Source organism: Pseudomonas sp. S150 (assembly GCF_004526365.1).
GTDB classification, from domain to species: Bacteria; Pseudomonadota; Gammaproteobacteria; order Pseudomonadales; family Pseudomonadaceae; genus Aquipseudomonas; species Aquipseudomonas putida_A.
The window spans coordinates 4975921-5090270 of the sequence record NZ_CP038207.1 but is presented as its reverse complement, the minus strand read 5'-3'; the positions used below and the strand labels follow the sequence as shown (position 1 = coordinate 5090270).

Here is a 114350-nt window from a genome sequence, read left to right as displayed (position 1 = left end):
CGCGCCAACTCGCCGCTGGGTGAAATCCTCGCCGCGGGCCTGGCCAACTCCAAGCATGGTCGCGAGATCATGAAGGAATGCATCGAAGAAGCCGCCGCGCGGGTGATTCACGAGCTCGAACGCTACGTCAACGCGCTGGGCACCATCGCTGCCATGTCGCCGTTGCTGGGCCTGTTGGGCACGGTGCTGGGCATGATCGACATTTTCAGCGCCTTCACCGGTTCCGGCATGACCACCAACGCCTCGGTCCTGGCCGGCGGTATTTCCAAGGCACTGATCACCACCGCTGCGGGCCTGATGGTCGGTATTCCGTCGGTGTTCTTCCACCGTTTCCTGCAACGCCGCATCGATGAGTTGGTGGTGGGCATGGAGCAGGAAGCGATCAAGCTGGTTGAAGTGGTGCAGGGCGACCGTGACGTCGATCTGGCCGGGGACAAAGCGTGAAATTCCGTCGCAAACCCCGGGAAACGATCGACATCAACCTCGCGTCGCTGATCGACGTAGTGTTCATCCTGTTGCTGTTTTTCGTCGTGACCACCACCTTCACCCGCGAGACACAGTTGCGCGTCGATCTGCCGGAATCGGTCAGCGGATCGCCCGCCGAAGACCAGCAGCTCAAGCAACTGGATGTCGCGATCAGCGCTGAAGGCGTGTTTTCGGTGAACAACAAGATTCTGCCGAAGAATGACCTGGCGACGCTGATGGAGGCCATGCAGAAAGAAGCCAACGGTGACACCAGCATGCCGTTGTCGATCAGTGCCGACGGCAAGACCCAACACCAATCGGTGATCACCGCCATGGACGCGGCCGGCAAGCTCGGTTTCAGCCATTTGCGCATGACCACGGTCGAGGCGGCGCCCAAATCCTGATGAGCCTGTCCGATCGTTTGCTCGCCGCGTGGTATCAGGGGCATCCGGCCCTGACACTGCTGCGGCCGCTGGAAATGCTCTACCGCCGCGTAGTGGTCAACAAGCGTCAGCGTTTTCTTGACGGTGAAGGCCAGATCTATCAGCCTCCGGTGCCGTTGATCGTGGTCGGCAACATCACCGTCGGCGGCACCGGCAAGACACCGATGATTCTGTGGCTGATCGAGCATTGCCGACGCGCCGGTCTGCGGGTTGGTGTGGTCAGCCGAGGTTATGGCGCCAAACCACCGCAACTGCCGTGGCGGGTCACCGCCGAGCAGAGCGCCGAGATCGCGGGCGACGAGCCGCTGTTGATCGTGCAGCGCACCGGCATACCGCTGATGATCGACCCTGATCGCAGCGCGGCGGTCAAAGCCTTGCTCGCCAGTGAACCGCTGGACCTGATCCTGTCTGACGACGGCATGCAGCATTACCGTATGGCCCGGGATCTGGAGCTGGTGCTGATCGACGCCGCCCGTGGTTTGGGCAACAAGCGCTGCCTGCCGGCCGGTCCGTTGCGCGAGCCGATCGAGCGCCTGCAAAGCGTCGATGGCGTGCTGTTCAACGGTGCCACTGCGGATCGTGAAGACGGTTTTGCCTTTCACCTGCAACCGACCGCACTGGTCAATCTACGCAGTGGCGCGCGCAAGCCGCTGGCGCATTTTGCGCCCGGTCAATCGGTGCACGCGGTGGCCGGGATCGGCAATCCGCAACGTTTCTTCAATACCCTCGAAGCGCTAGACTGGCGAGCAGTCCCCCATGCGTTTGCCGACCACGCCGAATACAGCGTGCAGGCCTTGAATTTCACACCGTCATTGCCGTTAGTGATGACCGAAAAGGACGCGGTGAAGTGCCGTGCCTTCGCAGCAGACGACTGGTGGTATCTGGCGGTCGATGCCGTGCCGTCACCGGCCTTCGTGGCCTGGTTCGACACCCAATTGATGCGCCTGTTGCCCGATCGTCTTTTGCCTTAACTCTTTATCCAGGGAATGTTCATGGACACCAAATTGCTCGACATCCTCGCGTGCCCGATCTGCAAAGGCCCGCTCAAGCTCAGCGCCGACAAGACCGAACTGATCAGCAAGGGCGCCGGTCTGGCCTATCCGATCCGCGACGGTATCCCGGTGATGCTCGAAAGCGAAGCGCGCACCCTGACCACTGACGAGCGTCTGGATAAATGACCACTGCTTTCACCGTTGTCATCCCGTCGCGTTACGCCTCGACCCGCCTGCCGGGCAAACCGCTGCTGGATATCGCCGGCAAGCCGATGATCCAGCACGTCTGGGAACAGGCGAGCAAAAGTAGCGCCAGCCGTGTGGTGGTCGCGACCGACGATGCGCGCATTGTCGAGGCCTGCAAAGTGTTCGGCGCGGAAGTAGTGCTGACCCGTGAAGATCACAATTCCGGGACTGACCGCCTGGCGGAAGTCGCGGCGAAGCTGGGTCTTGCGCCGGACGCGATCGTGGTCAACGTGCAGGGTGATGAGCCGTTGATCCCGCCGAGCGTGATCGATCAGGTCGCGGCTAACCTCGCCGCCCACACCGAAGCGCGTATGGCCACCCTGGCTGAGCCGATCGAAGACGTTGAAACCCTGTTCAACCCGAACGTGGTCAAGGTCGTCAGCGACCTCAATGGTCTGGCGCTGACCTTCAGCCGCGCGACCCTGCCATGGGCGCGTGACGCCTTCGCCAAGAGCCGCGAGCAGTTGCCGGAGGGCGTGCCGTATCGCCGCCACATCGGCATTTATGCCTACCGCGCAGGCTTCCTTCAGGACTTCGTGAGCTGGGGCCCATGCTGGCTGGAAAACACTGAATCCCTCGAACAACTGCGTGCCTTGTGGCATGGCGTGCGGATTCACGTGGCCGATGCGTTGATCGCGCCGCCGACCGGTGTCGACACCGTTGAAGACCTCGAGCGCGTTCGTCGCCTGCTGGGGGCCTGATGCGCGTTCTGTTCGTGTGCCTGGGCAACATCTGCCGTTCGCCCACTGCTGAAGGCGTGCTGCGCCACAAATTGCGCGAAGCGGGGCTGGCGGATCTGGTTGAAGTGGCGTCCGCCGGCACCGGTGACTGGCACGTCGGCAATCCGCCGGACAAGCGCAGCCAGGCTGCAGCCAAAGTGCGTGGTTATGACCTGTCGGCGCAACGCGCGCAGCAGGTCAGCCGCGCCGATTTCGCCAGTTACGACCTGATTCTGGCCATGGACAACAGCAACCTGCGCAACCTCAAGGCGCTGCAACCGTCCAGCGGCAAGGCCGAGCTGGACCTGTTCCTGCGCCGTTATGCCGGTGTGGTCGATGAAGTGCCGGATCCGTACTACGACGGCGATCAAGGCTTCGAGCAGGTGCTGGACCTGATCGAGGCAGCGTGTGACCAACTGTTGATCGAAGTGAAGGGCCGGTTATGAGTTTGCAGCTTCAATCACAGGTTTCGCTGAAACCGTTCAACAGTTTCGGCGTCGACGTTCGCGCGCAGTTGTTCGCCGAGGCCCACAGCGATGCCGACGTGCGCGAAGCGCTGGCCTATGCAACTGCCCATGACCTGCCATTGCTGGTGATCGGCGGCGGCAGCAACCTGCTGCTGACCGCAGACATTCCGGCGCTGGTGTTGCGCATGGCCAGCCGTGGCATTCGGTTGATCAGCGATGACGGCAGCCGCGTGGTGATCGAGGCTGAAGCCGGCGAACCGTGGCATCCGTTCGTGCAGCACACGCTGGCGCTGGGTTTTTCCGGTCTGGAAAACCTCAGCCTGATCCCCGGCACCGTGGGCGCGGCGCCGATGCAGAACATCGGCGCCTACGGCGTCGAGATCAAGGATGTGTTCGCCGGGCTGACCGCGCTGGATCGCCAGACTGGCGAGCTGCGAGACTTCAGCCTGGAAGAATGCAACTTCGCCTACCGCGACAGCCTGTTCAAGCAGCAGCCGGGGCGTTGGCTGATCCTGCGGGTGCGCTTCAAGCTCGATCGTGTTGCGCATCTGCATCTGGAATACGGCCCGGTGCGTCAGCGCCTGACCGAGCAAGGCATCGAGCAACCGACACCCAGCGACGTCAGCCGCGCGATCTGCAGTATCCGCAGCGAAAAATTGCCGGATCCGGCGGTGCTCGGCAATGCCGGCAGTTTCTTCAAGAATCCGCTGGTGTCGGCCGCGCTGGTCGAGCAGATCAAGGCGCAGCACCCGGATCTGGTGGCCTATGCGCAAGCGGACGGGCAGATGAAACTGGCCGCCGGCTGGTTGATCGAGCGCGCTGGCTGGAAAGGTTTCCGCGAGGCCGATGCCGGCGTGCATAAATTGCAGGCGCTGGTGCTGGTCAACTACGGCACCGCGACCGGTCTGCAATTGCTGGAGCTGGCGCAACGCATCCAGAAAGATATTGCCGAACGTTTCAATGTCGAACTGGAAATGGAGCCGAACCGCTATTGAGGCTACGCTTCAGGTCGGTATCCAAAGCCCTGCACTGAACAAAAAGTGCAGGGCTTTTTTGTTAACGGTGGGTTAACTTAGCCAGCTAACGATAACCGTCATTTGCTCCACCAAAGGCCCGGTGCAGACGTTCGCGTCGGCACAAGAGAGCCTGTGCCAACCACATATCAGTCAGCGATGACCCTGTGGCGAGGGAGCTTGCTCCCGCTGGGGCGCGTAGCGGCCCCGCTTTCAAGAAGGGCCTGCTCCGCAGTCCAGCGGGAGCAAGCACCCTCGCCACAGGCTCAGTGTTCGGCTTCACTGATGTGTATTGGCCCATTAGCCTGAGTCGATCTGCGTGAACCACCGCCAGTTCTGCTCGACCCCATGACCACCAAGAATATGCGGGCGTGCCCATGATTACCCTGAAACTCAATGGCCAGGATCACCCACTGGATGTCACCGAAGACATGCCGCTGTTGTGGGCAATCCGTGATGTCGCCGGTTACAACGGCACCAAATTCGGCTGCGGCATGGGCCTGTGCGGTGCCTGCACCATTCATATCGACGGCTTGCCGGCGCGCAGTTGCATCACGCCGATCGGCTCGGTGGTCGGGCAAAACGTCACCACCATCGACAATCTGCACGCCGATCCGGTCGGGCAAGTGGTGCAGCAAGCCTGGCTCGATAGCGCCGTGGCGCAGTGTGGTTTTTGTCAGGGCGGACAGATCATGTCCGCCACCGCGTTGCTCAAGACCAACCCCGATCCGAGCGACGAGCAGATCGAAGAGGCAATGGTCGGCAACATTTGCCGGTGCGGCACCTACAACCGGATCAAGACCGCGATCCGCCAGGCCTCGACTCACTTGAAGGAGGCCAAGGCATGAGCCGCTTGCCGAATGATTTCGCCCTGAGCAATCTCAGCCGCCGTGGCTTTCTCAAGGGCGTCGGCGCCACGGGCGCATTGGTGCTGGCCGCGAGCTGGGGCTGGCAGGACGCACTGGCTGAAGACAAACCGAAGAAGTTCGGTGCCGACGGCATGCCCAACGGATGGATTGACGATCCCAAGGTCTACGTCAGCATTGCCGCAGACGGCACGGTCATCGTGGTCTGCAACCGCTCGGAAATGGGCCAGGGTGTGCGCACCAGCCTGACCATGGTGGTTGCCGATGAACTGGACGCCGATTGGGCCAAGGTCAAAGTCCTGCAGGCGCCGGGTGACGAAGTACGTTTCGGCAACCAGGACACTGACGGTTCGCGCAGCATGCGTCACTGGTATGAGCCGATGCGTCGTTGCGGCGCGGCGGCCCGGACCATGCTGGAACAAGCCGCCGCCGCGCAATGGCAGGTGCCGGTGGGCGAGTGCCAGGCGCAGTTGCACAAAGTCCTGCACACACCGTCCGGTCGCGAGCTGGGTTACGGCGAACTTGCCGCTGCAGCCAGTGCACTGGCGGTGCCGGCCCGTGACAGCCTGCGCCTCAAGCAGCCGTCAGAGTTCCGCTACATCGGCAAGGAAGGCACCAAAGCCATCGACGGTGCCGATATCGTCAACGGGCGCGCGGTGTACGGCGCGGACGTGCATTTCGACGGCATGCTCTACGCCACCATCGCCCGTCCGGCGGTGTACGGCGGCAAGGTCAAGTCGCTGGATGACAGCGCCGCGCTGAAGGTTCCGGGTGTGCTGAAGATCATGCAGATCGAGAGCCGTCCGCTGCCTTCGGAATTCCAGCCGCTGGGCGGCGTAGCGGTGATTGCCAGCAATACCTGGGCGGCGATCAAGGGCCGCGAGGCGCTGAAGATCGAATGGGACGACGGCCCCAATGCCAGTTATGACTCGATCGCTTATCGCAAGGAACTGGAAGCGGCGTCGCGCAAACCCGGCAAAGTGGTGCACAACACTGGCGATATCGACAAAGCCCTGAGCGGCGCAGCGAGCAGTCTCGAAGCGTCCTATTATTTGCCGCATCTGGCCCAGGCACCGATGGAGCCAATGGTCGCCATCGCTCGCTACGACAAAGGCGTGTGTGAAGCGTGGGCGCCGAGTCAGGCGCCGCAGGTGACTCGCGAACGCATCGCCGAGCGCCTGGGGCTGCCGTTCGACAATGTCACCTTCAACGTCACGCTGCTCGGTGGCGGTTTCGGCCGTAAATCGAAGCCGGATTTCGTCGTCGAAGCAGCGATCCTTGCCAAGGAGTTCCCCGGTAAAGCCGTGCGGGTGCAATGGACCCGCGAGGATGACATCCACAACTCGTATTTCCACACGGTGTCCGCCGAGTATTTGAAAGCCGCTGTCGGCAAGGACGGCATGCCCTCCGGCTGGCTGCATCGCACAGTGGCGCCGAGCATTACTGCGCTGTTCGCCCCGGGCATGAACCATGAAGCGGCGTTCGAACTGGGCATGGGTTTCACCAATATGGCTTACGCGATTCCCAGCGTGCGCCTGGAAAACCCCGAAGCCACGGTGCACACCCGGGTCGGCTGGTATCGCTCGGTGTCGAACATTCCTCACGGTTTTGCGATTCAGAGTTTCGTCGACGAACTGGCGCACAAGGCTGGCGTCGATCCGCTCAAGTACCAGATCAAGTTGCTCGGCCCGGATCGGCAGATCGACCCGCGTACCCTGAGTGAGGAGTGGAACTACGGCGAATCCCCCGAGCGCTACCCGATCGACACCGGGCGCATGCGCACGGTACTGGAAACCGCGGCCAAGGCTGCCGGCTGGGGGCGTCAGTTGCCCAAGGGCCGAGGCCTCGGTCTGGCGGTGCATTACAGCTTCGTCACCTATGTGGCGGCGGTGATCGAAGTCGAGGTCAAGGACGACGGTACGCTGATCGTGCACAAGGCTGACATCGCCGTCGATTGCGGGCCGCAGATCAACCCTGAACGTATCCGTTCGCAGTTCGAGGGCGCGTGCGTGATGGGCCTGGGCAACGCGGTGCTGGGTGAAATCAGCTTCAAGGACGGCAAGGTCCAGCAGGACAACTTCCATATGTACGAAGTGGCGCGCATGTCGCTGGCGCCGAAGGAAATCGCGGTGCATCTGGTGACGCCGCCGGGCGACGTGCCGTTGGGTGGTGTCGGTGAACCCGGCGTGCCGCCGATTGCGCCGGCGCTGTGCAATGCGATCTTCGCCGCCACCGGCCAGCGCATCCGTAACTTGCCGGTGCGTTATCAGTTGCAGGGCTGGCAGAAGGCGCAGGCGTAATGGACAGCGCCGATCTCAACGTCCTGCGCAGCGTGCTTGAATGGCGACGCGCCGGGCAGCGAGTGGTGCTGTTCAGCGTGGTGCAGACCTGGGGCACCGCGCCCCGGGCACCCGGCGCGATGTTGGCGTTACGTGAGGACGGCGTGGTGATCGGCTCGGTGTCCGGCGGTTGTGTCGAGGATGACTTGATCGCCCGTCTGCACGACGGGCGCATCGCCAGCGACGGCCCGCCAGTGCAACTGATTACCTATGGCGTCACCCGCGAGGAGGCGGCGCGGTTCGGCTTGCCCTGTGGCGGCACGCTGCGCCTGACCGAGGAGCGGGTCGCTGATCCGGCGTGGGTCGCCGAGTTGCTCGCCCGTTGTGAAACGCATGAAATTGTCGCCCGTGAGCTGAACATCGAAACCGGTGAAGTTGTGCTATCAGCGGCGAGCAAATCCGATGTGCTGGCATTCGATGGTAAGACCCTGCGCGCCATTTATGGCCCGCGCTGGCGCCTGCTGCTGATCGGCGCCGGGCAGCTGTCGCGCTACGTGGCGGACATGGCGCGGCTGCTGGATTTCGAGGTGCTGATCTGCGATCCGCGTACCGAGTTCGTCTACGGCTGGGAAGAGCACCACGGTCGCTTTGTCCCGGGCATGCCGGATGACGCGGTGTTGAGCATTCAGACGGACGAACGCACAGCCATCGTCGCGCTGACTCACGATCCCCGTCTGGATGATATGGCGTTGCTCACCGCGCTCGATTCGCCGGCCTTCTATGTCGGTGCACTCGGATCGCGGGTCAACAGTCAGAAACGCCGGGACAATCTGGCTCAGCTGGGCTTGTCACCCGAGGCGATCAACCGTTTGCACGGGCCGATCGGTTTGCACATCGGCAGTCATTCGCCAGCGGAGATTGCCCTGTCGTTGTTGGCGGAGATCGTCGCGATCAAGAACGGCGTCGAGTTGAAACAGAAGAAAGTCGTGGAGGGCGCATGAGTCGATCTATCGCAGTGATTGTGCTGGCGGCGGGCGAGGGCAGTCGCTTTCGCCAGGTTGCCGGTGCCGACAAGGACAAGTTGCTGGCCGATTGCACCGGGCGTGATGGCGCGGTGCGCTCGGTGATCGAGCAAGTGTTGCTGAATCTGCCGGCCAACCTCGACAAGCGGGTGCTGGTGACCACTGAAGCGCGGCCGCAGGCGATGCGCATGGCTCAGGCTTATGGCTGTGACGTGGTCTCGATTGAATCGACCGGGATGGGTGACAGTATTGCGGCTGGCGTCGCAGCCTGCCCCGAGGCGGATGGCTGGTTGATCGTGCTGGGTGACATGCCGTTTATCCTGCCGTCGAGTATTGAGCGGGTGGTGGCGGCAATGACCGATGACGCGGTTAGTGTGCCGGTGCAGGAGGGCGAATTTGGGCATCCGGTGGGGTTCGGGCGTTCGTTCGGGCCGGGCTTGCAGGCATTGAGTGGTGATCGCGGCGCCAGGCTTTTGTTCAAGCAGGGCAGGGTGATTGAGGTAGCGGTGGATGATCCCGGGGTGTTTTGGGATATCGATGTGCCCGATTCTCTTGTATTCCCCCAATCCTGAGCCTCCTGCAGAGCTTTTGTGGGAGCGGGCTTGCTCGCGAATGCGGAGCGTCAGTGACTTCCAGGGTGGCTGACACACCGCATTCGCGAGCAAGCCCGCTCCCACATTGAAGGGTGGTGAAGCTTGAACTGGAGGCATGAAAAAGCCCCGCCTGATTGCTCAGGCGGGGCTTTTTATTGGCTTGCGGAATCAGACGAGCGGTTTAGGCTCGTGTTCTTTTTCCTCGGCCGCCTGGTGATGCTCGACCGCGTCCTGAACGGAGCGTGGTGCTTCGGCGATCACCGACTCAACCACGGCCTCTTCAGTCACAGCAGCAACTTCGACCACTTCAGCCGCCGGAGCAGCAGCGGCAGCCAGTTCGGCTTCCTTCTGCAGACGCTCGGCTTCACGCTTGCGGCGACGCACTTCACGTGGGTCGTTTGGCGCACGGCCGTTTGGCGTCAGGGCGCTGACCGGAGCGGCTTCAACCACTGGAGCAGGGGCTTCGGCAGCCACTGGCGCTTCGACCACCGGTGCTTCAACCACTGGCGCTGGAGCAGGTTCAGCGGCTTCGACCACTGGCGCGGCAGCCTTGGCTTCTTCAACCACTGGGGCTTCAACGACTGGCGCTGGAGTTTCAGCGACGGCAGGCTCGGCAACCCAGTTGAACGCGGTCTGTTCTTCACGAACTTCACGCACGGTTTCGGTCACGGTTTCAGCGACGGTTTCAGCAACCGGCTCAGCAGCCACAACTGGCGCTTCAATAGCAGGTTCTGCAGCAGCTTCAACCTGAGGCAGTGTTTCTTGAACCGGTGCCACTTCGACTTCCGGAGCAGCAACCACTTCCACTGGGGTGGTGGCCTCAACGACCGGCGCTTCCACTGGAGCGGTTTCCTGAACAGCGGCGGTAGCGCGTTCGGCTTGCTCGTGAGCCTGTGCTTCGGCCGGAGCGCTGATCACGCTGCTGGCAACAGCGGCAGTGACGGCCAGGCCGGCAGCCAGATCGGCAGCGCTTGGTGCTGGTTCAGCGTTTTCGCCGGACTCGGACTCTTCCGAACCTTCGATCACGTTGCCGTTGGCATCACGCTGACGCTCGCGACGGTTGCTGCGACGACGCTGACCACGGGAGCGACGACGTGGACGATCGCCTTCGGCGTTGTCCTGACCGTCTTCCGGCAGTTGCTCTTCGTTGCTGTTCACTTCTTCTTCAGCAACGGCAGCAGCCTGCTCGGCACGCGGTTGACGCTCTTCACGCGGTGGGCGTGGAGCGCGCTCTTCGCGAGGCTGACGGGCCGGACGCTCTTCTGCGACCACAGCGGCAGCGGCAGCTGCTACGGGTGCAGCCGGAGCGGCGTCCAGTGGCTCGCGCAGTTCACGTACACGCTCTTCACGCTCGCCACGTGGCTTGCGGTCTTCGCGCGGCGCACGTGGTGCACGTTCTTCACGCGGAGCGCGGGGTGCGCGTTCTTCGCGGGCGGCCGGTGCTTCGCTGCGGGCTTCACGCGGCTCGCGGGCTTCACGCGGCTCGCGGACTTCACGGGCTTCACGTGGCTGACGCTCTTCACGCGGCTCGCGTGGGGCGCGCTCTTCACGCGGCGCACGTTCTTCGCGCGGCTTGCGCTCTTCATCGCGGCGACCGTTACGGTTGCGGCTCTGCTGACGACCGTTGCGACGCTCTTCGTTGCGGGCTGGACGCTCGGTGGCCGGTTTTTCAACGACGACCGGAGCGGCTGGCTCTTCTTTGGTCGCGAACAGGCTGACCAGCGATTTCACCAGGCCCTTGAACAGGCTTGGCTCTGGCGCGGCAACCGGAGCCGGTGCAGCAGCGACAGGCGCGGCGACTTCGGTCGGCACCGGCGCATTGGCACGGGCCGGCGCAGTCTTGACCGCGGCTTCCTGGCGAACCAGGGTGCGGGTCGCAGCGGCTGGCTGGACTTCTTCGACTTCGGCAGCGGCAGCAGCGATTTCGTAGCTGGACTGGTTGGTCGCAGCTTCCGGGCTGTCGTCACGCAGACGCTGAACTTCGAAGTGCGGGGTTTCCAGGTGATCGTTCGGCAGAATGACGATACGGGCACGGGTGCGCAGTTCGATCTTGGTGATCGAGTTGCGTTTTTCGTTGAGCAGGAACGCGGCGACCGGGATCGGCACCTGAGCGCGCACTTCGGCAGTGCGGTCTTTCAGGGCTTCTTCTTCGATCAGGCGCAGGATCGCCAGCGACAGCGATTCGACGTCACGGATGATGCCGGTGCCGTTGCAGCGCGGGCAGACGATGCCGCTGCTTTCGCCCAGCGATGGACGCAGGCGCTGACGGGACATTTCCAGCAGGCCGAAGCGCGAGATGCGGCCGATCTGCACGCGAGCGCGGTCGGCTTCCAGGCATTCGCGGACTTTCTCTTCCACGGCGCGCTGGTTCTTGGCAGGGGTCATGTCGATGAAGTCGATGACGATCAGGCCGCCGATGTCGCGCAGGCGCAACTGACGGGCGATTTCTTCGGCGGCTTCAAGGTTGGTCTGCAGCGCGGTTTCTTCGATGTCGCTGCCTTTGGTGGCGCGCGCCGAGTTGATGTCGATGGACACCAGGGCTTCGGTCGGATCGATGACGATGGAGCCGCCGGAAGGCAGTTCGACGACGCGCTGGAAAGCGGTCTCGATCTGGCTTTCGATCTGGAAACGGTTGAACAGCGGAACGCTGTCTTCGTACAGCTTGATCTTGCTGGCGTACTGCGGCATCACCTGGCGGATGAAGGTCAGGGCTTCGTCCTGGGCTTCAACGCTGTCGATCAGCACTTCGCCGATGTCCTGGCGCAGGTAATCGCGGATGGCGCGGATGATCACGTTGCTTTCCTGATAGATCAGGAATGGCGCGGAGCGATCCAGCGAGGCTTCTTTGATGGCAGTCCACAGTTGCAGCAGGTAGTCGAGGTCCCACTGCATTTCTTCGCTGCTGCGGCCCAGGCCGGCAGTGCGCACGATCAGACCCATGTCGGCTGGAGCAACCAGACCGTTCAGCGCTTCACGCAGTTCGTTGCGCTCTTCGCCTTCGATGCGACGGGAGATACCGCCGGCACGCGGGTTGTTCGGCATCAGCACGAGGTAACGACCGGCCAGGCTGATGAAGGTGGTCAGGGCGGCGCCCTTGTTGCCACGTTCTTCTTTTTCGACCTGAACGATGACTTCCTGGCCTTCGCTCAGGACGTCCTTGATGTTGACGCGGCCTTCAGGGGCTTTCTTGAAGTATTCGCGGGAGATTTCTTTGAGGGGCAGGAAGCCGTGGCGCTCGGAGCCGAAATCGACAAAGGCAGCCTCAAGGCTTGGTTCGATGCGAGTGATACGGCCTTTGTAGATGTTGGCCTTCTTCTGCTCGCGTGCACCGGATTCGATGTCCAGGTCGTAGAGGCGTTGGCCATCTACCAGTGCAACACGCAACTCTTCGGGTTGAGTTGCGTTAATCAGCATTCTTTTCATGTAGTACCGTCGGTTTCCGGGCTGCCGGAAACGGCGTTCGGCACACACGACTTCTCACGGTCGGTGTCAGGTGCGTCGGGAGTGGTTGGCCATTCCCGTGTCCAGCGATGTCAGGCCAATTGGGCCGATATCGCGACGTACGCGTCCTGCTTGCTGTGGCTACTTAAGCACTCAGTCAGGAGGAGGAATCAACCAGCGGCTGTGGACGAGATGAAGCGTCTTGATAAAGCCTATTGCTACACAGTCCGGCGGTTGTGCATCTCCACCCTACACGTATCCCTGATAATTCGGGTGCTGCCGCGCGCAGAATCCGCAGCGGGTTGGCATTTACCGTGAGCTCCGAAAGGGGAGGTCACGCATCATGGCTAATTCAGGCGATGTTTCCGAAGCCTTCGCTCGGGGTCATCTGCAGCTGACTGCACTTTGTGAACTGGCCTCGAATATTTGCCTGTCAGGCGAGTGAAAACTCTGCTCGACGGTGTAATTCAGGCCTCATGTCACCTGCGCTTGTTACAACTGCAAACTCCACCGTTACGTAGCGAAAGCCCCGTAGGACGGCCTCGCGTCCTGGTGAATTGCGTTGGTCAGGGCCGGTTTTTGACCGTGGTTCCGCTGTCCAGGCCGCTTTTGGCGGCGTTCGCGACTATAGCAGCAATGATTAAGTGCTTCAATTCCATAAAAATTGTTATCATCCGCGGCATGACAACTACTGCCCCTTCGACTCCAGGCGTTCAACTGCTTGAAGTCTCGCCGGAGTATGCCGGCCAACGAATCGACAATTTCCTCCTTGCCCGGCTCAAAGGCGTGCCCAAGACCTTGATTTACCGCATTTTGCGTAAAGGCGAAGTGCGCGTGAACAAGGGGCGGATCAAGCCCGAATACAAGCTGCAGGCCGGCGATATCGTGCGCGTGCCGCCGGTTCGTGTGCCTGAGCGCGACGAACCGGTGCCCTTGGCTCAGGGTCTGTTGCAGCGCCTGGAAGCCTCGATTGTCTACGAAGACAAAGCCCTGATCGTGATCAACAAGCCCGCCGGCATTGCGGTTCACGGCGGCAGCGGCTTGAATTACGGTGTCATCGAAGCCTTTCGTCAGTTGCGCCCCGATGCCAAGGAGCTGGAGCTGGTTCACCGTCTCGACCGTGACACCTCCGGCCTGCTGATGATCGCCAAGAAGCGCAGCATGTTGCGGCACTTGCACGCCGCCTTGCGTGGTGACGGTGTCGACAAGCGTTACATGGCGCTGGTGCGCGGCAATTGGGCGACCTCGATCAAGCAAGTCCGTGCGGCGCTGGGCAAGAGCAATCTGCGCTCCGGCGAGCGCATGGTCGAGGTCGACGAGGAGGAGGGCAAGGAGTCGGTGACCGTGTTCAAGGTCCTGCGTCGTTTCGGCGACTTTGCCACTCTGATCGAAGCCAAGCCGATCACCGGTCGCACGCATCAGATCCGCGTCCATACGTTGCACGCCGGGCACTGCATTGCCGGCGACACCAAGTACGGCGATGACGGTTTCAGCAAGGAAATCCGTGATCTGGGCGGCAAACGTCTGTTCCTGCACGCCTACATGCTGACCGTGCCGCTGCCCGATGGCGGTGAGCTCAAGTTGCAGGCGCCAGTGGATGAAATGTGGGCCAAGACCGTGGAGCGATTGAGTGCGCCCATCTGATTACAAACTGCTGATTTTCGATTGGGACGGCACCCTCGCCGATTCCATTGGTCGGATTGTCGAGGCGATGCATTCTGCGTCCGCGCGTTCCGGTTTCGAGTTGCGTGATGATTTTGCCGTCAAGGGCATCATCGGCCTGGGCTTGCCCGAGGCGATCCGCACCTTGTACCCGGACATCAGCGATGCCGAGATGACCCTGTTTCGCGAGTATTACGCCGACCACTACATCGCGGCAGAAGCCGTGCCTTCGCCGCTGTTCGAGGGCGTAGTCGAGTCGATGGCGTCGTTTCGCGAGCAGGGCTACCACCTGGCGGTTGCGACCGGCAAGAATCGTCGCGGACTGGATCGGGTGCTCAAGGCCAATGACTGGGAAGATTATTTCGATATCACCCGCGCCGCCGACGAGACTGCGAGCAAGCCGCATCCGCTGATGCTCGAGCAGATTCTCGCGCATTGTCGCGTGCGGCCCGAGCAGGCGCTGATGGTCGGGGATTCGTCCTTCGATCTGCTGATGGCGCGTAATGCGGGCATGGCGTCGGTGGCGGTCAGCTACGGCGCGCAGTCGATCGAGTCGCTGCAGCAGTTCGAGCCGCGCCTGTCGATCGACCGTTTTAGTGAATTGCACGCCTGGCTGGGGCAGCAGGCTTAATACGTTTTTGCTGGGGTACAGCGCATGACCGACGAATGGAAAGCACCGGCCAAGGCAAGTGCCGACGACGGTGACGAGAAAAGCTGGAAGCTGCTGGAAAAGACTTTGCTGGCCAGTGTGCAGGAGCAGCGTCGCTCGCGGCGTTGGGGGATCTTCTTCAAGCTGCTGACGTTTGTTTATCTGTTTGTTGCGCTGATCCTGTTCACGCCGCTGATGGACATGGAAAAGAGCGCCACCCGTGGCCCGAACTACACCGCGCTGATCGACGTCACCGGCATGATCGCCGACAAGGAGCCTGCGAGCGCTGACAATATTGTCGGCAGCCTGCGTGCAGCCTTCGAGGACAAGAAGGTCAAGGGTGTGATCCTGCGGATCAACAGTCCTGGCGGCAGTCCGGTGCAGTCGGGTTATGTGTATGACGAGATCAAACGTCTGCGCGGTCTGCACCCGGATACCAAGGTGTATGCGGTGATTTCCGATCTCGGTGCGTCCGGTGCCTATTACATCGCCAGTGCTGCGGATCAGATCTATGCCGACAAGGCCAGTCTGGTCGGCTCCATTGGTGTAACGGCGGCCGGTTACGGGTTTGTCGGCACCATGGACAAGCTCGGCGTCGAGCGTCGCACTTATACCTCGGGCGAGCACAAATCGTTTCTGGATCCGTTCCAGCCGCAGAAGCCTGACGAAACCGCATTCTGGCAGACCGTGCTGGATACCACGCACAAGCAGTTCATCAATAGCGTCAAGCAGGGTCGTGGCGATCGCTTGAAAGACAAGGAGCATCCGGAGCTGTTCTCCGGGCTGGTCTGGTCCGGCGAGCAGGCGCTGCCATTGGGCTTGATCGATGGCCTGGGCAATGCCAGTTCGGTGGCGCGGGATGTGATTGGCGAGAAAGAACTGGTGGATTTCACTGTGCAGGAATCGCCGTTCGACCGCTTCTCGAAGAAGCTCGGTGCCAGCGTGGCTGAGCAGTTGGCGATGTGGATGGGTTTCCACGGGCCTTCGTTGCGTTAAGCCTGGTGCAGTGTTGAAAAGAAACCGGCCTCAATGGCCGGTTTTTTGTGCGTTAAGGGATTTGCACGCCCTCGGCCAGCAGCATGTCGATCAGGCGAATCAGCGGCAGGCCGATGAGGCTGGTGGCGTCAGGCCCTTCGGTGGATTGGAACAGGCTCACGCCCAATCCTTCGGCCTTGAAGCTGCCGGCGCAGTCGTAGGGCTCCTCCAGGCGCAGGTAGCGTTCAATTCGCGCCTCGTCGAGCTGACGCATGTGCACGGTAAACGGCACGCAGTCGACCTGGCAGTGGCCGGTCTGGCTGTTGAGCAGGGCCAGGCCGGTGAGGAAGGTCACGCCGGCGCCGCTGGCGGCGAGTAGTTGCTCGCGAGCCTTGTCGAAGGTGTGTGGCTTGCCGAGGATCTGATCGCCGAGCACTGCGACCTGATCCGAGCCAATAATCAGATGAGCGGGATGGCTCGCGGCGAGTGCGCGGGCTTTCTGTTCGGCGAGGCGCTTGACCAGTTCGATGGCGGATTCGCCCGGCTGGTGGCTTTCGTCGATATCCGGCGAGCTGCAGACGAACGGCAGGTGCAGGCGGGCGAGTAATTCCCGGCGATAAGTCGAGCTTGAGGCGAGTAATAAAGGCAGCATTGGCGTCTCCTGAGGCAGGTGCGAATTCTAGCGGAGGCACGCAAGTGACGGACAGGGCACAATTTCCTTTGACATGGGTGGGTGCATCCCTATAATGCTGCGCCTATGTTGAATGACCCGATTCCACCTCACGTTGACCCGCGCAAATTGGCTGACCGTGGCACCACCCTTCAAGGTGAACTGCTGCTGGCCGATTTGAAGAGACTCTGCGACCCGCTTTCCGACGATGTCGGTACGGTGCAGGCCAAATTCGTTTTTGAACGAGATGAACGTAAATCTGTGGTGATCCACAGCTTTATCGACACCGAAGTCAAAATGGTTTGCCAGCGTTGTCTTGAGCTGGTCACCCTGCCGATCCACAGCGAATGCAGTTACGCTGTAGTGAAGGAGGGTGCGAATACCCAGTCGTTACCGAAAGGTTATGACGTGCTGGAACTGGGCGAAGATCCATTGGATCTGCAGTCACTGATCGAGGAGGAGCTTCTGCTCGCCTTGCCCATTGTGCCTGCTCATCATCCGGAAGAATGCCAGCAGCCGGCGGGAGCAGATGAACCCGAACCGAGCGAGGACGAGGTAACGCGGTCCAACCCGTTCAGTGTATTGGCGCAGTTAAAGCGTGACCCAAACGTTTAGGAGTTAATCAATTATGGCTGTTCAGCAGAACAAAAAATCCCGCTCTGCCCGTGACATGCGCCGTTCGCACGACGCTCTCGAGGCTAGCACCCTGTCTGTAGAAAAAACCACTGGTGAAGTTCACCTGCGTCACCACGTATCGCCAGAAGGCGTATACCGTGGCCGTAAAGTGATCGACAAGGGCGCTGACGAGTAATCACTTGTCCGCTCAAGTCATCGCGATTGACGCAATGGGCGGGGACTTCGGTCCCCGCAGCATTGTTCAGGCCAGCCTTGCTTGCCTTTCTGCTACGCCCTCGCTGCACCTGACCCTCGTCGGTCAACCCTCCCTACTTGAAGAACTGATCAACGGCCAATCGGCTGCCGATCGCGCGCGCCTGACAATTGTCCCGGCGTCTGAAGTCATCACCATGGACGAAAAGCCGACTCAGGCCTTGCGTGGCAAGCCGGACTCGTCGATGCGTGTCGCCCTTGAACTGGTGCGTGATGGCAAGGCTCAGGCCTGTGTCAGTGCCGGCAATACCGGGGCGTTGATGGCGCTGTCGCGATTTGTGCTCAAGACCTTGCCGGGGATTGATCGGCCGGCGATGGTGGCGGCGATTCCGACGCAGAAGGGTTATTGCCAGTTGCTCGACCTGGGCGCCAACGTCGATTGCAGCGCCGAGCATCTATTGCAGTTCGCGGTGATGGGCTCGGTGGCGGCGCAGACGCTGGGCATCGCCCGGCCGCGTGTCGCGTTGCTGAATATCGGCACCGAGGACATCAAGGGCAATCAGCAGGTCAAGCTGGCGGCGACCTTGTTGCAGGCGGCGCGCGGCATTAACTACATCGGTTTTGTCGAGGGCGATGGCCTGTATCGCGGCGAGGCAGATGTGGTGGTCTGCGACGGGTTTGTCGGCAATATCCTGCTCAAGTCCAGCGAGGGCCTGGCGACGATGATCGCTGCGCGCATCGAGGCCTTGTTCAGGAAAAACTTTGCTTCCCGCGTGGTAGGTGCTTTGGCCCTGCCATTGATGAAGCGCCTGCAGGCGGATCTCGCACCGGCGCGACATAACGGCGCAAGCTTCCTCGGCTTGCAGGGTATCGTGGTGAAAAGTCACGGTTCGGCCGGGGTTCAGGGTTTTCAGAGTGCAATTCAGCGCGCGCTGATCGAGATTCAGGAGAACCTGCCCGAACGCCTCCACGGTCGTTTGGAGGATCTGTTGTCTTAGGCGTTTTCGTCGGACAATGCTTAAATGTGACCGCCCGGTTCAAAGGGCCATCCAACTGTCAGTTTCTTGCGTCCCCCAGTGGGGCGTCATTTTCGACGACAAGATCATTAGGGGCTTGTTACATGTCTGCTTCCCTCGCATTCGTCTTTCCAGGACAGGGTTCGCAGTCCCTCGGCATGCTGGCCGAGCTGGGCGCGGAATATCCGTTGATCCTCGAAACCTTCAAAGAAGCCTCCGCTGCTCTGGGCTATGACCTGTGGGCACTGACCCAGCAGGGCCCGGAAGAGCTGCTCAATCAAACCGACAAAACCCAACCGGCCATTCTGACCGCTTCGATCGCCCTGTGGCGTCTGTGGCTGGCTGAAGGTGGCGCGCGTCCGGCATTTGTTGCCGGTCACAGCCTGGGTGAATACAGCGCGCTGGTTGCTTCCGGCAGCCTGAGCCTGGCCGACGCGGTGAAGCTCGTTGAGCGCCGTGGCCAGTTGATGCAGGAAGCCGTTCCGGCCGGGCAGGGCGGCATGGCTGCCATCCTCGGTCTGGAAGACGCTGATGTACTGGCTGCCTGTGCCGAAGCGGCGCAGGGCGAAGTGGTCAGCGCGGTGAACTTCAACTCGCCGGGTCAGGTAGTGATTGCCGGCGCCAAGGCTGCGGTTGAGCGTGCCATCGAGGGCTGCAAGGCCCGTGGCGCCAAGCGTGCCATGCCGTTGCCGGTGAGCGTGCCGTCGCATTGCGAACTGATGCGTCCGGCTGCCGAGCGCTTTGCCAAATCCATCGCCGCCATCGACTGGCAGGCGCCGCAGATCCCGGTCGTACAGAACGTCAGCGCGCAAGTGCCGGCCGATCTGGAAACCCTCAAGCGTGATCTGCTTGAACAGCTGTACAAGCCCGTTCGTTGGGTTGAATCGGTTCAGACGCTGGCTGCCAAAGGCGCGACCAATCTGATCGAATGCGGCCCGGGCAAAGTGCTGGCCGGTCTGAACAAACGTTGCGCCGAAGGCGTTTCGACCTCCAATCTCAACACCCCAGACGCTTTCGTTGCCGCCCGTGCAGCGCAGGCCTGAATCAGGAGAAACTTGCATGAGTCTGCAAGGTAAAGTTGCACTGGTCACCGGTGCAAGCCGCGGTATCGGCCAGGCTATCGCACTGGAACTGGGTCGTCAGGGCGCCATCGTCGTTGGCACCGCGACCTCCGCCAAGGGTGCCGAGGCGATCGCTGCCACGCTCAAGGAGCACGGCATTCAAGGTACCGGCCTGGAACTGAACGTCACCAGCGACGAATCCGTTGCCGCCGTGATCGCGAGCATTCAGGAGCAGTTCGGCGCGCCGGCGATTCTGGTCAATAATGCCGGCATCACCCGCGATAACCTGATGATGCGCATGAAAGACGATGAATGGTACGACGTGATCGATACCAACCTGAACAGTCTGTATCGCCTGTCCAAGGGCGTTTTGCGTGGCATGACCAAGGCGCGCTGGGGCCGAATTATCAGTATTGGCTCGGTGGTGGGTGCCATGGGCAACGCAGGCCAAGTAAACTATGCAGCCGCCAAGGCCGGTCTGGAAGGTTTCAGCCGTGCGATGGCGCGTGAAGTCGGTTCGCGTTCGATTACGGTCAACTCGGTAACCCCTGGGTTCATCGACACCGATATGACCCGCGAACTGCCGGAAGCACAGCGTGAAGCCTTGCAGACGCAGATTCCGCTGGGCCGTCTGGGACAAGCTCAAGAGATCGCCTCGGTGGTCGCTTTTCTTGCATCCGACGGTGCGGCATACGTCACTGGGGCTACAATCCCGGTGAACGGTGGGATGTACATGTAAGTAAAATGTGACGGATTGCTTCAAAAAAATGTCATACGAGCTGTCTAAAATCCGTTATAAAGCTGCAATCTATTTATAGGCAGAGGGCCGCAGGGTTCGAGGAGTGAAGCTTTCAGTTGAAAAGCTGAAAAGCCTTTCTATACACTTACCCACTGGCCAGCTGCCTGAATTTGTCCATTAGGAGTGAAAACAAGGTATGAGCACCATCGAAGAGCGCGTCAAGAAAATCGTTGCCGAGCAACTGGGCGTTAAAGAAGAAGAAGTGGTCAACACTGCTTCCTTCGTTGAAGACCTGGGTGCCGACTCCCTTGACACCGTTGAGCTGGTGATGGCTCTGGAAGAGGAATTCGAGACCGAAATCCCTGACGAAGAAGCTGAGAAGATCACTACTGTACAAGCTGCAATCGACTACGTTACTAGCCACCAGGCGTAATAGTTTGTAATCGTTGTCTGCTGTCATGGAAAAACCGCACTGCCATCATGGCGTGCGGTTTTTTCTTTAGGCCTGATGCAAAGTCGTCATTTGAAAAAGGAGAGTGCTGTGTCGCGTAGACGCGTCGTAGTCACCGGTATGGGTATGTTGTCGCCACTGGGCACGGATGTGCCGAGCAGTTGGCAGGGCATTCTGGCTGGCCGCAGTGGCATTGGTCTGATCGAACACACCGACCTTTCTGCCTATTCCACCCGTTTTGGCGGCTCGGTAAAGGGCTTCAATGTCGAGGAATACCTGTCGGTCAAGGAAGCACGCAAGCTCGACCTGTTCATTCAGTACGGTCTGGCCGCGGGTTTTCAGGCTGTTCGCAACGCCGGTCTGGAAGTCACCGACGCCAACCGTGAGCGCATTGGCGTGGCCATGGGCTCGGGCATCGGCGGTCTGACCAACATCGAAGAAACCAGCCGTACCCTGCATGAGACGGGCCCGCGTCGAATTTCGCCATTCTTCGTGCCAGGCTCGATCATCAATATGATTTCCGGTTTTCTGTCCATCCACCTGGGTGCACAGGGGCCGAACTACGCCATTTCCACTGCCTGTACCACCGGTACGCACTGCATTGGCATGGCGGCGCGCAACATCATGTACGACGAAGCCGACGTAATGATCGCCGGCGGTGCCGAGATGGCCGCGTGCGGTCTGGGCATGGGCGGCTTCGGCGCGTCCCGTGCGCTGTCGACCCGCAACGACGAGCCGACTCGCGCCAGTCGTCCATGGGACAAGGGCCGTGATGGCTTCGTGCTGTCTGACGGTGCCGGTGCGCTGGTACTCGAAGAACTCGAGCACGCCAAGGCCCGTGGCGCCACGATCTACGCCGAGCTGATCGGCTTCGGCACCAGTGGCGATGCGTTCCACATGACGTCGCCACCCGCTGATGGCGCTGGTGCAGCGCGCTGCATCACCAATGCGCTGCGCGATGCGAAGATCAACATCGACCAGGTGCAGTACATCAACGCCCACGGTACTTCGACCCCGGCCGGCGACCTTGCCGAAGCCAACGCGATCAAGACCGTGTTCGGTGATCACGCCTACAACCTGGCGGTCAGCTCCACCAAGTCGATGACCGGTCACCTGTTGGGTGCGGCGGGCGCGGTCGAGGCGATCTTCAGCGTACTGGCGATCAACAGTCAGGTAGCACCGCCGACCATCAACCTCGACGAGCCGGATGAAGGCTGCGATCTCGATTTCGTGCCGCACACTGCGCGCAACATGGACATCGACGTCGTACTGTCCAACTCGTTCGGGTTTGGCGGCACCAACGGCACGTTGGCATTCCGCCGGTTCGCCGGTTGATGGACAGCTGGGTCGACGGTCAACCGGCTGACGCTCTGTCGCTGAAAGATCGCGGCCTGGCTTACGGTGATGGTCTGTTCGAGACCATTGCCGTGCACGGCGGCCAGCCGGTATTGCTGGATCGTCACCTGACGCGTTTGGCCGAGGGCTGCTCGCGTCTGGCCATCGCCGCGGATATCGAGCGGGTTCGCAGCGAGCTACTGGCTTATGCCGCGGCAATGGGCGAGGGCGTGCTCAAGCTCATTCTCACCCGTGGTGACGGCTTGCGTGGCTACGCACCCGATCCTGCGGCACAGGGTCGACGCATTCTGCAAGGCAATCCGCCTGCTGCTTATCCTGCCGTGCATGGCGAGCAGGGCGTGCGCCTTTTTCCCTGCGTCACGCGGTTATCCAACCAGCCGTTGCTGGCCGGTCTCAAGCATCTGAATCGTCTGGAGCAAGTGCTCGCCCGTGCCGAATGGCGCGACAGCGAACACGCCGAAGGCTTGATGCTCGATCAGGCCGGGCGCGTCATCGAAGGCGTGTTCAGCAACCTGTTTCTGGTGCGCGACGGCGTACTGATCACCCCGGATCTGAAGCGCTGTGGCGTGGCCGGTGTGATGCGTGCTGAAATATTGTTTCAGGCCGAGTCATTGGCCATCCCCATCCAAATCACCGACATCAGCCTCGAACAGCTGCAATGGGCTGATGAAGTCTTTATCTGCAACAGCGTGTATGGCGTCTGGCCGGTACGGGCCTACGCTGCACTGAGCTGGCCGGTTGGCCCGCTCACCCGTAAACTGCAAACCATTGCCCGTGCGCTACTGGATGCCTGATTCGTGAGACGTAAACTCTTGCTGCTGCTGGAAACCGGACTGGTTCTGGCAGGGCTGCTGATGGGCGCCAGCGCCTGGAAAATTCATTCGGCGCTGGAACAGCCCCTGAACATCACGCAGGAAGAACTGCTGGATGTGCCGAAAGGCTCGACGTCGACCCGTACCTTTCTTCAACTTGAAACCGATGGGGTCATCAAGGACGCCTTCTGGTTGCGCATCTACTGGCGCTTCAATCTGGCCGGCACACCGATCCATACCGGCGAATACCGCATGCAGCCGGGCATGACTGTCAACGGTCTGATCGACCTGTGGAAGCGGGGCGAAGTGGTGCAGTACAGCCTGACACTGGTCGAGGGCTGGAATTTCCACCAAGTCCGTGCCGCGCTGGCAAAAGACGAAAAGATCGAGCAGACCCTCAAGGGCTTGAGCGACAGCGAAGTGATGGAGAAAATCGGCCATCGCGGGCTGTTCCCGGAAGGGCGATTCTTCCCGGATACCTACCGCTTTGTGCGCGGTGTTTCCGATGTCGAATTGCTGAAGAAAGCCTTCGACCGCCTCGACGAGGTGTTGGCCAAGGAGTGGGAGAACCGCTCTGCTGATGCGCCGTACAGCGAGCCATATCAGGCGCTGATCATGGCCTCGCTGGTAGAGAAGGAAACCGGTGTGCCGCAGGAGCGTGGGCAGATTGCCGGCGTGTTCGTGCGTCGCATGGCGCTGGGCATGCAGTTGCAGACCGACCCGACCGTGATCTACGGCCTGGGCGATCGCTACACCGGCAAGTTGACCCGTGCTCATCTCAAGGAGCCGACGCCCTACAACACCTATGTGATTCCCGGATTGCCGCCGACGCCGATTGCCATGGTCGGTCGCGAGGCGATTCATGCCGCGCTCAATCCGGTGGAAGGTAACAGTCTGTATTTTGTCGCCCGTGGCGATGGTAGCCATGTGTTCTCCGATGATCTGGATGCGCACAACAGCGCGGTGCGCGAGTTCCAGCTCAAGCGCCGCGCCGATTACCGCTCCAGCCCGGCCCCGGCAAATACGCCGACCGCTCCGGCTACTGCGACCGAGGAGGCGACTCCTGCGGCATCTCCTGATACCGCGCCTGAAGCGCTGCCACAGGTTCCCGCTCAGGAACCCGCGCCGACGCCGGCTCCTGCTGCCGAACCCGCGACGACCGCACCGCAGAACGCGCAATGACTTTGATTAAGGACTGCCTGTGACTGGCTTGTTTATTACCCTGGAAGGCCCGGAAGGCGCCGGCAAGAGCACCAACCGCGAATACCTCGCCGAGCGTCTGCGCGCCGAAGGTATCGAAGTGGTACTGACCCGCGAGCCCGGCGGTACGCCACTGGCCGAGCGCATTCGCGATGTGCTGCTGGCCCCGGCCGATGAAGTCATGAACCCCGATACCGAGCTGTTGCTGGTGTTCGCCGCGCGCGCCCAGCATCTGGCCGAAGTGATCCGTCCGGCGCTGGCTCGCGGCGCGGTGGTGCTGTGCGATCGTTTCACCGACTCGACTTACGCCTATCAGGGCGGAGGTCGTGGTTTGTCGCTGGAACGCATTGCTGCGCTGGAGACGTTCGTTCAGGGCGACTTGCGTCCGGATCTGACGCTGATTTTCGATCTGCCGGTGGAAATCGGTCTGGCCCGCGCCAGTGCCCGGGGCCGTCTGGACCGATTTGAACTGGAAGGCCGGGCGTTTTTCGAAGCGGTACGCAATGCGTTTCTGCAACGCGCCGAGGCTGATCCGGCGCGCTATGTGCGCATCGATGCCGGTCAGTCATTGGTCAAGGTTCAGCAAGCGCTGGATACCTTGATTCCGAACTTGCTGGAGCTGATTCGTGGCTGAGGCCTATCCATGGCAGGACAGCCTCTGGCAGCAACTGGCCGGACGTAGCCAGCACGCCCACGCGTACTTGCTGCACGGCCCGGCCGGGATCGGCAAGCGCGCGTTGGCCGAGCGCCTGATGGCCAGCCTGCTCTGTCAGCGTCCTACGCCGGAAGCGTGCGGCGAGTGCAAGTCCTGCCTGCTGCTCAAGGCCGGCAGCCATCCGGACAATTACATCCTTGAGCCGGAAGAAGCCGACAAGGCGATCAAGGTCGATCAGGTCCGTGATCTGGTCAGTTTCGTGGTGCAGACTGCACAACTGGGCGGGCGCAAGGTGGTGCTGATCGAGCCGGTGGAGTCGATGAACATCAACGCCGCCAACGCCTTGCTCAAGAGCCTCGAAGAGCCGTCCGGCGATACCGTGTTGTTGCTGGTCAGCCACCAGCCTAGTCGTTTGCTGCCGACAATCAAGAGCCGCTGTGTACAGCAGGCATGTCCGCTGCCGGGCGAGGCCATGAGCCTGCAGTGGCTGGCGCAAGCGCTGCCGGAGTGTTCCGAAGAGGAACGCGTCGAATTGCTGACGCTAGCGGCTGGTTCGCCGTTGGCGGCAGTCAGCCTGCAATCCCAGGGCGTGCGTGAACAGCGGGCACAGGTGGTCGAAGGGGTGAAGAAGCTGCTCAAGCAGCAGCAATCGCCGACGCAACTGGCCGAAGAGTGGAAAAGCATTCCGATGCTGCGCCTGTTCGACTGGTTCTGCGACTGGTCGAGCCTGATCCTGCGCTACCAACTGACCCAGGATGAAGCCGGTCTCGGTCTGACCGATATGCGCAAAGTCGTGCAGTACCTGGCGCAAAAAAGCGCCCAAGGCAAAGTCCTCGATATACAGGACTGGATTCTCGCCCAGCGGCAGAAAGTCCTGAGCAAAGCCAACCTCAACCCGGCACTGCTGCTGGAAGCGTTGTTGGTGCAATGGGCGGGATTGCCTGGTCAAAGATAAGAATGTGTACCTAGACTCTGAACATCAGCAGTGGAGGTCAACATGAATGAAGCCATCAGCCCCGGGCCGCGCAACGGCATCCTGTCCCTGACCATCAAGGACAAATCGGTGCTTTACGCCGCCTACATGCCGTTCATCAAGAACGGTGGCCTGTTCATCCCGACCAACAAGAGCTACAAGTTGGGCGACGAGGTGTTCATGCTGCTGAACTTGATGGACGAGGCGGAGAAGATTCCGGTGGCCGGCAAGGTCGCCTGGATCACCCCCAAAGGCGCTCAGGGTAACCGCGCAGCCGGCGTCGGCGTGCAATTCAATGAAGGCGACAACACCGCCCGCAGTCGCATCGAAACCCATCTGGCCGGAGCACTGAAATCCGACCGTCCCACTCATACGATGTAAGTAGCCGTCTTTTTTATGCTCGTAGATTCCCATTGTCACCTTGATCGCCTCGACCTCGCCGCCCATGACGGTTCGCTGGATGCTGCACTCGATGCGGCTCGCCAGCGCGGGGTAGGGCACTTCCTGTGTATCGGCGTGAGTGCCGATAACGCCGCCGACGTCAAAGCCCTCGCCGAGCGCTACGACGACGTCGATTGCTCGGTTGGTGTGCACCCATTGGATGTGCAACCGGGCGCGGCGCCGGCGCTGGACTGGCTGCTGCACGAGCTCAATCACCCGAAAGTGGTGGCGATCGGCGAAACCGGTCTGGATTATCACTACGAGCCGGAAGCCGCCGAGCTGCAGCAGGCATCCTTCCGCCTGCACCTGCAAGCCGCACAGCAGACTGGTAAGCCGGTGATCATCCACACCCGCGGCGCCCGTGCCGATACCCTTGAGCTGCTGCGAGAAGCGGCGTTGCCCCAGGCCGGTGTGCTGCATTGCTTCACCGAAGACTGGGACATGGCCAAAGCCGCGCTGGACATGGGCTACTACATTTCCCTGTCGGGCATCGTCACCTTCCGCAATGCCGACGCTCTGCGCGACGTGGCGAGCAAAGTGCCGGCCGATCGCCTGCTGGTGGAGACCGACTCGCCGTATCTGGCGCCGATCCCTTATCGCGGCAAGCCGAACCTGCCGCAGTACGTGCGTGAGGTGGCTGAGTTTCTGGCGATGCTGCGTGGGGAGAGCTACGAGCGGTTTGCCGAGCAGACCACCGAGAACTTCAAGCGCCTGTTTCCGCTGGCCTCTGTCAAATCTGCCATGTAGGTCATCGCCAAATCGCAGGCAAAAAAAACCCGGGTTCTGGGGGGTGAATCCGGGTTAAGACCATTAGGAGTAAAACAAAGGCACGCGGTCCCTTGGTACCTTTACCGGCACGGCACTTGGGGGAGATGCCGCCCGACAGTTCAAGTATTGATCAGTCTGGCGTTCAGTCCAGTTAGCCGGTCGGGGTTTTTAAACAAATTTGGAATACGTGCGCTTCAGTTGAGTTCTCATTGCACCCCTGGCGTTCGCAAAATGAACAAGAAACGCAGATATGGTCGGATGATCCGTGCATTTTTGTGCAAGTTAGGCATAATACGCGGCTTCGAATTTTGACCCCTACAGACCTTTTCTTATGCACAAAGAACCTCGTAAGGTCCGTGAGTTTCGTCGCCGCGAGCAAGAAATTCTCGATACCGCGCTCAAGCTGTTCCTCGAACAAGGTGAAGACAGCGTCACCGTCGAGATGATTGCTGATGCCGTGGGTATCGGCAAAGGCACGATCTACAAGCATTTCAAATCCAAGGCCGAGATCTATCTGCGGCTGATGCTCGATTACGAGCGTGATTTGAACGAGCTGCTGCATTCGGCCGATGTCGACAAGGACAAGGAAGCGCTGTCCCGTGCCTACTTCGAATTCCGCATGCGCGACCCGCAGCGCTACCGCCTGTTCGACCGTCTCGAAGAGAAGGTGGTAAAAGGCAATCAGGTGCCGGAAATGGTCGAGGAGCTGCACAAGATCCGTGCCTCGAACTTCGAACGCCTGACCCTGCTCATCAAGGGCCGGATCAGCGAAGGCAAGCTCGAAGACGTGCCGCCGTATTTCCACTACTGCGCGTCCTGGGCGCTGGTGCACGGCGCGGTGGCGCTGTATCACTCGCCGTTCTGGAGCAATGTGCTGGAAGATCAGGAAGGTTTCTTCCAGTTCCTGATGGACATCGGCGTGCGCATGGGCAACAAGCGCAAGCGCGACCCGGAAACACCGAGCAGCTGAATCATTCAGCGGCCTTATTGCGCCATGATTTCGCTACATGACGCAGTACCGCAGGAATATACTCAGGCATAGGGCTTGCTAAAACTTGATTTGTGAGTCAAGTTTTAGCGGCTCGAAATTCTATCGCCGGAGTGATCATGATCGTTGACCGTCAAGGCAGGCGTTTTCGCAATTTGCGCATCAGCCTGACTTCAGCCTGCAATTACGCCTGTACCTACTGCGTGCCCAACGGCAAGCGGCTGGTGGCTGCGCAGGATGAACTGTCGGCCGAGGCCATGGCCCGCGGCGTGGCTTATCTGATCGAAGCCGCCGGCATCGAGCGCTTGCGCATCACCGGTGGCGAGCCGCTGGTCAGCCCCAAACTCGAATCTTTCATGAGCGCTGTCGGCAAGATGGGGCTGGAAGACATCAGCCTGACCACCAACGGTCAACTCCTGGCGAAAAAACTTCCGCTACTGGTGGATGCCGGTCTGCGCCGGATCAACGTATCCCTCGATACCCTGGATGCCGGCGCGTTCCGCAGCATTGCCCGTGGCGGCGATCTGGCGACCGTGCTCGATGGCATGGACCAAGCGAAAGCGGCGGGACTGAAGATCAAGGTCAACATGGTGCCGTTGCGTGGGCAGAACCTGGATCAGGTGATGCCGCTGCTCGATTACTGCCTGGAACGGGGCTATGAATTGCGTTTCATCGAGTTGATGCGCATGGGCCACCTCGCCACCGACTCCAACGCATTCCTGCAACAGTTCGTCAGCCTGCAGCAACTGCTGAGCCTGATCGGCGAGCGCTACGAGTACGCCCAAGCTGATGCGCCGGTGGATGCCACGGCCGTGCGCTATGCGATACCGGGCCGCGGCCATTTCGGCGTGATCGCCAACGAAAGCGTGCCGTTCTGCAGAACCTGTTCGCGCTTGCGTCTGTCGTCGACCGGTTGGCTGCATGGCTGCCTGTCGTCGAGCAACCGCCACTATGTCGGTGATCTGCTCGACAAGCCGCGTCATCAGGCATTGCCGGCGCTGCAGCGTCTTCTGGTCAAGGCGCTGGGCGACAAGCAGGAAGTGGCGTTCTCCGGTGGCGCTACGGTCATGAAGATTATCGGCGGCTGAACAACCGCTTTCGCGAGCAAGCTCGCTCCCACATTTCGAATGCATTCTCCTGTGGGAGCGAGCTTGCTCGCGAATACGATCTTACAATCAACGAATTTCCTGAGCTGGCGCAAAAGCTGCATCCAACGGCCATTCGCCGGTTTTCCGTCACCGGCTTCTGGAGGATGAGGATGCGTAGCCTGGTTTTGCTGCTGGCCGTTTTGGCGCTTGGCGGCTGTATGACTGTCAGCGATATGGCCGAAGGCACTCGCTATCAGATGAGCGACGCGGGGCTGCTGGATCACAGCGACAGCCGTCGGGTGAACAACTTCCGCATTCAGCCGGATTCGTTCATCTACATCGCTCAGGGCGCATTTGCACCGCCGGGTGGCTCCTATCCGCGCCCGAACGTGGTGGCCGAAGAAGCGTTCAAGGGTTTTGTCGAATACTTCCCGATGGTCCGCCGCGCCCGTGCCCCGGAAGGCCTCGATCAAGCGATGGGCGAAGCCCGCGATGCCGGCGCCCACTACCTGCTGTACACCCGTTTCGCCAAGGCTGACGACCGTATCGGCAACTCTGACGAATGGCTCGATCAGGAAGCCGTGGATCGCCTCGGCATCGATGGCGGGGTGATTCAGATCATGTTGATCGAGACCAGCACCCAGTATTTGATTGATACTGCACGCATCAAGAGTCGTGGCGGTTTACTGACGTTCCACGATAACAAGCCGGAAGACCTGATCGGCCCGCCGCTGGCGCAATACGCGCGCAGCCTGCTGGGAGTCGGCGACCAATAAACCAAGGAGTACGCCATGAGTGGACCGCAAAAAGCCAATGACCTGTTGGGACAGATCCCCAAAACCAAAGGCCTGCCGCCGGTGCACTTGTGGAACCCGGACTTCTGCGGCGACATCGATATGCGCATCGCCCGCGACGGCACCTGGTATTACCTGGGTACGCCGATCGGGCGCAAGCCGATGGTCAAGCTGTTCTCCACCATCATCCGCCGCGACGGCGATGATTATTTCCTGATTACCCCGGTCGAGAAGGTCGGGATCAAAGTCGACGATGCGCCGTTCGTGGCGATTGCCGTGGAAGCCGAAGGCGAGGGCGAAGCGCAGGTCTTGCGTTTCACTACCAACGTTGAAGAGACTGCTGAGGCCGGGCCGGAACATCCGATCCGCGTCGAGATCGACCCGGTGACTCAGGAACCCGCGCCTTACGTGCACGTGCGCACCAACCTCGAAGCGTTGATTCACCGCAATGTGTTTTACCAACTGGTGGAACTGGCGGTCAGTCGTGAGATCGATGGGCAGCGCTGGTTGGGCGTATGGAGTGGCGGCGAGTTCTTCCGGATCGGCCTCGAGCCCTGACAATGAATCAAATGTGGGAGGGGGCTTGCTCCCGAAGGCGGTGTGACAGTCACCCTATGTATTGACTGCTGCACTGCCTTCGGGAGCAAGCCCCCTCCCACATTGATTGATGGACAACCTGAAAATCTGATTTGACACCCAATCATATGATCATTAGCGTGGACACCCATCGCCAACTGCTTTGAGGTCTCCATGTCCAGCAGCTTTCATGCGTCAACGGTCGATTGGCTGGGCAGCTGGATTGCCGCTGGCCAGGTCAAACCGGGGCAGGCGATCAAGGTCGAGGCGGATCTGGGCGAGCAGTTAGGTGTCAGCCGCACGGTGATTCGCGAAGCGATCAAGACCCTCGTCGCCAAAGGCATGCTCGAAGTCGGGCCTAAGGTTGGCACTCGCGTGTTACCGGTACGGCGCTGGAACCTGTTCGATCCGCAAGTCGTCGGCTGGCTCTCACGCAACGGCCTGCCGGAAAACTTTGTTGATGACCTGCTCGACCTGCGCCGCACCATCGAACCGATGGCCGTGCGCTGGGCCTGCGAGCGCGCCAGCCTGGAGCAGATTCACGCGGTGCAACTGGCCTACAACGCGCTGGAACGGGCGGTCGACAGCGGCATTGATTACAACCGTGCCGACCAGGCCTTCCACGAATGCATTCTGGCGGCCAGCCACAACCAGTTCATCGAGCAAATGGTCCCGGCCCTCGGCGCCTTGCTCGCCGTGTCGTTTGAAGTCTCCGCTGCCGACCCCGATGAACTACGGCGCACCTTGCCGATCCACAAAGACATGGCCGACGCCATTGCTGCCCGTGATTCAGCACGCGGGGTCTGGGCCTGCATGACCTTGATCGACAACGCCGACCTGGCGATCAAACGCTTTTACCCGCAGGTGATGGCCGACAAAAAAGCCAGCTGAGAACACAAATCCCCCTGTAGGAGTGAGCCTGCTCGCGATAGCGGTGGGTCAGTCACAATCGTCGTCACTGACCCACCGCTATCGCGAGCAGGCTCACTCCTACAGTTAGAACAACAACATGAAGGATTCAATATGCCGTTGACCGCCGTAACCCAACACCGCGCCAAGCTCGGCGAAGGGCCATTCTGGGACGCCCCGACCCAGGCGCTGTACTGGGTCGATATCGCCGGCAAGCAGGCGCTGCGGCTGATCGGCAACAATGTGCAGATCTGGCAGATGCCCGAGCACGTTTCCGCGTTCATCCCCTGTGCCAGCGGCGACGCGTTGGTGACATTGAGCAGCGGCGTGTATCGACTGGATCTCGATTCCCCGGGCCTCGAACCACGCCTCACGCTGTTCTGCATCGCCGACCCGCAACCCGGCAATCGGCCCAACGAAGCACGCTGCGACGCCCAAGGCCGACTGTGGCTCGGCACCATGCAGAACAACATCGGTGACAACGGCGAAGACCTGCCGATCGAGCGTCGTTCCGGTGGCTTGTTCCGCATTGACCCCGACCAGCGTGTCACGCCATTGCTGCTCGGTCTCGGCATTCCCAACACACTGCTGTGGAGTGATGACGGCACCACGCTGCTGTTCGGCGACAGTCTCGACGGGGCGCTCAATCGCTATTTCATTCACACCGACGGCAATCTGGATAACGCCGAGATCTGGTATGGCCCTGACCAGAATGGTGGCCCGGACGGATCGGCAGTCGACGCCGAGGGCTATGTCTGGAACGCCCGTTGGGACGGCAGCTGCCTGCTGCGCCTTACGCCGGACGGCAAGGTCGACCGCAAAATCGATCTGCCTGTCAGCCGGCCAACCAGTTGCGTATTCGGCGGCGAAGACCTGAAAACCCTGTACATCACCAGCGCCCAGAGTCCGCGCAACCATCCACTGGATGGCGCAGTCCTGTCGATGAGGGTCGATGTGCCGGGCAAACTCTGCACGCGGTTTGCAGGCTGAATCCCAAAATATGGGATGCAAAATTATATATTGAGATTATTTGGCAGTCGGGTTTATAGTCGGCTCCAGCAGTAACACGCACTCACACTTAAAAAGAACAAAACAGGTGAAGTGATGCAGCGAACCTCTATCGCACTCCTCAGCGGAGTCAGCGTCTCGCAACGGCCCGGCGTCGCTCGCCGCGCCTGCCTGTTTCGTTTTCACAGTCTTCCAGACCGGACATCGACAGATGCCCGGTTTTTTTGTGCTGACGAACAGGAGTCCTGATCCATGGCTGAACCTCTTTCCTTGCCGCCGGTGCCCGCGCCGCCGAAGGGTGAGCGTTTGAAAAACAAAGTGGTGCTGCTGACCGGTGCCGCTCAAGGCATCGGCGAAGCCATCGTTGCCGCGTTCGCCTCGCAGCAGGCCAGACTGGTGATCAGCGATATTCAGGCAGAGAAGGTCGAGAAGGTTGCCGCTCAGTGGCGCGACAAGGGCTACGACGTGCAGGCGATCAAGGCTGACGTCTCGCGCCAGCAAGACCTGCATGCCATGGCCAGACGGGCCATCGAGCTGCACGGGCGCATCGACGTGCTGGTCAACTGCGCCGGAGTCAACGTGTTCCGCGACCCGCTGCAAATGACCGAAGAAGACTGGCGTCGTTGCTTCGCCATCGATCTGGACGGCGCCTGGTACGGTTGCAAAGCCGTGCTGCCGCAGATGATCGAGCAGGGTGTCGGCAGCATCATCAACATCGCCTCGACCCATTCCAGCCACATCATTCCCGGCTGTTTCCCGTACCCGGTAGCCAAGCACGGCCTGCTTGGGCTGACCCGGGCGCTGGGTATCGAATACGCGGCGAAGGGCGTTCGGGTCAACGCCATCGCCCCGGGGTACATCGAGACGCAACTCAACGTCGATTACTGGAACGGTTTTGCCGATCCGCACGCCGAGCGTCAGCGAGCATTCGATCTGCACCCGCCGAAACGCATCGGCCAGCCGCTCGAAGTGGCGATGACCGCCGTGTTTCTGGCCAGTGATGAAGCGCCGTTCATCAACGCCTCGTGCATCACCATCGATGGTGGGCGCTCGGTGATGTACCACGACTGAGTGGATCGTGTTTCAGGCGGTGAACTCCGCGTGAAATCCAATCATCATACGATATGACTATTTTCAACAGGCTTTGCAGCAGTACGTGTCACGCCACCACACCTGTGGCGAGGGAGCTTGCTCCCGCTCGGCTGCGCAGCAGTCGTAAATTCGGGCTGCGCGGTGTGTTTGATTGACCGAGGTAACCGGTTTTAGGGCCGCTTCGCAGCCCAGCGGGAGCAAGCTCCCTCGCCACAAGCTGTTTAATTTGCTCAAAAAAAATAACAAGGAGTCAGCTTATGAAACGTCGTTTCGGAATTCGTACCCTGTGCAGTGCCGCGCTGGCGGTCACCGCGTTCAGTCTGAGCAGTACGCTGCTGGCTGCCGATGCCGTGAAAATCGGTTTCCTGGTCAAGCAGGCTGAAGAGCCGTGGTTCCAGACCGAGTGGGCTTTTGCTGAAAAAGCCGCCAAGGATAAAGGCTTCGAACTGATCAAGATCGCCGTGCCAGACGGCGAGAAAACCCTCTCGGCCATCGACAGCCTCGCGGCCAACGGTGCCAAAGGCTTCGTGATCTGCCCGCCGGACGTCTCGCTCGGCCCGGCGATCATGGCCAAAGCCAAACTCAATGACCTGAAAGTGATTGCCGTGGACGATCGTTTCGTCGACGCCAGCGGCAAGTTCATGGAGGACGTGCCGTACCTCGGCATGGCCGCGTTCGAAGTTGGCCAGAAGCAGGGCAACGCGATGGTCGCCGAAGCGAAGAAGCGCAACTGGGACTGGAAAGACACCTACGCGGTGGTCAACACCTACAACGAACTCGACACCGGCAAGAAGCGCACCGACGGTTCGATGAAGGCGCTCGAAGACGCCGGCCTGCCGAAAGACCACATCCTGACCGCCGCGCTGAAAACCCTCGACGTGCCGGGCAGCATGGACGCCACCAACTCGGCGCTGGTCAAGCTGCCCAGCGCGGCGAAGAACCTGATCATCGGCGGCATGAACGACAACACCGTACTCGGCGGCGTCCGCGCCACCGAAGCCGCCGGGTTCGCTGCGGCCAATGTGATTGGCATCGGCATCAACGGCACCGACGCCATCGGCGAGCTGAAAAAGCCCAACAGCGGTTTCTTCGGTTCGATGCTGCCTAGCCCGCACATCGAAGGCTACAAGACTGCCGAGATGATGTACGAGTGGGTCACCACCGGCAAAGAACCGCCGAAGTACACAGCGATGGACGACGTCACCCTGATCACCCGTGAGAACTTCAAGCAAGAGCTGGAAAAAATCGGCCTGTGGAATTGATGGCTGCTCGATCGGTGTGAAGAGGTGACTCAGATGCACGCGCAAGTACAGACACATGCAAGCAGCGCCGGCGGCAGCCTGCGCTTCAACGGGATCGGCAAGACCTTCCCCGGGGTCAAGGCGCTGGACGCCATCAGCTTCGTCGCCCATCCGGGGCAGGTGCACGCCTTGATGGGCGAGAACGGCGCCGGCAAATCGACCCTGCTGAAAATCCTCGGTGGCGCCTACATTCCGAGCAGCGGCGAGTTGCAGATCGGCGAGCAGACCATGGCGTTCAAGTCGACCGCCGACAGCATCGGCAGCGGCGTCGCGGTGATTCACCAGGAGCTGCATCTGGTGCCGGAAATGAGCGTGGCCGAGAACCTGTTTCTCGGTCATCTGCCGGCCAGTTTCGGCCTGATCAATCGTGGCGTCCTGCGCCAGAATGCCTTGGCCTGCCTCAAGGGCCTGGCCGATGAAATCGATCCGCAGACCAAGGTCGGGCGCCTGTCGCTCGGTCAGCGGCAACTGGTGGAAATCGCCAAGGCGCTGTCCCGTGGCGCGCATGTGATCGCCTTCGATGAGCCGACCAGCAGCCTCTCGGCGCGCGAAATCGACCGTCTGATGGCGATCATCAGTCGCCTGCGCGATGAGGGCAAAGTGGTGCTCTACGTCTCGCATCGCATGGAAGAAGTGTTCCGCATTTGCGATGCGGTGACGGTGTTCAAGGACGGCCGTTACGTGCGCACCTTCGATGACATGAGCCAGTTGACCCACGATCAACTGGTGACCTGCATGGTCGGCCGCGACATTCAGGACATCTACGATTACCGCAGTCGTCCACGCGGCGCGGTGGCATTGAAGGTCGACGGTCTGCTTGGTCCGGGGCTGCGTGAGCCGGTGAGTTTCGAGGCGCATAAGGGCGAGATTCTCGGGCTGTTCGGCCTGGTCGGGGCCGGGCGGACCGAGCTGTTCCGCTTGCTCAGCGGGCTTGAACGCAACACCGCCGGACGCCTCGAATTGCGCGGGCATGAATTGAAGTTGCGCTCGCCGCGTGACGCGATTGCCGCCGGGATCCTGCTGTGCCCCGAGGACCGGAAAAAAGAGGGGATCATCCCGCTGGCCAGCGTTGCCGAGAACATCAACATCAGCGCGCGCGGCGCCAATGCCAGCCTCGGCTGCCTGCTGCGCGGGCTGTGGGAGAAGGGCAACGCTGACAAGCAGATCAAGGCGCTGAAAGTCAAAACCCCGCACGCCGGTCAGCAGATCAAATTCCTGTCCGGCGGCAATCAGCAGAAGGCGATTCTCGGCCGCTGGCTGTCGATGCCGATGAAGGTGCTGCTGCTCGACGAGCCGACTCGCGGCATCGACATCGGCGCCAAGGCCGAGATCTACCAGATCATCCATAACCTGGCCGCCGACGGTATTTCGGTGATCGTGGTGTCCAGCGACCTCATGGAGGTGATGGGCATTTCCGACCGCATTCTGGTGCTCTGCGAAGGCGCGCTGCGCGGCGAAGTCAGCCGCGACCAGGCCAATGAATCCAACCTGCTGCAACTGGCTTTGCCGCGCCATCGCGCTGACGGCGTGGCGAACTGAGAGGTGACTATGATGACCATCCAAAACAAGGCGCTGCCGACTCCCCGCAAACCGCTGGACCTGCGGCGCTTCCTCGACGACTGGGTCATGCTGCTGGCGGCGATCGGTATCTTCGTCGCCTGCACGCTGCTGATCGATAACTTCCTCTCGCCGCTGAACATGCGCGGGCTGGGTCTAGCGATTTCCACCACCGGCATTGCCGCGTGCACCATGCTGTATTGCCTGGCGTCAGGTCACTTCGACTTGTCGGTGGGCTCGGTGATCGCCTGCGCGGGGGTCGTTGCGGCGGTGGTGATGCGCGACACCAACAGCGTGTTCCTCGGCGTCAGCGCAGCGCTGGTGATGGGCCTGATTGTCGGGCTGATCAACGGCATCGTGATCGCCAAGTTGCGGGTCAACGCGTTGATCACCACGCTGGCGACCATGCAGATCGTTCGCGGCCTGGCCTACATTTTTGCCAACGGCAAAGCGGTGGGCGTGTCGCAGGAATCGTTCTTCGTCTTCGGCAACGGCCAGTTGTTCGGCGTGCCGGTGCCGATTCTGATCACCATCGTCTGCTTCCTGTTCTTCGGCTGGCTGCTGAACTACACCACCTACGGGCGCAACACCATGGCCATCGGTGGCAACCAGGAGGCGGCATTGCTCGCCGGGGTCAACGTTGACCGGACCAAGATCATCATTTTCGCCGTGCACGGCGTGATTGGTGCGCTGGCCGGGGTGATTCTCGCTTCGCGCATGACCTCCGGGCAGCCGATGATTGGCCAGGGTTTCGAGCTGACGGTGATTTCGGCATGCGTGCTCGGCGGCGTGTCGCTGAGCGGCGGGATCGGCATGATCCGCCACGTGATTGCCGGGGTGCTGATTCTGGCGATCATCGAGAACGCGATGAACCTGAAGAACATCGATACGTTTTATCAGTATGTGATTCGTGGTTCGATTCTGTTGCTGGCCGTGGTCATCGACCGCCTGAAACAACGCTGAGATCAAAAGCTCCCCCTCACCCTGGCCCTCTCCCAGAGGGAGAGGGGACTGATTGGGGGATCTTTCAGAGATACATCGACCTGAAAGTGCTTTGCTGAATCCATAATCGACTGGATTTTTCAGGTCGATGCAGAGCGTGAAACTGCTCGGTCAGTCCCCTCTCCCTCCGGGAGAGGGCTAGGGTGAGGGGCTTTTGATTCTCCCGCCTTCTGTCACCTTCCCTAAATTTCCCTTGCCCGCCCGCACCCGTTTCGGGTATCACTTTGTACATGATTAGACAGGTACGATTTGATAAGAAACAACGGGTGGTCGACGAACTCGTCCGGCGCATCGAAAGCGGCCTCATGGAGGACGGCTTTCTGTTGCCCGGCGAGCATCAGTTGGCTCAGGAATTCAATGTCAGCCGTGGCACGTTGCGCGAAGCGCTGGCCGAACTGAAGCGGCGCAATTACATCGCTACGCAGAGCGGAGTCGGCTCGATCGTCACCTTCGACGGTGTAGTGCTCGATCAGCGCAGCGGCTGGGCGCAGGCCTTGGCCGACAGCGGGGCGCTGATCAACACCGAAGTGCTGCGCCTGGAAGCGGTGACGCGGCCTGATCTGCTTTCGCGCTTCGGCACCGACCAATTCATCACCCTCGATCGCCGTCGTCGTTCCAACGACGGCACGCTGGTGTCCCTTGAACGTTCTTTGATGCCGGCCACCGGCGGCCTGGAAAGCCTGCCGCGCGTCGGTCTGATCGACAACTCGCTGACCATCACCCTGGCCGCTTACGGCTACATCGGCGAGCGCGGCGATCAGTGGATCGGCGCTGAACCACTCAATGCCGAAGACGCCGAACTGCTCGGGCGCCCGGTCGGCACCGTGTTCCTCAAGGCCCTGCGTACCACCTACGACCGGCAGAACCGTTTCATGGAGCAGGTCGAAAGCCTGCTCGACCCGGTGCATTTCCGCCTGCACCTGCAATTTGGAGAATCGAAATGACCGCGCTCAACCGTGCCCTCGGTGCGTTTTATGGCCTGGCCCTCGGTGATGCGCTGGGCATGCCGACGCAATCGTTGAACCGCGAAACGATCAAGACCCGCTTTGGCCGGATCACCGATCTGCAGGATGCCGGTCCTCTGCAACCGATCGCCGCCAACATGCCCAAAGGCTCGATTACCGACGACACCGAACAGGCGATTCTGGTCGGCGAGTTGCTGGTCGAAGGCAAGGGCCGCATCGAGCCGGCAGTCCTCGCCCAACGGCTGATCGAATGGGAAGCCGAGATGCAGGCCAAGGGGTCGCAGGACCTGCTCGGCCCGTCGACCAAACGTGCCATTGAAATGATCCTCGCCGGGCATTCGCCGGAGGAGGCCGGGCGTTACGGCACCACCAACGGCGCGGCGATGCGCATCACTCCGGTGGGCATTGCGGCAGACGTCGCCGATCCCGAGCGTTTCATTACGGCCGTGGTGCAGGCCTGTCAGGTCACCCACAACACCACGCTGGGGATTTCCAGTGCGGCGGCGGTGGCGGCGGTGGTCTCGGCCGGGATCAACGGCATGGATCTGGGCGAGGCATTGAACCTTGGCCAGCAGATTGCGCAACAGGCCGAGGCACATGGGCACTGGGTGGCCGGCGGGCGCATCGCTTCGCGCATCAGTTGGGCGCGAACCATCAGCGTCGACAGCGACAAGGCCCTGCTGGCGGATCTGCTGTACGACGTGATCGGCACTTCGGTGGCCTCGCAGGAATCGGTCGTGGTGTCGTTCGCCCTGGCGCAGCAAGTGGCCGTTGGCGAGATGAGCGCATTCGATGCGTTGTGCATGGCCGCCAGTCTTGGCGGCGACACTGACACCATCGCGGCAATTCTCGGCGCCATGCTCGGGGCCTGCCTGGGCCTTGAGAGCTGGCCTGCGCCGATGATTGCCACGGTCAAAGCGGTCAATCATCTGGAGCTTGAACCGTTGGTGCAGGGGCTGTTGACCCTGCGTTGACTGAGCTGACGCCTTCGCGAGCAAGCCCGCTCCCACAGGGGATTTGAGCCGTTCACAAATCTCCTGTGGGAGCGGGCTTGCTCGCGAATGGCGCGCTGCGGATTACGGATTTTTACCCCGCAATGGATCGCACAGACAGGCCGAGGATGGCCGGGATGTCTTGTCGTTTTGAGTCATTGCCACAACCACAATAAAGGCAAACAGGAGCACTGTTCATGAGTTCAACAAACGCCGGGCCAAGCGCCGGGCAACTGGAAACCCGCGGCATTGAGCCGGTGCCGGAAGCTGAGTGCAACGGTCATCCGCTGCAACTGTTCTGGGTCTGGTTCGCCGCCAACATTTCCATTCTCGGCCTGCCATTGGGCGCCACGCTGGTGGCGTTTCGCGGGCTGGCGATCTGGCAGGCGATCATCGTTGCCATCGTCGGCGCCGCCGGTTCGTTCGCCGTGGTCGGGATCATCTCGATTGCCGGCCGCCGTGGCCGCGCGCCGAGTCTGACCCTGTCGCGGGCGATCTTCGGCGTGCGTGGCAATATCGGCCCGACGCTGGTCTCGCTGATGTCGCGTCTGGGCTGGGAAACGGTCAACACCAATACCGCGGCGTTCGTGCTGCTATCGCTGTGTTCGATCCTGTTCGGCTCGCCGGTTGAAGCGAAAAGTGCGCCCGTGCTGACGCTGATCTTCATCGCGATTTTCGTCCTGCTGACCCTGTCGGTTTCCGGCCTCGGTCACGCCACCTTGCTGGTGATCCAGAAGTGGGCGACCTACGTGTTCGGCGCGCTGAACATTCTGGTCGGCGGCTTCCTCTGCGCGACCATCGACTGGAGCGCGGTGTTCAACGCCACGCCAGCGCCGCTGAGCGCGATGATCATCGGCATCGGCACCATGGCCGCCGGCACCGGGATCGGCTGGGCTAACGCGGGTGCGGACATGTCGCGCTATCAGCACCGCAGCGTCAAGGCTGTACGGCTGGTCGCCTCGGCGGCGTTCGGTGCGGGGATTCCGCTGGTGCTGCTGATCACCCTCGGCGGCCTGCTGTCGGTGGGCAACAACGATCTGGCATCGGCGACTGACCCGATCGTGGCCATCCGCGACATGCTGCCGACCTGGATGGCCGTGCCGTACCTGATCACCGCGTTCGGTGGCTTGCTGCTGTCGAACAACCTGTCGGTGTACTCCGCCGGTCTGACCACGCTGACCCTCGGTCTGAAGGTCAAACGCGTCTACGCGGTGGTGGTCGACATCGTGGCGATCTTCGCCGGCTCGATCTACTTCATGCTGATTGCCGACAGCTTCTACGGCCCGTTTATCACCTTCATTTCGCTGCTGGCGGTGCCGATCACCGCGTGGGTGGGGATCTTCGTCGTCGACCTGATTCACCGTCACTACTACAGCCCCAAAGACCTGCTCGACGTCAGCCCGAGCAGCGCCTACTGGTATCGCGGCGGCATCGAGTGGCGCGCGTTCGGCGCGTGGGCGATTGCCATCGTGCTCGGCTTCAGTTTCACCACCATCGGCACCACCGCCGAGAACGTCTGGTTCAAGGGCTTTTTGTCCGACTCGTGGCTGGGCCACAACGGCCTCGGCTGGATCGTGACCTTCGTGGTGGCCGGTGGCATTTACTTCGTCCTTGGCGGGGCGAAAGATCGCCGTGCCGCGCAAGTCGAGAATGCTCATGCCTAAGATGTTGCACACCGGCCAGGTCATCATCGACCTGGTCATGGCCGTGGATCAGCTGCCGCAAATCGGCGGCGATGTGCTGGCGCAGTCTGCCGCTTTCGAGGCTGGCGGCGGCTTCAACGTGATGGCCGCAGCCGTGCGCAATGGTTTGCCGGTGGTCTATCTCGGTCGCCACGGCACCGGGCGTTTCGGCGATCTGGCGCGTCAGGCGATGAAGGATGAAGGCATTCACATCGGCATCCAGATGCCTGCACAACGCGATACCGGGATATGCGTGGCGCTGACCGATGCGTCGGCCGAGCGCAGTTTCATTTCCTACATCGGCGCTGAAGGTGAGGTGACCGGAGAGGACTTGAACAGCGTGGCGGCCGAGGCGGGCGATTACGTTTATGTGAGCGGTTACAGCCTGCTGCACGCAGGCAAGGCGCAGGCGCTGCTGGACTGGACGCTGGCGCTGCCGGAAGCGATCAACGTGGTGTTCGATCCGGGGCCGTTGGTGGAGTCGCCGGACTCGCCGTTGATGCGGGCGCTGCTGCCGCGCATTGATGTGTGGACCAGCAACAGCGTCGAGGCGTTGCGCTTTACCGAGGCTGCAGACATTGCTCAAGCGCTGGATCGGCTGGCGGATCATCTGCCCAAGGATGTGCTGATGGTGGTGCGCGATGGACCACAGGGTTGCTGGATTCAGCAGCGTGGCGAGCGACGGCATGTACCGGGGTTTGCGGTAAAAGCCGTGGACAGCAACGGGGCGGGTGATGCCCATGCCGGGGTGTTCGTCGCCGGGTTGGCGCAGGGTTTGCCCGCCCATGAGGCGGCGCGGCGGGCGAATGCGGCGGCGGCTTTGGCAGTGACACGATGGGGGCCGGCGACTGCGCCGGGAGTTGCTGAGGTGGATGCGTTTATCCACGAGTCCTGCGGCGATTGATCAACCGCCTTCGCGAGCAAGCCCGCTCCCACAGGGGGGATTTGCGTCTTTCACAACTCCAATGTGGGAGCGGGCTTGCTCGCGAAGAGGCCATACGGCTCAGCACAAAATATGGATCAGCCGGCCTTGCGCAACGCCGCAATCAACTCATCCTTGCGCATCGAAGAACGCCCGGCAATGTTCTTCGCCCGCGCCTCTTTGCGCAGACTGTCGAGAGTCTGCGTCTCGCGCGACGCCTTGCTGTCGCGCGCATGTCCCCCGCGACTGGCCACCGCTCGCCGCGATGATTCTTTGCGATCTTCGGACTTGGCACTCGCCGGTTTCTTGCGTCCGGAACCGCCAGCCTTTTCGCCGCCGCCCGACTGTTTGTTGACCGTCGCCCAGGCCCGCGCTTCGGCTGCATCCTTCGACAAGCCTTTTTTCTCATAGCTGTCTTCGATGTGTTCGGCCTTGCGCTTCTGTTCAGCGGTGTATTTGTCTTTGCTTCCACGAGGCATGGGATTTCTCCTCTTGTGTGCAGATTCGGCCGCTCGCCGCACCGGCAGCGAGCGGCCTGAGGTCTACTGCAGATCCAGCTTGCGCGCCGCTTCAACGCCAGCCGCACTGAGCTTGATCGGCAAGTTCAACGAGTGTTCGCCGGCCTCGTTGCAGGTCACATGACCGTGGTGGATCAGTCCGCGATCCTGCAGAGAGGCGAGGGCGCTGGCCACCACTTTCTCGCCGCGATAATTGTCCAGCACCTCTTTGCCCAGTCCGCTCGGATGGGCATGCAGCAGGCGGGTGAGGACTTCTTTTTCCAGGTTTTTATCGACGTTCATGGTTACCTCTTCATGGATGTGAATAGGACGCTCGCGTCGGCGAACTACTGGCTGCCGCCCTCGGAGCCCGAGCCACCGGTGGTGGTTTTCGAGCCGATGCCGGGGCCGGCGTTATCGGGTGTGGCGGGGGAGTCAGGGGTGTTCATGCCACCCTGGCGGCCGGGGTCGCTGCCTTGGGTGCGTGGGTCGGTGCCAGTGGCAGGTGGCTGGTTGATCAATGGAACCCCGGAGCCATCGGTGTTCATGCCTGGGGCACTGTTGATGGCCGGGGCGCGCGGTGATGGAACCGGATCGGTGGGGCCTGTGCCCGCTGCGGTGGTGGACGCGGCGGAGACCGCTGGGCAGAGCAGGGCACTGAATACGAGGGCAGTCAACCTTGACGGGATCATAGGGCTTCTCCAGTGATTGAATTCCTTACCTGTGTTTGGTCTGCCCTTGAATCGGATTGGTGCCTGATGAGCGACGAACGGTCGAGACACAGGATTATCAGTCGAGGCCGATTTCTTCCTTGAACTGCTCCATGAAACCCTTCAGGCGTTGATGGCGGATCTGCGCCAGACGCTGACCGGCGCCAGTCTGGAAACCATCGGCCAGGTGCAGCAGCTTGGTCTGAAAGTGATCGAGGCAGAAGCGGGTGTCGTCGTAGTCGCGCTCCTTGGCTTCAGGGTCGAGCGGGTCGTACAACGCACTGCCCATGCGCCCGGCGACGTAGAAGGTGCGGGCAACGCCGAGCATGCCCAGCGAGTCGAGCCGGTCGGCGTCCTGGACCAGTTTCGCTTCGAGGGTCAGCGGGGTGATGTTGGCGGAAAAACTGTGGGCTTCGATGGCGTGGGTGACGCCACTGATTTTGCTTTCGGGCCAGTCCAGATCGGCCAGCACGTTGGCGGCTTTTTCTGCGGCGAGGCGCGAAGCCTGCGAGCGCAGCGGCGAGTTTTTTTCCACGGACACGCAATCGTGCAGCAGCACGGCAGCGAGCAACACTTCCAGGTCGCCACCTTCCTCGGCCTGCAAGGTGCGCGCGTTGTGCCAGACCCGTTGCAGGTGGGCGAGGTCGTGGGCACCGTCGTCGCCGGGTTCGAGGGCGTGGGGCAGCAGTGCTGCTGCAAGCGCCTCCACGGGCATAAAATCTCAGTGTTCATGAGCATCCTTTCAGACTGGCGAAGTTCCTGTGGGAGCGGGCTTGCTCGCGAAGGCGTCAATCCAGTCACCATCATTGTTGTCTGTCAGACCGCTTTCGCGAGCAAGCCCGCTCCCACATTGCAATATCGGCGCAGGATATTCTCTGTGTTGCCATGTGACGAGCGCCGCATCCGGCCTTAGTATGGCGCTTTCCCTTTTCCGACAAGGCCCGTTCATGACGATCGAAATCCGCCCGGCGACCCCCAGCGATGCACCGCAAATCCTCGCCTTCATCACCGAACTGGCAGATTTCGAAAAGGCTCGCCACGAAGTGATCGCCAGCGTCACCGACATCGAGCGCAGCCTGTTCAGCGAGGGCGCCACCGCCCACGGCCTGATCTGCCTGCGTGACGGTGTGCCGATCGGTTTTGCGGTGTTCTTCTTCAGCTATTCGACGTGGCTCGGCAGCAATTGCCTGTACCTCGAAGACCTCTACATCACCCCCGAACAACGCGGCGGCGGCGCCGGCAAAACCCTGTTGCGGCATCTGGCGAAAATTGCCTGTGCCAATGACTGCGGGCGCTTCGAATGGAGCGTGCTGGACTGGAACACCCCGGCCATCGAATTCTACAAATCCCTCGGTGCGCAGCCGCAGGAAGAGTGGGTGCGCTATCGCATGGATGGCAAGGTGTTGCGTGAGTTTGCCGAAGGCTGAGGAGATGATGGCAATCCGATGTTGAAGTGATTGCCGCCACCGCTCTAGTCCGGCATTCTACGCGCCATTTTTGCGCGCTCACGGACGACACCTGCAATGCTTCTGGCAAAACTTCTCCACGCCCGTGGGGCCTTCGCTGTGTCTCTGAGTGACCGGCGATGAGCGGATTGCGGGCGTCAATGCGCCTGTATGGCCTGGTGAAAAACTCAGGCTGCTCTGACAACCCTCAGCGTCAACCGGTAGACATCCTGTGCATCGTCAATCGCACGGGCGGCAAAGTCATTCGTGCGTTTGTGTCGCGGCTCGACGCCGAACTCATGACACGCAGCGCCGGCCTGGGTGACTACCGTGTGATCGCGTTACGCCACTTCGAGCCGAATGCGTTTATCGACGCGCATCAGGGCTGGCTGACGCTGCACATCTGTTGCGGTTTCGTCGCCCCCGCCAGCCATTCGTTGCTCAAGGACGGCGCGTTGATGCCGATGGGCTGGTACGTCTATTCCGAGATCGGCCAGTGGACCGCCGAACATCATCTGGACCTCGGCGTGCAAATGGCCGATCTGCTGCAAACGGCTTACGAGCGTAATCAACTGCGCAATTACAACGCCTGGCTCAACGAACTCGACGACGCCGCGCCGGCCGAACTGGCCTGGCAAACCGACCGCGCCTGGCGACATCTGCAAACTGCCACATCACCCGACAGCCGTGAGCACTGCCACGCACTGTTCGACCCTGTCGACAACCGCTGGCGCTTCGCCGCGACCGACATCGACATCCATCAGCCGCACCCGGAACCTCTGAAGCAAGGAGCTTTGAATTGAGTGGTAAACCCGCCGCCCGCGTCACCGACCCGACCGCCTGCCCATTGCCAGGCCATGGCACCAACCCGATCGTTTCCGGCTCGCCCGACGTCTTCTTCGACGGCCTCGCCGCTGCGCGCATGACCGACAAATCAGCCTGTGGCAGCCCGATCACCGGCGCTGTTTCCGGCACCGTATTCATCAACGGCCTGAACGCCGCAACCCTCGACAGCACCGGTGGCCACGGCAATGTCGTGGTCGGTGGTTCGGGCACGGTGATGATTGGACAAAGTGGCGGAGGGGCAGCGTTTAGTGGGTTGTTGCCGATGCCGGTGCATTTCAATGATCGGATGCAGGTCGTTAATGAAGCCACGGGCGAACCTATTCCCGACCACCCTTATGCGATTCAGCGAGGCGATGGGCGTGTTGAGCATGGCATCACCGATGAACAGGGCTTTACCCATATGGTCAGTTCGCATTTGGCCGAAACTATTAAACTGTTCGTAGAGTGATCGAAATGGAAGTCGAAAATCCCGCACTCAACGATTGTAAAACTGAAGTGGCTGGTCATGAGTTGACCTGCAAGACTGATCAGAGCGTAAAACAGGCTGCGGTTAAAGTAAAAAAAGTTGCAGTGTTTTTTATTGGCGGTGCTGGGGATAAGGAAGAGTACTATCAAAATGAGCCGCCGCATCATAATGTGATGAATGCATGGAAGCAGTTAGAGAAGCGTCTTACTAATGAGCAGAAAGTTGAGGTGAATCTGCCATACATAAGTTACAAAGACGTTCGCGGTGAAAAAGATATTAAAAAGTACGTCGAGCGTCCTTTGAAAGGTGATAAGTCGGTCTATATTGTCGTTGTAGGTCATAGTTTGGGTGGTTGGAATGGTGCACATCTGACTTCGATTTTGAAAGAGCGCGGTTACACCGTAAAGGTATTGGTAACGCTTGATCCTGTTGGCGGTGGCACAGGTGTCTGGATGGTGTCTGATATATATTTCACGACACCGAAGCCCTCGGCAGATTATTGGGTCAATGTATTGGCTTCGCCCAAGGTGACGGATTCATCTGATAACGTTGCCAGCATGGGCGAGCGTTGGGTTATGACATCTGGGCCAGCTATCAACGAAGCGGTAGACGCCAACCATCGTCAGGCAGGTGTCATGTTTGGCGCTACGCTACAGGGTGGTAAATCGGCATGCGATATTGTGTATGAACGTTTGAGTCAATATTTGGAATCTTCGAAATGAAGTCGTTGTTTGTTTTTCTGACACTGCTACTGTGCAGTTCTTGCACTAAGCAACCGGTTCTTCCGGTCATTGATATTGACTTGATTTCTGTCAGTGGTGGAGATGATCACTCATCTTTAGGTATTAAGTTTGGTTCGAAAACCGATCTGTTGAATTTTTTTCAGGATGTGACCGGGGAAAGTCAGTTGGGCGAGTCTTTGTTCTGCTCGCTGGATAAGGATGTCGAGTTTAAGGATTTTGACAAGTTGACTCAGTATTTGGTGGGGGATTTTGTTGAGCTTGATAGTTCTGGATCTAAAGCGGAGCATATTTATATGGCCAAATTGTCCTCGTTTAAAAAAGAGGATGAGGGCGTATCAAATATTTTTATGCCTGCCAGTGAATTATTGCAGGTATTAGGTCAGCGTAATGTCATCTCTTGTAAGGTGTTCACTTCTGCTTATTCATTCGGTGGATATTATTCGAAGTCAATGCTCATCCCAGCAACTGACATCGTGCGTGCGATTCAAGAGAAGCGCGATTGATGGGGCTGAGAGGATTCCGGCTGCTACTGATTGCTGGTTTTTTAACGTGTCGTCCTGCCTGCACCTGAACGGACGTCGTTCAGCGTTGGACAAAATGGACTTATTCAATCCCAAAATATGGGATGTAAAATTACATATTGAGATTTCGCGCTTGAAAGGTCTATAGTCCGTCGCACTCACTGCCAAAAACAAAACAGGTGAAGCGATGCAGGCGCAATTGATCGCGCTCGACTGGGGGACGACCTCATTACGTGCTTACAAACTCGCGGCGGGCGGGGTGGTGCTGGAGCAGCGTGCGCTGTCGTCCGGGATCATGCAGTTACCGAAGACGCCGCGAGTCATCCACGGTGATGAATGCGCCGACGGTTTTGAACTGGCCTTCGAAGAGGCATGCGGCGACTGGCTCGAGGCGCAGCCGGATCTGCCAGTGATCGCCTGCGGGATGGTCGGCAGCGCCCAGGGCTGGCGCGAAGCGGCCTACTGCGAGACGCCGGCGAACGTCGCCAATCTCGGAAATTCCTTACAAACACTGGTCAGTCTGCGCGGCACGCGGGTACATATCGTGCCGGGGGTGATCCAGCGTTCGCGTCTGCCCAATGTGATGCGCGGCGAAGAAACTCAGGTCCTCGGCGTACTGCAGAATCTGCCGGCCGAGGCGGGCGGCGATCTGTTGATCGGTCTGCCAGGTAGCCACTCCAAGTGGGTGGAGGTGGTCGAGGGCCGCATCACTCATTTCGACACCTTCATGACCGGCGAAGTGTTCGCTGTGCTCAGTGAGCACAGCATTCTCGGGCGTACCCAGCAACAGGGTGCGGCGTTCGACGGGTTGGCGTTCGACCGTGGCGTGCAAGTGGCGCTGTCGGCGGACGGCGAACTGGGCGTGCTCTCCACATTATTCAGTGCCCGCACCCTGGGCCTGACCGGTGAACTGGCGCCGACGGCGCAAGCGGATTACCTCTCTGGCCTGATGATTGGCCATGAACTGGTGGCGCTTGCCGCAGCCCAGCGGCACCGACGCAATAGTGCGCATCTGCCGTCGATCATCCTCATCGGCAACGCGCAACTCTGCGCCCGTTACGGCCGTGCCCTCAATGCCTGCGGTTTCGCGCGCGTCACGCTGGCCGAGCAGGCCACCGAGCGTGGCCTGTGGCAACTGGCGCTGGCCGCCGGGCTGCTTGATTCCTTATCCCGTTAACCCTGACTGGAGGCCTGACATGCTCAAGCAAGCATTGGCACAAAACGGTCTGATCGCAATCCTGCGTGGCCTGCATCCGCAGGAAGCCGCTGCTGTCGGAGAAGTCCTGTATGCCGCCGGATTTCGCGTCATCGAAGTACCGCTCAATTCCCCGTCGCCGTACGAAAGTATCCGCATCCTGCGTCAGACCTTGCCCGCCGATTGCCTGATCGGTGCCGGCACGGTGTTGACCCCGGAGCAGGTCGAGTTGGTGAAAGAGGCCGGCGGCCAGGTGATCGTGATGCCACACAGCGACGCCAAGGTGCTGCGCGCAGCGAAAGCGGCGGGGCTGTACCTGTCGCCGGGAGTAGCGACGCCGACCGAAGCGTTCGCGGCGCTGGAGGAGGGCGCGGACATTCTCAAGCTGTTCCCGGCCGAGCAGATGGGCCCGGCGGTGGTCAAGGCATGGCTCGCGGTGTTGCCTTCCGGGACGGTGCTGGCGCCGGTCGGCGGGATCACCCCGGACAACATGCAAGCGTTCATCGACGCTGGTGTGAAAGGTTTCGGCCTCGGTTCCGGCCTGTTCAAACCGGGCATGACGGTTGAGCAAGTGGCGGCCAATGCCAAGGCCTACGTGGCTGCCTGGAAGGCCCTTCGCTGAGATTTATCCGGCGCTGCGTGCGCTGCATCTAACAAGAGAGACAAACAGATGAAAATCACCAAACTCACCACCTTCATCGTCCCGCCGCGCTGGTGCTTCCTCAAGGTCGAAACCGATGAGGGTGTGACCGGTTGGGGCGAACCCGTGGTCGAAGGCCGCGCACACACCGTCGCCGCTGCCGTTGAAGAATTGTCCGACTACCTGATCGGCAAAGACCCACGCAACATCGAGGACATCTGGACTGTGTTGTACCGCGGTGGCTTCTACCGCGGCGGCGCGATCCACATGAGTGCACTGGCCGGTATCGATCAGGCGCTGTGGGACATCAAGGGCAAAGCCCTCGGCGTGTCGGTCAGCGATCTGCTCGGCGGTCAGGTGCGCGACAAGATTCGTGTGTATTCGTGGATCGGTGGCGATCGTCCGGCCGACACCGCACGTGCCGCGAAAGAGGCGGTGAGCCGGGGTTTTACTGCGGTGAAAATGAATGGCACTGAAGAGCTGCAGTTCCTCGACTCCTTCGAGAAAGTCGATCTGGCCCTGGCCAACGTTGCCGCCGTGCGCGATGCCGTCGGGCCGAACGTCGGTATCGGCGTCGACTTCCACGGTCGGGTGCACAAGCCGATGGCCAAGGTGCTGATGAAGGAGCTCGACCCGTACAAACTGATGTTCATCGAAGAGCCGGTGCTCAGTGAAAACTACGAAGCGCTGAAAGAGCTGGCACCGTTGACCAGCACGCCGATCGCCCTGGGTGAGCGGCTGTTCTCGCGCTGGGATTTCAAGCGGGTGCTGAGCGAAGGCTACGTCGACATCATCCAGCCGGATGCCTCGCATGCCGGCGGTATCACCGAGACCCGCAAGATCGCCAACATGGCCGAAGCCTACGACGTGGCGCTGGCGCTGCATTGTCCGCTGGGGCCGATTGCGCTGGCGGCGTGCCTGCAACTGGACGCGGCTTGTTACAACGCGTTCATTCAGGAGCAGAGTCTGGGTATCCATTACAACGAGAGCAATGATCTGCTCGACTACGTGAAGGATCCGCGAGTGTTCGACTACGACCAGGGCTTCGTGAAGATTCCGAACGGGCCAGGGCTGGGCATCGAGATCAACGAGGAATACGTGATCGAACGCGCGGCGGTCGGCCACCGCTGGCGCAACCCGATCTGGCGCCATGCCGATGGCAGTTTTGCCGAGTGGTGATTCCCTTCTGACCCACCACAAATCCTTGTGGGAGGGGGCTTGCTCCCGAATGCGGCATGTCAGCTAAAGAGATGTCGACTGACACTCCGCATTCGGGAGCAAGCCCCCTCCCACAATTGATCTCCATGGATGGGAGATGGCGTCAATGACCTCAAATAATCATAAGAAGAGGCACCCCCCATGCCAACGCAAACCCTCACCGGGCAGGCGTCTTTAGTCACGCCTAGCCGCAAGCGGTTTTTCATCATGGTGTTGCTGTTCATCACCGTGGTCATCAACTACCTCGACCGCAGCAACCTGTCGATTGCCGCGCCCGCGCTGACCAGTGAACTGGGCATCGACCCGGTTCACGTCGGGCTGATTTTCTCCGCATTCGGCTGGACCTACGCCGCGATGCAGATTCCCGGCGGCTGGCTGGTGGATCGGGTGCCGCCGCGCATCCTCTACAGTGTCGCGCTGCTGCTGTGGTCGCTGGCCACGGTGCTGCTCGGTTTCGCTGCGAGTTTCATTGCGCTGTTTGTGCTGCGCATGGCGGTCGGCGCGCTGGAAGCACCGGCCTATCCGATCAACAGCCGCGTGGTGACCACCTGGTTTCCCGAGCGTGAGCGGGCCACGGCGATTGGTTTCTACACCTCCGGGCAGTTTGTCGGCCTGGCGTTTCTGACGCCGGTGCTGGCCTGGCTGCAACATGAATTCGGCTGGCACATGGTGTTCGTCGCAACCGGTGCGGCTGGCATCATCTGGGCAGCGATCTGGTACGCGGTGTATCGCGAACCGCGAGACTTCAAAGGCGCCAACGACGCGGAGATCGACCTGATCCGCGAGGGTGGCGGACTGGTGGATATTCAAGCGCAAACGGCCAAGGCCTCGTTCAGTTGGACCGACCTCGGTATCGTCCTGAGCAAACGCAAATTGTGGGGCATCTACCTCGGCCAGTTCTGCCTGAACTCGACGCTGTGGTTCTTCCTGACGTGGTTCCCGACCTACCTGGTGAAATATCGCGGCATGGACTTCATCAAGTCCGGCCTGTTGGCATCGTTGCCGTTTCTGGCCGCGTTCATTGGCGTGCTGTGTTCGGGGTTCTTTTCCGACTTGCTGATCCGGCGTGGCTGCAGCGTGGGCTTCGCGCGCAAGTTGCCGATCATTGGCGGGCTGCTGATTTCCACCTCGATCATCGGCGCCAATTTTGTTGAATCGACACCGCTGGTGATTGCCTTCCTGGCGTTGGCGTTTTTTGGCAACGGTCTGGCCTCGATCACCTGGTCGCTGGTCTCGACCCTCGCTCCGGCGCGGTTGCTGGGGCTGACCGGCGGGGTGTTCAACTTCATCGGCAACCTGTCGGCGATTGCCACGCCGATTGTCATCGGTTTCCTCGCCAGCGGTGATTCGTTCGCCCCGGCGATCACCTACATCGCGGTGCTGGCGCTGATCGGTGCATTGTCCTACGTGCTGCTGGTAGGCAAGGTCGAGCGTATCGAGTTGTAGTCGTCTGCGTCGGGCGACCATAATGCCGCCCGTTCCCTCGCTCAACGGTAAAGGCTGGATATGCAGGAAGACGCCCCGGAAAAAACCAAGGACGCCGCGCCCACCGGCACCCAGACCCTGCTTCGCGGACTGGGTGTGGTGCAGGCGGTGGCCAGTGGCGCCCGCGATTTGAAAGAGATCGCCCGGCTGATCGGCACCACGCGCAGCACCACCCATCGTCTGGCCAGTTGCCTGGTCGACGAGCGCTACCTGCGCGTGGTGCCACAAATCGGCTATTTGCTGGGGCCGAAGCTGATCGAGTTGGGGTTTCAGGCGCGCGAAGAGTTGCCGCTGGTGAGTCTGGCCGGGCCGTACCTGGACGAGTTGTCGGCGTTGACCGGGGACACCGTGCACCTGGGGATTCGTGAAGGCGATGAGGTCCTGTACCTGCTGAAGAATCCGGGGCGTAACGGCCCGGAAATGCGTTCGCGGGTCGGCCACCGGATGCCGCTGGCGCGCACCGGGATCGGCAAGGCGTTGATGCTCGACGATTCGCCGCAGGATTGGCAGCGGCTGTACGACATCAGCCTGCCGGCGGGTGGGAAAAGTCAGTTCTGGCCGCAGCATCCCCAGCAATCGTGGGAACAGCTCGAGCAGCGCATGACCGAGTACGTGGCCGGTGGCTACGCCTTCGATCTGGAGGATAACGAACCGTCGATCCGCTGCGTGGCGGCGCCGATTCGTGATGCGAGCAAGCGCATTGTGGCGGCGATCAGTATCGCCAGCACCGTGCCGTACATGCCGCTGGAAAAAATGGCCGAGCTGATCCCCCTGATCAAAGGGGTCACAGCCCGGCTCTCGGCAGAGCTCGGTCTGAAGGTTTAAAGCTTCAGCGTCGCCATGTCGATCACGAAGCGATACTTCACGTCACCGGCAATCATCCGCGCGTAAGCCTCGTTGATCTGGCGAATGTCGAGCATTTCGATGTCGCAGGTGATGTTGTGCTCGGCGCAGAAATCCAGCACTTCCTGGGTTTCGGCGATGCCGCCGATCAACGAACCGGCCAGTACGCGGCGGCCCAGCACCAGGTTGGCGGCGTGCACCGGCGGGTCGATCGGTTCGATCAGGCCGACCAGGATATGCACGCCATCAAAGCGCAGGGTTTGCAGGTACGGGTTGAGGTCGTGCTGCACCGGAATGGTGTCGAGCAGGAAGTCGAAGCGGCCTGCGGCGGCGGCCATCTGTTCGGCATCGGTGGAGACGATCACATGATCGGCGCCCTGACGACGACCTTCCTCGGCCTTGCTCGCCGAACGGGTGAACAGCGTGACTTCCGCGCCCATGGCCTTGGCGAACTTGATGCCCATGTGGCCGAGGCCGCCCATGCCGAGAATCCCGACCTTGTCACCGGCCTTGACCCCGTAGTGCTTGAGCGGTGAGTAGGTGGTGATGCCGGCGCAGAGGATCGGCGCGGCGCTGGCCAGATCCAGCTTTTCCGGAATGCGCACGACGAAGTGCTCGCTGACCACGATGCTGTCCGAATAACCGCCCATGGTGTTGCTGCCGTGACCCGGTCCGGGGTGGCGTAGGTCATGGTCGGGCCTTCGAGGCAGTATTGCTCGAGGTTCTGCTGGCAGGCAGCGCAGGTGCGGCAGGAGTCGACCATGCAACCGACACCGACCAGATCGCCGACTTTATGTTGAGTGACGTTCGCACCAACGGCGGTGACTTTGCCGACGATCTCATGGCCGGGCATCAACGGATAAACCGCGATGCCCCATTCATTGCGCGCCTGGTGGATGTCGGAGTGGCAGACGCCGCAGTAGAGGATCTCGATCGCCACGTCGTCAGCGCGTGGGCTGCGGCGTTCGAATTTCATCGGGGCGAGGGGAGTGGTGGCCGATTGGGCGGCATAACCGATAGCGGTGTACATGAGAAACCTCGCAGAAGCAGTGACTGGTGAGGTGGCGCATTTTGGGCGCCGTCTGCCGCTGCGGCCATGACGATTCCTCCGGGTCTCATGCCTAATCCTCCGGCATGCAGGTCTGGGCAAGCGCATTGGCAAAAGGATCTGCGATGATGCTTGCATGCCTTTTTCCGTGACTTTTTTGAAGACCCCTCCGATGCAGTTGACCCGTCACCTTGATGCCAATGCCACGCTGGTTTCGCTGATCGAGCCGCTGGCGCTCTGCGATGGTTACAGCCAGACCGGGTTGCCCGGCGTGCAGGTGTTGCGCGCCAGTTGCGACGTGGCGCGTGGCCCGCACATTTATGAGCCGAGCCTGATGATCATCGCTCAGGGCAGCAAACTGGCGTTCCTCGGCCCGCGCACCATGGAGTACGGTGCCGGGCACTACCTGATTCAGGCGCTGCCGGTGCCGTTCGAGTGCGAAACCTTTGCCTTGCCGGATGCGCCGTTGCTGGGGGTATCGGTGGCCATCGACCGGGTGCTGCTCGGCGAGCTGGTGCTGGCCATGGGGCTGGCGCCGGGGCGGCATATCCCGGCGCAAACGCCGGAGTCGATGACCTCGGTGGTGCTCGACGATGACATGCGCGGCTGCGTCGAACGCTTGTTGCGCTGCCTGCACGATCCGCTGGAGCGGCAGATTCTCGGGCCGGCGCGGGTGCGTGAATTGCTGTTCACCGCGCTGCGCGGTCCACAGGCCGATGTGTTGCGCGCGCTAGTCGAACAGCAGGGACAGTTCGCCCGGGTGGCGGCGTCGATCAGTCATCTGCATGCGCATTACACCGAGCCGCTGAACGTCGAGACTCTGGCCAGTTGCGCGAACATGAGCGTGTCGTCCTTCCACGAGCACTTCAAGCGCAGCACGCTGTTGTCGCCGGTGCAGTACCTGAAGCGCTTGCGCCTGCTCAAGGCGCAGACCTTGCTGGTCGCCGAGGGGCTGGGCGTGGCGCAGGTGGCGCATCGGGTGGGGTATCAGAGTACGTCGCAGTTCAGTCGCGAGTACAAGCGCTACTTCGAGCGTAGCCCTGGCGACGAACGCGTTGCCTGAGTCGATTAAGATCCCTTGTGGGAGCGGGCTTGCTCGCGAATGCGGTGTATCAGTCAATGAATGGGCTGAATGACACACCGCATTCGCGAGCAAGCCCGCTCCCACAGTTGTTTTGTGGTGAAACAGAAAACCTGGGCAACAAAAAGGCCCCCATTTCGGGAGCCTCGTTGTTCAGCGATACGGCTTACATGTTCGGGTAAGTCGGGCCGCCAGCGCCTTCCGGCGTGACCCAGGTGATGTTCTGCGAAGGGTCCTTGATGTCACAGGTCTTGCAGTGCACGCAGTTCTGGGCGTTGATCTGGAAGCGTTTTTCGCCGTCTTCCTTGGTGATCACTTCGTAGACGCCGGCCGGGCAGTAGCGCTGCGCCGGTTCGTCGTACAGCGGCAGGTTCTTGCTGATCGGGATGCTCGGGTCGGTCAGCTTCAGGTGGCACGGCTGTTCTTCTTCGTGGTTGGTACCGGAGATGAACACCGAGCTCAGTTTGTCGAAGCTGAGTTTGCCGTCCGGCTTCGGATAGTCGATCTTCTTGCAGTCGGCCGCCAGTTTCAGGCAAGCGTAGTCCGGCTTGGTGTCGTGCAGGGTGAACGGCAGTTTGCCGCCGAAGATGTTCTGGTCCAGCCAGTTGAAACCACCGCCGACGATCGCGCCGAACTTGTGGATCGCCGGGCCGAAGTTACGGCTGGCGAACAGTTCGTCGTAGAGCCAGCTCTTCTTGAACGCGTCGACGTAGGAGGTCAGCTCTTCGGTGCCATCCTTTTCGGCGAACAGCGCGTCGGCCACCGATTCAGCGGCGAGCATGCCGGACTTCATCGCAGTGTGGCTGCCTTTGATCTTGGCGAAGTTCAGGGTGCCGAGGTCGCAACCGATCAGCGCGCCGCCCTTGAAGACCATTTTCGGCAGCGAGTTCAGGCCACCTTTGCAGATCGCACGGGCGCCGTAGCTGACGCGCTTGCCGCCTTCCAGGTACTGGGCCAGCACCGGGTGATGCTTGAGGCGCTGGAACTCGTCGAACGGCGACAGGTAAGTGTTGCTGTAAGACAGATCAACGATCAGACCGACCACTACCTGGTTGTTTTCCAGGTGATAGAGGAACGAGCCGCCGGTGTTTTCGGTGCCCATGATGTCCAGCGGCCAACCGGCGGTGTGCACCACCAGACCTGGCTGGTGTTTGGCCGGGTCGATTTCCCAGATTTCCTTCAGGCCGATGCCGTAGTGCTGAGCGTCGGCATCGCTGTCGAGGTTGTAACGCTTGATCAGTTGCTTGCCGATGTGGCCACGGCAGCCCTCGGCGAACAGCGTGTACTTGCCACGCAGTTCCATGCCCGGGGTGTACAGGCCTTCTTTCGGGTTGCCTTCGCGGTCGACGCCCAGATCACCGGTGATGATCCCGCGCACGATGCCGTTTTCGTCGATCAGCGCTTCCTGAGCGGCGAAGCCCGGGTAGATTTCCACGCCGAGGTTCTCGGCCTGCTGGGCCAGCCAGCGGCACAGGTTGCCGAGGGAAATAATATAGTTGCCTTCGTTGTGCATGGTCTTGGGCACAAAGAAGTCAGGAATTTTCTGCGCACTGTCGGCGTTTTTCAGCACGAAAATGTCATCGCGGATGACCGGGGTGTTCAGCGGGGCGCCGAGTTCTTTCCAGTCCGGGAACAGTTCGTTCAGAGCACGTGGTTCGAACACGGCACCGGAAAGGATGTGTGCGCCGACTTCGGAGCCTTTTTCGACCACGCAGACGCTGATTTCCTTACCGGCTTCGGCGGCCTTCTGCTTCAGACGGCAGGCGGCGGACAGGCCAGCGGGGCCGGCACCGACGATGACCACGTCGAATTCCATGTATTCGCGTTCCACAGGCTATCTCCTACTCAAGGCTCAACAGTTTTTTTTCTAATTTGGAGGTTCGGTGTCATATCCGTTATTGCCTTTACGTTAACGTCAAGGGTAATAATGGGCAAACCACCTTTCTCTCTAGGCGGCGCATTATATCTACACCACTCCGAGCGTCCAATACAAACGTTTGTTTGAATCGGCTCCAGCCCAGAGAAATCAAAGAAGCACGGCTTATGAACGGCCATTTTGCCGTATTGACCGGAATAGGCGTTCCGGTCAAGATACGGGCGGTTTTGCGCTCGCCGTAGGCAGACTGGCGGTTTCAAGAGCACCTCTAAAGACAGGGCACAGGCAGTACAAGGTGATGCGCAGCGCAAGTCCGGCGCGCAGTTTACACACCGTGCGATTCAATGACTTGTTGGTCACCACTGACGAACGGTCATCGCCACTAGCCGGCGTTTTTAGAGGTGCCCTTGTGCCCGATGAGCATCAACCGCCAGGTTCGCCTAGGCGACTTTCTTTTCACCGGAGAGTAACGAGGAATCCATGAAGGTTCTTGTAGCTGTCAAACGCGTTGTGGATTACAACGTCAAGGTCCGCGTCAAGGCGGACAATTCCGGCGTAGACCTCGCCAACGTCAAGATGTCGATGAACCCGTTCTGCGAAATCGCAGTGGAAGAAGCCGTACGCCTGAAAGAGAAAGGTGTTGCGACTGAGATCGTCGTCGTCTCCATCGGCCCGACCACCGCTCAGGAACAGCTGCGTACCGCACTGGCTCTGGGTGCCGACCGCGCCATCCTCGTCGAATCCGCTGAAGACCTGACTTCGCTGGCCGTGGCCAAGCTGCTCAAGGCTGTGGTCGACAAGGAACAGCCTCAGCTGGTGATCCTGGGCAAACAGGCGATCGACAGCGACAACAACCAGACCGGCCAGATGCTCGCTGCACTGAGCGGCTACGGTCAGGGCACTTTCGCCTCGAAAGTCGAAGTCTCTGGCGACAGCGTTGCCGTGACCCGCGAAATCGACGGCGGCGCGCAGACCGTTTCGCTGAAACTGCCAGCGATCGTCACCACCGACCTGCGTTTGAACGAGCCGCGTCATGCGTCCCTGCCAAACATCATGAAAGCCAAGAAGAAGCCTCTCGAAGTGCTGACTCCGGACGCTTTGGGCGTTTCCACCGCCTCCACCAACAAGACCCTGAAAGTCGAAGCGCCGGCTGCACGCAGCGCGGGCATCAAGGTCAAGTCGGTGGCTGAACTGGTCGAGAAACTGAAAAACGAAGCGAAGGTAATCTAAATGACTATCTTGGTTATTGCTGAACACGACAACAAAGTGCTGGCCCCGGCCACTCTGAACACCGTGGCTGCTGCTGCCAAAATCGGCGGCGACATTCACGTGCTGGTTGCAGGCCAGGGCGCTGGCGCTGTGGCTGAAGCCGCTGCGAAAATCGCTGGCGTAAGCAAAGTCCTGAACGCTGACAATGCCGCTTACGCGCATCAGTTGCCGGAAAACGTTGCGCCGCTGGTTGCAGAGCTGGGTAAGGGCTACAGCCACATCCTGGCTGCCGCCACGTCCAACGGCAAAAACATCCTGCCGCGCGTTGCTGCTGCGCTGGACGTTGACCAGATCTCCGAGATCATCTCGGTAGAAAGCGCCGATACTTTCAAGCGTCCGATCTACGCCGGTAACGCTATCGCTACCGTGCAATCGACCGCTGCGATCAAAGTGATCACCGTGCGTGCCACCGGTTTCGACCCGGTTGCCGCTGAAGGTGGTTCGGCGGCTGTTGAAGCCGTAGCGGCTGCGCACGACGCCGGCACTTCCAGCTTCGTCAGCGAAGAACTGGCCAAGTCCGATCGTCCAGAGCTGACCGCTGCCAAGATCGTCGTTTCCGGCGGCCGCGGCATGCAGAACGGTGACAACTTCAAACACCTGTACGCTCTGGCCGACAAGCTGGGCGCCGCCGTCGGTGCTTCGCGCGCCGCAGTCGACGCAGGTTTCGTCCCGAACGACATGCAGGTCGGTCAGACCGGCAAGATCGTTGCGCCACAGCTGTACATCGCCGTCGGTATCTCCGGCGCGATCCAGCACCTGGCCGGCATGAAAGACTCCAAAGTGATCGTTGCGATCAACAAGGACGAAGAGGCGCCGATCTTCCAGGTGGCCGATTACGGTCTGGTGGCGGATCTGTTCGAAGCGGTACCTGAGCTGGAGAAGCTGGTCTAATCCGGCAGCTTCACTTATAAAGAGCCCGGCCTTATGGTCGGGCTTTTTTTTGTCTCGAATTTGCGTGGGAGTGTTTTGCCATGGATCTGCGCCGCGGGTTGTTATTGGGATTGATCCTGTTACCGGGGATGGCTGCGGCCGCCGGCAAATGCGAGCGCCTTGTCGTCACCGGCAGCCCGGATGCGCCGCCGTACCTGTGGCAGGACCCGCAGAATCCCAAGCACTTGATCGGCGCCAGTGCCGACCTGTTGCAGCAAGTGGCCAAGGATCTGGGGATCAAGGTCGAGCTGCTCTACGCCGGCAAACGCGCGCAGGCCCTTGATGAAGTACGCAGCGGGCGCATGGACATGCTGGCCGACACGCCGCTGATGTTCAACGAGCTGGAAAACCTCGACTACATCTATCCGCCGTTGCTGGAAAACGACTATCTGGTGTGGACGCGCAAGGGTTCAACGCTGGTCTACAGCGAAGCCAGGGATCTGCACGGGCACACCGGCGGGCTGTCGGAAAAGTCTCGAATGACCCAGGCATTCGGCACTTTCGCCGAGCAGAATCTGACCCTGACCCGGACGGCAAACATCACTCAAGCCTTTCAGAAACTTCTGCTGGGTGAAGTGGAATACGTACTCGCCGGGCGCTACTCGGGCATGGCCGCCGCGCAGGCATTGGGCATGGCCAATGATCTGCTGGCCTTCGAGCAACCGATCGACCGACCGGGACTGTTCCTCGCGGTTTCGCACAACTCGGCCTGCAACGATCCGTGGTTGCGCGGACAGCTCGCTAAAAAGATGACAGAATTGCCCGCGTCCGGACTGACCGAAGCCGCGCTGCAACGCAACATCGAGCGCTGGAAGGCCCAGCAGCAACAGCCGCAGCCACCTGTCAGTGCCCCAAAACAGTAGGGATTCTTAGTGAGTATTCGACCTCTTTTCGCGGCCATGGCCGTTCTGGCCCTGGCCGGCTGCGCCAACGATCCTGCGCCCAATGAGCAAATGCGTTTGACCGAGCAGGCCATCACCCAGGCCAAAGCTGTCGGTGCGACCGCCGATGAACTGCCGGAAATGAAACTGGCCGAAGACAAGTTCAACCGGGCCAAGGGCAACATGACCGACGAGTCTTTCAAGAACGCCCGCATGCGCGCCGAACAGGCCGAGCTGGATGCGCGTCTGGCCGAAGCCAAAGTGCTGACGCAAAAGAGCGAAGAGCAACTCAATGTGCTCAACACCCGCATCATCCGTCTGCGCAAGCAACTGGGAGATGCCCAATGAGCTTCAAGTCCAAAGCCCTCGGCGGGTTGATTCTGGCCGGTTGTGCAAGCCTCTACGGTTGCGCCGGTCAACACAGCGAAGCCGCCTTGCAGCAGGCCAGCAGCGACTTCCAGAAGGTCAAGGAAGATTCCAATGTGCTGCGTATCGCGCCCAAGGACGTGATCCGCGCCGGTGAATCGCTGGCCCGTGCTGATCGCCTGTCGACCTATTGGGGCAGCGGCTGGGATGTCGCGCATTACGCCTACCTGAGTCAGCGTTACAGCGAAATCGCCCGCGAACACACCAATCTGGTGCTCAACGAAGAGCGTGCGGCGAAGCTGGAGCTGGAACGCCAGCGCCTGCAACTGGCCCTGCGTGAGTCCAAACTGCTGAGCGTGCAGCAGCAGGGCAAGTGGCTCGAAGAACAGATCGTCGCGCTCGCCACCACACAGACCGATCGCGGTCTGGTGATGACCCTCGGTGACGTGCTGTTCGACACTGGCGAGGCGGAGCTGAAGAACTCGGCCAATCGCGTGGTGTTGAAGATCGTGCAGTTCCTGCAGCTCAACCCGAAACGCGTGGTGCGTATCGAGGGCTACACCGACAGCACCGGTGGCAAACAGGAAAACCTCAAGCTGTCGCGTGATCGCGCGCAAGCGGTGGCCGATGTGTTGATGGACCTCGGAATTGAGGACAAGCGCATTCAGGTCGAAGGTTACGGCGACGAGTACCCGGTGGACGCCAACGCTTCCGAGCGCGGGCGGGCACAGAACCGTCGGGTGGAAATTGTGTTTTCCGACGAAAAAGGCCAGCTCGGCGCCGCCCGCTGAGGGCTGCGTCTCTGGAAAGCCCGGCCTGTCATGCAGCGCCGGGCTTTTTTACGTCTGTCGAATAGCGCGCAAATCCGTACAGTTGTAGCTGACACTGCACTGTACGGTCGACTATGGTGGCAACTGTCCCAGTACACTTCTAAACTGTTCCGGTATTGTTTCACACAAGAATAAAATGCCCGTGAAATCGAGTGCTGCGTCATGACCAACCTCTTGCTCTACCAACGTATTGCTCAACAACTGGCGGAAGATATCCGGCGCGGTGTCTATCAGCCCGGCGAACGCGTGCCGTCGGTGCGCAAGATGAGTTCGCAGCTCAATGTCAGCCATGCAACGGTGTTGCAGGCTTACGCCAATCTCGAGGATCAGGGGCTGATCCGCGCACGGCCGCAGTCCGGATACTACGTGCACCAGACCCCGGCCCTGACGGCGCCGACACCGGATATCGCCCGGGTCGAACGCCCAGGCCTGGTCACCCGCGCCAGCATTATTCAGCAAGTGTTGGTCGAATCGCGGCGCGAGGGGGTTTTCCCGTTGGGCGCGGCGGTGCCGAGTGTCGATTACCTCCCGGTGCGCGCATTGCATCAGCAGTTGGCCAAGGTCACCCGATTCCATAGCCCTCGCGCTTTCAGCTACATGTTCAGCCCCGGTTTCGAACCGCTGCGCCGGCAAGTGGCGATTCGCATGCGCGATGCTGGCGTGGTGGTCGATCCGTCGGAAGTGGTGATCACCCACGGTTGCGTCGATGCGCTGCAGATGTCGCTGCGGGTGCTGACCCGTCCGGGTGATCTGATCGCTGCCGAGTCGCCAACTTATTACGGCCTGCTGCAACTGGCCGATCTGCTGGGCCTGAAAGTGATCGAGATTCCCAGCGACCCGGCCACGGGCATGAGCCTGGAAGCCTTGCAACTGGCGGCCAACCAATGGTCGATCAAGGCGCTGGTGCTGACCACCCGGCTGAGCAATCCGCTGGGTGGCACCATGCCGGAAGAACGGCAGAAACAATTGCTGCGTCTGGCCTCGGACTTCGATATCCAGATCGTCGAAGACGACATCTATGGCGAGTTGATGTTCGAACAGGGCCGCACCAAAGCCCTCAAGGCCTACGATCGGCTGGACCGGGTGATTTACTGCTCGAGTTTTTCCAAGACCTTGTCGCCGGGCGTGCGGGTCGGCTGGATGATCGCCGGCAAGTATCAGCAGGAAATCCAGCGTCTGCAGACCTTCACCACGCATTCGGCGTGCAGCGTCACGCAAATGGCGATTGCCGCTTATCTGGAAAATGGCGGTTATGACCGGCATTTACGGTACATCCGCCAGGAATACCGGAAAAACCTCAGCGCGTTCCAGCTGGCGGTGCAGCAGTACTTCCCCGAGGGTACGCAAATGACCCGGCCCACGGGCGGTTTCATCCTTTGGGTGAGTCTGCCGGGCAGGGTCAATACCCAGGAATTGCATGTCCGCGCCTTGCAGCAGGGCATCAGTATTGCGCCGGGGCTGATCTTCAGTAATACCGAGCAGTTCAACCACTGCATCCGCCTGAATTGCGGCACGCCGTGGAATCGCGAGGCGGAAAGGGCGCTGATGACCCTCGGTTTGCTGGCGACTCAACTGTGTCAGGAAACCGCAGGCGGTTTCTGAACGAGTGGCGCACCGTGCTTGTCTTGTGACACTCAACAGGCGAGCATATGGCCCTCTGCCGTTAGTGTTGTGGGGCTCATGAAAGCGATTTTGCCTGCTGTCTGGATTTTGCTTGGTGTGTTGACGATGGGCCATGCGCCCGGTGTCATGGCAGCTGCCGTTCAGGAAAAGCCCGCAACGTCCACCCCGGCAAGCAAATCGGCCGCGAGCAAAAAAGCCGTTGCGGATAAAAAAGCACCGGCTAAGAAAGCCTCACAGAAGAAAGCCGCCCCGGTGAAGAAGCGTCCCCCGGTCGCTTCCAAGTCGAAATCGGCCAGTGAGGTGGCTAAAACCAGACTGCCGCCGGCCAAACTGGACCTGAGCCTGCCCAAAGACATGGTTCAGCAACTCAAACCTGCCGGTACTGTGTCGATGCCCAAACACGAGGCGATCCTGCCGCAGATGTTCGGCGAGAAGAACAGCGGCTTCCAGCTCAACGGCCGCCTGCTCAGCAACGAAATGCAGTTGCAACTGCGCAACGAAGAGCGCCGCGATATTGAAGGCGCTGCGCTGGATTTCGAGTTCAAGCAATAAATTCAATCGAGCCGTGACCCGCGAACCAGACGCTTTGTCGGAGACTGGTCAGTCACATTCAGTTATCGGTAAAAACCCCGGTCCAGGGAATTTGAAACAACCGTTTTAGCGGTTACTCTGTCCGTGTCTCTTTAACACATTGCCCGTCGCGAGGACTTGCTCGTCATGAAATGCCGTGAAGGCTGTGGCGCTTGCTGCATTGCCCCTTCCATCAGCTCTGCCATTCCGGGCATGCCCAACGGCAAACCTGCCGGCGAACGTTGCGTGCAACTCTCGGTCGAAAACCTGTGCAGCATTTTCGGTCAGCCGGAGCGTCCGGCGGTCTGTTCAGGATTTGCCGCCGATGTCGAAGTCTGTGGCAGCAGCTCCGAGGAAGCGATCAAACTGATCGGCTGGTGGGAGCAGATGACGGCGGCGTGATGTGTCAAACGAACGGAACTTCAACAATAAGGAATAAGACTATGGGTTCGCTGCATCGTATCGCTGTGTTGTGTGGTTTGACCGCTGTGCTGGCTACTTCGATGGCTCAGGCCGAAGACTGGAAGGTCGCCAAGGAACAGGACGGGATCAAGGTCTCGCTGGCCGAAGTGCCGGGTTCCGATTACAAGTCCTATCAGGGTGTTGCCCTGATGAAGACCACCGTTGCCAAACTGCGTGCCTTGCAGGAAGACGTGGCCGGAGCCTGCGCCTGGATTCACGAATGCAAAACCCAGAAACTGCTCAAGCACGAGGGCGATCAGAGCTGGACCTATACCCAATTCAATACGCCGTGGCCAGTGACCCCGCGTGATTCGGTGTTGCACATCACCACCGTTGAGGGCGCCGATGGCAGCCTGACCCGCAACCTCGAAGGCGTGCCGAAGTACCTTCCCGAAGAGAAAGGCTTTGTCCGTGTCGCTCAGGTCAAAGGGTTCTGGAAGTTCGTACCCAAAGGTGATCAAGTCGAAGTGACCTATCAGGTGCACACTGAGCCCGGCGGCAGCGTGCCGAGCATGATCGCCAACAAGTTCGTGGTCGATGCGCCGTTCAATACGCTGAAAGCCCTGAAAGAACGCGCCGAGAAGTAATTCTTCGCGCTGACAGCAAAACGCCCCGACCGAATCGGGGCGTTTTGTTTTGTCGTTATATTGTGTTTCCAGATATGCGTTGGACGAAATTTTCACAAAGTGTTCCAGACAATTCGCCCGCGCAACTCGGTTTGTCCCCCGTCCGAATGCTTGTATGAAAGAGTCGGGCAATGGGGCAGTAATCAATGGCAATGCTGCCGTTGATCGTGCAACATTTGCGCACCGCGCACGCCCCGGGGCCTGGAATGGCCAAAAGAGGGCATGGCGCCGCTGTATTTTGCAACTTCAACTTCCAATGGGTCCTAAAACGACATGGCAAACCCGGACGCCCTGAATCAGCAGCGATCTTCCACTCGCCTGCTGCAACCGACCGTCAAATCGCATCTGGCCTACACGCTGCTGTGTGCCCTGGTCATGATGGTGATGTTTTCCGTGCTGCGCCTCGCGCTGCTGGTCTACAACCGCGAGATGATCCTCGATACCCCGGCTTCGACCTTCCTCGAAGCCTTCGCCAACGGCCTGCGTTTCGACCTGCGCCTGGTGGTCTACGTCTGCGTTCCGCTGCTGCTGGCACTGTTCAGTGCGCGGGCGATGGCTGCGCGTGGCTTCTTCCGTCTGTGGCTGACCGTGGCGTCGAGCATCGCGCTGTTCCTCGGCCTGATGGAAATGGACTTCTACCGCGAGTTCCACCAGCGCCTCAACGGCCTGGTGTTCCAGTACGTGAAGGAAGACCCGAAAACCGTGATGAGCATGCTCTGGTACGGTTTCCCGGTAGTGCGTTACCTGCTGGCGTGGGTCATCGGCACCGTGATCCTGACCCTGGCCTTCAAGGGCGCCGACCGTGCGACCCGTCCACGCGGCCCGTTCAGCGGTGGCAACGTCGGCACCCGTCAGGTGGCGCCGTGGTACACCCGCCTGGCGGTGTTCGTGGTCTGCCTGCTGATCTGCGTCGTAGCCGCACGTGGCACCCTGCGTCAGGGCCCGCCGCTGCGTTGGGGTGACGTGTACACCACCGAATCGAACTTCGCCAACCAGCTCGGCCTCAACGGCACGCTGTCGCTGATCGCCGCTGCCAAGGACCGCATGGGCGAGGATCGCAACAACATCTGGAAAGCCACGCTGCCGCAGGAACAGGCGCAGAAAGTGGTGCGCGAGATGCTGGTGATGCCGGACGACAAACTGGTCGATGCCGACATCGCTGCCGTGCGTCGTGACTACACGCCGCCGGCCGACAAGACCCTGCCGATCAAGAACGTAGTCGTGATCCTGATGGAAAGCATGGCCGGTCACTCGGTCGGCGCCCTGGGCGCACCGGGCAACATCACACCTTACCTCGACAAACTGTCGAAGGAAGGCCTGCTGTTCGACCGCTTCTTCTCCAACGGCACCCATACCCACCAGGGCATGTTTGCGACCATGGCGTGCTTCCCGAACCTGCCTGGTTTCGAATACCTGATGCAGACCCCGGAAGGCAGCCACAAGCTGTCCGGTCTGCCGCAGCTGCTCAGCGCGCGCAAGTATGACGACGTGTATGTCTACAACGGCGACTTCGCCTGGGACAACCAGTCGGGCTTCTTCAGTAACCAGGGCATGACCAACTTCGTGGGTCGTAACGACTTCGTCAATCCGGTGTTCTCCGATCCGACCTGGGGCGTGTCCGACCAGGACATGTTCGACCGTGGTCTGCAGGAGCTGAAGGCACGGGAAAACGGCAAGCCGTTCTACGCGCTGCTGCAAACCCTGTCCAACCACACGCCGTACGCCTTGCCGACGCCATTGCCGGTGGAGCGCGTGACCGATCGTGGCAGCCTCAACGAACACCTGACCGCCATGCGTTACGCCGACTGGGCACTGGGTCAGTTCTTCGAGAAGGCGCGTAAAGAGCCGTACTTCAAGGAAACCCTGTTCGTGATCGTCGGCGACCACGGTTTCGGCAACGAGCGCCAGATCACCGAAATGGACCTGGGCCGCTTCAACGTGCCGATGCTGATGATTGCTCCGGGCATCCAGGAGAAGTTCGGCACCCGCGACCACACCGTGGGCACCCAGATCGACATCGTGCCGACCATCATGGGCCGTCTGGGTGGCGAAGTGCGTCACCAGTGCTGGGGCCGCGACCTGCTCAACCTGCCGGCCGGCGACACCGGTTTCGGTGTGATCAAGCCGTCGGGTAGCGAGCAGACCACTGCCATCGTCACTGCCGATCAGATCCTGGTGCTGCCGAAAGAGAAGGAAATGGCGCCGAAGATCTACCAGTACCAACTGGGCGCGAACCCTTCTGCCGAGATCATTCCGGACGCACCGCGTACCGCCGAACTGAAGCTCAAGCTGGAAGCGTTCCTGCAAACGGCGACCAAGAGCCTGATGGACAACACCGCCGGTGTGATCAACGGCAAGCCGGACTGATAAAACCGCTGCATAAAAAAGAGGCCCCTGAGGGCCTCTTTTTTTTGTCTTGGGGTTTTATATCCTGCCAAGTAACAGCAAGACCAACAGCACCACCAACACCACGCCGATAATGCCCGAAGGACCATAACCCCAACTTCTGGAGTGCGGGAAGACCGGCAGACCACCGATCAGCAACAGGATCAGGATAATGATAAGAATTGTGCCCATGTCGATTTCCTTGTTTATAGCGTTCGAGAAGACTTGGTGTTCAAGGGCGACTGGAGGCTAACTAATTCCAGACGGCTTACAAATTCCGACCGGTGCGAATGAAAGAAAATTCAATGTTTTTTTAATGTATTTGGATTACTCGTTTATTTCCTTTAAAGCGCGAGATCAAAAGATCGCAGCCTTCGGCAGCTCCTACAGGGAATTCATGTAGGCGCTGCCGAAGGCTGCGATCTTTTGATCCTGTATTCAGCAATCTGATGGAGCGTGGGTGGCCAGTGTTCCTTCGCTACACTCCGCGCATCTCCTACGGAACAACAAGGCTGTCTGCTATGCAAAATCGCATGATGATCACGGGTGCGGGCTCAGGTTTGGGTCGCGAAATCGCGCTGCGCTGGGCGCGTGAAGGCTGGCAGCTGGCCTTGTCCGACGTCAGCGAACCTGGCCTGCAGGAAACCCTGAAGCGGGTGCGCGAGGCCGGTGGTGACGGTTTCACCCAACGTTGCGATGTGCGTGACTACAGCCAGCTCACCGCGTTTGCCCAGGCTTGCGAAGTGAAGCTCGGCGGTATCGATGTCATCGTCAACAACGCCGGTGTGGCGTCCGGCGGATTCTTCAGCGAACTGTCGCTGGAGGATTGGGACTGGCAGATCGCGATCAACCTGATGGGGGTGGTCAAGGGCTGCAAGGCGTTCCTGCCGCTGCTCGAACAGAGCAAAGGCAAGATCATCAACATCGCTTCGATGGCTGCACTGATGCAGGGCCCGGCGATGAGCAACTACAACGTGGCCAAGGCCGGTGTAGTGGCGCTGTCGGAAAGTTTGCTGATCGAACTGGCGCAGCAGGAAGTCAGCGTGCATGTGGTCTGCCCGTCGTTCTTCCAGACCAACTTGCTCGACTCGTTCCGTGGTCCGACCCCGGCCATGAAAGCCCAGGTCGGCAAGTTGCTGGAAAGTTCGCCGATCACAGCTGCCGACATTGCAGACTATATCTACCAGCAAGTGGCTGCCGGCGAATTCATGATCCTGCCGCACGAGCAGGGGCGCATGGCCTGGGCGATCAAACAGAAGAACCCGCAACTGATCTACAACGAAATGACCACCATGGCCGATAAAATGCGCGCCAAGGCCAGACAAACCAACGGCTGAACTTGCCCGAAGGGTGTCGCGTCGTTAGGGTGGCCGCAATGGTCACCCTGTCGAGACACATCAATGCTCAATTACCTGTGGTTCTTCCTTGCGGCGCTGTTTGAAATCGCCGGTTGTTTCGCCTTTTTCATGTGGCTGCGTCAGGGCAAGAGTGCCTTGTGGGTGATCCCGGCGCTGCTCAGCCTGACCCTGTTCGCCCTGTTGCTGACCCGCGTCGAAGCGGCCTACGCCGGGCGCGCCTATGCCGCGTATGGCGGGATCTACATCGTCGCGTCGATCGGCTGGCTGGCGGTGGTCGAGCGCGTTCGCCCTTTGGGTTCGGACTGGATCGGCGTGGCGCTGTGCGTGATCGGCGCGAGCGTGATTCTGTTCGGTCCGCGCTTTTCCGCCCCGTGAGGCGAGGCTGTTTAGTGATTTGCAGGAAATGTCTGACGGGCGCAGCGCTTGTGGGTGTAGGGCAAGACTGAATTGCTCACGACGTATTGTCGAGCGCGCGCCCACCGCGCATCTTCAGGCCTGGCTAACCCTGAAGGATAAATTCCATGCTTGTACTCAGCCGTGTAGTGGGCGAGTTGATTTCCATCGGTGACGACATTTCCGTGCGCGTACTGTCAGTCAACGGTTCCAGCGTGCGCTTTGGTGTCGAGGCGCCGCAGAAGGTCAATGTGCACCGTTCTGAAGTCTATCAGCGGATCCAGCGCAAACAGGTCACCGAAAAGGTCCGCTAGTCGAACAGATGCTTGGGCACATCGTGTTTGAGCATCAACTGGCATTGTTCGCTTTCCGGGTCGAAGACGATCAGCGCCTGGCCTTTGGTCAGCGCCTGGCGCACGCGCAGCACGCGGGTTTCCAGCGGTGTGTCATCACCGTTGTCGGTGCCGTCGCGGGTGACGAAGTCCTCGATCAGGCGGGTGAGGGTGTCGACTTCAAGAGCGTCGTAGGGAATCAGCATGGGCACCTCGGCTAAATCAATGGCGGGATGCTACGGCGATTGGTGGCTGGCTGCCAGTTTTGTGTGGTTTGTACCGGCCTCATCGCGAGCAGGCTCACTCCTACAAGGAAATGCATTCCAACTGTAGGAGTGAGCCTGCTCGCGATAGCCATAGTTCAGATAACAAGGATTCAACTGTCGGAGCGCTGCCCCACCAGACTGTCCACCGACGGCACTCGCGTATCGCTCTCCATCTGTGTCTCATGTTCGATCTGGTGACTGAAGCGATCCAGCGAAGCATTGGCCGGCGCCGCATCGCTGGCAAATACCGGCGGACTCAGAATGTACGCCCCGAGCAAACGACTGAGCGCCGCCAGACTGTCGATGTGCGTACGTTCATAACCATGGGTCGCGTCGCAGCCAAAGGCGAGCAGGGCGGTGCGGATATCGTGCCCGGCAGTCACCGCCGAATGCGCGTCGCTGAAGTAATAGCGGAACAGGTCGCGCCGCACCGGCAGTTCGTTTTCACCGGCCAGACGCAGCAAATGCCGCGACAGGTGATAGTCGTAAGGGCCACCGGAATCCTGCATCGCCACGCTCACCGCGTGTTCGCTGGAGTGCTGGCCGGGTGCGACCGGCGCGATGTCGATACCGACGAATTCGCTGACGTCCCATGGCAATGCCGCCGCCGCACCGCTACCGGTTTCTTCAGTGATGGTGAACAGTGGGTGACAGTCGATCATCAACTCCTGACCGCTCTCGACGATGGCTTTGAGCGCAGCGAGCAATGCCGCAACCCCGGCCTTGTCGTCGAGGTGACGGGCGCTGATGTGACCGCTGTCGGTGAACTCCGGCAGCGGGTCGAACGCCACCACGTCGCCGACGCTGATGCCCAGCGAGTCGCAATCGGCCTTGGTCGCGCAGTAGGCATCCAGGCGCAGCTCGACGTGATCCCAGCTGATCGGCATTTCGTCTACGGCAGTGTTAAACGCGTGCCCGGAGGCCATCAGCGGCAACACGCTGCCGCGAATCACGCCATTGTCGGTGAACAGGCTGACCCGGCTGCCCTCGGCAAACCGGCTCGACCAGCAACCGACCGGGGCCAGGGTCAGACGACCGTTGTCTTTCACTGCACGCACTGCGGCGCCGATGGTGTCGAGGTGCGCGGAGACGGCGCGGTCGGGGCTGTTTTTCTTGCCCTTGAGGGTGGCGCGAATGGTGCCGCGACGGGTCATTTCGAAAGGGATGCCAAGTTCTTCCAGACGCTCGGCGACGTAGCGCACGATGGTGTCGGTGAACCCGGTGGGGCTGGGAATGGCGAGCATTTCCAGCAGGACTTTTTGCAGGTAGTTCAGATCCGGTTCAGGGATTTGAGTGGTCATGGAAACTCCTGATGAGTTGAGGCGCATCGATGGTTTCGATGAGGGGAAAGATTTGTAGTGCCTGATCCGGCCCCTTCGCGAGCAAGCCCGCTCCCACATTTGGAATGCGTTGAACCTGTGGGAGCGGGCTTGCTCGCGAAGGCGTCAGTCCTGACACCTCGGAATCAAGAAACAGCCGGCTGACTGTGCGGAAACAACAAATCTACAAAGCGCTCCGCCGTCGGCTGCGGCTCATGATTGGCCAGCCCCGCGCGTTCGTTGGCTTCGATAAACACGTACTCCGGTTGATCCGCCGCCGGCACCATCAGGTCGAGGCCGACCATCGGAATGTCCAGCGCTCGCGCCGCACGGACGGCGGCATCGACCAGGGTCGGATGCAGAATCGCCGTAACGTCTTCCAGCGTGCCACCGGTGTGCAGATTGGCCGTGCGACGCACGAACAGGTGCTCGCCCGCCGGCAGGATGCTGCTGTAGTCATACCCGGCCGCGTGCAGGGTGCGTTGGGTTTCGTGATCCAGCGGGATCTTGCTCTCGCCACTGGTAGCGGCTTGCCGACGCCGGCTCTGCGCCTCGATCAATGCACCGATCGAATGATGGCCGTCACCGACCACCTCGGCGGGACGACGAATTGCTGCGGCCACCACTTCAAAACCGATCACCAGAATCCGCAGGTCGAGACCTTCGTGGAAGCTTTCGAGCAGCACACGGCTGTCAAAATGTTTGGCGGCTTCGATGGCCTGCTGCACCTCTTCGATGCTCTGCAGATCGACCGCCACACCCTGGCCCTGTTCGCCGTCGAGCGGCTTGACCACCACACGCTGATGCTCGTCAAGAAACGCCAGGTTGTCGTCGGCGTTGCCCGCCAGTTGCTGCGAAGGCAGTTTCAGCCCGGCGGCCTTCAACACCTTGTGGGTCAGGCTTTTGTCCTGACACAGACTCATGCTGATCGCGCTGGTCAGGTCGCTCAACGATTCGCGGCAACGCACCCGGCGTCCACCGTGGCTGAGGGTGAACAACCCGGCTTCGGCATCATCCACTTGCACGTCGATGCCGCGCCGGTGCGCTTCCTCGACGATGATCCTCGCATAAGGGTTGAAGTTGGCTTCCGGCCCGGGCCCGAGGAACAGCGTCTGATTGATGCCGTTCTTGCGCTTGATGGCGAAGGTCGAGAGGTTGCGAAAACCGAGCTTGGCGTAAAGATTTTTGGCCTGACGGTTGTCATGCAGCACCGACAGATCCAGATAACTCAGACCGCGACTCATGAAGTGCTCGATCAAATGCCGCACCAGCACTTCACCGACACCGGGCCGCGAGCACTGCGGATCCACCGCCAGGCACCACAGGCTGCTGCCATGTTCCGGATCGTTGAAGGCTTTCTGGTGATTGAGGCCCATGACGCTGCCGATCACCGCGCCGCTGTCTTCATCTTCGGCCAGCCAGTACACCGGGCCGCCCTGATGATGCGGGGTCAGGCGCGTGGCATCGATCGGCAACATGCCGCGTGCCTGATACAGCAGATTGATCGCTTGCCAGTCCGCTTCGCTTTGCGCGCGGCGAATGCGGAAGCCGCGAAACACGCGGGTGGCCTGGCGGTAATCGCTGAACCACAGGCGCAGAGTATCGGATGGGTCGAGAAACAGTTGCGTCGGTTCCAGCCCGAGAATCTGCTGCGGTGCGGCGACGTACAGGGCGATATCGCGTTCGCCGGGCTGTTCGTTGAGCAGTTCCTGCGCCAGGGTCGCCGGGTCAGGAAAGGTGTGACCGATCAGCAACCGGCCCCAGCCGCAATGCACGGCAATGGGGTCGGCGCCGAGTTCGCTGCCGTCTTCGGCCAGACGCGCCTGCAAGCGTTCATACGACGGTGTCTGACCGCGTAACAGGCGCTGATTGATCGCTGTGGCGTGAGGTTTCATCAATCAGATTCCTTGTTCACTGAGCCACAGGTTCAGGGCCGCCAGTTGCCACAGTTTCGAGCCGCGCAATGGCGTCAGTTGGCCTTGCGGATCAGTCAGCAATTTGTCGAGCATGGCCGGGTTGAACAGACCGCGATCCTGGCTCGGATCCAGCAGCAGTTCACGCACCCAGTTCAGGGTGTCGCCTTGCAAGTGCTTGAGGCCCGGCACCGGGAAGTAACCTTTCTTGCGGTCGATCACTTCGCTTGGAATCACCAGACGTGCAGCTTCTTTGAGTACCTGTTTGCCGCCGTCCGGCAGCTTGAACTGGCCGGGAATCCGCGCCGAGAGTTCCACCAGGCGATAGTCGAGAAACGGCGTGCGAGCCTCCAGGCCCCAGGCCATGGTCATGTTGTCGACACGTTTGACCGGGTCATCCACCAGCATCACCGTGCTGTCCAGACGCAAGGCTTTATCGACTGCGGCATCGGCGCCGGGTTGGGCGAAGTGTTCTTTCACGAAGTCGCCGGCCGCGTCATTCGCGGTCAACCATTTCGGTTGCACGGTAGCGGCGTAGTCGTCGTAGCTGCGGTCGAAGAACGCCGCGCGATAGGCTGCGTATGGATCCGCCGCACCGTCGACTTGCGGGTACCAGTGATAACCGGCGAACAGTTCGTCGGCGCCCTGGCCGCTTTGCACCACTTTGCAGTGCTTGGCCACTTCGCGCGACAGCAGGTAGAAGGCGATGCAGTCGTGGCTGACCATCGGCTCGCTCATCGCACGGAACGCAGCGGGCAGTTGCTCGATGATCTCTTTTTCGTCGATGCGCAATTGATGATGTTGAGTGCCGTAGTGCTTGGCGATCAGATCGGAATACTGGAATTCATCGCCACGCTCGCCGCCGGCATCCTGAAAACCGATGGAAAAGGTCGACAGGTTCTCCACCCCGACTTCTCGCAGCAGGCCGACGAGCATGCTCGAATCGACACCGCCGGACAGCAGCACACCGACATCCACCGCCGCCCGTTGCCGAATCGCTACCGCTTCACGGGTGCTATCGAGCACACGGTCGCGCCAGTCTTCGAGCGTCAGGTTTTTCTCGTCGTCGTGTGGGCCGTAGGGCAGGGTCCACCAGGTTTTCTGTTCGGTGCGGCCATCGGCTTCGACGCGCATCCAGGTCGCTGGCGGCAGCTTTTCGATGCCCGCGAGCAAGGTGCGTGGAGCCGGCACTACTGCATGGAAATTCAGGTAGTGATTGAGCGCCACCGGATCGAGGATCGGGTTGATGTCGCCGCCCTTGAGCAGCGCCGGCAGGGCCGAGGCAAAGCGCAAACGCTGGCCGGTGCGCGACAGGTACAAAGGCTTCACGCCGAGACGGTCGCGAGCGATGAACAGGCGCTGGGCATCACGCTCCCAGATGGCGAACGCGAACATGCCGTTGAGTTTCGGCAGCAGCGCTTCGCCCCAGGCGTGGTAGCCCTTGAGCAGCACTTCGGTGTCGCCACCGGAATAGAAGGCGTAGCCGAGTGCTTCGAGTTCGGCGCGCAGTTCCGGGAAGTTGTAGATCGCGCCGTTGAAGGCCAGGGACAAACCCAGTTGGCTGTCGATCATCGGCTGCGCCGAGCCGTCCGACAGGTCCATGATTTTCAGGCGACGATGGCCCAGGGCAATCGGCCCTTGGGCATGGAAGCCCCACGCATCGGGGCCGCGAGGGGCCAGGTGATGGGTGATTCGCTCTACCGCTGCAAGGTCTGCAGGTTGATGATCAAAACGTAACTCGCCAGCTAATCCGCACATAAAGTCCTTACCGGTTTTTCCGTTGGGGAGGGGTCATTCAAGTCAGGCCAAAATGGCCGGTACTCAGAAACTGACCCGCTGCAGATGTGGGAGTTTTAGAACGATGAGTTATAAGAGGGGGCGACTGACCAGCGGCCAGTCGCGATTTTTCATTTGCCGCGAATCAACGTGCGCAGTGCAAAACGATTGGGATGGCAGGCCTCGGCGACGCTTCGGGGCAGTGGCAGCGGCTCGTTGTCCAGCCACGCCGCGAGCAGTTCGCCCGACAGCGGCGCGGTGATCAGCCCGCGTGAACCGTGGCCGCTGTTGACGTACAGGCCATCGAGCCAAGGGCAGGCGATGTCCGGCACTTGTCGTGCATCCTTGCTCAACGCCGCATAGGCCTGAGCGAAGGCTGTGCGGTCGGCGAGGGGGCCGACGATCGGCAGATAATCGGGGCTGGTGCAGCGGAATGCGGCGCGTCCCTCCAGAGTTTCCGGGGGCAGTTGATTGATGTGCAGGCGCGCCACCAGATCGCCGGAGATCTCTTCGAGCATCGCCAGATTGCCCACGTGTTCGGCGGTGGTCGGTGTCAGGTCATCGCTGTTGAAGTCAAAACTCGCACCCAGCGTGTGTTCGCCCAAGCGTGCCGGCGCGACATAACCTTCGGCGCAGACCACGGTGCGCAGTGTCTGGCTCTCGGTGGTTTGCGGCAGGCGCGTGATTTGCCCGCGAATGCGCTTAAGCGGCAACTCGGCACTTTGCGCAAAACGTTTGATCTCCGCCGCGCCGGCCAATATCACCACCGGCGCGCTGGCGAGCACGCGCTCGCCGTCGAGGGCTTGCCACTGACCCTCGACCTTGCGCAGTTCCAGCACTTCGTGATGCTTGAGCAGTTCGATGTTCGCTTGCGCGGCTTGCGCCTGGCACAGCGCGGGTGGATGCACCCAGCCCCCTTCGGGGTAGAACAGCCCGCCGTGTGCCAGCGCAATCCCGGCTTGGATTTCGGCTTGCGGCTGATCAAGCCAGTGCACCAGATCTTCCGGGAATGCCGCGGCCAGTTGCGCCTGACGCTCGGCTTCCTTGGCATTGAAAGCCAGTTGCAGCACGCCGCAATCGTCCCAGTCGGTGCCGCGTTGCAGGGTTTCCAGCAGACGGCGGGTGTAGCCGAAGCCGCAGACGATCAGTTGCGACAACGCGGTGCCGTGGGCCGACAATTTCAGATAGAGCACGCCCTGCGGATTGCCCGACGCCTCCTGCGCCACGGCCTGGTGACGCTCCAGCAGACTGACTTGCCAACCGCGCGCGGCGAGGCTGGCAGCGGTCGCACAACCGGCCAGCCCGGCGCCGATCACCAGCGCCCGACGTTCACCGGTTTGCGGGGCAGGGCGGGCGAACCACGGTTTGTCCGGCAGCGGTGGCGCGACGTCCTGCGGCCAGCCGAGAAACTCGCCGCGCAGGATCTCCCACTTGTGGCCGATGCCCGGCGTGCGTTTCATCTTGAACCCGGCCGCATTGAGCAGACGCCGCACCCAGCCGGTGCTGGTGAAGGTGCTGATGGTCGAGCCCGGCGCCGCCAGTCGCGCCAGTTCGACGAACAATTCAGCGGTCCACATGTCGGGGTTTTTCGCCGGGGCGAAACCGTCGAGAAACCACGCATCAATCTGCGCATCGAGTTGCGGCAGTTGCTCCAGCGCATCGCCGATCAGCAGCGTCAGCGTCACTCGGCCATTACCGAGAACGATCCGCTGAAAGCCCTGATGGATCGCCACGTAATGCGTCAGCAGTTGATCGGCCAGTGGCTTGAGCTCCGGCCACAAGGCCAGCGCCCGTTGCAGATCCGTCGGACTCAGCGGATATTTTTCGACGCTGACGAAATGCAGCCGCGCACTGGCCACCGCGTGCTGTTCGAACAGCTGCCAGGCGCAAAGGAAATTCAGCCCGGTGCCGAAGCCGGTTTCGCCGATCACCAGTCGCCCATCGGCCGGCAGCGCGGCAAAGCGCTCGGCCAGACGGTTCTGTTCGAGGAACACGTAACGGGTTTCATCCAGCCCCGACTGGTCGGAAAAATACACATCATCGAACACCCGCGAACGTGGGCGTCCCTGGTCATCCCAGTCGAGTTGGGCGTGGGGCAATACAGGTTTCATGGCAGGCTCGGCAACGACAAGGCGGCCATTCTAGCCGATCGGGCGGAGCGTGCTTGATCCATGGCAAGGCCTGGCTGTGCAGCCTCGAAGACAATTAACGATTTGGGCGCGGATCAGAGCAACCTGTGGCGAGGGGATTTATCCCCGATCGACTGCGTAGCAGTCGCAATCCCGCTACCAGCGTGCATCTGGCGTTGAATGGCTTTGGGGCCGCTGCGCTGCCCATCGGGGATAAATCCCCTCACCACAGAGTTTTTCTTGAAGCCAAAAGGAGCGGAATTTCTCCGCCGCGCCCATGCCCAATCCGCTAGTCTTGCTGAATCCTGGAAGGAGCCGTCCCCATGTTTGAATCCGCCGAAATCGGCCATGCCATCGACAAAGAGACTTACGACGCGGCTGTACCTGCCTTGCGTGAAGCACTGCTGGAAGCGCAGTTCGAGTTGCAGCAGCAGAAGCGTTTTCCGGTGATCATTCTGATCAACGGCATCGAGGGCGCCGGCAAGGGCGAGACCGTCAAGTTGCTCAACGAGTGGATGGACCCGCGCCTGATCGAGGTGCGTACTTTCGATCAGCAGACCGATGAAGAGCTGGCGCGGCCACCGGCGTGGCGTTACTGGCGGATGCTCCCGGCCAAGGGACACGGATGGGCGTGTTCTTCGGTAACTGGTACAGCCAGATGCTTCAGGGCCGGGTTCACGGTCTGTTCAAGGATCCGCGTCTGGACCAGGCGATCAACGCCGCCGAGCGTCTGGAAAAAATGCTCTGCGATGAAGGCGCGCTGATCTTCAAGTTCTGGTTCCACCTGTCCAAGAAGCAGATGAAAGCGCGACTCAAGGCGCTGGCCGACGACCCGCTGCACAGCTGGCGCATCAGCCCGCTGGACTGGCAGCAATCGCAGACCTACGACAAGTTCGTCAAATACGGCGAGCGTGTGTTGCGCCGCACCAGCCGCGACTACGCGCCATGGCACATCATCGAAGGCATGGACGCCAATTATCGCAGTCTTGCCGTCGGCAAAATCCTGCTGGAAGGCCTGCAGAATGCGCTCAAGCGCCCCGAGGTGCATACCGAAGAGGTCAACGCCGCCCCGTTGGGCACGGCGGTCGATCAACTCAACCTGCTCGACAGCCTCGACCTGAACCAGCGGCTGGAAAAGAAAGACTACGAAGAACAACTGATCACCGAGCAGGCACGGTTGTCCGGGCTGATGCGTGACAAGCGCATGCGCCGCCATGCATTGGTGGCGGTGTTCGAAGGCAACGATGCGGCGGGCAAGGGCGGGGCGATTCGTCGGGTCGCGGCGGCGCTCGATCCGCGGCAGTACAGCATCGTGCCGATTGCCGCGCCCACTGAGGAGGAGCGCGCGCAGCCGTATCTGTGGCGCTTCTGGCGGCATTTGCCGGCGCGGGGCAAGTTCACCGTGTTCGACCGCTCCTGGTATGGCCGGGTGCTGGTGGAGCGGGTCGAGGGCTTCTGCAGCCCGGCCGACTGGCTGCGGGCTTACAGCGAGATCAACGATTTCGAAGAGCAGATCGCCGACGCCGGGGTCATCGTCGTCAAGTTCTGGCTGGCGATCGACAAGGACACCCAGATGGAGCGCTTCCAGGCCCGCGAGCAGATTCCGTTCAAGCGCTTCAAGATCACTGAGGACGACTGGCGCAACCGCGACAAGTGGGACGCCTACCGCGCCGCCGTGGGCGATATGGTCGACCGTACCAGCACCGAGATTTCGCCGTGGACGCTGGTCGAGGCTAATGACAAACGCTGGGCCCGGATCAAGGTCCTGCGCACGATCAACCGAGCGCTTGAGGAAGCATTCGCGAAGTCCGACAAACGCGCGAAAAAACACAAGGACTGAGCCGATGGACCCGCATACGCGGGGTGAATGATTGTCGCGGTCGGCGGCAGGGTGGACTTATGCTCGGTCAACTCTCCTCCGACAACAACAATTGAGGTATGCCATGCGTGAAGTGGTGATCGTCGACAGCGTGCGGACCGGCCTGGCCAAGTCCTTTCGCGGCAAGTTCAACCAGACCCGCCCCGACGACATGGCGGCCCATTGCGTCAACGCGCTGTTGTCGCGCAACGATATCGACCCGGCCAGTGTCGAGGACTGCATTGTCGGCGCCGGCTCCAACGAGGGCGCGCAGGGTTACAACATCGGCCGCAACGTGGCGGTGCTGTCGCGTCTGGGCACCGGCGTGGCCGGCATGACCCTCAACCGTTTCTGTTCTTCGGGGTTGCAGGCGATTGCGATTGCCGCCAACCAGATCGCCTCCGGTTGCAGCGACATCATTGTCGCCGGCGGCGTCGAATCAATCAGTCTGACCCTGAAAAGCGTCAACACCGACCACCTGATCAACCCGTTGCTCAAGCAGCAGGTGCCGGGCATCTACTACACCATGGGCCAGACCGCCGAAGTGGTTGCGCGCCGTTACGACGTCAGCCGCGAGGCCCAGGATCGTTACGCGCTGCAAAGCCAGCTGCGCACTGCCCAGGCGCAAGCGGCCGGGCTGTTCAATGATGAAATCGTGCCGATGGCGGTCAAGTACCGGGTCGAAGACAAGAACAGTGGTGAGGTGCAGATCCTTGACGGCATCGTTGATCGCGACGACTGCAACCGTCCGGACACCACTTACGAAAGTCTCGCCGGACTGAAACCGGTGTTTGCCGAGGACGGTTCGGTCACCGCCGGCAACTCGTCGCAGCTGTCCGACGGCGCGTCGATGACCCTGGTGATGAGCCTGGAAAAAGCCCTGCAACTGGGGCTCAAGCCGAAGGCGTTTTTCCGTGGTTTCACCGTCGCCGGTTGCGAGCCGGACGAAATGGGCATCGGCCCGGTGTTCTCGGTGCCGAAACTGCTCAAGGCCAAAGGCTTGCAGGTGGCGGATATCGATCTGTGGGAGCTGAACGAGGCTTTTGCCTCGCAATGCCTGTATGCCCGCGATCGGCTGGAGATCGACAACGACAAATACAACGTCAATGGCGGCTCGATTTCCATCGGCCACCCGTTCGGCATGACCGGTTCGCGGCAGGTCGGGCATCTGGTGCGTGAGTTGCAGCGGCGTAACCTGCGTTACGGCATCGTGACCATGTGCGTGGGGGGCGGGATGGGGGCGACGGGGTTGTTTGAGGCTGTTCGTTAAACCTGCAGATTTGTATTGACTGTCAGGACGCCTTCGCGAGCAAGCTCGCTCCCACATTGGTACGGCGTACACCGATCAGAATGTGGGAGCGAGCTTGCTCGCGAAGGGATCGACCGGGTTTACCGGTTGGAATCCAGAAGCTGCATCCGCGCGATATACGCCTGAATTTCCTGCTCAGCCTTCTCGGCGCTGTTGAACGGCCCCTCAAGGGTGTTCTCCCGCGTGCTGAAAAACAGTTCGCCATTGACCCGGCACAACCGGTCGCTGCGAAAGTGCGTGGCGGGGGCGCTGTCATCGGCGCGCATTCCGTACATGATCCGGCTCCTTGATTGATCCGTTGCAGGGATCCAATGAGCTTATGCCTGAAGCACTTGGCGCGCCTCGCCAGCCGATCAACGGCAAAGCGTCAATTTAATGCTGCGACCTGCACAGTTTCATTCGCGGCCTGGCCCGAACTGTCCCTGTGTTGCGTCTGTCGGCGGGCCTAGAATGACCGCTCTCGTCAGCAGGCATTGGGGTTCGCATGCACATTTCATCCGGTCGCTGGGTTTACGGTCTGTTCCTGGCGCTGCTGACGGCGTTTTTGTGGGGCATCCTGCCGATCAAACTCAAGCAGGTGCTGCTGGTGATGGACCCGATCACGGTGACCTGGTTTCGCCTGTTGGTCTCCGGCGGCTGCCTGTTCATCTACCTGGCAGCCACGCGCCGCCTGCCGAGCCGCAAGGTGCTCGGCCCCCGGGGTGGCTGGCTGGTGCTGATGGCGGTGCTCGGGCTGGTGGGCAACTACGTGCTGTACCTGATGGGCCTTAACCTGCTCAGCCCCGGCACCGCGCAGTTGGTGGTGCAGATGGGGCCGATCATGTTGCTGATTGCCAGCCTGTTTGTGTTCAAGGAGCGCTTCAGCATCGGTCAGGGCATTGGCCTGGCGGTGCTGCTGATCGGCTTTGTGCTGTTCTTCAATCAGCGTCTGGCTGAACTGCTCACCTCATTGTCGGACTACACCGCCGGCGTGTTGCTGGTGCTGCTGGCCTCGACGGTCTGGACCTTCTACGCACTGGGGCAGAAGCAATTGCTCACGGTGTGGAATTCGTTGCAGGTGATGATGGTGATCTACCTGTTCTGCGCGCTGTTGCTGACACCGTGGGTGCATCCGCTCGAAGCACTGGAACTGAGCCCGGTGCAGGGCTGGCTGCTGCTGGCGTGCTGCATGAACACGCTGATTGCCTACGGTGCCTTTGCTGAAGCACTGGCGCACTGGGAGGCCTCGCGGGTCAGTGCGACGCTGGCGATCACGCCGTTGGTGACCTTTGGCGCGGTGGCGATTGCCGCCGGGGTGTGGCCGGAATATGTGCATGCCGAGCAGATCAATGGACTGGGTTATGGCGGGGCGGTGCTGGTGGTGCTGGGGTCGGCGCTGGTGGCGTTGGGGCCGTCGTTGATTGCCGGGTTGAAGGCGCGGCGGATGCGAATTGCAGCCAGTTAGACCGCTTTATCGTTCTTCGCGAGCAAGCCCGCTCCCACATTTTGATCGGTGTATGCCGTACCAATGTGGGAGCGGGCTTGCTCGCGAAGGCGGCCTGTCAGGCGCTACAGGACTCAGCCCTTGGCGCCAGCCTCAATCATGTTCTCCGGCCGCACCCAGGCATCGAACTCTTCATCGGTCAGATAGCCCAGCTGCAGCGCCGCCTCACGCAAGGTCAGGCCCTCACCGTAAGCCTTCTTGGCGATTTCCGCCGACTTGTCGTAACCGATGTGCGGGTTCAGCGCTGTCACCAGCATCAGACCGCGTTCCAGGTGCTGGGCCATGACCTGCGCGTCCGGTTCAAGACCGGCGATGCAGTGCTGCTGGAAGTTGCTACAACCGTCGGCGAGCAGGCGGATCGATTGCAGCACATTGTGGATGATCACCGGTTTGTACACGTTCAGTTGCAGGTGACCCTGACTCGCCGCAATGCCGATGGTGACGTCGTTACCCAACACCTGGCAGGCCAGCATCGACAACGCTTCGCACTGGGTCGGGTTGACCTTGCCGGGCATGATCGAACTGCCCGGCTCGTTGGCCGGCAGCTTGACTTCGGCCAAGCCTGCGCGAGGGCCGGAGCCGAGCAGGCGCAGGTCGTTAGCGATTTTCATCAGCGCCACGGCGAGGGTCTTCAGGGCGCCGGACAGGCTGGTCAGCGGCTCATGCCCGGCCAGCGCGGCAAACTTGTTCGGCGCAGTGACGAACGGCAGACCGGACAGCGCGGCGAGTTCCGCGGCAATCGCTTCGCCAAAGCCGTGCGGCGAATTCAGGCCGGTGCCGACGGCAGTGCCGCCCTGCGCCAGTTCACACACCGCCGGCAGTGCCGCGCGGATCGCCCGTTCGGCGTAATCCAGCTGCGCTATAAACCCCGATAGCTCCTGACCGAAGGTGATCGGCGTCGCGTCCATCATGTGCGTGCGGCCGGTCTTCACCAGTTTCATGTGCCGTGCGGCCAATTCGGCCAGGCCGCCGGACAGCTCGGCGATCGCCGGCAGCAATTGCTCCTGCACGGCTTTGGCAGTGGCGATGCTCATGGCGGTGGGGAAGCAGTCGTTGGAGCTTTGCGAGCGATTGACGTGATCGTTGGGGTGCACCGGCGTTTTGCCGCCGCGCGGATTGCCGGCCAGTTCGTTGGCACGGCCGGCGATCACTTCGTTGACGTTCATGTTGCTCTGGGTGCCGCTGCCGGTCTGCCAGACCACCAGCGGAAACTGGTCGTCATGCTGACCGTCGAGCACTTCGTCGGCGGCTTGTTCGATCAGGCGGGCAATGTCGGCGGGCAGGTCGCCGTTGCGGTCGTTGACCCGGGCAGCGGCTTTCTTGATCAGGGCCAGGGCGTGCAGTACCGGCAGCGGCATGCGTTCCTGACCAATAGCGAAGTTGATCAGCGAGCGTTGCGTCTGAGCACCCCAGTAGGCGTCGTCCGGGACTTCGATCTGGCCCAGGCTGTCGGTTTCGATACGGCTCATCGTGCACACTCCTGTTGGTTCGTTTGCGCAGTTTAGGCCCGGTCAGGCCCAGGTGGTTCCCTCGAACCGATTGTTGACCGGTAAAACCCGGGCAATCAAGCGCGGCAAGGCTCGGGGGTTGAGCCACGAGGTTTTTTAGGCGCAGAATGGTCGCCCTTGGGGTTTTACCTCGCCTAGCTGAAAAGGAAACTCGATGACTCGTCTTCGTGCCATCTGCACCGCGGTTGCACTGGTTTGCGCCAGCGGCCAGGTGCTTGCCGATACCGCCAGCCACAACGCCAGTGCTGAAGCTTTCCTGACCCTGGCGCACGCTGACAAGCTGGGCACTCCGGTGTACATGCAAGTGCAGCAAATGTTCGCTCAGCGTTTTGAACAGACCAAAGCCCCGGAATCCAAGAAAGCCGTACTGGAAACCTACCAGGCCAAGGCCAACGCCGCCCTGGACCAGGCCATCGGCTGGAACAAGCTCAAGCCTGACATGGTCAAGCTCTACACCAGCAACTTCAGCGAATCGGAGCTCAAAGACCTGGTCGCGTTCTACCAGTCGCCACTGGGCAAGAAAGTCCTGGAGAAAATGCCGCAGCTGACCCAGCAATCGGCCCAGATGACTCAGGCCAAGCTGGAAAGCGCCGTGCCTGTCGTCAACAAGCTGCTCGACGACATGACCAACGAGCTGGCACCGAAAGGCGCTGCGCCGGCCAAGAAGAAGTAAGCGGAGTTCGTGATGACCATGCAACAACGCATCGAATCGACGCTGGGCCTGCTGCAGCCTGAGCATCTGCAAGTGCTGGACGAAAGCCACATGCACAGTCGCGGGTTACAGACGCACTTCAAGGCAGTGGTGGTCAGCGCGCAGTTCGAAGGCCTGAACCGGGTCAAGCGCCACCAGAAAGTCTACGGCACGCTTGGCGAGCTGATGGGCGAGTTCCATGCGTTGGCGCTGCACACCTACACCCCGCAGGAATGGGCAGAAGTGGGCGCCGCTCCGGCGTCGCCGACCTGTGCCGGCGGTAGCAAACACTGACTTTGGATGTAACGGGCTTTTTGTGGTGTGGGAGCTTTTGTGGCGAGGTGATTTAGCGAAACGTCGCACCGCCTCGATCGGCTGCGCAGCAGTCGTAAACCCACAGAATGCGGTATCCCTGAGAGACTGCATTCGCGGGTTTTGGGGCCGCTTCGCAGCCCATCGGGGATAAATCCCCTCGCCACAGAGTTCTCGGCACATCCTATAACGATCCTGTTTTTGCTAGAATCCGCAACGCGCCGCTCAGCCGGCGCGTTTTTTTTGAATCCGGTTCACCCTTTGCGAGGGTAGCCACCTGGAGAATTACCCATGACACAACCGATTGTCGTGGCGGCACTGTATAAGTTCGTCACCCTCGAAGATTACGTTGACCTGCGCGAGCCACTGCTGCAAGCGATGGTCGACAACGGTATCAAAGGCACCCTGCTGATCGCCGAAGAAGGCATCAACGGCACCGTGTCCGGCAGCCGCGAAGGCATCGACGGCCTGCTCGCCTGGCTGAAGAACGACCCGCGCATGATCGACATCGACCACAAAGAGTCGTACTGCGACGAGCAGCCGTTCTACCGCACCAAGGTCAAGCTGAAGAAAGAGATCGTCACCCTTGGCGTCGAAGGCGTGGACCCGAACAAAAAGGTCGGCACCTACGTTGAGCCGCAGGACTGGAACGCGCTGATCAGCGACCCGGAAGTGCTGCTGATCGACACCCGCAACGATTACGAAGTGGCGATCGGCACCTTCGAAGGCGCCATCGATCCGAAAACCACCAGTTTTCGCGAATTCCCCGACTACATCAAAGAACACTTCGACCCGGCCGTGCACAAGAAGGTCGCGATGTTCTGCACCGGCGGCATTCGCTGCGAGAAAGCCTCCAGTTACATGCTGGGCGAGGGGTTCGAAGAGGTTTACCACCTCAAGGGCGGCATCCTGAAGTACCTCGAAGAGGTGCCGCAGGAAGAAACCAAGTGGCAGGGTGACTGCTTCGTGTTCGACAACCGGGTGACCGTGCGTCACGACCTCAGCGAAGGCGACTACGATCAATGTCATGCCTGCCGCACACCGGTCAGCGTTGAAGATCGCGCCTCCGAGCACTACGTGGCCGGCATCAGCTGCCCGCATTGCTGGGACAAGCTGAGCGAGAAAACCCGCCGCAGCGCCATCGATCGGCAGAAGCAGATCGAACTGGCCAAGGCGCGCAACATGCCGCACCCGATCGGCTACAACTATAAACAAGCATCCACCGAGGCCTGATCATGACTGCGCGCCTGCTCTATGTGATGGATCCGATGTGTTCCTGGTGCTGGGGGTTCGCTCCGGTTGCCAAGGCATTGGTCGAGCAGGCGCAGGCAGCCGGGGTGGAGTTGCACCTGGTGGTCGGCGGGTTGCGCACCGGTAGCGGTGCGGCGCTGGAACCGACTACACGGCGCTACATCCTCGAGCACTGGCAAGCGGTCAACGAGGCTACCGGTCAGCCGTTCAAGTTCGAGGGTGCGTTGCCCGACGGTTTTGTCTACGACACCGAGCCGGCCTGTCGGGCAATCGTCACCGCGCGCAGCCTGGCGCCGGATTGCGCGTGGAAGCTGGTCGGCCTGATCCAGCAGGCGTTTTATGCTGAAGGCCGCGATGTCACTCAGGCCAGTGTGTTGGTGGAGCTGGCTGAAAAGGCTGGCGTGCCGCGCATCGAATTTGCTGCCTTGTTCGATCATGCCGACCAACACAAAGCGACTCAGGCTGATTTCAGCTGGGTGCAGGATCTGGGCATCGCCGGGTTCCCGACCCTGCTCGCCGAGCGCAACGGCCAACTGGCGCTGTTGACCAACGGCTATCAACCGCTCAGCGAACTCTCGCCGCTGCTTGGTCGCTGGCTGGAGCGCGCCGCCTGTGCCTGACCTGGCCGATGACACGCCAGCCGTAAAGCGTGTCGACCGGCTGAGCTGGGCAGAAGTCCGGCGCCTGGCACTGCATCACAAAAAATCCCTGTGGATCGCCAACGGCGTGGCCGTGCTGGCGACGCTGTGCAGTGTGCCGATTCCGTTGCTGTTGCCTTTGCTGGTGGACGAAGTCCTGCTCGGGCATGGCGATGCCGCGCTGAAAGTCATGAACCACGTGCTGCCGTCGATGTGGCAACAAGCGGCGGGTTACATCGGCCTGATGCTGGTGGTCACCCTGACTCTGCGTTGCAGCGCCCTGTGTTTTGGCGTGTTGCAGGCGCGGCTGTTTGCGCGGCTGGCGAAAGACATCGTCTACCGCATTCGCGTGCGGCTGATCGAGCGCCTGAAAAGGATTTCCCTCGGCGAATACGAAAGCCTCGGCAGCGGCACCGTGACCACCCATCTGGTCACCGATCTGGACACCCTCGACAAGTTCGTCGGCGAAACCCTCAGCCGGTTTCTGGTGGCGATGCTGACCCTGGTCGGCACCGCGAGCATCCTGATGTGGATGCACTGGAAACTGGCGCTGCTGATCCTGCTGTTCAATCCGCTGGTGATCTACGCCACGGTGCAGTTGGGCAAGCGGGTCAAGCACCTGAAGAAACTGGAGAACGACAGCACCTCACGTTTCACTCAAGCCTTGAGCGAAACCCTCGATGCGATCCAGGAAGTGCGCGCCGGCAACCGTCAGGGTTTCTTCCTCGGGCGACTCGGCTTGCGCGCGCAGGAAGTGCGTAACTATGCGGTCAACTCGCAGTGGAAGACCGATGCGTCGAACCGCGCCAGTGGTCTGCTGTTCCAGTTCGGCATCGATATCTTCCGCGCGGCGGCGATGCTCACGGTGCTGTTCTCCGACCTGTCGATCGGCCAGATGCTCGCGGTGTTCAGCTACCTGTGGTTCATGATCGGCCCGGTCGAACAACTGCTCAATCTGCAATACGCCTACTACGCGGCGGGTGGCGCACTGGCGCGGATCAACGAACTGCTGGCGCGGGCTGACGAGCCGCAATACCCGGGCGGCGTCGATCCGTTCAAGGGGCGGGAAACCGTGGGTATCGAGGTGCAGGGACTGAGCTTCGGTTACGGCGATGAATTGGTGGTGGATCAGATGAACCTGTCCATCGCCCCCGGTGAAAAAGTCGCGATTGTCGGCGCCAGCGGCGGCGGCAAAAGCACTTTGGTGCAACTGTTGTTAGGGCTGTACACGCCGTTGTCCGGGACTATCCGTTTCGGCGGTTCGACCCAACAGGAAATCGGTCTGGAGCTGATTCGTGAAAACGTCGCGGTGGTGCTGCAGCATCCGGCGCTGTTCAACGACACCGTCCGCGCCAATCTGACCATGGGCCGCACCCGCAGTGACGAAGCCTGCTGGCAGGCACTGGAAATCGCCCAGTTGGAGACGACCATCCGGGCGTTGCCGGACGGACTCGACAGCATCGTCGGACGTTCCGGCGTGCGCCTGTCCGGTGGTCAGCGTCAGCGTCTGGCAATTGCGCGGATGATCCTCGCCGAGCCGAAAGTGGTGATTCTTGACGAAGCCACTTCAGCCCTCGACGCTGCCACCGAATACAACCTGCATCAGGCCATGGCGCGCTTCCTCAATGGCCGCACCACGCTGATCATTGCCCATCGCCTGTCGGCGGTGAAGCAGGCGGATCGGGTGCTGGTGTTCGATGGCGGGCAAGTGGCCGAGGATGGCGACCACCAGCAACTGATCGCCGATGGCGGCCTCTACGCCAAGCTCTACGGCCACCTGCAGCGCCTGTAATCAGCCCCACAGCACCTGCAACGCCGCCTCGCCGCCGTCATGGCCGAACTGCTTCATCACCACCGAACAGGATTCGCACGGGCGCATGGTTGTTGCGATGTCGACCGCGCGGATCTCTGTCGGGTCGGGATATTTCTCGCGCAGCACGCTGATCAGTTTGCTTTCGCTGTCCAGCGAGGTCGGCCGGCTGGTTTGCGTCGGCTGATAGGTTTTCAGCTCCTTGATGGTCAGCGGCACGGCCAGCAGTTGCCCTTGCTCGGTGACCTCCAGCGAGGTGCGCGGGAAGCTTGGGTTGTAGTCGATGTTGACGTAAGTGGTGTCGCCGATCCGCACGTGATTGGCACCCATGTGGCGAAACAGCGGCAGGCGCTGGGTGCTCCCTTGCGCGCCGGACACGCTGACGTAGATCTCCCGTTTGCCGCTGGTCGTGGTGACTTCGGCATAGGCGATGTTACGTGCGTTGACCGGCCGCTCACGCACGGGCAACAGGTTGTGCAGTTTCTGCATGGCACTGTCGATGCGCAGGGCCGCGTTAGTGTTGGACGGGTTGATTGTTGGTGACAGAAACAACGTGTCGAAAATCTCTGCGGTTTTCTGCCGAAAGGCTTCCGGCGCTTCCTTGCTGCGCGCCCAAGTGACGGCGCCTTCGGGCAGGCGGGTGACGATCATCCGTGTCGAGTGATCGAACATCAGTGCTTCGCCCGGGCTGGTGTCGACCTTCAGCCATTTCATATTGTTTGCAGGCATGGCCGTGGTGCCGATGGGGATCGCGATCTGTTCCATGGTCTGCATCGCGCGCTGCACCGATTCCAGACCATGGATGCGCACCATGTTGTTGGCATGCAGCGAGCCGGTGTAGACGGTCAGCAGTTCAGCGCCGAGGGTGCCGTCGGCCAGTTCGGCGGGTGCCAGGCGCTTGAACGTCAGCTGCTTGCCGGGGATTTCGCCTTTGGCGAAGGTTGCCAGGTAGTACTCGTGGTGGTTGACCCGGAAAAACACATGGGTGGCCGAGTCGTCGATGGCCGGCATCAGCACGGCGCCGACCTGATGTGAATCGTCAATGCCGTCGTAGGTGCCGCCGGTTTTTATCCGCGCATAAATGCCTTTGCGAAACTGCAGCGTGGCTTGAATCTGTTGCCTCGGCACCAGTTTGCCTTGAATGAAACCCAGGCGACGCAGGTCGCCGTTGAACAGCCTCGGGCGGTTATCGATGATCTGATAAAGCCTGGCTTCGACCGCCAGGAACGTTCCGTCACGCCGGGGCAGGGTGGCCGGCTCCGAAACCCGCTCGCCGAACCACGGTGCGTAACCCTTTTCCTTGTCGATGGTGCCGACGGCGGGCGTCGGGGCGGGTTCTGCGGTGATGTAGCTGACGCGGCAGTCGCCCGCGCCCGGTGCGCGACGGATCCGGCACGGCAGCAGCGTCCAGTGCTGACTGTCATCGAGCAGCTCGACCCGGCGCAGTTCATCGCCGTCGAGTCGATAGGGCACATCATCGATCAAGACCGTGGTGCGTCCGCCAGCCTCGGGGACAAGCTCGACGCGGGTGTTCGGCGCTACTTCGATATCGATCTGATCGTCGGTTTTTTTCACGGTGCGGTAGTGCGAACGCCCCAGCGAAAAATCATGCTCGTGTGCGAGCAACTGCGGCCCATAAGGGCGGTCGGACAGCGGATCGAGCAAGTGATGCCGCGAGCCGCCGACGTTGCGCACCGGCACATCGTCAATGCCTCTGACCACGGCCAGATGATCGGCAGGGTTCAGCGCTTTCCAGCGCCCGGCATCCAGTGCCTGGGGCAGACTGTGCAGCAGGTCATAGTCAGCGCTTCTGCCGGCCAGCCTTTTCAGACGTGCAACCGCGCGGTGTTCCAGATGCGCCACGGCCCGCACTGCGCCGATCGCACCTCGGCCGCCGAGCTTGAGCAAAGCAGGCGCAGCGTCCAGCGGATTGAGGTTTCTCAAGCTCGAAACCAGCAGGTTTTTTGACAATTGCGCCATGCGTGGCAGGGCGACGCGAATCGCCATTTTCCCGGCCACGGCCGCGAGGCGAATGCTGCCGGCGACGAACTTGCCCAAGGGAATCGCGAACGAGACGATATCGAGGAGCAGGCCGAGTACGCCCATTGCGCGTTTGCCCGGACTGTCCGACTGCAGGTCTTCGAGACTGCCCCAGAACGGGATAAAGCCCTTGAGGGCATGAGTCCAGTGCTGTTTGCGGCTGTCGCGCTCGAAACGGGTATCACCCCAGGCCTCACTGCGCAGCGCCTGCTCATCGGCATAGAACAACCGGGTCGCGATGAACGAGGCGATGTGCGCCGTGCGCGGTGAGCTGAAGGTCAGGTTCGGCGAACTGTCGTGATGGGCCGCCGGGATCATCGAAACCGGGAGGGAGTCGCCCAGCGGTTCGAGGATCGCGACGCATTTGGCGTCGGGGGCGGGTGTCGAACCGTTCCAGTGGGCTTTTCGATCGAACGGCAGGCGGCGGGCGACGATGCGGCTGATGCTCTGGCCCTTGGTCCGTCCACGTTTGGGCGGCAGGGGTGGCAATAACAGACCGCCAACATGTGTGCCATCCAGATCCGGGCGTTTACGAATGATGCCGGCACGAGGCAGGCATTCGTAGAATTGAGGCGGGCCCTGATACGTCGCCTGCAACACGAAGCCCATGCGGGCCCGGTGCGGCAGGATGTTTTCCGCTGTCTCCAGGTGAGCTTCGATATGCCGTGTCGGATCCCTGAGACTGTGAATCCGCACTTCGCCGTGCTCCAGTGCCCGGCGGTCGGGCCACGGCAGTGTGACCAACAGCGACTTGATCAGGTATTCATAGGCTTCGCGGGCCTCGCTCAGATAGTCATCGAACTGCTGCTCGAACAAGGGCCTGATCTCGGGCAAGGTGCAGTTGCTCGGAAACCGTGAAAGGCGTCGGCCTGGATGTCCGGTATCGACAAAACCGCTTTGCAGTTTGCCTGCTGCGTTGAGGCTGATCCATTCGCTGACACTGCGGCCATCGTTGCTGACGTACCAGCGCGTGTCGGGGCTCAACCCGCCAGCGGCATAGACCTCCAGCAACGGCCAGGTCGGCAATGCCACATCCGGGGTGTCGATAATGCTGCGTCGGCTACGGTTGGGCGTTGAAGGATGGTGGCGTTTGAGGCGAATCGTCGTGTGATCGTACAGCTCGTTGGCCAGCGCCTTGTCCAGTTGCTGTTTTGCCAATGCGAGTCGCCGTGGCGGCTCGATGTCCAGTTGCAGGATCGCTGCGTTCATTTGCTTCTTGTGGTCTTCCAGCGCTTGCAGGGCAGTGTCATCGCCGAATGTCTCGTTCGCTGCGGCCTGGGCTCCGGTGGCCAGTGTCCAGGTCTGCGCGGCAGCCACTCGGGTCATGGCGATCAGGGTTTGCAGGTCGGTGCTGGCGTTTTCACTTTTGTGCAGCGGCAGATCGACCAGTTGCTGAAAGCTCAGATGTTCCAGCAACTGTGGATCGAGGGCATGGGCGAGGTGCACGCCATGCACGAAATTGACCCAGACCACCGAGCTGGCGTACGGCAGGTCGTCAGGAATGTCGCGTACTTGGAAATCCAGTCCGAACTGCGTCAGGCATACCCATCCCAGCAGATGTTTTTCGGTCGGGGTCGAGGTTCGGTGAGAATCCTCCAGGTGCTGTAAAAAATCCCGGCGAATGCTGGCGTAGCTGGCGCCGTGGTGAGCGCGCTGTTCCAGCGCAAAACCGGCCACTTCGGTCGAGCTTCTGTCGCCGGGCAGTTCGTACCACAGACACAACGCTTCCAACAATAAACGCAGGCCGATATCGGGGACGGTCGGCTCATCGGGCCGCGCGCCATACCATTGCAGTTTCTGCAGCAGGCGCTGGCCCAGGTCACGCGCCTTGGGGGTGTCGAGCAGGCGTTCCAGGCAGGCGGCGGGCTGTTGTTCCAGTTGCTGACGGGTGAAAGGAGGCGTTACTTCGCCGGCCAGGCTGTCGATGACTGACAGGGCTTTGCCGGTCAGCCAGTCGCCAATCAGGTCGTGAATCGCGGCTTTGTCATCGTCGCTCATCAGTCCCGTCAGCGCCGGCTGGTGTCGCAGATTAAGTCGGTGGCAGGCGCGTTGTTCTTCGACCTTGCGGATCAACCGGGCCAGTGCGGTGGCGTCCTGTGCATCCGTAAATGTGAACCCGGACTCACGCAGCAGTTGTGACAACGGCAGCAGCCTGTCGGAACGCAGGTGTGCGCCTATACTCAGCAACGCTCGCTGAAATTCTTGAATTGTGCTGGAGGCCCGGGTGACATCCTCGATGGTGAAGCGGGCGCAGCTGCCATCGGGACGATTGAAGGAAAAGCTGCAGTGACCGGCTGCGGCGTCGACTTGCAGCAATGATCCTCTGGACGTTTGCAGGTAGGCCGCCAATTGTGGCTCGCCGCTGTCATCGAACAGTGCCTGCAGAAGGTTTTGCGCCTGGTCGTGGGCTGCACCCAGGCGTGAATGTGTCTGGGGTGTGAGGTAGTAGGTCTGCAGTGAGGTCGATGCGTCGAGCACGGCGCGCAGCGCAGAGATCATTGCGCGGTATTCGCTCTGTTGGGCAGTATGGCGTTGCAGCGTGGCGGAAGGTGACTGCATGGAAAACGGCTCTGGAATGATTGAAAGCCGTCAGTGTCGAAGCATGGCGAACAGCGGGTGCGGTACATACGTATCGCCGGTTGAAAATGTCCTGGTTTGCTGGAAGGGGTCGCTCCCTTGTCTGGCTCTGGCGATCTCCCCTTGAAGATGACAGTGCGTGCGCAAAGGACCTCATGAAGCATAAAAGGACTCTCGGAACGCCACGGTTGTTGGGCATCGTCTGGCCATTTATCGCCGTCGTGTTATTTCAGGCGTTATTGGGGGGCGTGAGTCTTTACGTCCTGTCGGCCGTTCGCGGCTATGTTGCCGGCGAGAGTCTCTGGTCCAAGGGCCAGAAAGACGCCATCTATTACCTGAACCTGTATGCCGACAGCCGCGACGAGGCGATCTTCCTCAAATACAAGGAAGCGATTGCCGTGCCTCAGGGCGGTCACCAGTTGCGTCTGGCGCTGGATCGTCAGCCGCCGGATCTGCAGGCGGCACGGGAGGGGATTCTCAAGGGCGGCAACCATCCCGACGACGTCTCGAGCCTGATCTGGCTGTACCTCAATTTCCGCCATTTCAGTTATCTGGAAACCGCGATCGACCGCTGGACCATCGGCGACGCCTATCTGGTGCAACTGGACAATGTCGCGCGCGAGATGCATCAGGGCATCAGCGAAAACAACGCGACGCCAGCTGATATCCAGCACTGGAAAGCGCAGATCTTTGCCATCAACGACGGTGTGACGCCGGCGGCCAAGGCGTTCAGCGATGCCTTGGGCGAAGGCTCGCGGATGATCCTGCGCCTGCTGTTGTTCACCAACCTGGCCACAGCGCTGGGGTTGATCGTGCTGGCATTGTTGCGCACCCACAAACTGCTCAAGCAGCGGCATGCCTTCGCCCAGGCGCTGCAACTGGAGAAGGATCGGGCACACATCACCCTGCAATCGATTGGCGACGGGGTGATCACCACCGACGTCAACGGCGCGATCGATTACATGAACCCGGCGGCGGAGGCGATGACGCACTGGAAGTCCGAGCACGCGGCGGGGTTGCCATTGGCAGCGCTGTTCAATCTGCTCGATGACAATGCGCAGACCGAAGGGCTGACGCTGATCGAGCACATTCTCAGCGGGCAACTGATCGGTGGCAGCGAGCACTCCAAACTGATTCAGCGCCTGGATGGCAGTACGGTCTCGGTGACGCTGGTGGGCGCGCCGATCCGCAACGCCGAGAAGGTTATCGGTACGGTGCTGGTGCTGCATGACATGACTCAGGAACGGCAATACATCGCCAACCTGTCGTGGCAGGCGACCCACGATGCCCTGACCGGTCTGGCCAACCGCCGCGAGTTCGAATATCGCCTGGAACAGGCCCTGCACAACCTGACGCGCCAGCCCGGTCGGCATGCGCTGATGTTTCTCGATCTGGACCAGTTCAAACTGGTCAACGACACCTGCGGTCACGCCGCCGGCGATGAGTTGCTGCGGCACATTTGCACGCTGTTGCAATCGGGCTTGCGCGAGAGCGACACCCTCGCGCGGCTGGGCGGCGACGAGTTCGGCATTCTGCTGGAGAACTGCGCCCCGGATGCCGCCGAGAAAATCGCCGAGAGCCTGCGCCAGACCGTGCAGAACCTGCACTTCGTGTGGAAGGGACGGCCGTTTTTGACCACTGTGAGCATTGGCCTGGTGCACATCGCCCAGACCCCGACCACCCTCGAAGCGTCATTGCGCGCCGCCGACATGGCTTGCTACATGGCCAAGGAAAAGGGCCGCAACCGGGTGCAGGTCTATCATGCCGACGACTCCGAACTGTCGCTGCGCTTCGGCGAAATGGCCTGGGTGCAGCGCCTGCACATGGCGCTGGAGGAAAACCGCTTCTGCCTCTATGCCCAGGAAATTGCTCCGCTGGGCGCTACAGCCCATGGCGGGGGGCACATCGAAATACTCTTGCGTCTGCATGACGAAGCCGGACGGATGATCCTGCCGGACAGTTTCATTCCGGCGGCCGAACGTTATGGTCTGATGAGTCAACTGGATCGTTGGGTCGTCGAGAATGTTTTTAAAGTGATTGCCCAATGTATTACCGAACAACATGAAGGTCCGTTGGCAATGTGTGCGATTAATCTTTCAGGCATTACTATCGGAGATGAAGCGTTCTTGCACTTTCTGCGTGAACAGTTTGTTAATTACGCTATACCCCCTGAAATGATTTGTTTTGAAATTACTGAAACCAGCGCCATTGCCAATCTCGGCAGCGCGATTAGATTTATTAATGAACTCAAAGGCTTAGGTTGTTACTTCTCACTTGATGATTTTTGTGCCGGAATGTCTTCATTCGCTTATCTGAAACATTTGCCTGTAGACTTCCTGAAGATCGACGGGAGTTTCGTAAAGGATATGCTGGACGACCCGATTAACCGTGCAATGGTCGAGGTGATCAATCACATCGGGCATGTCATGGGTAAGCAGACAATTGCCGAGTTTGTTGAAACAACCCAGATCGAGCAGGCATTGCTTGAAATCGGGGTGGATTACGCTCAGGGTTATGTCATCGAACGCCCGCAGTTGTTTACCTGCGACAGTTTGCAAAGTCGGCCCGCCAGACCGCAGCCGCTGTTGTTCAAGGCGCCTGGCACGTTCCGTTGAAATATCTTGCCGATCCTTACAATCACAAATCAAAAGGAGCCGAACAGTGATCGACACATTCAACCGAACCGGACCACTCATGGAAGCTGCAAGTTATCCTGCCTGGGCACAACAGCTCATTGCAGATTGCAGCGAGAGCAAGCGCCGGGTTGTCGAACATGAACTGTACCTGCGCATGCGCGATAACAAGCTCAGCGCCAAAACCATGCGCCAGTACTTGATCGGGGGCTGGCCAGTAGTTGAACAGTTTGCGTTGTATATGGCGCAGAACCTGACCAAAACCAAGTTTGCCCGCCATCCTGGGGAGGACATGGCGCGCCGCTGGCTGATGCGCAACATCCGCGTCGAACTCAATCATGCCGACTACTGGCTGAACTGGAGTCGCGCGCATGGCGTCAGCCTGGAGGATCTGCAGGCCCAGCAAGTACCGCCGGAACTGCATGCGCTGAGTCACTGGTGCTGGCATACGAGTTCGGCGGATTCGCTGATCGTCGCCATCGCTGCGACCAACTACGCCATCGAGGGCGCGACCGGGGAGTGGTCAGCGCTGGTCTGCTCCACTGGCGTGTATGCGGCGGCGTTCCCGGAAGAAGAGCGCAAGCGTGCAATGAAGTGGCTGAAGATGCATGCCCAGTACGACGACGCTCACCCATGGGAAGCGCTGGAAATCATCTGCACGCTGGCGGGCATGAACCCGAGTAAGGCTCTGCAGACCGAACTGCGTCAGGCGGTGTGCAAGAGCTACGACTACATGTACCTGTTTCTGGAGCGTTGCATGCAACTGGAGACCGCCGATCGGGCGTTGCACGGGCGTGAACGCCGGGCACTTGTAGAGAGCTGATTTTCGGCAAAACGCCAAAGCAAATGTGGGAGCGGGCTTGCTCGCGAAAGCGGTGTGTCAGTCAGCAATTGTTTGACTGGCACACCGCTTTCGCGAGCAAGCCCGCTCCCACAGTGGTTTTTGGGTGTCTGGAAGGACTCAGCCCGCCATCGCCAGCCGATTACGCCCTTCGCGCTTGGCCACGTACAGCGCACTGTCGGCCCGGCGCAGCAGGCTGTCAGCTGACTCTCCCGGCAACAGAGTCGAGCAGCCAAGGCTCACGGTCAGGTCGATCAGTTTACCGTCCGCGAAATATTCTGCAGTCTGCGCGGCGTGACGCAGACGCTCGCCGACCATCGCTGCCGCTTCCCGGCCGGTGTTGGACAACAAGATCAGAAACTCTTCCCCGCCATAGCGAAACACCATGTCAACGTTACGCAGTTGGCCCTTGATCGACGCTGCCACCGCTTTGAGCACGTCATCCCCGGCACTGTGGCCGTGACTGTCGTTGACCCGCTTGAAGTGGTCGATGTCGAGCATCAGCACCGACAGCGGTTGCAGGTGCCGGCGGGACATGTCGATCTCGCGTTGCAGGGTCTGCTCCATGGCGATCCGGTTGCCGGTTCCGGTCAACGGGTCGCGCAGCGCACTTTGTGTTGCCGCGCGGTAGAGCAGGGCATTGCGCATCGGGAACAGCAGCGACGACAGCAGCGATTCGAGGTTGCCCTGATCCTGCTCGCTGAAGCGCTGGTTGCGGCGGAAGACCAGTTCACCCAGGTGCTCGCCTTCGTGGCTGAGGCTGTAGCTGACCGAATGGTGACCGCGGGCACCGAACTCCAGGCGCAAGTCGCTGCCCGAATGCACGTAGCTCAAGGCATCCAGCGGCACAAGACGCTGAACTTCGCGGAAAAACAGACCGAGGATTCGTTGCGGCTCAAGACTGGTTTGCAGTTGCAGGCTCATTTGCTGGCGCAATTGCGCCAGGCTGGCCGGGCGTTCCAGAAGCGGAGGCAGCTGACCAAAGCCCAGGCGTTGCAATTTGGCACTGTCAAAGTCAATTGCATTGGTCTGGGAAGGTGATTTCATATGGCGTGAGCCCCTAAGCAGTAAGTCTGTCTTACAGGCTGGGTGAGAGCGGCTATGGGCTGCGCGTCATACTGATCCATCAGTCCCGTAGGACATTTGGCGTAAGTTTAGTCTGCCGGATGACGATTAGTCAGCTATCGAAATCGGCCTTGCCCCAGTGCCTTCACACGGCATGCTTTGAGGAAAATTAGAGCGAAAGTCGTGCCATTCGGTTCAGGTTTATTAAAACCTTTATGAATCAACAGGATGGCTTTTTGCTTTGAGGGCGGGTGGCGGATATTTGACTGAAGTGTGACGGTGGGAAGCGGCAATTGTGTGCCGCGACGGTAATCCGCCACGGCAACAAAAGCGACGTATGGCAGTTATTGCGCGTTGAATGCCTGGCCATTGATGCCGGCGCTGTCAGGGCCCATCAGGTACAGGTACACCGGCATGATCTCTTCCGGGGTCGGATTGTTCAGCGGGTTTTCTCCCGGATAGGCCTGTGCACGCATGCTGGTACGCGTGCCGCCCGGGTTGATGCTGTTGGAGCGCACGGGTGCCACGCCATCGACTTCATCGGCCAGGGTTTGCATCAAGCCTTCGGTAGCGAACTTCGATACTCCGTAAGCGCCCCAGTAGGCCCGGCCCTTGCGTCCGACGCTGCTGGAGGTGAACACCACCGAGGCATCCTGCGACAGCTTGAGCAGCGGCAGCAGGGTGCTGGTCAGCATGAACATGGCGTTGACGTTGACTTGCATGACACGCATGAAGTTTTCGCCCGACAGCTGCTCGATCGGCGTGCGCGGGCCGATGATCGAGGCGTTGTGCAGCAGGCCGTCGAGGTGGCCGAACTCGGTTTCGATCATTGCCGCCAGCTCATCGTATTGATGGGGCAGGGCGGTCTCGAGGTTGAACGGGATCACTGCCGGTTGTGGATGCCCCGCCGCTTCAATCTCGTCGTAGACCTGAGTCAGATTGGCTTCGGTCTTGCCCAGCAGCAGCACGGTGGCGCCGTGAGCGGCGTAAGTTTTCGCGGCAGCCGCACCGATGCCACGACCGGCACCGGTGACCAGAATGACCCGATCCTTGAGCAATTCGGGACGGGCGGTGTAATCGAACATAAGAACCTCACAATCCATTCATGAAGACCTGCTTCCTTGTGGTGAGGGGATTTATCCCCGACCGGCTGCGAAGCAGTCGTAAACCTGCATATCGAATCGACCTGAAAGATTGCGGGGGCTGCTTCGCAACCCATCGGGGATAAATCCCCTCGCCACAAAGGCCGTTTTCAGCAGCTGCACAGCGCGCTGTCGAGCACCTTGCGCAATTCCAGCGGATGATCCACCACCACGTCCGCGCCCCAGTGCCGCGGGTTGTCGTCCGGGTGGATATAGCCGTAGGTCACGGCGCAGGTCTTGGTGCCGGCATCGCGGCCCGACTCGATATCGCGCAGATCATCGCCCACAAACAAAACCGTCGACGGATCCAGATCAAGCATCTTGCACGCGAGGATCAGCGGCTCCGGATCCGGCTTGCTGTTTTTCACGTGATCCGGGCAGATCAGCAGCGCCGAGCGCTCGGCCAACCCCAGCTGTTGCATGATCGGCTCGGCGAACCGCACCGGTTTGTTGGTGACCACGCCCCAGATCAGGTTGGCCCGCTCGATGTCGGCCAGCAGCTCGCCCATGCCGTCGAACAGCTTGCTGTGTACCGCGCACCCGGCCAGATAACGCTCGAGGAATTCCTGACGCAGTTCCTCGAAGCCCGGCGATTCCGGGTCCATCGAGAACGTCACCGCGACCATGGCTTTGGCGCCGCCGGAGATTTCGTCGCGGATGTGCTTGTCGTTCATCGGCGGCAAGCCGCGATCCGCGCGCATCGCCTGACAGATGGCGATGAAATCCGGCGCGGTGTCGAGCAGGGTGCCGTCCATATCGAAAAGGACTGCTCTGATGGCCATCGGCTTACTCCTCGCGCAGGGTCTGGATCATGTAGTTGACGTCAACGTCGCTGGCCAGCTTGTAGTGCTTGGTCAGCGGGTTGTAGGTCAGGCCGATGATGTCCTTGACGGTCAGGCCGGCGATGCGGCTCCAGGCGCCCAGCTCGGACGGGCGGATGAATTTCTTGAAGTCGTGGGTGCCGCGCGGCAGCAGCTTCATGATGTATTCGGCGCCGATGATGGCGAACAGGTACGCCTTCGGGTTGCGGTTGATGGTCGAAAAGAACACCTGGCCGCCGGGCTTGACCATGCGGTAGCAGGCGCGGATCACCGACGACGGGTCTGGTACGTGCTCCAGCATTTCCAGGCAGGTCACGACGTCGAACTGCTCGGGCATCTCTTCAGCCAGGGCTTCGGCGGTGATCTGCCGGTATTCGACGCTGACGCCTGACTCCAGCTGATGCAGTTGCGCAACCGCCAGTGGCGCTTCGCCCATGTCGATGCCCATGACAGTGGCGCCGCGCTGGGCCATGGCTTCGCTGAGGATGCCGCCGCCGCAACCGACGTCGAGAACTTTCTTGCCGGCCAGATTGACCCGCTCGTCAATCCAGTTGACGCGTAGCGGGTTGATGTCGTGCAGCGGTTTGAACTCGCTTTCACGGTCCCACCAGCGATGGGCCAGGGCTTCGAATTTGGCGATTTCGGCGTGGTCGACGTTGCTCATGATCTATTCCTCGAAAAACTTGAAAAGGGCTGTAGCCGCGGAGTCTGCTCCGGGGTGTTTACGATTCGGTGTGGCCGCTGATGCGCTGGCCCCAGGCCCGGGCGGTGGCGCCCAGCTGTTGTTCGTCCAGACGGGTCAGGCGCCGGTCGTCGAGTAACTGTTTGCCGGCGACCCACAGGTGTTTCACGCAGTCGCGGCCGGTGGCATAAATAAGCTGCGACACCGGGTCATAGACCGGCTGCTGGGCCAGGCCGGACAGGTCGAAAGCGACAATGTCCGCAGCCTTGCCGATCTCCAGCGAACCGACCTGGGCCTCTATGCCCAAGGCCCGTGCGCCGTTGAGCGTGGCCATGCGCAGCGCACGATGGGCGTCCAGCGCGGTGGCCGAGCCGGCGACGGCTTTGGCCAGCAGCGCGGCGGTGCGGGTTTCGCCGAGCAGGTCGAGGTCGTTGTTGCTCGCCGCGCCATCGGTGCCGACGGCGACGTTCACGCCAGCCTGCCACAGGCGCTCCACCGGGCAGAACCCGCTGGCCAGCTTCAGATTCGATTCCGGGCAGTGGATCACGCTGGTGTTGCTTTCTACCAGCAATGCCAGATCGTCATCGCTGATCTGGGTCATGTGCACCGCCTGGAAGCGTGGGCCGAGCAGGCCGAGGCGACCGAGGCGGGCCAGCGGCCGCTCGCCGCGATGCTCCAGCGATTGCTGGACTTCGAAGGCGGTCTCGTGGACGTGCATATGGATCGACGCGTCCAGCTCTTCGGCGATCACGCGGATTTTTTCCAGGTTCTCGTCGCCCACGGTGTAGGGTGCATGCGGGCCGAAGGTGATCTTGATCCGTTCGTGATGCTTCAGATCGCCGAACAGCTCAACGCCCTGACGAATGGCCTCATCGGCGCTGCTGGCGCCGGGGATCGGGAAATCGAGGATCGGAATCGCGATCTGCGCGCGAATGCCGCTGTTGTGCACGCGCTCACTGGCGACCTTCGGGAAGAAATACATGTCCGAGAAACAGCTGATGCCGCCCTTGATCTGCTCGGCAATCGCCAGGTCAGTACCATCACGGACGAAATCTTCATCGACCCATTTGGCTTCGGCCGGCCAGATGTGGTTTTCCAGCCAGGTCATCAGCGGCAGATCGTCGGCCAGGCCACGGAACAGGGTCATCGCCGCGTGCCCGTGAGCGTTGATCAGGCCTGGGGCGAGCAGCACGTCCGGCAATTCGCGGACTTCAGTGGCGTTACACTTCAATGCTTCGGCGCGCGGGCCGATAAACACGATGCGACCGTCGCGAATGCCCAGGCCATGCTCCTTGAGCACAACGCCTGCGGGTTCGACGGGTACCAGCCAGGTCGGCAGCAATAATAAGTCGAGCGCAATGGCAGGTTTCGGCATCGAGGGTCGGTTCCAGTGCTTTTGTAAAGGATGGCGAAGTATACCCGAGCGTCTTCGCGGGGGGATCGCTATAATCGGCGGCTTTTGTTCATGAGTGCGGGGTGAGGGATGCGCGATCGACTGTTGGCTGCGGAGAAAGTAAAGGCCATCGATTGGCGAGATGGCGCGCTCCACCTGCTGGATCAGCGTATTTTGCCGTTCGAGGAAACGTGGATTGCCTACACCAGCGCTGCCGGTGTGGCTGAGGCGATTCGTTCGATGGTGGTGCGTGGCGCACCGGCCATCGGCATCAGCGCGGCCTATGGCATTGTGCTGGCGGCCCGCGCTCGCGTGGCTGAAGGCGGCGACTGGTACGCGGCGCTGGAAGAGGATTTCGCCCTGCTGGCGGATTCCCGCCCGACGGCGGTCAACCTGTTCTGGGCGTTGAATCGCATGCACGATCGGCTCGATCGTCTGAAGGACAATGCCGATCCGCTGGTGGCGCTGGAAGCCGAAGCCATTGCCATTCATGAAAGCGACCGCGAAGCCAACCTGACCATGGCCCAGCTCGGCGTCGATCTGATCCGCAAGCATCAGGGCAATGCCCAGGCGATCCTGACCCACTGCAATACCGGCGCCCTTGCGACCGGCGGTTTCGGTACCGCGCTGGGGGTGATTCGTGCGGCGTATCTGGAAGGCATGGTCGAGCGGGTGTATGCCGATGAAACCCGGCCATGGCTGCAGGGTTCGCGCCTGACCGCGTGGGAGCTGGCGAACGAAGGCATCCCGGTGACGCTGAATGCCGATTCGGCTGCTGCGCACATCATGAAAACCAAGGGCGTGACTTGGGTGATCGTCGGGGCTGACCGCATCACTGCCAATGGCGACGTGGCGAACAAGATCGGCACCTATCAACTGGCGGTCAACGCCATGCACCACGGCGTGCGTTTCATGGTGGTGGCGCCGAGTTCGACCATCGACATGCATCTGGCCAGTGGCGACGACATCCCGATCGAGGAGCGTGACGGCGCCGAGCTGCTGGAGGTCGGTGGCAAGCGCGTGGGGGCGGACGTCGAGGCGTTCAACCCGGTGTTTGACGTGACGCCGGCGGATCTGATCGATGCGATCGTTACCGAGAAGGGCATCGTCGAGCGACCGGATACGGCGAAGATGGCTCAATTGATGTGCCGCAAGCGCCTGCATTGATGGGCTGTGGCGTCTGAAAGGACGCCATCGCCAGCAGGCTGGCTCCTACATTGATTGGTGTCGAACGCAAACCCTGTAGGAGTGAGCCTGCTCGCGATGGGGCCATCAAAGTCAATAAACATCTCCAAATCAAGCCCCAAATCTGCATTCAAAGAAGCTCTGAGCCTCTCTCGTCCCCTTTACGCCTGTCACCGGTCAACTAACTATGCTCCATGCGCATCTGGGGGATAGGTGCGTGGCGGCTCTTGTGATAACATCCGGCGTTTTCCGAGGCAGCTTCACGGAGCTGTCTTTACTGCGCAAATCCACGGTTCGATTTGTTGATTTGTCGTAAGTCGGCGCATGGCACTCAGCCTGCCCCGACGAGCTTCGTACATCCCATATGGATATGACGAAGTTTCACCAGAAAAAGGAATCAGGCTTCTCATGGGCGAACTGGCCAAAGAAATCCTCCCGGTCAATATCGAAGACGAGCTGAAACAGTCCTACCTCGACTACGCGATGAGCGTAATCGTCGGCCGTGCACTGCCGGATGCGCGCGATGGCCTCAAGCCCGTGCACCGTCGCGTACTGTTCGCGATGAGCGAGCTGGGCAACGACTTCAACAAGCCGTACAAGAAATCTGCCCGTGTTGTCGGTGACGTGATCGGTAAGTATCACCCGCACGGTGATACCGCGGTGTACGACACCATCGTCCGCATGGCTCAGCCTTTCTCCCTGCGCTACCTGCTGGTTGACGGTCAGGGCAACTTCGGTTCGGTGGACGGCGACAACGCCGCGGCCATGCGATACACCGAAGTGCGCATGACCAAGCTGGCGCACGAGCTGCTGGCTGACCTGCATAAAGAAACCGTGGACTGGGTGCCGAACTACGACGGCACCGAAATGATCCCGGCGGTGATGCCGACGCGCATCCCGAACCTGCTGGTCAACGGTTCCAGCGGTATCGCCGTGGGCATGGCGACCAATATTCCGCCGCACAACCTCGGTGAAGTCATCGACGGTTGCCTGGCCCTCATCGACAACCCAGAGCTGACCGTCGATGAGCTGATGCAATACATCCCCGGTCCGGACTTCCCGACGGCCGCGATCATCAATGGTCGTGCCGGCATCATCGAAGCCTACCGCACCGGTCGCGGCCGCATTTACATGCGTGCCCGATCGATCATCGAAGACATCGACAAGGTCGGTGGTCGTCAGCAGATCGTCATCACCGAACTCCCGTATCAGCTGAACAAGGCGCGTCTGATCGAGAAGATCGCCGAGCTGGTCAAAGAGAAGAAGCTTGAAGGCATCACCGAGCTGCGCGACGAGTCCGACAAGGACGGTATGCGCGTCGTGATCGAGCTGCGTCGCGGCGAAGTGCCTGAGGTGATCCTCAACAACCTCTACGCCCAGACCCAGCTGCAATCGGTATTCGGCATCAACATCGTCGCGCTGATCGACGGCCGTCCGCGCATCCTGAACCTCAAGGATCTGCTGGAAGCCTTCGTCCGTCACCGTCGCGAAGTGGTCACCCGTCGTACCGTGTTCGAGCTGCGCAAGGCTCGCGAGCGTGGTCACATCCTCGAAGGTCAGGCCGTTGCCCTGTCGAACATCGACCCGGTGATCGCTCTGATCAAGGCGTCGCCGACTCCGTCGGAAGCGAAAGAAGCACTGGTCAGCACCCCTTGGGAATCCAGCGCCGTAGTCGCGATGGTTGAACGTGCCGGCGCCGATTCGTGCCGTCCGGAAAATCTCGATCCGCAATACGGTCTGCGCGAAGGCAAATACTTCCTGTCGCCAGAACAGGCGCAAGCCATTCTGGAACTGCGTCTGCACCGTCTGACCGGTCTGGAGCACGAGAAGCTGCTGGCCGAGTATCAAGAGATTCTCAACCAGATCGGCGAGCTGATCCGCATCCTCAACAGCGCCGTGCGCCTGATGGAAGTGATCCGCGAAGAGCTGGAAGTGATCCGCGCCGAATACGGCGACGTACGTCGCACCGAGATTCTCGATGCGCGTCTCGATCTGACCCTGGGTGACATGATCCCGGAAGAAGAGCGCGTCGTGACCATCTCCCACGGTGGCTACGCCAAGACTCAGCCACTGGCTGCTTACCAGGCTCAGCGCCGTGGCGGCAAAGGCAAATCGGCGACCGGCGTCAAGGATGAGGACTACATTGCTCACCTGCTGGTGGCCAACAGTCACACCACGCTGCTGCTGTTCTCCAGCAAAGGCAAGGTGTACTGGCTGAAGACTTACGAAATTCCGGAAGCGTCCCGTGCCGCCCGTGGTCGCCCGCTGGTCAACCTGCTGCCGCTGGATGACGGTGAATACATCACCACCATGCTGCCGGTCGAGGAATACACCGAAGGTCACTACATCTTCATGGCGACCGCCAACGGCACCGTGAAGAAGACCCCGCTGGAATCCTTCAGCCGTCAGCGCAGCGTCGGTCTGATCGCGCTGGAGCTGGACGAAGGCGACGTGCTGATCTCTGCGGCCATCACCGATGGCGAGCGCGAAGTGATGCTGTTCTCCGACGGCGGCAAAGTGACGCGCTTCAAAGAGTCTGACGTGCGTGCCATGGGCCGTACCGCACGTGGTGTGCGCGGCATGCGTCTGCCGGAAGGGCAGAAGCTGATTTCGATGCTGATCCCGGAAGAAGGCAGCCAGATCCTCACCGCTTCCGAGCGTGGTTATGGCAAGCGTACCGCGATCACCGAGTTCCCTGAGTACAAGCGTGGCGGCCAGGGCGTGATCGCCATGGTCAGCAACGAGCGTAACGGCCGTCTGGTCGGTGCGGTTCAGGTGCTCGATGGCGAAGAAATCATGCTGATCTCCGATCAGGGCACTCTGGTGCGCACCCGTGTCGACGAAGTGTCGAGCCTGGGCCGTAACACCCAGGGCGTGACCTTGATCAAACTTGCCAAGGACGAAACCCTGGTCGGTCTGGAGCGGGTTCAGGAGCCATCGGAAGTCGAAGGCGAAGAGCTTGAAGGTGAAGAGGGTGCCGGGTTCGAGGGGGATGTCGTGATCGACGACGTTGCCGAGGACCAGCAACTCGACGCCGCAGCTGACGAAGAGCCGCAGGAATAAGCGGACAAGCGAGGGGGCGGATGAAAATTCGCCCCCTTGTTATTTGTCCGGTATGAAATATCGGCGCCCATGACGAACCCTGTGGGAGCGAGCTTGCTCGCGAAAGCGGAGCAACAGGCGACATCGTTGTTGAATGTCAGTCCGCCTTCGCGAGCAAGCTCGCTCCCACAGGATCGGCGCCGACTGATATGTGATACCACCAAATCAGAGCGAGATTGGATGTGAGCAAGCGAGCCTATAACTTCTGTGCCGGTCCTGCGGCGCTTCCTGAAGCTGTCCTGCAACGTGCCCAGGGTGAACTCCTTGATTGGCATGGCAAGGGTCTGTCGGTCATGGAAATGAGTCATCGCAGTGATGAGTTCGTGTCTATTGCCACCCAGGCCGAGCAGGACCTGCGTGACCTGCTGAATATCCCGTCGAACTATAAAGTGCTGTTTCTGCAAGGCGGCGCCAGCCAGCAGTTTGCGCAGATTCCGCTGAACCTGCTGCCTGAAGGCGGCAGCGCCGACTATATCGACACCGGTATCTGGTCGCAGAAAGCCATCGAAGAAGCCTCGCGCTACGGCCACGTCAACGTTGCCGCCACCGCCAAGCCATACGACTATTTCGCCATTCCGGGCCAGAACGAGTGGAATCTGTCGAAAGACGCCGCTTACGTTCACTACGCGCCGAACGAAACCATCGGTGGTCTGGAATTCCAGTGGATCCCGGAAACCGGCGACGTACCGCTGGTGGCCGACATGTCGTCGGACATTCTCTCGCGTCCGGTCGATATCTCGCGGTTCGGCATGATCTACGCCGGCGCGCAGAAGAACATCGGCCCGAGCGGCATCGTCGTCAACATTATCCGCGAAGACCTGCTGGGCAAGGCGCGTTCGCTGTGCCCGACCATGCTCAACTACAAGGTCGCGGCCGATAACGGCTCGATGTACAACACCCCGCCGACCCTGGCCTGGTACCTCTCCGGCCTGGTGTTCCAGTGGCTGAAGGAGCAGGGCGGCGTTGAAGCGATTGCCAAGCTCAATGACGTCAAGCAGCGCACGCTGTACGACTTCATCGATGCCAGCGGCCTCTACAGCAACCCGATCAACAAGTCGGACCGCTCGTGGATGAACGTGCCGTTCCGTCTGGCGGACGATCGTCTGGACAAGCCGTTCCTGGCCGGTGCCGACGAGCGCGGCTTGCTCAACCTCAAGGGCCACCGCTCCGTGGGCGGCATGCGCGCCTCCATCTACAACGCCGTCGACATCAACGCCGTCAACGCGCTGGTGGCGTACATGGCTGAATTCGAGAAGGAACACGGCTGATGTCCGAGCAAGAACTCAAGGCACTGCGCGTTCGCATCGACGCTCTGGACAGCAAGGTCCTCGAGCTGATCAGCGAACGCGCCCGCTGCGCCCAGGAAGTTGCGCGAGTAAAGATGGCCTCGCTGGCCGAAGGCGAAGTGCCGGTGTTCTATCGTCCCGAGCGTGAAGCTCAGGTGCTCAAGCGGGTGATGGAGCGCAATCAGGGGCCGCTGGGCAACGAAGAGATGGCGCGGTTGTTCCGCGAAATCATGTCTTCGTGCCTGGCGCTCGAGCAGCCATTGAAAGTGGCTTACCTCGGCCCTGAAGGCACCTTCACCCAGGCGGCGGCCATGAAGCACTTCGGTCACGCGGTGATCAGCAAACCGATGGCGGCAATCGACGAAGTGTTCCGTGAAGTGGCGGCGGGTGCGGTGAATTTTGGCGTGGTGCCGGTGGAAAACTCCACCGAGGGCGCGGTCAACCACACCCTCGACAGCTTCCTCGAACACGACATGGTGATCTGCGGCGAAGTCGAACTGCGCATCCACCATCACCTGTTGGTCGGTGAAAACACCAAGACCGACAGCATCAGCCGCATCTACTCCCACGCCCAGTCGCTGGCTCAGTGCCGCAAGTGGCTGGACGCGCATTACCCGAATGTCGAGCGCGTGGCGGTGTCGAGCAACGCTGAAGCGGCGAAGCGGGTCAAGGGTGAGTGGAATTCGGCGGCGATTGCCGGTGACATGGCCGCAGGTTTGTACGGCCTGACGCGTCTGGCCGAGAAGATCGAAGACCGTCCGGACAACTCGACGCGTTTCCTGATGATCGGTAACCAGGAAGTGCCGCCGACCGGCGACGACAAGACTTCGATCATCGTCTCGATGAGCAACAAGCCTGGCGCGCTTCACGAGCTGCTGGTGCCGTTCCATGACAACGGGATCGACCTGACCCGGATCGAAACCCGTCCGTCGCGCAGCGGCAAATGGACCTACGTGTTCTTCATCGACTTCGTCGGCCACCACCGTGATCCGCTGATCAAAGGTGTGCTGGAAAAGATCAGTCAGGAAGCAGTAGCACTCAAAGTGCTGGGTTCCTACCCGAAAGCAGTTCTCTAAGGGGCGGTAGCAAATGAGTGGCAACTTCCTCGCTCTGGCACAGCCGGGCGTGCAACAACTTTCGCCGTACGTTCCGGGCAAGCCTGTGGACGAACTGGCGCGCGAGCTGGATCTGGATCCGGCGAAAATCGTCAAACTGGCAAGCAACGAAAATCCGCTGGGCGCTAGTCCGAAAGCCTTGGCGGCGATCCGCGAAGAACTGGCCGAGCTGACCCGCTATCCGGACGGCAACGGCTTCGCGCTGAAATCGCTGTTGGCCGAGCAGTGCCGCGTCGAGCTGAACCAGGTGACCCTGGGCAACGGCTCCAACGACATTCTCGAGCTGGTGGCGCGCGCCTATCTGGCGCCGGGCCTGAATGCCGTGTTCAGTGAGCACGCGTTCGCTGTCTACCCGATCGCCACCCAGGCTGTCGGTGCGCAGGCCAAAGTGGTTCCGGCCAAAGACTGGGGGCATGACCTGCCTGCGATGCTTGCGGCCATCGACGCCAATACCCGCGTGGTATTCATCGCCAATCCGAACAACCCGACCGGCACCTGGTTCGGCGCCGAAGCGCTGGACGAGTTTCTGCAGGACGTGCCGGAGCACGTGCTGGTGGTGCTGGACGAGGCGTACATCGAATACGCCGAAGGCAGTGATCTGCCGGATGGTCTGGATTTCCTCGCGGCGTATCCGAATCTGCTGGTATCGCGCACGTTCTCCAAGGCCTACGGTCTGGCGGCGCTGCGCGTCGGTTATGGCCTGTCCACTGCGGTAGTAGCGGACGTGCTGAACCGTGTGCGCCAGCCATTCAACGTCAACAGCCTGGCCCTGGCCGCGGCCTGTGCGGCGCTGAAAGACGAGGAGTATCTGGCGCAAAGCCGTCAGCTCAACGAATCCGGCATGCAGCAGTTGCAGGCGGGTTTCCGTGAGTTGGGTCTGAGCTGGATCGAGTCCAAAGGCAACTTCATCTGCGTCGATCTCGGTCAGGTGGCTGCGCCGATTTTCCAGGGGCTGCTGCGTGAAGGCGTGATCGTGCGTCCGGTGGCCAATTACGGCATGCCGAACCACCTGCGGGTGACCATCGGTCTGCCGGCGGAAAACAGCCGCTTCCTCGAAGCGCTGCGTAAGGTTCTGGCTCGTGGGTGATGTCACTGCTCTGCAATCTGCTGCACCTATGATCGGTCGCCTTGTGGTGGTCGGTCTGGGGTTGATCGGTGGTTCGTTTGCCAAAGGCTTGCGTGAAAGCGGTATCTGCCGCGAAGTGGTCGGGGTCGATCTCGACCCGCAATCGCGCAAGCTGGCGGTCGAGTTGGGTGTGGTGGACCGTTGTGAAGATGACCTGATCGCTGCGTGTCAGGGCGCCGACGTGATTCAGCTGGCGGTGCCGATTCTGGCCATGGAGAAAGTCCTGGCTCGTCTGGCGAGCGTTGATCTGGGGCAGGCGATTCTGACCGATGTCGGCAGCGCCAAGGGCAATGTGGTACGCGCGGCGACCGAGGCGTTTGGCGGTATGCCGGCGCGCTTCGTGCCGGGCCATCCGATTGCCGGCTCCGAGCAGAGCGGGGTGGAAGCCTCCAACTCTGAGCTGTTCCGTCGGCACAAGGTGATTCTGACGCCGCTCGAGCAGACCGACCCGGCCGCACTGGCGGTGGTCGATCGCTTGTGGCGCGAACTGGGTGCCGACGTCGAGCACATGCAGGTCGAGCGCCACGATGAAGTGCTGGCTGCGACCAGTCATCTGCCGCACCTGCTGGCCTTCGGTCTGGTTGACTCGTTGGCCAAACGCAATGAAAACCTTGAGATCTTCCGTTACGCTGCGGGCGGTTTCCGCGATTTCACAAGAATCGCCGGAAGCGACCCGGTGATGTGGCACGACATCTTCCTTGCCAACCGCGAGGCTGTCCTGCGCACACTCGATACATTTCGCAGCGACCTCGACGCCTTGCGCGACGCGGTCGATGCAGGGGATGGGCACCAATTGTTGGGCGTCTTCACGCGCGCCCGGGTTGCCCGCGAGCATTTCAGTAAAATCCTGGCCCGCAGGGCCTATGTGGACGCTATGAATTCCAACGATCTGATTTTCCTGGCTCAACCTGGTGGCCGCCTGTCCGGTCGGATTCGCGTACCAGGTGACAAATCGATTTCCCACCGCTCGATCATGCTCGGCTCGCTGGCCGAAGGCGTGACCGAGGTTGAAGGTTTCCTCGAGGGCGAAGATGCCCTGGCGACCTTGCAGGCATTTCGCGACATGGGCGTGGTCATCGAAGGCCCGCACCACGGTCGTGTGACCATTCACGGCGTTGGCCTGCATGGCTTGAAGCCGGCACCTGGCCCGATCTATCTGGGCAACTCCGGCACCTCGATGCGCCTGTTGTCCGGCCTGCTGGCGGCGCAGAACTTCGACAGCACCCTGACCGGCGATGCGTCGCTGTCCAAGCGTCCGATGAATCGCGTGGCCAATCCGCTGCGTGAAATGGGCGCCGTGATCGAAACCGCCGCCGAAGGTCGACCGCCGATGACCATTCGTGGCGGGCACAAACTCAAGGGTCTGACCTACACCATGCCGATGGCCAGTGCTCAGGTGAAGTCCTGCCTGCTGCTGGCGGGTCTGTACGCCGAAGGCAAGACCACCGTGACCGAGCCGGCGCCGACCCGTGACCATACCGAGCGCATGCTGCGCGGTTTTGGCTACCCGGTAAGCGTCGATGGCGCCACCGCGTCGGTCGAGTCCGGCGGCAAGCTGACGGCGACCCATATCGAAGTGCCGGGCGACATCTCGTCGTCGGCGTTCTTCCTGGTGGCGGCGTCGATCGCAGAAGGTTCCGAGCTGGTGCTGGAGCACGTTGGCATCAACCCGACCCGTACCGGCGTCATCGACATTCTGCGTCTGATGGGCGCGGACATCACTCTGGAAAACCAGCGTGAAGTTGGCGGCGAGCCAGTGGCTGACCTGCGCGTGCGCGCTGCTAAACTCAAGGGTATCGAGATTCCGGAAGCGTTGGTGCCACTGGCCATCGACGAATTCCCGGTGCTGTTCGTGGCGGCGGCCTGTGCCGAAGGTCGTACCGTGCTGACCGGTGCCGAAGAGCTGCGGGTCAAGGAATCGGATCGCATTCAAGTCATGGCGGACGGCTTGCTGGCGCTGGGCGTCAAATGCCAGCCGACTCCGGACGGCATCATCATTGATGGCGGCCAGATCGGTGGCGGCGAAGTGCATGGTCACGGTGATCACCGTATCGCCATGGCTTTCAGCGTCGCTTCGCTGCGCGCCACTGCACCGATCCGCATCCATGATTGCGCCAACGTCGCGACGTCGTTCCCGAACTTCCTCGCGCTGTGCGCGCAGGTCGGCATTCGCGTGGTTCAAGAGGCTCAGTCGTGAAAAACATTGCACCGGTCATCACCATCGATGGGCCAAGCGGTTCGGGCAAAGGCACGGTCGCCGGGATTCTGGCCAAGCGTCTGGGCTGGAACCTGCTGGATTCCGGTGCGCTGTATCGCCTGCTGGCGTTCGCTGCGCACAATCATGGTGTCGACCTGACCAATGAAGAGCTGCTGAAGAAACTGGCCGCTCATCTGGATGTGCAGTTCATCGCGGCGACCGACGGTCAGCTGCAGCGCATCATTCTGGAAGGCGATGAAGTCAGCGATGTCATCCGTACTGAAAGCGTCGGCTCCGGCGCTTCTCAGGTGGCCGCATTGCCGGCGGTACGCGAGGCGCTGCTGCAGCGCCAGCGTGCTTTCCAGGAAGCGCCGGGCCTGGTGGCCGACGGTCGCGACATGGGCACAGTGGTTTTTCCGGATGCGCCGCTGAAGATTTTCCTCACTGCCAGTGCCGAGGAACGGGCTCGCCGCCGATATTTGCAGTTGAAGGGCAAAGTCGAGGGTGTTAGTCTGTCGAGTCTGCTAGATGAGATCCGTGCACGCGACGAGCGTGATACCCAGCGCGCAGTAGCCCCGCTCAAGCCGGCGGCTGATGCGATACAGCTGGATTCCACGGAGTTGTCCATCGATCAGGTGCTTGAACGCATCATGAGCGAGATCGCCATTCGCGATATCGCCGGGTGACCAAGAAGGCCGCAGGGGACCAGTCATAGTCCTGCAGCGCTTCTTTTAAATGAAACTAACCCACACCGTCTGGGGTGTGGAGATGGGCGTATTCTTCGCCCTCATCTACAGGAATTAAAATGAGCGAAAGCTTTGCGGAACTCTTTGAAGAAAGCCTAAAGACCCTGAACCTTCAGGCAGGCTCCATCATCACCGGTGTTATCGTTGATATCGATTACCAGGCTCGCTGGGTAACCGTTCACGCTGGCCTGAAGTCTGAAGCACTCATCCCGCTGGAACAGTTCTACAACGATGCTGGTGACCTGACTATCAATGTCGGTGACGAAGTTCACGTTGCTCTGGATTCGGTTGAAGACGGTTTCGGTGAAACCAAGCTGTCCCGTGAAAAAGCCAAGCGCGCTGAATGCTGGATCGTTCTGGAAGCAGCCTTCGCAGCTGAGGAAGTGGTCAAGGGCGTTATCAACGGTAAGGTTAAAGGCGGCTTCACTGTCGACGTTAACGGCATCCGTGCGTTCCTGCCAGGTTCCCTGGTTGACGTCCGTCCAGTGCGCGACACCACGCACCTGGAAGGCAAAGAGCTGGAATTCAAGGTCATCAAGCTGGACCAGAAGCGCAACAACGTTGTCGTTTCCCGTCGCAGCGTCCTGGAAGCCGAGAACTCCGCCGAGCGTGAAGCTCTGCTGGAATCCCTGCAGGAAGGCCAGCAAGTCAAAGGTATCGTCAAAAACCTCACCGATTACGGCGCATTCGTCGATCTGGGTGGCGTGGACGGCCTGCTGCACATCACCGACATGGCGTGGAAGCGTATCAAGCATCCTTCCGAAATCGTCAACGTTGGTGACGAAATCGACGTCAAGGTTCTGAAATACGATCGCGAACGCAACCGTGTTTCCCTGGGCCTGAAGCAACTGGGCGAAGATCCATGGGTTGCTATCAAAGCCCGTTACCCAGAAGGCACTCGCGTTACCGCTCGTGTAACCAACCTGACCGACTACGGCTGCTTCGCTGAGCTGGAAGAAGGCGTTGAAGGTCTGGTACACGTTTCGGAAATGGACTGGACCAACAAGAACATCCACCCTTCGAAAGTCGTACAAGTCGGCGACGAAGTGGAAGTCATGGTTCTGGACATCGACGAAGAGCGTCGTCGTATCTCCCTGGGCATCAAGCAGTGCAAGTCGAACCCATGGGAAGACTTCTCTGGCCAGTTCAACAAGGGCGACAAGATCTCCGGCACCATCAAGTCGATCACCGATTTCGGTATCTTCATTGGTCTGGACGGCGGCATCGACGGTCTGGTTCACCTGTCCGACATCTCCTGGAACGAAGTGGGCGAAGAAGCCGTACGTCGTTTCAAGAAGGGCGACGAGCTGGACACCGTCATCCTGTCGGTTGACCCAGAGCGCGAGCGCATCTCCCTGGGCATCAAGCAACTGGAAAGCGATCCGTTCTCCGAGTACGTCTCGGTTAACGACAAGGGCGCTATCGTGACCGGTACCGTGAAAGAAGTTGACGCCAAAGGCGCCATCATCGTTCTGGCCGACGACATCGAAGCAACCCTGAAAGCCTCTGAAATCAGCCGTGACCGCGTTGAAGACGCGCGCAACGTTCTGAAAGAAGGCCAGGAAGTTGAAGCCAAGATCATCAGCGTTGACCGCAAGAGCCGCGTAATCCAGCTCTCGATCAAGTCGAAAGACGATGCTGAAGAGAAAGAAGCCATCCAGAGCCTGAAAGCAGCTCCGGAAGGTGAAGCAGCTGACACCACTATGGCGGCACTGCTGCGTCAAGCAATGGCCAAACAGAACTAAGTTCTGCTTGATCATGAAAAAGGGCGACTTCGGTCGCCCTTTTTTGTGCCTGCGATTTGGTGGCGGTGCGCGCCGCGGTTTGCGTGTATCGAGGCTACGGTGAAACCAATCACTTCAGCGGGTTGTCTGTTTCTTTAATCGGATCAATCGCCTATTCGCGACTAAGCTGGGTATTAGTCGTGCAGTAGTCGGGCGTTGCCTGGCATAAGGAAGTGGATGAACAGATTTATTGTCTTGATTGCGGTGTTGGTACTGGCTGGCTGCACCACAAGTGCCAAAACGCATGCTGTGCGTGGCGTCAGCGGTATCGAGATCGACTGCTCTGGTCTGGGTTCGGGGTGGGAGAAATGCCAAAAGCGCGCAGCGAAGGAGTGCAAGGGCGCGGGTTACAGGGTAATCACCCGATCTGATCAGGCCAAGGATGAAGATGAATATCCGTTTGGCTTCAATCCCGCAGGCTACGTCACTCGAACCATGCTGGTCATGTGCCGTTGAGTGTGTGCTGCTTCGGCTTGTGCTTTTGTGCACTGAAAACAGGCGTTTCGGCGCCAAGGAAGATATGTCAATCCCTGGGCTGTTCAAAATCTTCCGGGCGTGCTAAAACCTTTCAAGCGCTGATCTAGCTGCTTGAAAAAGAAGGGAAAAATATGACGAAGTCGGAGTTGATCGAACGAATTGTCACCCATCAAGGGCTACTCTCATCCAAGGATGTGGAGCTGGCCATCAAGACCATGCTTGAACAAATGTCCCAATGTCTGGCCACTGGTGATCGCATCGAGATCCGTGGGTTTGGCAGCTTCTCCCTGCACTATCGTGCGCCGCGCGTCGGTCGCAATCCAAAGACTGGTCAGTCGGTTAGTCTCGACGGCAAATTCGTTCCGCATTTCAAGCCGGGCAAGGAGCTGCGTGACCGGGTGAATGAGGAAGAGGAGGAAGGCGTTTGATCCGCGCTACTAATTATCAAGGGGGCGTAGGTGCGTAATCTCAAACGTATATTTTTTGGTGTTTTCGTTCTTTTGTTGGTGCTGGTGATCCTGGCTTTCGTGCTGGAAAATCAGCAGTCAGTGTCGTTGTTGTTTCTCGGATGGTCTGTGCCTCAGCTGCCCATCTCCCTCGTTGTGATCGCGGCATTGCTGATTGGAATGCTTGTGGGGCCGATGCTCGCCTGGTTTCTGGGGCGTTTTGCTAAGCGTGCGCGCAAGCGTTTTGTTTAAGTTGTGACAATGCACCTAGGGCTGGCTAGGCTTAAGGTGTGAATGGTTGCTTAACGGTTGAAGCGCTCCTCCGGGTTGATTTTTAGTGGTCTTGATCTCCCGCTGCGATGACTCCGTTTTCGATCAGCTGCAAGTCAGCGTTTTACGTTCTTCTATGCTAGCGGTATTGAAGCTCGCTGGTGTGTATACGCTATGCGCATTTAAATCTTCGGAAAGTTTCAGTGCGGGCTTGTTGTCTGAGGTTTTCAGTTTTCAAGTTTAACGTTACAAGTGGGATGGCATGTCAGGGAAAATACCAAAAGTTGCGGTCTTGTTGGCCGCTTACAATGGCATGCAGTGGATTGAAGAGCAAATTGCTTCGATTTTTGCTCAGTCCGGGGTGGATGTTAGCGTATATATTAGTATCGATCCTTCCACTGATGGCACGGAAGCTTGGTGTGCGGCGCTGGCAACGAGAGTGTCGAATGTCATTGTACTGCCCGATGCCGGAAAGTTTGGTGGTGCGTCGCGCAACTTTTTTCGACTGATTCGTGATGTTGAATTCGACGGGTTTGATTTTGTTGCTTTTGCTGATCAGGATGATATCTGGTGCGTTGATAAGTTGCAGCGCGCTGTGGTCGGCCTCGGGCGGCAGGAGGTTGATGCATATTCCAGTAATGTCACTGCTTTCTGGTTAGATGGTAAGACGCGTTTGTTGGATAAAGCTCAGTCTCAAGTTAAATGGGATTATCTGTTTGAGGCGGCTGGTCCGGGCTGTACTTATGTCTTTAGCAGCAGGTTGTCGCAGTCCATTAAATCTTCGGTGCTTGCGAATTGGGAAGCTTTACAGGGCGTGAGTCTGCATGATTGGTTTTTCTACG

Annotated in this window: 107 protein-coding genes and 2 pseudogenes (2 of these 109 only partly in view); 87 read left to right on the top strand and 22 right to left on the bottom strand. The window is 60.6% G+C overall.

Annotated elements, in window-relative coordinates; translation table 11 throughout:
- The 11 genes from E3Z29_RS23555 to E3Z29_RS23500 form a co-directional block, all read left to right on the top strand.
- On the top strand, positions 1-444 hold the 3' portion of the coding sequence (locus tag E3Z29_RS23555) for a MotA/TolQ/ExbB proton channel family protein (RefSeq protein WP_003227083.1). It extends 192 nt beyond the left edge of the window; only the last 444 of its 636 coding nucleotides appear in the window; the start codon falls outside the window, past its left edge; it ends in the stop codon at positions 442-444.
- A complete protein-coding gene (locus E3Z29_RS23550) occupies positions 441-869 on the top strand; it encodes a biopolymer transporter ExbD (protein ID WP_097088472.1) in 429 nt (142 codons plus the stop codon). The genes E3Z29_RS23555 and E3Z29_RS23550 overlap by 4 nt, the downstream gene beginning before the upstream one ends.
- Positions 869-1879: a tetraacyldisaccharide 4'-kinase gene (gene lpxK / locus E3Z29_RS23545; protein WP_134787083.1), complete on the top strand. Its 1011-nt coding sequence runs from the start codon at positions 869-871 to the stop codon at positions 1877-1879. Before E3Z29_RS23550 ends, lpxK begins: the two co-directional genes overlap by 1 nt.
- Before the next feature lie 21 nt (positions 1880-1900).
- On the top strand, positions 1901-2086 hold the full coding sequence (locus E3Z29_RS23540; RefSeq protein WP_003174668.1) for a Trm112 family protein: 186 nt from the start codon (positions 1901-1903) through the stop codon (positions 2084-2086).
- Positions 2083-2847, top strand: a complete 765-nt coding sequence (gene kdsB, locus E3Z29_RS23535; protein ID WP_134787082.1) for a 3-deoxy-manno-octulosonate cytidylyltransferase — start codon at positions 2083-2085, stop codon at positions 2845-2847. The genes E3Z29_RS23540 and kdsB overlap by 4 nt, the downstream gene beginning before the upstream one ends.
- A complete protein-coding gene (locus E3Z29_RS23530) occupies positions 2847-3311 on the top strand; it encodes a low molecular weight protein-tyrosine-phosphatase (protein WP_134787081.1) in 465 nt (154 codons plus the stop codon). Before kdsB ends, E3Z29_RS23530 begins: the two co-directional genes overlap by 1 nt.
- Positions 3308-4327 (top strand): UDP-N-acetylmuramate dehydrogenase, encoded by a 1020-nt coding sequence (gene murB / locus E3Z29_RS23525; protein WP_134787080.1) that lies wholly within the window; start codon positions 3308-3310, stop codon positions 4325-4327. Before E3Z29_RS23530 ends, murB begins: the two co-directional genes overlap by 4 nt.
- Positions 4328-4722: 395 nt before the next feature.
- Positions 4723-5193, top strand: a complete 471-nt coding sequence (locus tag E3Z29_RS23515; RefSeq protein ID WP_027612345.1) for a (2Fe-2S)-binding protein — start codon at positions 4723-4725, stop codon at positions 5191-5193.
- Positions 5190-7511 carry a xanthine dehydrogenase family protein molybdopterin-binding subunit gene (locus E3Z29_RS23510; protein ID WP_134787079.1) on the top strand — a complete coding sequence of 774 codons (2322 nt, stop codon included), beginning with the start codon at positions 5190-5192 and terminating at the stop codon, positions 7509-7511. Before E3Z29_RS23515 ends, E3Z29_RS23510 begins: the two co-directional genes overlap by 4 nt.
- Complete coding sequence (locus E3Z29_RS23505) at positions 7511-8491, top strand: XdhC family protein (protein WP_027612347.1); 981 nt, start codon at positions 7511-7513, stop codon at positions 8489-8491. The genes E3Z29_RS23510 and E3Z29_RS23505 overlap by 1 nt, the downstream gene beginning before the upstream one ends.
- The gene (locus E3Z29_RS23500) at positions 8488-9084 is read left to right on the top strand and encodes a nucleotidyltransferase family protein (RefSeq protein WP_134787078.1); all 597 of its coding nucleotides are present in this window, start codon (positions 8488-8490) and stop codon (positions 9082-9084) included. Before E3Z29_RS23505 ends, E3Z29_RS23500 begins: the two co-directional genes overlap by 4 nt.
- A gap of 189 nt (positions 9085-9273) precedes the next feature.
- Here the strand turns inward: E3Z29_RS23500 and rne are convergent, their stop codons facing one another.
- Positions 9274-12528 carry a ribonuclease E gene (gene rne / locus E3Z29_RS23495; protein ID WP_134787077.1) on the bottom strand — a complete coding sequence of 1085 codons (3255 nt, stop codon included), beginning with the start codon at positions 12526-12528 and terminating at the stop codon, positions 9274-9276.
- A gap of 699 nt (positions 12529-13227) precedes the next feature.
- Between rne and rluC the strand changes: the two genes are divergently transcribed.
- From rluC to sppA, 3 genes are read left to right on the top strand one after another with little or no spacing between them, the layout of a single operon-like run.
- Positions 13228-14190 carry a 23S rRNA pseudouridine(955/2504/2580) synthase RluC gene (gene rluC / locus E3Z29_RS23490; protein ID WP_007950779.1) on the top strand — a complete coding sequence of 321 codons (963 nt, stop codon included), beginning with the start codon at positions 13228-13230 and terminating at the stop codon, positions 14188-14190.
- Positions 14177-14839 (top strand): HAD-IA family hydrolase, encoded by a 663-nt coding sequence (locus tag E3Z29_RS23485; protein WP_134787076.1) that lies wholly within the window; start codon positions 14177-14179, stop codon positions 14837-14839. The genes rluC and E3Z29_RS23485 overlap by 14 nt, the downstream gene beginning before the upstream one ends.
- Before the next feature lie 24 nt (positions 14840-14863).
- Complete coding sequence (sppA, locus tag E3Z29_RS23480) at positions 14864-15853, top strand: signal peptide peptidase SppA (protein WP_027612352.1); 990 nt, start codon at positions 14864-14866, stop codon at positions 15851-15853.
- Between the two features lie 52 nt (positions 15854-15905).
- Here sppA and E3Z29_RS23475 read toward each other — a convergent pair whose 3' ends face one another.
- The gene (locus tag E3Z29_RS23475; RefSeq protein ID WP_134787075.1) at positions 15906-16484 is read right to left on the bottom strand and encodes a nucleoside triphosphate pyrophosphatase; all 579 of its coding nucleotides are present in this window, start codon (positions 16482-16484) and stop codon (positions 15906-15908) included.
- Positions 16485-16589: 105 nt separating this feature from the next.
- On the opposite strand from E3Z29_RS23475, the gene E3Z29_RS23470 reads away from it, so the two are divergent.
- From E3Z29_RS23470 to E3Z29_RS23335, 27 genes are all read left to right on the top strand, one after another.
- Complete coding sequence (locus E3Z29_RS23470; protein WP_003204262.1) at positions 16590-17117, top strand: YceD family protein; 528 nt, start codon at positions 16590-16592, stop codon at positions 17115-17117.
- Between the two features lie 13 nt (positions 17118-17130).
- Positions 17131-17313, top strand: coding sequence for a 50S ribosomal protein L32 (gene rpmF, locus E3Z29_RS23465; protein WP_003179396.1), 183 nt, complete (start codon positions 17131-17133; stop codon positions 17311-17313).
- Between the two features lie 4 nt (positions 17314-17317).
- Positions 17318-18328, top strand: a complete 1011-nt coding sequence (gene plsX / locus E3Z29_RS23460; protein WP_080963300.1) for a phosphate acyltransferase PlsX — start codon at positions 17318-17320, stop codon at positions 18326-18328.
- A gap of 122 nt (positions 18329-18450) precedes the next feature.
- Positions 18451-19389, top strand: a complete 939-nt coding sequence (gene fabD / locus E3Z29_RS23455; protein WP_134787074.1) for an ACP S-malonyltransferase — start codon at positions 18451-18453, stop codon at positions 19387-19389.
- Positions 19390-19405: 16 nt separating this feature from the next.
- Positions 19406-20146 carry a 3-oxoacyl-ACP reductase FabG gene (gene fabG, locus E3Z29_RS23450; protein ID WP_027612356.1) on the top strand — a complete coding sequence of 247 codons (741 nt, stop codon included), beginning with the start codon at positions 19406-19408 and terminating at the stop codon, positions 20144-20146.
- 196 nt (positions 20147-20342) lie between these two features.
- A complete protein-coding gene (acpP, locus tag E3Z29_RS23445; RefSeq protein WP_003175607.1) occupies positions 20343-20579 on the top strand; it encodes an acyl carrier protein in 237 nt (78 codons plus the stop codon).
- Between the two features lie 108 nt (positions 20580-20687).
- Entirely contained in the window at positions 20688-21932 is a 1245-nt protein-coding gene (gene fabF / locus E3Z29_RS23440; protein ID WP_003227039.1) for a beta-ketoacyl-ACP synthase II, read from the top strand.
- Positions 21932-22747, top strand: coding sequence for an aminodeoxychorismate lyase (pabC, locus tag E3Z29_RS23435; protein ID WP_134787073.1), 816 nt, complete (start codon positions 21932-21934; stop codon positions 22745-22747). The genes fabF and pabC overlap by 1 nt, the downstream gene beginning before the upstream one ends.
- A 3-nt stretch (positions 22748-22750) precedes the next feature.
- Positions 22751-23947, top strand: a complete 1197-nt coding sequence (gene mltG, locus E3Z29_RS23430) for an endolytic transglycosylase MltG (RefSeq protein WP_134787072.1) — start codon at positions 22751-22753, stop codon at positions 23945-23947.
- 19 nt (positions 23948-23966) lie between these two features.
- Positions 23967-24599: a dTMP kinase gene (tmk, locus tag E3Z29_RS23425; RefSeq protein WP_098965019.1), complete on the top strand. Its 633-nt coding sequence runs from the start codon at positions 23967-23969 to the stop codon at positions 24597-24599.
- Positions 24592-25575, top strand: a complete 984-nt coding sequence (locus tag E3Z29_RS23420) for a DNA polymerase III subunit delta' (protein WP_098965017.1) — start codon at positions 24592-24594, stop codon at positions 25573-25575. Before tmk ends, E3Z29_RS23420 begins: the two co-directional genes overlap by 8 nt.
- Before the next feature lie 42 nt (positions 25576-25617).
- Positions 25618-25974, top strand: coding sequence for a PilZ domain-containing protein (locus tag E3Z29_RS23415; RefSeq protein ID WP_027612362.1), 357 nt, complete (start codon positions 25618-25620; stop codon positions 25972-25974).
- A 15-nt stretch (positions 25975-25989) separates the two neighbouring features.
- Positions 25990-26781, top strand: coding sequence for a TatD family hydrolase (locus tag E3Z29_RS23410; protein WP_103369216.1), 792 nt, complete (start codon positions 25990-25992; stop codon positions 26779-26781).
- Positions 26782-27133: 352 nt separating this feature from the next.
- The gene (locus E3Z29_RS23405; RefSeq protein ID WP_007950805.1) at positions 27134-27772 is read left to right on the top strand and encodes a TetR/AcrR family transcriptional regulator; all 639 of its coding nucleotides are present in this window, start codon (positions 27134-27136) and stop codon (positions 27770-27772) included.
- 137 nt (positions 27773-27909) lie between these two features.
- Positions 27910-28878: a GTP 3',8-cyclase MoaA gene (locus E3Z29_RS23400; protein WP_098965014.1), complete on the top strand. Its 969-nt coding sequence runs from the start codon at positions 27910-27912 to the stop codon at positions 28876-28878.
- 170 nt (positions 28879-29048) lie between these two features.
- Complete coding sequence (locus tag E3Z29_RS23395; RefSeq protein WP_007967613.1) at positions 29049-29654, top strand: DUF4823 domain-containing protein; 606 nt, start codon at positions 29049-29051, stop codon at positions 29652-29654.
- Between the two features lie 15 nt (positions 29655-29669).
- On the top strand, positions 29670-30230 hold the full coding sequence (locus E3Z29_RS23390; protein WP_097088448.1) for a DUF1285 domain-containing protein: 561 nt from the start codon (positions 29670-29672) through the stop codon (positions 30228-30230).
- Positions 30231-30422: 192 nt separating this feature from the next.
- Entirely contained in the window at positions 30423-31139 is a 717-nt protein-coding gene (locus E3Z29_RS23385) for a FadR/GntR family transcriptional regulator (protein ID WP_047598787.1), read from the top strand.
- Between the two features lie 132 nt (positions 31140-31271).
- Complete coding sequence (locus tag E3Z29_RS23380) at positions 31272-32147, top strand: SMP-30/gluconolactonase/LRE family protein (RefSeq protein ID WP_134787071.1); 876 nt, start codon at positions 31272-31274, stop codon at positions 32145-32147.
- A 270-nt stretch (positions 32148-32417) separates the two neighbouring features.
- Positions 32418-33236 (top strand): SDR family oxidoreductase, encoded by an 819-nt coding sequence (locus E3Z29_RS23375; protein WP_134787070.1) that lies wholly within the window; start codon positions 32418-32420, stop codon positions 33234-33236.
- Between the two features lie 278 nt (positions 33237-33514).
- Positions 33515-34519 carry a substrate-binding domain-containing protein gene (locus tag E3Z29_RS23365; protein WP_047295641.1) on the top strand — a complete coding sequence of 335 codons (1005 nt, stop codon included), beginning with the start codon at positions 33515-33517 and terminating at the stop codon, positions 34517-34519.
- Positions 34520-34552: 33 nt separating this feature from the next.
- On the top strand, positions 34553-36097 hold the full coding sequence (gene araG / locus E3Z29_RS23360; RefSeq protein WP_134787069.1) for an L-arabinose ABC transporter ATP-binding protein AraG: 1545 nt from the start codon (positions 34553-34555) through the stop codon (positions 36095-36097).
- A 12-nt stretch (positions 36098-36109) separates the two neighbouring features.
- Positions 36110-37078 (top strand): L-arabinose ABC transporter permease AraH, encoded by a 969-nt coding sequence (araH, locus tag E3Z29_RS23355; protein WP_027612371.1) that lies wholly within the window; start codon positions 36110-36112, stop codon positions 37076-37078.
- 269 nt (positions 37079-37347) lie between these two features.
- Positions 37348-38061, top strand: a complete 714-nt coding sequence (locus E3Z29_RS23350; protein WP_134787068.1) for a GntR family transcriptional regulator — start codon at positions 37348-37350, stop codon at positions 38059-38061.
- A complete protein-coding gene (locus tag E3Z29_RS23345) occupies positions 38058-39056 on the top strand; it encodes an ADP-ribosylglycohydrolase family protein (RefSeq protein ID WP_134787067.1) in 999 nt (332 codons plus the stop codon). The genes E3Z29_RS23350 and E3Z29_RS23345 overlap by 4 nt, the downstream gene beginning before the upstream one ends.
- Positions 39057-39271: 215 nt before the next feature.
- Entirely contained in the window at positions 39272-40738 is a 1467-nt protein-coding gene (locus E3Z29_RS23340) for a cytosine permease (protein ID WP_134787066.1), read from the top strand.
- Complete coding sequence (locus E3Z29_RS23335) at positions 40731-41660, top strand: PfkB family carbohydrate kinase (RefSeq protein ID WP_134787065.1); 930 nt, start codon at positions 40731-40733, stop codon at positions 41658-41660. Before E3Z29_RS23340 ends, E3Z29_RS23335 begins: the two co-directional genes overlap by 8 nt.
- A 116-nt stretch (positions 41661-41776) precedes the next feature.
- On the opposite strand, the gene E3Z29_RS23330 is transcribed toward E3Z29_RS23335, so the two are convergent.
- The 4 genes from E3Z29_RS23330 to E3Z29_RS23315 form a co-directional block, all read right to left on the bottom strand.
- A complete protein-coding gene (locus E3Z29_RS23330; protein ID WP_134787064.1) occupies positions 41777-42157 on the bottom strand; it encodes a Rho termination factor N-terminal domain-containing protein in 381 nt (126 codons plus the stop codon).
- Between the two features lie 63 nt (positions 42158-42220).
- Positions 42221-42478: a hypothetical protein gene (locus E3Z29_RS23325; RefSeq protein ID WP_096794892.1), complete on the bottom strand. Its 258-nt coding sequence runs from the start codon at positions 42476-42478 to the stop codon at positions 42221-42223.
- A 44-nt stretch (positions 42479-42522) separates the two neighbouring features.
- Positions 42523-42867 (bottom strand): hypothetical protein, encoded by a 345-nt coding sequence (locus E3Z29_RS23320; RefSeq protein WP_134787063.1) that lies wholly within the window; start codon positions 42865-42867, stop codon positions 42523-42525.
- 97 nt (positions 42868-42964) lie between these two features.
- Positions 42965-43600, bottom strand: a complete 636-nt coding sequence (locus E3Z29_RS23315) for an HD domain-containing protein (protein ID WP_134787062.1) — start codon at positions 43598-43600, stop codon at positions 42965-42967.
- 232 nt (positions 43601-43832) lie between these two features.
- Here E3Z29_RS23315 and E3Z29_RS23305 point away from each other — a divergent pair, with 232 nt between their 5' ends.
- From E3Z29_RS23305 to E3Z29_RS23260, 10 genes are all read left to right on the top strand, one after another.
- Positions 43833-44312: a GNAT family N-acetyltransferase gene (locus E3Z29_RS23305; protein ID WP_003226995.1), complete on the top strand. Its 480-nt coding sequence runs from the start codon at positions 43833-43835 to the stop codon at positions 44310-44312.
- Positions 44313-44470: 158 nt separating this feature from the next.
- On the top strand, positions 44471-45133 hold the full coding sequence (locus E3Z29_RS23300) for a hypothetical protein (RefSeq protein ID WP_134787061.1): 663 nt from the start codon (positions 44471-44473) through the stop codon (positions 45131-45133).
- Positions 45130-45624 carry a PAAR domain-containing protein gene (locus E3Z29_RS23295; protein ID WP_098965003.1) on the top strand — a complete coding sequence of 165 codons (495 nt, stop codon included), beginning with the start codon at positions 45130-45132 and terminating at the stop codon, positions 45622-45624. The genes E3Z29_RS23300 and E3Z29_RS23295 overlap by 4 nt, the downstream gene beginning before the upstream one ends.
- Before the next feature lie 5 nt (positions 45625-45629).
- Positions 45630-46364, top strand: a complete 735-nt coding sequence (locus E3Z29_RS23290) for a hypothetical protein (RefSeq protein ID WP_098965002.1) — start codon at positions 45630-45632, stop codon at positions 46362-46364.
- The gene (locus tag E3Z29_RS23285) at positions 46361-46888 is read left to right on the top strand and encodes a hypothetical protein (protein WP_098965000.1); all 528 of its coding nucleotides are present in this window, start codon (positions 46361-46363) and stop codon (positions 46886-46888) included. Before E3Z29_RS23290 ends, E3Z29_RS23285 begins: the two co-directional genes overlap by 4 nt.
- A gap of 205 nt (positions 46889-47093) precedes the next feature.
- Positions 47094-48083, top strand: coding sequence for a 2-dehydro-3-deoxygalactonokinase (locus tag E3Z29_RS23280; RefSeq protein WP_134787060.1), 990 nt, complete (start codon positions 47094-47096; stop codon positions 48081-48083).
- 19 nt (positions 48084-48102) lie between these two features.
- Complete coding sequence (locus E3Z29_RS23275; protein WP_041069252.1) at positions 48103-48723, top strand: 2-dehydro-3-deoxy-6-phosphogalactonate aldolase; 621 nt, start codon at positions 48103-48105, stop codon at positions 48721-48723.
- Between the two features lie 48 nt (positions 48724-48771).
- Positions 48772-49920: a galactonate dehydratase gene (gene dgoD / locus E3Z29_RS23270; protein WP_007961968.1), complete on the top strand. Its 1149-nt coding sequence runs from the start codon at positions 48772-48774 to the stop codon at positions 49918-49920.
- 180 nt (positions 49921-50100) lie between these two features.
- Positions 50101-51405 carry an MFS transporter gene (locus tag E3Z29_RS23265; RefSeq protein ID WP_086794170.1) on the top strand — a complete coding sequence of 435 codons (1305 nt, stop codon included), beginning with the start codon at positions 50101-50103 and terminating at the stop codon, positions 51403-51405.
- Between the two features lie 60 nt (positions 51406-51465).
- Positions 51466-52269: an IclR family transcriptional regulator gene (locus tag E3Z29_RS23260; RefSeq protein WP_045122581.1), complete on the top strand. Its 804-nt coding sequence runs from the start codon at positions 51466-51468 to the stop codon at positions 52267-52269.
- On the opposite strand, the pseudogene E3Z29_RS23255 reads toward E3Z29_RS23260, so the two are convergent.
- A pseudogene (locus E3Z29_RS23255) lies at positions 52266-53317 on the bottom strand (NAD(P)-dependent alcohol dehydrogenase). The gene E3Z29_RS23260 and the pseudogene E3Z29_RS23255 sit on opposite strands and share 4 nt — an antisense overlap.
- Before the next feature lie 190 nt (positions 53318-53507).
- Here E3Z29_RS23255 and E3Z29_RS23250 point away from each other — a divergent pair.
- Entirely contained in the window at positions 53508-54398 is an 891-nt protein-coding gene (locus E3Z29_RS23250) for an AraC family transcriptional regulator (protein ID WP_007961974.1), read from the top strand.
- 184 nt (positions 54399-54582) lie between these two features.
- Here E3Z29_RS23250 and E3Z29_RS23245 read toward each other — a convergent pair whose 3' ends face one another.
- Positions 54583-56247 carry an electron transfer flavoprotein-ubiquinone oxidoreductase gene (locus E3Z29_RS23245; protein WP_134787059.1) on the bottom strand — a complete coding sequence of 555 codons (1665 nt, stop codon included), beginning with the start codon at positions 56245-56247 and terminating at the stop codon, positions 54583-54585.
- A 525-nt stretch (positions 56248-56772) separates the two neighbouring features.
- On the opposite strand from E3Z29_RS23245, the gene E3Z29_RS23240 reads away from it, so the two are divergent.
- From E3Z29_RS23240 to E3Z29_RS23195, 10 genes are all read left to right on the top strand, one after another.
- Positions 56773-57522: an electron transfer flavoprotein subunit beta/FixA family protein gene (locus tag E3Z29_RS23240; RefSeq protein WP_134787058.1), complete on the top strand. Its 750-nt coding sequence runs from the start codon at positions 56773-56775 to the stop codon at positions 57520-57522.
- Positions 57523-58452, top strand: coding sequence for an electron transfer flavoprotein subunit alpha/FixB family protein (locus E3Z29_RS23235; protein ID WP_007961977.1), 930 nt, complete (start codon positions 57523-57525; stop codon positions 58450-58452).
- An 80-nt stretch (positions 58453-58532) separates the two neighbouring features.
- Positions 58533-59354: an ABC transporter substrate-binding protein gene (locus E3Z29_RS23230; protein ID WP_098964995.1), complete on the top strand. Its 822-nt coding sequence runs from the start codon at positions 58533-58535 to the stop codon at positions 59352-59354.
- Between the two features lie 9 nt (positions 59355-59363).
- On the top strand, positions 59364-59720 hold the full coding sequence (locus E3Z29_RS23225; protein ID WP_047598756.1) for a DUF4398 domain-containing protein: 357 nt from the start codon (positions 59364-59366) through the stop codon (positions 59718-59720).
- Positions 59717-60529: an OmpA family protein gene (locus E3Z29_RS23220; RefSeq protein WP_134787057.1), complete on the top strand. Its 813-nt coding sequence runs from the start codon at positions 59717-59719 to the stop codon at positions 60527-60529. Before E3Z29_RS23225 ends, E3Z29_RS23220 begins: the two co-directional genes overlap by 4 nt.
- Positions 60530-60730: 201 nt before the next feature.
- Positions 60731-62170 carry a PLP-dependent aminotransferase family protein gene (locus tag E3Z29_RS23215; RefSeq protein WP_003226969.1) on the top strand — a complete coding sequence of 480 codons (1440 nt, stop codon included), beginning with the start codon at positions 60731-60733 and terminating at the stop codon, positions 62168-62170.
- A gap of 78 nt (positions 62171-62248) precedes the next feature.
- Positions 62249-62743: a translation initiation factor 2 gene (locus E3Z29_RS23210; RefSeq protein WP_098964993.1), complete on the top strand. Its 495-nt coding sequence runs from the start codon at positions 62249-62251 to the stop codon at positions 62741-62743.
- Positions 62744-62908: 165 nt separating this feature from the next.
- Complete coding sequence (locus E3Z29_RS23205; protein WP_041069283.1) at positions 62909-63163, top strand: YkgJ family cysteine cluster protein; 255 nt, start codon at positions 62909-62911, stop codon at positions 63161-63163.
- Between the two features lie 41 nt (positions 63164-63204).
- Positions 63205-63810: an START domain-containing protein gene (locus E3Z29_RS23200; RefSeq protein ID WP_027612394.1), complete on the top strand. Its 606-nt coding sequence runs from the start codon at positions 63205-63207 to the stop codon at positions 63808-63810.
- Between the two features lie 312 nt (positions 63811-64122).
- Positions 64123-66216 (top strand): LTA synthase family protein, encoded by a 2094-nt coding sequence (locus tag E3Z29_RS23195; protein WP_098964992.1) that lies wholly within the window; start codon positions 64123-64125, stop codon positions 66214-66216.
- A gap of 57 nt (positions 66217-66273) precedes the next feature.
- Here the strand turns inward: E3Z29_RS23195 and E3Z29_RS23190 are convergent, their stop codons facing one another.
- Positions 66274-66432, bottom strand: coding sequence for a DUF3309 family protein (locus E3Z29_RS23190; protein ID WP_169432680.1), 159 nt, complete (start codon positions 66430-66432; stop codon positions 66274-66276).
- Between the two features lie 323 nt (positions 66433-66755).
- Between E3Z29_RS23190 and E3Z29_RS23185 the strand changes: the two genes are divergently transcribed.
- From E3Z29_RS23185 to csrA, 3 genes are all read left to right on the top strand, one after another.
- Positions 66756-67571, top strand: coding sequence for an SDR family oxidoreductase (locus E3Z29_RS23185; protein WP_097088415.1), 816 nt, complete (start codon positions 66756-66758; stop codon positions 67569-67571).
- Between the two features lie 63 nt (positions 67572-67634).
- Positions 67635-67967, top strand: coding sequence for a YnfA family protein (locus tag E3Z29_RS23180; protein WP_096794907.1), 333 nt, complete (start codon positions 67635-67637; stop codon positions 67965-67967).
- 146 nt (positions 67968-68113) lie between these two features.
- Positions 68114-68299 carry a carbon storage regulator CsrA gene (gene csrA, locus E3Z29_RS23175; protein ID WP_027612397.1) on the top strand — a complete coding sequence of 62 codons (186 nt, stop codon included), beginning with the start codon at positions 68114-68116 and terminating at the stop codon, positions 68297-68299.
- Here csrA and E3Z29_RS23170 read toward each other — a convergent pair.
- The 5 genes from E3Z29_RS23170 to mnmC form a co-directional block, all read right to left on the bottom strand.
- On the bottom strand, positions 68296-68523 hold the full coding sequence (locus E3Z29_RS23170) for a YheU family protein (RefSeq protein ID WP_003192759.1): 228 nt from the start codon (positions 68521-68523) through the stop codon (positions 68296-68298). The two genes, csrA and E3Z29_RS23170, sit on opposite strands and share 4 nt — an antisense overlap.
- Positions 68524-68693: 170 nt before the next feature.
- Entirely contained in the window at positions 68694-69884 is a 1191-nt protein-coding gene (locus tag E3Z29_RS23165; RefSeq protein ID WP_027612398.1) for an osmoprotectant NAGGN system M42 family peptidase, read from the bottom strand.
- 164 nt (positions 69885-70048) lie between these two features.
- Positions 70049-71797, bottom strand: coding sequence for an N-acetylglutaminylglutamine synthetase (gene ngg, locus E3Z29_RS23160; protein WP_103484706.1), 1749 nt, complete (start codon positions 71795-71797; stop codon positions 70049-70051).
- 3 nt (positions 71798-71800) lie between these two features.
- Positions 71801-73573 carry an N-acetylglutaminylglutamine amidotransferase gene (locus E3Z29_RS23155; protein ID WP_047598738.1) on the bottom strand — a complete coding sequence of 591 codons (1773 nt, stop codon included), beginning with the start codon at positions 73571-73573 and terminating at the stop codon, positions 71801-71803.
- A gap of 149 nt (positions 73574-73722) precedes the next feature.
- Positions 73723-75702 carry a bifunctional tRNA (5-methylaminomethyl-2-thiouridine)(34)-methyltransferase MnmD/FAD-dependent 5-carboxymethylaminomethyl-2-thiouridine(34) oxidoreductase MnmC gene (mnmC, locus tag E3Z29_RS23150; RefSeq protein WP_134787056.1) on the bottom strand — a complete coding sequence of 660 codons (1980 nt, stop codon included), beginning with the start codon at positions 75700-75702 and terminating at the stop codon, positions 73723-73725.
- A 341-nt stretch (positions 75703-76043) separates the two neighbouring features.
- On the opposite strand from mnmC, the pseudogene pap reads away from it, so the two are divergent.
- Positions 76044-77560: pseudogene (gene pap / locus E3Z29_RS23145) on the top strand (polyphosphate:AMP phosphotransferase).
- Between the two features lie 103 nt (positions 77561-77663).
- Positions 77664-78848 (top strand): thiolase family protein, encoded by a 1185-nt coding sequence (locus tag E3Z29_RS23140; protein WP_134787055.1) that lies wholly within the window; start codon positions 77664-77666, stop codon positions 78846-78848.
- Between the two features lie 119 nt (positions 78849-78967).
- Here the strand turns inward: E3Z29_RS23140 and E3Z29_RS23135 are convergent, their stop codons facing one another.
- Positions 78968-79162, bottom strand: a complete 195-nt coding sequence (locus E3Z29_RS23135) for a DUF6316 family protein (protein ID WP_134787054.1) — start codon at positions 79160-79162, stop codon at positions 78968-78970.
- A gap of 209 nt (positions 79163-79371) precedes the next feature.
- On the opposite strand from E3Z29_RS23135, the gene E3Z29_RS23130 reads away from it, so the two are divergent.
- On the top strand, positions 79372-80331 hold the full coding sequence (locus E3Z29_RS23130; RefSeq protein WP_134787053.1) for a DMT family transporter: 960 nt from the start codon (positions 79372-79374) through the stop codon (positions 80329-80331).
- 113 nt (positions 80332-80444) lie between these two features.
- Here the strand turns inward: E3Z29_RS23130 and E3Z29_RS23125 are convergent, their stop codons facing one another.
- On the bottom strand, positions 80445-81839 hold the full coding sequence (locus E3Z29_RS23125; protein ID WP_095668619.1) for a class II fumarate hydratase: 1395 nt from the start codon (positions 81837-81839) through the stop codon (positions 80445-80447).
- Between the two features lie 193 nt (positions 81840-82032).
- Here E3Z29_RS23125 and E3Z29_RS23120 point away from each other — a divergent pair, with 193 nt between their 5' ends.
- The 5 genes from E3Z29_RS23120 (at position 82033) to E3Z29_RS23100 (ending at position 86562) form a co-directional block, all read left to right on the top strand.
- On the top strand, positions 82033-82551 hold the full coding sequence (locus E3Z29_RS23120) for a DUF2059 domain-containing protein (protein WP_003226938.1): 519 nt from the start codon (positions 82033-82035) through the stop codon (positions 82549-82551).
- Positions 82552-82563: 12 nt separating this feature from the next.
- The gene (locus E3Z29_RS23115; RefSeq protein WP_003226935.1) at positions 82564-82863 is read left to right on the top strand and encodes a BolA family transcriptional regulator; all 300 of its coding nucleotides are present in this window, start codon (positions 82564-82566) and stop codon (positions 82861-82863) included.
- 309 nt (positions 82864-83172) lie between these two features.
- A complete protein-coding gene (locus tag E3Z29_RS23110; protein ID WP_027612407.1) occupies positions 83173-84114 on the top strand; it encodes a rhodanese-related sulfurtransferase in 942 nt (313 codons plus the stop codon).
- 35 nt (positions 84115-84149) lie between these two features.
- Entirely contained in the window at positions 84150-84752 is a 603-nt protein-coding gene (locus tag E3Z29_RS23105; protein WP_177416213.1) for a DsbA family protein, read from the top strand.
- Positions 84745-86562, top strand: coding sequence for an ABC transporter ATP-binding protein (locus E3Z29_RS23100; RefSeq protein WP_097088393.1), 1818 nt, complete (start codon positions 84745-84747; stop codon positions 86560-86562). The genes E3Z29_RS23105 and E3Z29_RS23100 overlap by 8 nt, the downstream gene beginning before the upstream one ends.
- Here the strand turns inward: E3Z29_RS23100 and E3Z29_RS23095 are convergent, their stop codons facing one another.
- Complete coding sequence (locus E3Z29_RS23095; protein ID WP_134787051.1) at positions 86563-91179, bottom strand: deaminase domain-containing protein; 4617 nt, start codon at positions 91177-91179, stop codon at positions 86563-86565. It abuts the gene before it with no gap.
- Between the two features lie 173 nt (positions 91180-91352).
- Between E3Z29_RS23095 and E3Z29_RS23090 the strand changes: the two genes are divergently transcribed.
- Both E3Z29_RS23090 and E3Z29_RS23085 read left to right on the top strand, forming a co-directional pair.
- The gene (locus E3Z29_RS23090) at positions 91353-93812 is read left to right on the top strand and encodes an EAL domain-containing protein (protein ID WP_134787050.1); all 2460 of its coding nucleotides are present in this window, start codon (positions 91353-91355) and stop codon (positions 93810-93812) included.
- Between the two features lie 79 nt (positions 93813-93891).
- On the top strand, positions 93892-94653 hold the full coding sequence (locus E3Z29_RS23085; protein ID WP_246881743.1) for a TenA family transcriptional regulator: 762 nt from the start codon (positions 93892-93894) through the stop codon (positions 94651-94653).
- Between the two features lie 138 nt (positions 94654-94791).
- On the opposite strand, the gene E3Z29_RS23080 is transcribed toward E3Z29_RS23085, so the two are convergent.
- The 5 genes from E3Z29_RS23080 to E3Z29_RS23060 all read right to left on the bottom strand — a co-directional run bounded on the left by E3Z29_RS23080 (position 94792) and on the right by E3Z29_RS23060 (position 99756).
- Positions 94792-95718, bottom strand: a complete 927-nt coding sequence (locus E3Z29_RS23080; protein ID WP_134787048.1) for a GGDEF domain-containing protein — start codon at positions 95716-95718, stop codon at positions 94792-94794.
- A gap of 362 nt (positions 95719-96080) precedes the next feature.
- Entirely contained in the window at positions 96081-96821 is a 741-nt protein-coding gene (locus E3Z29_RS23075) for a YciK family oxidoreductase (protein WP_065257167.1), read from the bottom strand.
- 167 nt (positions 96822-96988) lie between these two features.
- Entirely contained in the window at positions 96989-97660 is a 672-nt protein-coding gene (gene mupP, locus E3Z29_RS23070) for an N-acetylmuramic acid 6-phosphate phosphatase MupP (RefSeq protein WP_003226921.1), read from the bottom strand.
- A gap of 4 nt (positions 97661-97664) precedes the next feature.
- Positions 97665-98363, bottom strand: coding sequence for a bifunctional 2-polyprenyl-6-hydroxyphenol methylase/3-demethylubiquinol 3-O-methyltransferase UbiG (gene ubiG / locus E3Z29_RS23065; RefSeq protein ID WP_096794918.1), 699 nt, complete (start codon positions 98361-98363; stop codon positions 97665-97667).
- 58 nt (positions 98364-98421) lie between these two features.
- Entirely contained in the window at positions 98422-99756 is a 1335-nt protein-coding gene (locus E3Z29_RS23060; RefSeq protein WP_134787047.1) for a TRZ/ATZ family hydrolase, read from the bottom strand.
- 108 nt (positions 99757-99864) lie between these two features.
- Here E3Z29_RS23060 and mtnA point away from each other — a divergent pair, with 108 nt between their 5' ends.
- The 12 genes from mtnA to E3Z29_RS22995 form a co-directional block, all read left to right on the top strand.
- Positions 99865-100941, top strand: coding sequence for an S-methyl-5-thioribose-1-phosphate isomerase (gene mtnA / locus E3Z29_RS23055; protein WP_096794920.1), 1077 nt, complete (start codon positions 99865-99867; stop codon positions 100939-100941).
- Between the two features lie 426 nt (positions 100942-101367).
- Complete coding sequence (gene gyrA, locus E3Z29_RS23045; protein ID WP_098964976.1) at positions 101368-104022, top strand: DNA gyrase subunit A; 2655 nt, start codon at positions 101368-101370, stop codon at positions 104020-104022.
- 221 nt (positions 104023-104243) lie between these two features.
- Positions 104244-105329 (top strand): 3-phosphoserine/phosphohydroxythreonine transaminase, encoded by a 1086-nt coding sequence (gene serC, locus E3Z29_RS23040; RefSeq protein ID WP_027612419.1) that lies wholly within the window; start codon positions 104244-104246, stop codon positions 105327-105329.
- Positions 105329-106423, top strand: coding sequence for a prephenate dehydratase (gene pheA, locus E3Z29_RS23035; RefSeq protein ID WP_003226907.1), 1095 nt, complete (start codon positions 105329-105331; stop codon positions 106421-106423). The genes serC and pheA overlap by 1 nt, the downstream gene beginning before the upstream one ends.
- Before the next feature lie 13 nt (positions 106424-106436).
- Complete coding sequence (gene hisC, locus E3Z29_RS23030; RefSeq protein WP_095137263.1) at positions 106437-107549, top strand: histidinol-phosphate transaminase; 1113 nt, start codon at positions 106437-106439, stop codon at positions 107547-107549.
- Between the two features lie 28 nt (positions 107550-107577).
- Positions 107578-109785 carry a bifunctional prephenate dehydrogenase/3-phosphoshikimate 1-carboxyvinyltransferase gene (locus tag E3Z29_RS23025; protein WP_256662042.1) on the top strand — a complete coding sequence of 736 codons (2208 nt, stop codon included), beginning with the start codon at positions 107578-107580 and terminating at the stop codon, positions 109783-109785.
- On the top strand, positions 109782-110471 hold the full coding sequence (gene cmk / locus E3Z29_RS23020) for a (d)CMP kinase (RefSeq protein ID WP_015093983.1): 690 nt from the start codon (positions 109782-109784) through the stop codon (positions 110469-110471). The genes E3Z29_RS23025 and cmk overlap by 4 nt, the downstream gene beginning before the upstream one ends.
- A 119-nt stretch (positions 110472-110590) precedes the next feature.
- Complete coding sequence (gene rpsA / locus E3Z29_RS23015) at positions 110591-112276, top strand: 30S ribosomal protein S1 (RefSeq protein ID WP_027612422.1); 1686 nt, start codon at positions 110591-110593, stop codon at positions 112274-112276.
- A gap of 216 nt (positions 112277-112492) precedes the next feature.
- On the top strand, positions 112493-112771 hold the full coding sequence (locus E3Z29_RS23010; RefSeq protein ID WP_027612423.1) for a hypothetical protein: 279 nt from the start codon (positions 112493-112495) through the stop codon (positions 112769-112771).
- A 152-nt stretch (positions 112772-112923) separates the two neighbouring features.
- Positions 112924-113220 (top strand): integration host factor subunit beta, encoded by a 297-nt coding sequence (gene ihfB, locus E3Z29_RS23005; RefSeq protein WP_003189779.1) that lies wholly within the window; start codon positions 112924-112926, stop codon positions 113218-113220.
- A gap of 30 nt (positions 113221-113250) precedes the next feature.
- Positions 113251-113490, top strand: coding sequence for a LapA family protein (locus E3Z29_RS23000; protein WP_103368355.1), 240 nt, complete (start codon positions 113251-113253; stop codon positions 113488-113490).
- Between the two features lie 280 nt (positions 113491-113770).
- Positions 113771-114350, top strand: the 5' portion of a protein-coding gene (locus E3Z29_RS22995; protein ID WP_103368354.1) for a glycosyltransferase. 341 nt of this gene lie beyond the right edge of the window; only the first 580 of its 921 coding nucleotides appear in the window; the start codon lies at positions 113771-113773; the stop codon falls past the right edge of the window.

Excerpts from the sequence above, each read along its gene's own strand:
- E3Z29_RS23220 (WP_134787057.1), top strand. The coding sequence starts at position 59,717 with ATGAGCTTCAAGTCCAAAGCCCTCGGCGGGTTGATTCTGGCCGGTTGT.
- E3Z29_RS23290 (WP_098965002.1), top strand. The coding sequence starts at position 45,630 with ATGGAAGTCGAAAATCCCGCACTCAACGATTGTAAAACTGAAGTGGCT.
- araG (WP_134787069.1), top strand. The coding sequence starts at position 34,553 with ATGCACGCGCAAGTACAGACACATGCAAGCAGCGCCGGCGGCAGCCTG.
- E3Z29_RS23320 (WP_134787063.1), bottom strand. The coding sequence starts at position 42,867 with ATGATCCCGTCAAGGTTGACTGCCCTCGTATTCAGTGCCCTGCTCTGC.
- E3Z29_RS23380 (WP_134787071.1), top strand. The coding sequence starts at position 31,272 with ATGCCGTTGACCGCCGTAACCCAACACCGCGCCAAGCTCGGCGAAGGG.
- rne (WP_134787077.1), bottom strand. The coding sequence starts at position 12,528 with ATGAAAAGAATGCTGATTAACGCAACTCAACCCGAAGAGTTGCGTGTT.
- E3Z29_RS23180 (WP_096794907.1), top strand. The coding sequence starts at position 67,635 with ATGCTCAATTACCTGTGGTTCTTCCTTGCGGCGCTGTTTGAAATCGCC.
- E3Z29_RS23120 (WP_003226938.1), top strand. The coding sequence starts at position 82,033 with ATGACTCGTCTTCGTGCCATCTGCACCGCGGTTGCACTGGTTTGCGCC.
- E3Z29_RS23240 (WP_134787058.1), top strand. The coding sequence starts at position 56,773 with ATGAAGGTTCTTGTAGCTGTCAAACGCGTTGTGGATTACAACGTCAAG.
- rluC (WP_007950779.1), top strand. The coding sequence starts at position 13,228 with ATGACAACTACTGCCCCTTCGACTCCAGGCGTTCAACTGCTTGAAGTC.
- E3Z29_RS23265 (WP_086794170.1), top strand. The coding sequence starts at position 50,101 with ATGCCAACGCAAACCCTCACCGGGCAGGCGTCTTTAGTCACGCCTAGC.
- E3Z29_RS23170 (WP_003192759.1), bottom strand. The coding sequence starts at position 68,523 with ATGCTGATTCCCTACGACGCTCTTGAAGTCGACACCCTCACCCGCCTG.
- mupP (WP_003226921.1), bottom strand. The coding sequence starts at position 97,660 with ATGGCCATCAGAGCAGTCCTTTTCGATATGGACGGCACCCTGCTCGAC.
- E3Z29_RS23305 (WP_003226995.1), top strand. The coding sequence starts at position 43,833 with ATGACGATCGAAATCCGCCCGGCGACCCCCAGCGATGCACCGCAAATC.
- mnmC (WP_134787056.1), bottom strand. The coding sequence starts at position 75,702 with ATGAAACCTGTATTGCCCCACGCCCAACTCGACTGGGATGACCAGGGA.
- E3Z29_RS23090 (WP_134787050.1), top strand. The coding sequence starts at position 91,353 with ATGAAGCATAAAAGGACTCTCGGAACGCCACGGTTGTTGGGCATCGTC.
- pheA (WP_003226907.1), top strand. The coding sequence starts at position 105,329 with ATGTCCGAGCAAGAACTCAAGGCACTGCGCGTTCGCATCGACGCTCTG.
- lpxK (WP_134787083.1), top strand. The coding sequence starts at position 869 with ATGAGCCTGTCCGATCGTTTGCTCGCCGCGTGGTATCAGGGGCATCCG.
- E3Z29_RS23340 (WP_134787066.1), top strand. The coding sequence starts at position 39,272 with ATGAGTTCAACAAACGCCGGGCCAAGCGCCGGGCAACTGGAAACCCGC.
- E3Z29_RS23285 (WP_098965000.1), top strand. The coding sequence starts at position 46,361 with ATGAAGTCGTTGTTTGTTTTTCTGACACTGCTACTGTGCAGTTCTTGC.
- E3Z29_RS23325 (WP_096794892.1), bottom strand. The coding sequence starts at position 42,478 with ATGAACGTCGATAAAAACCTGGAAAAAGAAGTCCTCACCCGCCTGCTG.
- E3Z29_RS23300 (WP_134787061.1), top strand. The coding sequence starts at position 44,471 with ATGAGCGGATTGCGGGCGTCAATGCGCCTGTATGGCCTGGTGAAAAAC.
- rpmF (WP_003179396.1), top strand. The coding sequence starts at position 17,131 with ATGGCTGTTCAGCAGAACAAAAAATCCCGCTCTGCCCGTGACATGCGC.
- E3Z29_RS23350 (WP_134787068.1), top strand. The coding sequence starts at position 37,348 with ATGATTAGACAGGTACGATTTGATAAGAAACAACGGGTGGTCGACGAA.
- E3Z29_RS23095 (WP_134787051.1), bottom strand. The coding sequence starts at position 91,179 with ATGCAGTCACCTTCCGCCACGCTGCAACGCCATACTGCCCAACAGAGC.
- E3Z29_RS23080 (WP_134787048.1), bottom strand. The coding sequence starts at position 95,718 with ATGAAATCACCTTCCCAGACCAATGCAATTGACTTTGACAGTGCCAAA.
- E3Z29_RS23530 (WP_134787081.1), top strand. The coding sequence starts at position 2,847 with ATGCGCGTTCTGTTCGTGTGCCTGGGCAACATCTGCCGTTCGCCCACT.
- pabC (WP_134787073.1), top strand. The coding sequence starts at position 21,932 with ATGGACAGCTGGGTCGACGGTCAACCGGCTGACGCTCTGTCGCTGAAA.
- E3Z29_RS23010 (WP_027612423.1), top strand. The coding sequence starts at position 112,493 with ATGAACAGATTTATTGTCTTGATTGCGGTGTTGGTACTGGCTGGCTGC.
- E3Z29_RS23390 (WP_097088448.1), top strand. The coding sequence starts at position 29,670 with ATGAGTGGACCGCAAAAAGCCAATGACCTGTTGGGACAGATCCCCAAA.
- E3Z29_RS23195 (WP_098964992.1), top strand. The coding sequence starts at position 64,123 with ATGGCAAACCCGGACGCCCTGAATCAGCAGCGATCTTCCACTCGCCTG.
- gyrA (WP_098964976.1), top strand. The coding sequence starts at position 101,368 with ATGGGCGAACTGGCCAAAGAAATCCTCCCGGTCAATATCGAAGACGAG.
- fabG (WP_027612356.1), top strand. The coding sequence starts at position 19,406 with ATGAGTCTGCAAGGTAAAGTTGCACTGGTCACCGGTGCAAGCCGCGGT.
- E3Z29_RS23385 (WP_047598787.1), top strand. The coding sequence starts at position 30,423 with ATGTCCAGCAGCTTTCATGCGTCAACGGTCGATTGGCTGGGCAGCTGG.
- E3Z29_RS23250 (WP_007961974.1), top strand. The coding sequence starts at position 53,508 with ATGCAGTTGACCCGTCACCTTGATGCCAATGCCACGCTGGTTTCGCTG.
- E3Z29_RS23210 (WP_098964993.1), top strand. The coding sequence starts at position 62,249 with ATGAAAGCGATTTTGCCTGCTGTCTGGATTTTGCTTGGTGTGTTGACG.
- E3Z29_RS23110 (WP_027612407.1), top strand. The coding sequence starts at position 83,173 with ATGACACAACCGATTGTCGTGGCGGCACTGTATAAGTTCGTCACCCTC.
- E3Z29_RS23365 (WP_047295641.1), top strand. The coding sequence starts at position 33,515 with ATGAAACGTCGTTTCGGAATTCGTACCCTGTGCAGTGCCGCGCTGGCG.
- E3Z29_RS23140 (WP_134787055.1), top strand. The coding sequence starts at position 77,664 with ATGCGTGAAGTGGTGATCGTCGACAGCGTGCGGACCGGCCTGGCCAAG.
- E3Z29_RS23335 (WP_134787065.1), top strand. The coding sequence starts at position 40,731 with ATGCCTAAGATGTTGCACACCGGCCAGGTCATCATCGACCTGGTCATG.
- rpsA (WP_027612422.1), top strand. The coding sequence starts at position 110,591 with ATGAGCGAAAGCTTTGCGGAACTCTTTGAAGAAAGCCTAAAGACCCTG.
- E3Z29_RS23260 (WP_045122581.1), top strand. The coding sequence starts at position 51,466 with ATGCAGGAAGACGCCCCGGAAAAAACCAAGGACGCCGCGCCCACCGGC.
- ubiG (WP_096794918.1), bottom strand. The coding sequence starts at position 98,363 with ATGAGCAACGTCGACCACGCCGAAATCGCCAAATTCGAAGCCCTGGCC.
- acpP (WP_003175607.1), top strand. The coding sequence starts at position 20,343 with ATGAGCACCATCGAAGAGCGCGTCAAGAAAATCGTTGCCGAGCAACTG.
- E3Z29_RS23155 (WP_047598738.1), bottom strand. The coding sequence starts at position 73,573 with ATGTGCGGATTAGCTGGCGAGTTACGTTTTGATCATCAACCTGCAGAC.
- E3Z29_RS23205 (WP_041069283.1), top strand. The coding sequence starts at position 62,909 with ATGAAATGCCGTGAAGGCTGTGGCGCTTGCTGCATTGCCCCTTCCATC.
- E3Z29_RS23375 (WP_134787070.1), top strand. The coding sequence starts at position 32,418 with ATGGCTGAACCTCTTTCCTTGCCGCCGGTGCCCGCGCCGCCGAAGGGT.
- E3Z29_RS23475 (WP_134787075.1), bottom strand. The coding sequence starts at position 16,484 with ATGCTGCCTTTATTACTCGCCTCAAGCTCGACTTATCGCCGGGAATTA.
- csrA (WP_027612397.1), top strand. The coding sequence starts at position 68,114 with ATGCTTGTACTCAGCCGTGTAGTGGGCGAGTTGATTTCCATCGGTGAC.
- E3Z29_RS23315 (WP_134787062.1), bottom strand. The coding sequence starts at position 43,600 with ATGCCCGTGGAGGCGCTTGCAGCAGCACTGCTGCCCCACGCCCTCGAA.
- E3Z29_RS23025 (WP_256662042.1), top strand. The coding sequence starts at position 107,578 with ATGATCGGTCGCCTTGTGGTGGTCGGTCTGGGGTTGATCGGTGGTTCG.
- ihfB (WP_003189779.1), top strand. The coding sequence starts at position 112,924 with ATGACGAAGTCGGAGTTGATCGAACGAATTGTCACCCATCAAGGGCTA.
- E3Z29_RS23125 (WP_095668619.1), bottom strand. The coding sequence starts at position 81,839 with ATGAGCCGTATCGAAACCGACAGCCTGGGCCAGATCGAAGTCCCGGAC.
- E3Z29_RS23280 (WP_134787060.1), top strand. The coding sequence starts at position 47,094 with ATGCAGGCGCAATTGATCGCGCTCGACTGGGGGACGACCTCATTACGT.
- araH (WP_027612371.1), top strand. The coding sequence starts at position 36,110 with ATGACCATCCAAAACAAGGCGCTGCCGACTCCCCGCAAACCGCTGGAC.
- ngg (WP_103484706.1), bottom strand. The coding sequence starts at position 71,797 with ATGAAACCTCACGCCACAGCGATCAATCAGCGCCTGTTACGCGGTCAG.
- E3Z29_RS23235 (WP_007961977.1), top strand. The coding sequence starts at position 57,523 with ATGACTATCTTGGTTATTGCTGAACACGACAACAAAGTGCTGGCCCCG.
- E3Z29_RS23330 (WP_134787064.1), bottom strand. The coding sequence starts at position 42,157 with ATGCCTCGTGGAAGCAAAGACAAATACACCGCTGAACAGAAGCGCAAG.
- dgoD (WP_007961968.1), top strand. The coding sequence starts at position 48,772 with ATGAAAATCACCAAACTCACCACCTTCATCGTCCCGCCGCGCTGGTGC.
- kdsB (WP_134787082.1), top strand. The coding sequence starts at position 2,083 with ATGACCACTGCTTTCACCGTTGTCATCCCGTCGCGTTACGCCTCGACC.
- E3Z29_RS23105 (WP_177416213.1), top strand. The coding sequence starts at position 84,150 with ATGTGTTCCTGGTGCTGGGGGTTCGCTCCGGTTGCCAAGGCATTGGTC.
- E3Z29_RS23115 (WP_003226935.1), top strand. The coding sequence starts at position 82,564 with ATGACCATGCAACAACGCATCGAATCGACGCTGGGCCTGCTGCAGCCT.
- E3Z29_RS23275 (WP_041069252.1), top strand. The coding sequence starts at position 48,103 with ATGCTCAAGCAAGCATTGGCACAAAACGGTCTGATCGCAATCCTGCGT.
- E3Z29_RS23185 (WP_097088415.1), top strand. The coding sequence starts at position 66,756 with ATGCAAAATCGCATGATGATCACGGGTGCGGGCTCAGGTTTGGGTCGC.
- E3Z29_RS23215 (WP_003226969.1), top strand. The coding sequence starts at position 60,731 with ATGACCAACCTCTTGCTCTACCAACGTATTGCTCAACAACTGGCGGAA.
- E3Z29_RS23510 (WP_134787079.1), top strand. The coding sequence starts at position 5,190 with ATGAGCCGCTTGCCGAATGATTTCGCCCTGAGCAATCTCAGCCGCCGT.
- E3Z29_RS23515 (WP_027612345.1), top strand. The coding sequence starts at position 4,723 with ATGATTACCCTGAAACTCAATGGCCAGGATCACCCACTGGATGTCACC.
- E3Z29_RS23130 (WP_134787053.1), top strand. The coding sequence starts at position 79,372 with ATGCACATTTCATCCGGTCGCTGGGTTTACGGTCTGTTCCTGGCGCTG.
- E3Z29_RS23085 (WP_246881743.1), top strand. The coding sequence starts at position 93,892 with ATGGAAGCTGCAAGTTATCCTGCCTGGGCACAACAGCTCATTGCAGAT.
- E3Z29_RS23060 (WP_134787047.1), bottom strand. The coding sequence starts at position 99,756 with ATGCCGAAACCTGCCATTGCGCTCGACTTATTATTGCTGCCGACCTGG.
- E3Z29_RS23400 (WP_098965014.1), top strand. The coding sequence starts at position 27,910 with ATGATCGTTGACCGTCAAGGCAGGCGTTTTCGCAATTTGCGCATCAGC.
- hisC (WP_095137263.1), top strand. The coding sequence starts at position 106,437 with ATGAGTGGCAACTTCCTCGCTCTGGCACAGCCGGGCGTGCAACAACTT.
- mtnA (WP_096794920.1), top strand. The coding sequence starts at position 99,865 with ATGCGCGATCGACTGTTGGCTGCGGAGAAAGTAAAGGCCATCGATTGG.
- sppA (WP_027612352.1), top strand. The coding sequence starts at position 14,864 with ATGACCGACGAATGGAAAGCACCGGCCAAGGCAAGTGCCGACGACGGT.
- E3Z29_RS23165 (WP_027612398.1), bottom strand. The coding sequence starts at position 69,884 with ATGACCACTCAAATCCCTGAACCGGATCTGAACTACCTGCAAAAAGTC.
- E3Z29_RS23200 (WP_027612394.1), top strand. The coding sequence starts at position 63,205 with ATGGGTTCGCTGCATCGTATCGCTGTGTTGTGTGGTTTGACCGCTGTG.
- E3Z29_RS23410 (WP_103369216.1), top strand. The coding sequence starts at position 25,990 with ATGCTCGTAGATTCCCATTGTCACCTTGATCGCCTCGACCTCGCCGCC.
- E3Z29_RS23500 (WP_134787078.1), top strand. The coding sequence starts at position 8,488 with ATGAGTCGATCTATCGCAGTGATTGTGCTGGCGGCGGGCGAGGGCAGT.
- E3Z29_RS23135 (WP_134787054.1), bottom strand. The coding sequence starts at position 79,162 with ATGTACGGAATGCGCGCCGATGACAGCGCCCCCGCCACGCACTTTCGC.
- E3Z29_RS23395 (WP_007967613.1), top strand. The coding sequence starts at position 29,049 with ATGCGTAGCCTGGTTTTGCTGCTGGCCGTTTTGGCGCTTGGCGGCTGT.
- fabD (WP_134787074.1), top strand. The coding sequence starts at position 18,451 with ATGTCTGCTTCCCTCGCATTCGTCTTTCCAGGACAGGGTTCGCAGTCC.
- E3Z29_RS23470 (WP_003204262.1), top strand. The coding sequence starts at position 16,590 with ATGTTGAATGACCCGATTCCACCTCACGTTGACCCGCGCAAATTGGCT.
- murB (WP_134787080.1), top strand. The coding sequence starts at position 3,308 with ATGAGTTTGCAGCTTCAATCACAGGTTTCGCTGAAACCGTTCAACAGT.
- E3Z29_RS23075 (WP_065257167.1), bottom strand. The coding sequence starts at position 96,821 with ATGTTCGATTACACCGCCCGTCCCGAATTGCTCAAGGATCGGGTCATT.
- E3Z29_RS23405 (WP_007950805.1), top strand. The coding sequence starts at position 27,134 with ATGCACAAAGAACCTCGTAAGGTCCGTGAGTTTCGTCGCCGCGAGCAA.
- E3Z29_RS23230 (WP_098964995.1), top strand. The coding sequence starts at position 58,533 with ATGGATCTGCGCCGCGGGTTGTTATTGGGATTGATCCTGTTACCGGGG.
- E3Z29_RS23540 (WP_003174668.1), top strand. The coding sequence starts at position 1,901 with ATGGACACCAAATTGCTCGACATCCTCGCGTGCCCGATCTGCAAAGGC.
- E3Z29_RS23345 (WP_134787067.1), top strand. The coding sequence starts at position 38,058 with ATGACCGCGCTCAACCGTGCCCTCGGTGCGTTTTATGGCCTGGCCCTC.
- E3Z29_RS23415 (WP_027612362.1), top strand. The coding sequence starts at position 25,618 with ATGAATGAAGCCATCAGCCCCGGGCCGCGCAACGGCATCCTGTCCCTG.
- E3Z29_RS23505 (WP_027612347.1), top strand. The coding sequence starts at position 7,511 with ATGGACAGCGCCGATCTCAACGTCCTGCGCAGCGTGCTTGAATGGCGA.